The organism is uncultured Ferrovibrio sp., assembly GCF_937960835.1.
GTDB lineage: Bacteria > Pseudomonadota > Alphaproteobacteria > Ferrovibrionales > Ferrovibrionaceae > Ferrovibrio.
On sequence record NZ_CALGPC010000015.1, the window covers coordinates 1 to 114,086 of the forward strand.

Genomic DNA, 114,086 nt, shown 5'->3' on the forward strand with positions numbered 1-114,086 from the left:
CTGCGGCTCGGGCTTGCCGAGCCAGGCCTCGCTTAAGAAACCGCCGGCCAGCGCGCCGTAGCAGAGCAGCCCGATCTTGTGCTCGCGGCAGAGATCGACCATGCCGCGCTCCGGCCGTCCATCGATCAGCGAATATTGCAACTGGATCGCGACCACCGGCACACCGGCGGCGAGGATCTCGCGCATCGTCGTCGTGTTGAAATTGGTCAAGCCGAGATAGCGAATCTTGCCGGCGCGGCGCAGATCGTCCAGCACGCCCATCGTCTCGACATAGCCGGGGATGGTGTAATTCCACCAGTGGAACTGCACGAGGTCGAGGCAATCAACGCGCAGGCGCTTCAGCGAGCGGTCGATGATGCTCTCGACATAAGTGCGGTCACAAGTGGCAAGCCGGTCGTAATCCGGCACGAATTTGGTATGGATCTCGATCTTCTTGCCGAGCTCTGGGTAGGCTGCGCGGAAATCGCCGATCAGTTCTTCCACGCCGGTGTAATGGTCGGCGCAGTCGAAGCTGGTGATGCCGGCCTCGACAAAGGCCGCCATGTCGCGGATCGCCTGGTCGCGGTCCACCTCGCCGTGGCCGCCAGCGAGATGCCAGCCGCCCTTGAGCAGCCGCGACATCGTGTAGCCGGGGGCCAGTTCGTAACGCTCTACCATGCTCTCACTCTGACTTGTCGCTGTCGCCGTTCCTCGTCAGGGGCACGGCAGTGGTTTCGGAATGACGGAATTCGCGCTTCCCCAGACGGCGGATGCGGAATTTCGCGTTGCAGTTCGGATCGGGACAGGCCACCAGCGCGTCGGTAGTCATCCAGTCATTCGGATGCGTCTCGCGCTGCTTGGCCGGCAGCAGCGGCAGCAGGGCTGCCAGGGTATAGATCGACCAGGACTGGCCCGGCGGAAAATGCAGCTGCTCGCCATGCAATTCGAAATGGTCGCCGGGCTTGGCTGCACAGAAGCAGCGGTCGCCCGGCACCCATTCGATGCGAAGGTCGTAAAGGCTGAATCTGTCGTCAGCCATCACGGATTCACGTTCAGCTCTTTGGCGATCGCCGGGATCGCGGCCTTGTATTCGTTCAGCGCCGTGGCGGCCTCCGGCGCCTTCTTGGTCGCCTCGGCCAGCCATTCGTCTGTGACAAATTGCAGCTTGCCGCGCAGCTCATCCAGCAGCTTGCCTTCCACGTTTGTCACCTTCACGCCGGTCTCGGCAAACTTTGCCAGTGCGGCAGCTTCCTTGGCTTCCCAGACGGCAGCGAAGCGCTTGACCATCGCCTCGCCCGACAGCTTGGCGATGGCGTCGCGGTCGCGCGGCTCCAATGCCTTCCACTTGGCCTCGTTCATCACCATGAACTGGCTGGAATGGGCGAAGCCGCCCGGCACGAAGCTGGCAACCGGCATATGCTGGGTCATGTTGAAGGCGATCACCGTTTCCTTCTGCTGGAACATGCCCTGGATCACGCCACGCGAGATCTGCTCATAGGCCTCGGTCAGCGGCGAGGAGATCGGCGTCATGCCCAGCGCCTTGGCGATACGCTCCACCGTCGGACCGGGGATGCGGATCTTGATGCCGTTGACCGCGTCCAGGCTGGTAAAGGCGTTGGCCTTGGTAAACAGCTGATACGGGCCGTTGGTCCACAGACCAAGCAGATGGGCGCCCTCATGCTCGTTGTACTTGGCGAAATGCTTCTGATAGGTGCGCCAGTAGGCTAGCGAGTTCACCACCGCATGATCGGTGGTAAACGGCAGTTCCGACATCTCAGTCAGCTTGAAGCGGTTCGGCGTATAGCCATGTACGCCAAACGCGACATCGGCAACGCCGTTCTTGACCAGATCGAAATGCGCCGGCGGCGCGCCCAGTGCGGGCAGCACCTGCAGCTTCACCCGGCCTTCGGTGGCCTTCTCCACATCCGCGGCCCAGGGCTGCACCATTTCCGTGACGACATGATGCGTCGGCGGCAGCCAGTTGGAAAAGCGCAGCACGGTCTGCGCCTGGGCGGCCGAGGCAACGCTGGCGACGGCCGCGACAGCGGCAAACAGGAAGGAACGGCGTAGGGTCATAACAGGCCTCTTATGGTTCACATCAGCGATGGCAGGAAAGTGGCAATGGCGGGAAAGGTGATCATTAGCGCGATGCGCAGGATGTCGGCCGCCACGAAGGCACCGATACCGCCAAAGATCGTCTTCATCGGAATATGCGGCAGCAATGTGTGCATCATGTATACGTTCATGCCGACCGGCGGTGTGATCAGCGCCACCTCAATCAGGGTGACCAGGATGACGCCGAACCAGATTGGGTCGAATCCGGCGGCCATGACGATCGGAAACACGATCGGCAGGGTGAGCAGGATCATCGACATGCTTTCCAGGAAGCAGCCGAGCACGAGATACATGACGCAGATGATCAGCATCAGGCCGAGCGGACCGATCTGCAGGTCATGAAACCAGCCGGTCAGCGCCTGGGTAAAGCCAGCGATGGTTATGAATTTGGAGAAAATCAGTGCCCCAACCAGCACGAAGAACAGCATCGTGGTGGTGGCCGCAGTATCAATCAGGATGGCGAGCAGCCGCTGCGCCGTGAGCTTGCGCCGGGCAAAGGCAATGAAGAAAGCGCCGACCGCGCCAATGCCGGCAGCCTCGGTCGGCGTGAACACACCGCCATACATCCCGCCTACCACCAGCAGGAAAAGGCCGAGAACGGGAGCAGTGCCGCGCAGCGCATGCAGGCGCTCGGCCCAGGAACTGCGCTCGCCGGCAGGACCATCCTGCGGCCACAGGGTTACGGTCAGCAGCACGGCGCCGACATAGAGCAGCGCACCGAGCAGGCCGGGCAGCACGCCAGCCATGAATAGCTTGCCGATGTCGGTCTGGGTCATGATGCCGTAGACCATTAGGGCGACGCTGGGCGGGATCATGATGCCGAGTGTCCCCGCCGACGCGATGCTGCCAGCCGCCAGGCCATCGGCATAGCCATAGCGCTTCATCGACGGGTAGGCGACCTTCGACATCGCCGCCGAGGTTGCCAAGCTGGAACCGCAGACCGCGGCAAAGGCTGCACAGGCGATTACCGTGGCGATGGCAAGGCCGCCGCGCAGATGCCCGACGAAGCGGTAGGCAGCATCATAAAGCTCGCGCGAGACATCGGCCTCGTTGATCAGATTACCCATCAGGATGAAGAGCGGGATCACCGACAGCGCATAGGAATTTACCGTGCTGAAGGTGGTCTCCGCCACCATGTAGGCGGTGGGCTCCCAGCCCAGCATCCACAGAAAGCCCGCAATGCCGGGCAACGCCATTGCCACCGCGATGGGCACCTCAAACACGATCAGGACAAGCATGACCGCGAGCGCGATAACGGCTGCGGTCATGCGAGTTCTGCTCCGGCGCCGCGCTTGCTGAACAGGGCGCAAACCGCGCTGACCACACCGCCGGCCGCGCCGAACCAAGCGACCCAGGCAAGCGGCAGATCGATGAAGGGCGCCAGATCACCGGCACGCTGGAAGGTCTGCCCCATGCGCCACAACGTGACTGCGAGATACAGGAACAGGATCGCGAGCAGCAGCTGGCGCAGCCAGCGCATCGCAACAGCCAGCCCCGCATGACGCTTGGCCAGCATGCTCAGCATGCCAGCACGGACATGCTCGTCGCGCAGGGTCACGCCCGGCAGCAGGGCGAAAACCGTGAGCGCCACCAGAACGGCGGTCAACTCATAAGCACCGGTAACCGGCCGGTTGACGCTGCGAAAGATGACATCGAAGAAAGAAACCGCAGCCATGATCAGCAACGCCAGCGCGCCAGCGAAGGCAAAGCCGCGCTCGAAGCGGCCGGCGATGGAACGCACGGTCATGGCGGTGGCTGCCCCCTTTTTTGATATGTGATCACAGTAGAGAGGCAGGCGAATTTCTGTCAAGCTGATCGGGATGCCGGGCCGCCGCCGCAGCGCAATTCCCACCCCTGCCGTTGTGTCAAGCCGCGGCGGTACACGCACGGTTGAGCGTGGCCTTTCAGACCGGGGCAATTCTCGCGACAATGCCGTCCGCCGCGCCGTGGCGCCGGTGATCCGCGATACAGTGCAGGATCGGGTCTATGCCGAACTGGGCGACGCCCTGATCTGCGGACGATTGCAGCCTGGCCAGATACTGACCATTCGCGATCTCGCCGAGGCTTTCGACACCAGCGTCATGCCGGTGCGCGAGGCGCTGCGCCGCCTGATTGCGGAAAAGGCGCTGGAAGGCCTGCCGCAGCGCTCGGTGCGGGTGCCGCCGATGACGCCTGAGCGGCTGACCGATCTGCGCCATACCCGGCTGCTGATCGAGGGCCATGCGGCAGAGCTCGCCGCGGCCCATGTCGATGCGCCGCTATTGGCCAGGCTTGCCGCCGCCGAAGCCGACTATACCGCGGCGGCGGCCGCCGGCGATGCCGACCGCGAATTGCTGTGCAATCAGCAATTCCACTTTGCCCTCTACGAAGCCTGCGGTTCGCCCAGCCTCATGGCGATTATCCGTTCTTTGTGGTTGCAATCCGGCCCTTATCTGCGCACTGCCGTGGAGCAGCATTCTAAACGGCACAAGGCCAGCCAGCGCAGCATGCGCGGCAACTTCCACAACCAGATCGTCGCAGCTTTACGCAAACGCGATGTCGCCGCGGTGCGCCGCGCCTTGGAGGCTGATCTAAGCTGGGCCTTCGACCTGCTAGCGCAGCCGTAACGGTCCCTTCTTAAGGCGTGTTTGCCGTTCCTCCGGACAATGGTGACGGCTGAGGCGCTTCTTCAGCCGGCTTGTTTTCGGCAGGTTTTGGCCTGTCTTCCGCCGGCGCCTTTTCCTGTGGCGCCTGGAAAATACGGCGTAGGAAACCAGGAGCCAGCGCCGAAAGCGGGTTGACGGTGAACTGCGGATCGTCGCGCGGACCAGACACTGCGAAATTGACACCAATGATGCCGTCGCCAACGAAAAGATCGCCCAGCACCGGAATCCGGCCGAGGATGGTATTCAGCACGAACGCCGGCACAGCAGTTCCGCTGACGCTGATATGGTCAGTCTTCTGGTTGACTGTGCCCTCAAAGGTCAGGCCGAGCTGCGGTCCCTGAAAGCGGCTCGGTTGCAAGGTCAGCACGCCATCCTTCTGCTCGAAGGGCACCTCGCCGCTTTCGAACAAAATTCCCTCGCCCGACAGCAAGCTGGACAGACCGGTGAATGAGCCGGCACCGAATAAACGCGCCAGGAACGGCGCCTTCACGGCGCGGACATTGCGGACATCCATCTTGCCGGTCAGCGGCTGGGTGCGCTGTGTATCATCGAAGCGGCCCACTATCCGCATGGTGCCGCCCTGCATGTCGGTGATGCCAAAGAAGTGCAGCAAGGCGCCGGCATTATCGGCTTGCAGGTTCAGCGCGCGGCCATCGAGCTGCGGCGCGATAGTGAGGGTCATGCCCCCGGTCGTAGCAAAGCCGCCGGTGATGCTGACATATTCCAGCCGCTCGGGCTTGCGTTCGACATTGACCTGCAGATTGCGCATCTCCAGATCCTTGCCGATCACTGCCTCGTCGAGCCGCAGATCGAGCACCAGACGCGGCTTGGGCTGGCCCGGTTCGCCACCGTCATCGAAAATATCTTCCATGAAGGGCTGCAGGTCATAGCGCTTGCCGCGCAATTCGATCTGCGCATCGCCGGCAGCGGTAAACACGATCCGTCCGCTGGCCGAGTTCGCGCCCCGGCGGAACTGCGAAATCTCAGCCGCCCAGCCGCCCCCCGGCGGCAACACCGCTTTGGCGATCAGAGCCATCTCCGGGCCGTTCAATTCGATCGTGTCGAATTGCACCGGTTGCCCCGTTTTGGTGCGGATCAGCACTCGCCCCTTTAATGCCTCGCCGGTCGGCTTGTTGAGATGCGCTTCCGCCAAATCAATGACGGCATCGGTAAGATCGAATTCGCCGCCGATGACGGTTTCGCCGCCGCGGCGTTCCTCGATTTGGATCGTGGCGTCGGCCGGACCGTCGATATAAGGCGCCAGCGGATAACCAAGCGCCTTGCGTTGCGCCTCGTCGACGCGCCCTTTTAGGCTGTAGCGCGCCGGTATAGCGACGCGCGCGTTGAATTCCTGCCGCCAGCCGATCTGCAGCGGCACGTCATTGATCGCTGCCTTGCCGCCGGCCTCCAGGCCTTTGGTGTCGACCTTCAGCTTAAGATCGCCGTTGGTGAGGTCGTAGCGGTTGAGCAGCTTCGGCATGCTCAGCCCAGCCAGGTCCGCATCCGCATCGACAATGATATCGTCGACCTGGAGGGCATTGACCAGCGGGAAGCGCAAGCGGAACTTCACAGCTGCATTGCCGCCGACGCCGGCCGGCTTGATGCCGAGCTTCGAAGGGAAGCCCAGCGGCTTCTGGTCAATCAGCGCCAGAACGTCGCGGCTGGTGCCCGTGGTCGCGCCAGTAATATCGGCTTGCTGCTCCCCTGCCTGCAGGCCAAGGATGCGCACGCGTCCGGAACCGACCTGCAAGGAGCCCACCTTGCCCGACTCGACGGTAAGATCGAGTTCGTCGGCATTCAGCGTGGCCGAGCCCTTCACTGCCACCAGCTTCTGCATCGGCGGCAGATAATCGAGCTCCAGCCCATCGAAAGCGAAATCCAGCTGGAACGCCTCGCGTGGGATCGGCACCACGCCATCCAGCATTTCATGCACCAGATCGGCGGTGAACCGGCCTGCGGTGACCTTGCCTTCGCGGATGCGGCTGGTCACCCATTCGCGCGCATTCTTGGCCATGGTAGTCGGCCAGTAAAGTTCCAGGCTATTGGTTGGCAGGTCAAAGAACTGGCCTTTCACCGCCAGGCCGTATTCGTTCTGCGGCGAGCGGGTCACCGTGCCGCCAAAGGACAGACGGAAATCGTCGGCGAATTGCAGGCTGGCCTCGGCCAGGTGCAGTTCGCCGGTCGCAGCCTCGATCAGTCCTCTGAAGCGGGCCTCGGTCAGATCAAGGGGCGCGGCCAGCAAGTCCGGCGCATCGATCTTACCGGCGCCGGCTTCCAGGTAGAAGCCGAGATCGAGCTGCTGGCCATCCTCGGTGACGGTGAGTTCGAGGCTGCCGGCCACCGGCGCACGGAGATGGGCAAGCGGCGCCAGTTCGGGGACCACATCGGCGAAATCGGACGGCTCTACCTGGTCGAATTTGAGCACCACACGGGCCGAGCGGCTCTCGGCCGAGTAATCGGCATCGACATTGACCTGCACATGCTTGCCTCGGAAATCCAGCGCACCGGAGGCGCTGGCGAAAGCATGGCCCTCGCCGCGACGCGCCACCATCTGAGCGCCGGGAACCACCCAGCGCTGGTCAAGCTTCCAATCCTCGATGATCAGCCGGTCTGCCAGGATGGAGATCGTTTCGATCTGGCCGAAACTGTCATCGGGATCGGGCGGCCGGGACAGGATGTCGAAGATGCTGGCAAACATCGTCTGGACGACGCGTTCCGGCTGATCCTCCTCCGTCGCGGCGGGCTCCGGCGGTGGGGTATCAGAAGGGGCGTCCCCCGCCTCGTCATCTGCCGGCAGGCCAAAGATGAACCGGCCCTGGCGGTCACGCACCAGACGCGCTTCAATGCCGCTGACATGCAAAAAGCGCGGCGCGACCACGCCACGCAGCAGCGATGGCCCGCTCAGTCCCATATCGATGGTCGGCACGGTGAGCGCTACGCGCTCGTCCTCAACCCGGTAGCGAACGTCGCGCAGCCGCAGGCGCAGAGCCTGTTCGCGTTCCGACCAGGCCAGCAACACATCGGCCATCTCGGCCTTGATGCCCAGCCGGGGGATGGTCAACGCTTCACTGATATAGGGGATCAGAAAATCGATGGAGACCGGGCCCTGGGCAACCCGCCAAGCCAGGAGGCCTGCGAGGAGTGCCAAGGTCACCAGCACAGCCAGTGTCAAGCGCACCAGCAACCGACTCCACCGCAGAACCACGCTACCCCCGTCATCCAATAGCCAGGGCCGCAATTGCTTGACCCTGGCGGAAGTTTAACCGAACTTGGCGACCCGCACGAGGGAAACGCCACATGACTCACAACTCTGCGCCCGGCGAGAAGGCTCCCGCCTGGAGTGATCTTCCCCTCCCCTTCGATGCGCAGGCCACCAAGCTCGGCTTCGAGGCCTGGGCAGAGGCATTGGCGGAATGCCCGGACCGCAGCCTTGCCAAGCGCCTGTCGGTGGCCGCCAGGAAAAAAGGGCCGAAGGCGCTGCTGTCCTGCTGGTTCGGCAACAGCCCCTATCTCACCCATCTGGCGCTCAACGAACTGGAGACGGTTTCCCTACTCCTTGATTATGGCCCGAATACGGCCTTTGAGCATGCGATGGAAGGGCTGCGCGCGGCGGCAAAGAAGGCCAGCGGACCCGATGAGCTGGCCATGCCGCTGCGCCGCGCCAAGCGTCAGGTGGCTTTGGCCATCGCCAGCGCCGACATCGGCGGGCTGTGGCCGCTGGATCAAGTCACGGGAAATTTAAGCGACTTCGCCGCGCTGGCGGTGGACAGCGCGATGGCAGTGCTCCTGCGCGACGCGGCGGCCCGTGGGGAACTGCAACTGCCCTCGAAAAAAGATCCCTGCAAGGGCTCGGGCTTTGTCGCGCTCGGAATGGGCAAGCTGGGCGCACGCGAGCTGAACTATTCCAGCGACATCGACCTGATCATGCTCTATGACCAGGAGGTGGTGCGGTATACTGGCCGCAAGTCGGCGCTGGAATGTTTCATTGAATTGACGCGGCAGATGGTGCGCCTGCTCAGCGACCGCACCGAGGACGGTTATGTCTTCCGCACCGATTTGCGGCTGCGGCCCGATCCGAGCTCGACGCCGGTGGTGCTGTCGATGGCGGCGGCCGAGACCTATTACGAAAGCTTCGGCCAGAACTGGGAGCGCGCTGCGATGATTAAAGCGCGCCCTGTGGGCGGTGATATCGAAGCAGGCCGCGGCTTTCTGCAGCGGCTGACGCCCTATGTGTGGCGCAAGAATCTCGACTTTGCTGCGATTGAGGATATTCATTCGATCAAGCGGCAGATTCATACCCATCGCGGCCATGCCGAGATCGCGGTGGCTGGCCACAATATCAAGGTGGGCCGCGGCGGCATCCGTGAGATCGAATTCTTCGCCCAGACGCAGCAATTGATTTCCGGCGGCCGCGACACGCGACTGCGCGTGGCGCCGACCTGCGCGGCGCTGCAGGCCCTGGTCGACACCGAGCGGCTGAGCCAAACGGTCTGCGATGAACTGAAGGAAGATTACGCCTATCTGCGCAAGGTCGAGCACCGCCTGCAGATGATCGCCGACGAGCAGACGCACACGCTCCCTGCCGACGAGCAGGGTCTGACGCATCTGGCCTGCTTCCTCGGCGAAAAGGATGCTGCAAGCTTCCGCGAACGCCTGCTGGCGGTATTGGCGCGGGTGAAGCGCCATTACGATGATCTGTTCAGCGAGGCGCCTTCGCTTGGTTCCGAGGTCGGCAACCTGGTTTTTACCGGCACCGACGACGATCCAGAAACACTGATCACGCTGAAGGAACTGGGCTTCAGCGATCCGTCTGAAATCGCAGCGATGATCCGCGGCTGGCATTTTGGCCGCTACCGCGCCATGCGCTCGGAGCGTGCGCGTGAAAAGCTGACCGCAATCATGCCTCAACTGCTGGAGGCTTTCTCGCGCACCGGCAGTCCCGACGTGGCGATTCACCGCTTCGATCATTTTCTCGCAAGTCTCCCCGCAGGTGTGCAGCTTTTCTCGCTCTTGCAGGCCAATCCGGAGGTGCTGGATACGTTGGCCGAAGTGCTGGCCGCCGCGCCGCAGCTGGCTGAGGCGCTGGCGCACAACAGCGCACTGTTCGACAGCCTGCTGGAATATGCCTCCCAGGAAGCGGTGTTTGATCGCGCGGCGCTGGCGACCAGTCTCAAGCGCCAGCTTTCGGCGGCGCGCGATTTTCAGGACGTGCTGGATTGGACCCGGCGCTGGACCTCCGAACTGAAGCTGCAGGTCGGCATCGGATTGCTGCGCGGCCGGCTGGATGGCGAAGCTGCCGGTGCCGCGCTCAGCGCCGTGGCCGATGTGGTGCTGGAGGAACTGCTCGGCCATGTTTGCGCGGAATTCGAGGTGCAGCATGGCAAAATCCGCAATTCCAAGATTGCACTGCTGGGCTTCGGACGTCTGGGCAGCCAGGAACTAACCCTGGAATCCGATCTCGATCTGGTGCTGATCTTCCAGTGCCCCGCCAATGCCGGGCAATCGAACGGGCCGCGTCCGCTGACGCCGGGCCTGTATTATGCCCGGCTTTGTCAGCGCTTCATCAATGCCATCACCGCGATGACCGGCGAAGGCCGGCTCTATGAAGTGGACATGCGGCTGCGGCCCAGCGGCAGCGCGGGACCGATCGCGATCAGCCTCGATGCCTTCGCCGAGTACCAGCGCCATGAAGCCTGGACCTGGGAGCATATGGCGCTGACGCGAGCCCGTACGATCTGCGGCACCCCTGCCTTGCTGAAGCAGGTGGAAACGGTGCGGCGCGAGGTGCTGACGCAGAAGCGCGACGATAAAAAGCTGCTGGCCAATGTCGCCAGCATGCGGCAACGCATGGCAGCCCAGCATAAGCGCGACAACATCTGGAACCTGAAGCAGCAGCGCGGCGGTATCGTCGATGTGGAATTCATCGTGCAATACCTGCTGCTGCGCCATGGAGCGGCCAAGTCGGCAATCCTGCACAGCAATCCCATCGCGGCGCTAGGCGCGATGCAGGCGGCCAAGCTGATCGACCAGGACACGGCCTCATTGCTCATTGATGCCACCAAGCTCTACGCCACGCTGCTGGCGGTCAGCCGCCTAGCGGGCAAGGAAGAAGCCGGTGATCCCGAGGCATGGCCGCCGGCGCTGCGCCGTCGCCTGCCCAAGCTGGTCGGCGCTGCCGATTTCAATGCGGTGACTGCGCAGCTCTCGGCCACCCAGCAGGCCGTGCGCGCGCTGTTCGAGAGGCTGGTGGAAAAACCGGCCGCGCCGTATCTATCGTTGGCGGATTCCCTGAACCAATCTTCAGCGACACCGGGACAGAACGATCATGGCGACCAAGACCAAGAAAGCTGAAACCGCTACTCTTCAGATCGGAGATAAGGCCCCAGCCTTCGCCTTGCCGACCGATAACGGCGGCAGGATTTCGCTGAGCGAGCTCAAGGGCAAGATCGTCGTTTTGTATTTCTATCCCAAGGACGACACGAGCGGCTGCACCAAGGAGGCGATCGACTTCTCAGCTGCGAAAGCGAAGTTCGACAAGCTAGGCGCCGTCGTAATCGGCTGCTCGCGCGACAGCGTCGCCGCCCACGACAAGTTCAAGACCAAGCATAAACTCAAGGTGATTCTCGCCTCCGACGAGTCGGGCAAGGTCACCGAGTCGTATGGAGTCTGGGTCGAAAAGAGCCTTTACGGGCGCAAATATATGGGCATCGAACGTGCGACATTTTTGATCGACCGGACGGGAAAACTCGCAGCTATCTGGCGTAAGGTGAAGGTCGCCGGTCACGTCGATGCCGTATTGAAGGCAGCTCAGGCGGTTTAGAATCAAGCGCTTGCCGCCTTTGTCCACATCCTGTGGATAACTGCTGTGACATCCGTTAAGTATGTGTTCTGTCATATTAATTCGGAAAATATGACAGATTCTTCCTTGCATTAACCAAACCAAATAGGCCCTAATCGCTGGGCATTTGTAACGGCGATTCCGAGCATCAACCGGGGGGCTGAGTGACGCGACGCGCGAGACGACAATGGCGGGAGTTGCGCGACCGCCTTTTTCCAGAGCGGCAGATCATTTTCCGCAGTCGCGGCGACGTCCGTTATGTCGCCCTGTCGACCCGCGCCCAGTTGCTGCTGGCGACTGGCGTCGTGATGTTCGCCGGCTGGGTCGGCTATGCGTCGGTCAACGTCTTCTACCGGAATGCCATGCTCGATGCCCGCGACCGGCGGATCGCCGAACTGAGCCTCGCCTACGACCGCCTCGCCCAGGATTTCGAGAAGAGCCAGGAAAATTTCGTCGTCGCCTCGCGCGATCTGGAAGAGCGCTATCGCCGCCTCTACGACATGGCGATGAAGCAGCGCGCGCCTGCCCTGTCCCAGGGCGGCACCGCCGATGCGAGCAAGCCCGCGGCAAAGGCCAAGGAGCAGCCGGCAGCGGCAGCGGCGGCGGCTGAGGCTAAACCCGAGGCAAGAGCTGCAGACGCCGCCACGGCCACGGCCTCGCCCTCCCCTGCTCCCGCTCCCGATACGGCTATAGCCGCAGCGCCCGCCAATACCAGCGACAGCCGCACCGAGCTCGCCGCGATCGAAGATCTCGAAGGCATGCTGCGGGAATCGAAGGCGAAGCCGCCGGTTCCCGCGGTGAAGCCACGCGATATCGAAACCCGCCTGCTGGCGGTGCGTGGCCGCCAGCGCGAACTGCTCGATGAACTCACCCAGCGGACCGAAGCCAGTGTCGCTTCACTGGAAAAGGCGCTGAGCCGTACCGGCCTCGACATCTCCGGCATGTTGGCCCGCGCCGCCGAAGCCCGAGCCGATGTCGGCGTCGGCGGTCCGCTGCGAAGCCTGTCCGATGGGACCGGTGTCGCCGTCGCGTCGGTCAGCAACGATGCGATCGACCATGAGATGACCAACCTGGAAGGTCAGCTGGGACGCTGGGGGGAGTTGCTCGCCTTGGCGCAGCGTCTGCCCTTGGCTCATCCAATGACGAGCGAATACGAGATTTCCAGCAAATTCGGCCGCCGACTTGATCCTTTCACCAAGCAATGGGCCTTTCATGCGGGCATCGACTTCATCGGCCCCTACCGCGCTCCGGTTACGGCGACCGCACCCGGTGTAGTAGTTTTTGCAGGCCGCAAAGGCCCGTATGGTCGCGCTGTCGAGATCGATCATGGCCTTGGCGTAAAAACGCGGTATGCTCATCTGAGCTCGATCAGCGTACAGACCGGCGACACTGTCGCCTTCGGTCGGCAGCTTGGCACCATGGGCTCGACCGGGCGCAGCACCGGTCAGCATCTGCATTATGAAATTCTTCTCGACGACGAGCAGGTCGATCCGGGCAAATTCATCGAGGCTGGCTACCATGTTTTCAAGCAGCAAGAAAACCAATCCAACGCCCGCCGTTAAGCAGGCTCCGCCATCGATCCTCTCCTCCGGTCTGACCGTGAACGGGGATCTCGTCAGCGATGGCGAGGTGCAGATCGATTGTGTGGTCAATGGCGACGTCACCGCCGGCAAGCTGGCCATCGGCGAGAATGCCCGCGTGATCGGCGAGGTGGTGGCCGAGCAGGTACTGATCCGCGGCGAGGTGATCGGCCGCATCCGCGCCAAATCGGTCGAGCTCGACAAGAGCGCCAAAGTGCGCGGCGATATCTGGCATGAACTGCTGTCGATTGCCGCCGGCGCCAAGATCGAAGGCCTGTGCAAGTTCGCCGAAAATCCGCGTGAAACCGTGCCGGGCAAGCTGAGCGTCGTGCCCGCTGAGCCGGTGGATCTGGCTGAGAAAGCCGTCAAGGCGCTAAAAAATGGCAGCGATAATACGCTGCCGCTGACGGCGTCCGTCGCAACCAGCTAATTGCCGAACGCGAACCGTCCCCTTGGAGGAATCTGATCGCCGCCGCGATCGTGCGGGTCGCTGGGCATGAAGGTATGCCCGACATCGAGGATCAAGTATTCTTGGCTTGCGGCAGCAGCGCGCAATCCAGTTCCGCCGTGCCGTCGCGCTCTCCTGCCGCACCGTAGAACCGGTTGATCCAGGCGGCAATGACGCCGATCTCCGCATCGGGACAGCCGATGGAATTCAGCCAGGCCGCATCCCGGGAGAAGTCATTGGCAAGCCTTCCAACCAATCGCGGCGTCAGTGCAGATAGCGCTGTCCAGCCGGCGCGAGACCACCTTTGCGCCGCGGTGTGGCACCTCCAGCAACACGATGCGGCGAAGCGGGAACGGGACTAGCTGACAGAGGCCCGCCCGCAGAATTTGTCCGCCAAGCGAATGGCTGATGAAATGCGTGCCTTGCTCATCGCGAAGGGATTCACATAGCTGGCGAAAGTACCCGGCCAGATCCTCGAAGCCATAACGCCGGCTGGGATAGCCTCACAGTTCACCACATCATGGCCTGCGGCCCACAAAGCCTTCGCCAACCGCGCCATGCTGAGAGTTGCGCGCGACAGCCCATGCAGCAAGACGACGGGTTGGCGGCTATGAGTGGCTCTCCTACGCCGCCTTCTCGCCGCCGCCAACGCGGGCGGCCAGTTGCGCGGCCATGAACTGGTCGAGATCGCCATCCAGCACGCCCTGCGTGTCGCTGGTCTCCAGCTCCGTGCGCAGATCCTTCACCATCTGATACGGATGCAGCACATAGGAGCGGATTTGATGCCCCCAGCCGATATCGCTCTTGGCGTCGAACATCGCCTGCTTTTCGGCTTCGCGCTTCTGCAATTCCTGCTCGTAGAGGCGCGCCTTCAGCATCTTCATTGCCTCGTCGCGGTTGCGATGCTGGCTCTTATTGGTCTGGCAGGCGACCACGATGCCGGTCGGGATATGCGTGATACGGACGGCCGAGTCCGTCTTGTTGACGTGCTGGCCGCCTGCACCCGAAGCACGATAGGTATCGATGCGCAGATCCTTGTCCAGGATTTCGATCTCGATGGTGTCATCCACCACCGGATAGGCGCCGACCGAGGCAAAGCTGGTATGCCGCCGCGCATTGGAATCGAAGGGAGAGATGCGCACCAGGCGATGCACGCCGCTTTCATTCTTCAGCCAGCCATAGGCATTCGGACCGCTGACCTTGATGGTGGCGGATTTGATGCCGGCCTCTTCGCCTTCGCTCTCTTCGATGAACTCGACCTTGTAGCCCTTGCGCTCGGCCCAGCGCACATACATGCGCAGAAGCATTGATGCCCAATCCTGGCTTTCGGTGCCGCCGGCGCCAGCATGCACTTCGAGGAAGCTGTCATTGGCATCGGCTTCGCCCGACAGCAGGCTTTCCAGCCGCGCCTTGGCAACTTCATCCCGCAACTGCTCGATGGCCTGTTCGGCTTCCGCGACGATGCCGCTATCGCCCTCGGCCTCGCCGAGCTCGATCAGCTCGATATTGTCGGCCAGCGCCTGCTCAAGGCGGCGCTGGGTGCTGATCTGCCGGTCCAGCCGGTTGCGTTCGCGCATTACCGCCTGGGCATCGGCCGGATTGTTCCAAAGTGTGCTGTCTTCCGCTTTCGCGTTCAGTTCTTCGAGGCGTTTGACCGAGTTATCCCAGTCAAAGAGACCTCCTCAGCAGTTCAAGCGACTGCTGGATTTCATCGGCCATGGCCTTGATTTCGGCTCGCATAGCAAACCCTTAAACTTCGATGTCGTGTTGCGGCCGGACCATACGGATTCCGGCCTGTTTCGTCAAATAATCCCGTTATCCCCGCGCCTGTCTGACCAGCTGGCGCATCGAATCGAGCGAAATGGCGCCCGGAATCAGCATGTCGCCGATCACAAAGCCTGGCGTTCCCTGCACACCGAGCTTTTGCGCCAGCGCCAAATTGGCCCGTAAAACCTGCTCCACCTTGGGGTTCGCCATGTCGGCCTTCAGCTTCCTGGTATCCAGCCCCGCCGCGCCGGCCATGCGGAAGACCTCGGTCTCGGAAAGCTGGCCGCGAAAGCCCATCATCGCATTGTGGAAGGCGAAATACTTCGCGCCCTTTTCCTGCTCCAGCGCCGCGATGGCCGCGCGCGATGCCACCACGCTGTCCGGCCCCAGCACCGGAAGTTCCTTCAGCACCAGCCGGATCTTGCCGTCTTCCTTCAACAGCGTCTGCAGGGATGGATGCACCTGCTTGCAGTAGCCGCAGCGGTAATCGAAGAACTCGACGATGGTCACGTCGCCTTTCGGATTGCCGGCTACATAGGAATGGCCATCCTCGAAAATCTCTTTCCTGTTCGCGGCGATAGCGGCGCGGGAGGCATTTTCCTGCGCTTCCTGCTGCTTGATCTCCAGGGCATTCATCGCCTCGACGAGAATTTCCGGATTGTTGACGAGAATCTCGCGAACCAGCCCCTGAAGGGCCGCCTTCTGCTCCGGCGTGAAGGGCTGCTGCTGGGCCGCAGCCGGCAGGGCGGCGAGCACTGCAAGCACAGGGAGGAAGGAACGTAAATAACGAAAGAACGACATGGGATATCCTCTATGGAACGGCCGCACTATGCCTGCCCTGCGGCAAATCCGGCAAGCCACGAGAGCGTGAAGAGTATGCAAAGGTTGTCGTGTAACGATCACCGGCGCTGCTGTTGCTGCTTGCGGCGCTCGTCTTTAGCGAAGGTGATGATGTCCTGCGCCCGCAGCCAGCCTGGGCTGCCCTCCTTCATGATATGAGCCGCACGCTCGGCCTGCCCCTGCGCATCGCGCAGGGCGCCGATTACCAGATAGCGCTCGGCGGAAGCCAGCGACGCCATACCGATATCGCCTTTGCGACCATAGGCAGTGGCAAGCTGCTGCCAGGCCGCGCTGTTATCGGGTTCGCGCAAGGTGACGGTCTTGAGAATGTCGATGGCTTCGTCCAAGCGGCTGTCGTCTTCCATGGCCACCAGCCGCTGTCCGACGCCAAAAGCGATCAGCGGCTCGTTTGGGGCCAGGCGATAGGCCTCGTTGATCGGCGGCAGCGATTCCGCCACACGGCCCATATTGAGCAGGATATCTGCCTTCAATTCATGGAAATAAGGATCGTTCGGGTATTGCTGGATCAATCCATCGGTCTCGCGCAATGCGCGGGGGAAATCCAGTGCGCGGTAATAGGCGAAAGCGCGGGCATAGCGGCCATAAAGGCTGGTATCGGTTTCCGGATACTTCCGCAAGGTGGCAGCCAGGCCTTCAAGATAGCCGACCAGCTTGGCCTGCATGCGTTTGAAGCGGTCGATGTTGTCCGGCGTATCCTTGGCGTTGCGCGACAGCGACCGCGAGAGACGCGATTCCAGCGCCGCCACGCGTTCCGGGGTCATCGGGTGGGTGCGGGCGTAAGGGTCCTGACGCGGCGCGGCGAGCAGGTCCTGATTGCCGATGATGCGCAAAAACTCGATCAGGCCGGAGATGGACTGGCCGCTCTGTTCCAGATAGGTCGCGCCGGCCTGGTCTGCAGCCGATTCCTGCGCACGGGTGAAAGCCAGAAAGCTGCGCTCGGCCACCTGCTGGCCGCCCAGTACGGCGGCGGCGGCGGCATCGCCCGACCCGGCAACGGCGGCAGCGGCGCCAAACAGCATCGACAGGATCATGAAAGTGCTGGCGTTATCGATGGCGTCGCCCATCCGGGCCAGATGGCCGCCGGCGATATGGGCGATTTCGTGCGCCAGCACGCCGATCACCTGGGCTGGCCGCTCGGACCGCATCAAAAGGCCGGTATTGACGAAAATCCGCTGCCCGCCCGCCACAAAGGCATTCAGGGTCCGGTCGTTGACCAAATGCACGGAAATGGCGTCATTCGACAGGCCGGCGGCGGCGAAGAGTGGCGCGGCGTAAACGCGAATGGTATTTTCAATTTCGGCGTCGCGCACCAGAGAGGCACCGCGGCGCTGGGCCTCGGCTGCGGTCGGTAGAATCGCGCTGACGGTCGCCATTAGGACGGCACAGCCGATAGCGAGAGACTTGCGGATGACGGACCAGCGTACGGCCATGGTGGAGTTTTGTCCTAACAGACTGGCCCAGTTTGACCAGTCCGTCTTAGGTAAGCTCGCCTCCCGTGCGCGTCAATGTATCCTGCCCGTTCTAATTGCGGCATCGGTCGCGGCCTGCTCGAAAGACGGTGGTTTTCAATCGCCTGCGGGCCCCGGCCAGATCGATTATCTGAAAGGGTTCATCGGCGGCGTCGCTGCGGACGAGCCGCGTGCGGCGCTGGTGGCCCGCGACATTCTGTCCGCCGGCGGCTCGGCGGCTGACGCAGTTGCTGCGGCTGCCCTCACCTATTCGGTGACCTATCCAAATGCCAGCGCCCTGGGCGCAGGCGGCTTCTGCGTGGTCGGCGATGCGCCGCGCAAACGCGCCGAGACGATCGAATTTCCTGCCTTGCCGGCTCAGGCCGGCGGTTCCATCGCCATCCCTGGCATGGTGCGCGGACTGGGCCTGCTGCAAGGCCGCTATGGCCGCGTCCGCTGGGAAGCTGTCGTCGCTCCCGCTGAACAGATCGCCCGCTTCGGCGACGGCGCCAGCCGCGCCTTCCTGCGCGCGGTGCAGGAAGCACAGCCGCCTGTCAGCGCCGATCCGGCTCTTGCCAGCGTCCTTGGCGGCCGCAACGGCATTCCTGCGGAAGGTGAGCGCCGCATGCAGCCGCAACTGGCAACCACGCTCGCGCGTCTGCGCAGTGCCGGCCCGGCCGATTTCTATCAGGGCAGCCTCGCGCAGACTGTGCTGTCGGATATCACGGCTGCAGGCGGCCGTATCACGGCGGACGAACTGCGCAGTTACGCGGCCAGCATCGGCAAGCCCATTGCGGTGCCGTTCGAAAACAGTATCGACATTCACACCTCGTCCAATGCCAGTGGCGGCGCCATTGCCGCCTGGCTGATCGAGCAAACCTATGACGGCGGCACGCTGATCGGTTCGGCGAAGATGCAGCCGGAGAAATTTGTCGCCAATCTCGGTCAGGCCTATCGCGGCGTAAATGGCGCGCCGGCGCAGGGTTATGGCTCTGCCAGCATCGCCGCCATCGACCGATACGGCCTGTCTGTCGCCTGCGCATTCAGCATGGGCAGCTCCTTCGGCGCTCGCCTTGCCGGCCGCGAGTCCGGCATCCTGTTTGCCGCGCCTCCGGGCGGCCCGGGCGACGAGACCCCCTACATGGTGGCCTTGGTCGGCATCAATCCGCGCGTGAACCAGAGCTTCTTCGCAGCCGGTGCCAGCGGCGGCCCGGCCAGCGCCGCGGCCCTTGCTCAAAGCGTGCTGGAAGCTGGCCTCGGCAAAGACCAGGTAGACAGCGCGGCCATTGCCTTGGCGCAGCCACGCTTCTTCCAGGGCGGCCTGCAGGCACCGGTACTGCACGAGCCGGGTGTCAAACAGAGTGTGCTGGCAAACCTGCAAAAGAATGGCGCGACGCTGACGCAAAGCAGCGCAATCGGCCGCGTCAATCTCGCCTATTGCAGCGACGGCCTGCCCCGCTCTCCCGCCACCTGCAGCTTTGCGGCCGACCGGCGCGGCTTCGGCCTTGCCACGGGTCAGCAATTCTAAATCGAAGTTTCAGCTCTTTCGTCGAAGATCAGTTGGATTCAATCATGCAACTCTCTAAGCGCGGCGCCATCGACCCCTTCTATGTGATGGAAGTGATGAAGGCCGCCGCCGAACGCGAAGCCGCAGGCGGCGACGTCATCCACATGGAAGTGGGCCAGCCGTCCACGCCCGCGCCACGCAAGGCGATTGAAGCCGCCGTGGCAGCGGCCCAGCGCGAGCCGCTGGGCTACACGCTGGCGCTCGGCATCCCGGAGTTGCGCGGCGCGATCTCCAGGCATTATCGCGACTATTACGGCCTGAGCGTTCCGGCGGAGCGCATTATCGTCACCACCGGCTCCTCCACCGGCTTTCAGCTTGCATTCCTTGCCGCCTTCGATGCGGGCGACAAAGTCGCGCTCGGCGAACCGGCCTATCCGGCCTATCGCAATATCCTGAAAGCGCTGGATCTCGAACCGGCGATGATCGTCACCGAGCTCGATACCCGTTTCCATCCGACGCCGGAAGCAATCAACGCGCAGGCGCCCGACGCCAGGGGCGTGCTGGTGGCCAGCCCCGCCAACCCGACCGGCACGATGCTGTCGGAAGCGGCGATGAAGGCACTGGTCGACGATTGCGCGGCGAAGAAGCGCTGGCTGATCGTCGACGAAATTTATCACGGCATCACCTATCACGGCCGCGCGCAATCGGTGCTGTCGCATACCGATCAGGCCATTGTGATCAACAGCTTCTCGAAATACTTCTCGATGACCGGCTGGCGGCTTGGCTGGATGGTCGTGCCCGAGATGATGGTCCGCCAGATCGAGCGGCTGACGCAGAATTTCTACATCTCCGCACCCGGCATCAGCCAGGTAGCCGGCGTGGCCGCCTTGTCGGCTTACGACGAGCTGGAGGCCAATGTCGCGCGCTATGCCAAGAACCGTGAGATATTGCTGAACGAGCTGCCGCGCGCTGGCTTCGATCAACTGGCGCCGGCCGATGGCGCCTTCTACATTTATGCCGATATCAGCCGCTTCACCAACGATGCGTCGGATTTCTGCAAGCGCATGCTGCTGGAAACCGGCATCGCGGCGACGCCAGGCTTCGACTTCGACCGCAATCGCGGCCACTATTTCATGCGCTTCTCCTTCGCCGGTGCCACCGACCGCATGGTCGAAGCGGCGAAACGGCTGAAGGACTGGACGAAGTAGTAAGCGGCCTCCGGGCCACTACAGCTAGCCACCTGTCGGCTCATCCCGGTTCAGCAAGGCAACGAATTCGCCTTCGAAATGCCCGGCGACGACATCGTCGCAGGCGATGACGGAGCGCGCCACGATGCGCGCCCGGCCTCTGCGTTGCAGCATCCTGCAGAAGACCGGCCAGCGCGCCTCGTCGGCCAGCGACGCAGTGGCCGTGAATGACGACGTCACCGGCTGGTCATAATCCATGCGGTTCGACTGGATCACCAGTCGCGCGTGAAGACCTTCCGCCTTGAGGCGCAGATCCACCAGTGACCAGGCCGAGAGGATCGCCACCGCTGATAAGCTGCCGCCAAATGCCGTGCTGCGGTGATTGATATTGGGCACCAGCGGGGCGCTGAGCATGACGGCATCCGTCGATGCAGCAACGACCGCCACCTGCATGGCGGCCGACAGCGGAATGTGGGTGTGCAGGTAGGATTCGAGGTCCCGCACGGGAGCCGCAGGGTTACGCCGCAGCGGTGAGCGACTTGGACATATGCACCAGCTCGCGCCCTTCATGCTGCTCGATGCCGATTTCGACATAGCCGAGATATGCATAGAGCTGACGGTTCTCGATGAATAGCGCGTTGGTGTAAAGCCGCATCTCATGCAGGCCGCGCTCTCGCGCCTGCTGCTCGGCGAAGTCTATCAGGCGGCGCCCCAGCCCGATGCCTTGCTGCGTCGGATCGACGGCAACGCTCCAGATCAGCAGATGATCCTCAGCGGCCCGTAGCACCAGCGCACCGGCCAGCACATCCTCGGCACCGTCAACCACCCAGACCTCGTAATTCTGCAACAGGTCCTTGGCCTCTTCGGCCATCGGCTGCGGTTCCGTGCCGATGCGCGGGACGTATTTGACATAGGCCCGCTTCTGCAAGGCGCCGAGTTGAGCCTCGTCCTTGAGGGTGGCCCGGCGGATAGGAGCCTCTCTCACCGGCGCCACCAGCCCTTCTTCGGCGCCGGCGGTTCGGCCGGCTTCTCAGTCTCGCCATCGGGACGGATCACGACAGTCTCGAAAACCGGACCGGTTGTAATCTGCTCAGCCGCTGGCGGCACGGGCGAAGGTGCGGCAGGCGGTACCGGCGTTTCGGCCGGCGCGGTTTCCGGCAGCACGACATCGTCGGTCACCACCGGCGGCGGCGGCTCGACATGCACGCTCACAGCCGCGGCAGCCGGGCTCTCCTGAGGCTTGCTGGCTTGCGGCTCGCTGTCCTGAGAAGCGCTGTCCTGAGAAGTGCTGTCCTGCGGCTTGGTCGCGGGCGCTGCGTCTTCCTCATCGAATTCATAAGCCGGCACGCCGTCCAGCATGGCGCCGATGGCTGCTGGCGTCATCATCCCGCTGCGGTCATCGTCCTGGCGTTCGCTGTCCAGCGGCTCGCTGGCTGCGCGTTCGCCCTCGCCTTCGCCACGGCGGCGGCGGCGGCCGCCACGGCGGCCACGGCGGCGGCGGCGGCCTTCACCCTCGCCTTCGCCCTGTTCACCATTCTGCGCCTCGGCGGCTTCGCCTGCCTCGTCATCGCTGGCTTCGGCATCGGCGCCTGCCTCGTCGGCTTCGCCGGCGCTGTCATCGCCTTCCTCGGCGCTCGCAGCTTCCGTTTCACCGCGGGCGGTATCGTCACGACGGCCGCGGCGGCGGCGACGGCGACGGCGACGGCGACCTTCGCCGGCACCATCCTCTTCGCCCTCAGCGGTGTCTTGCGCCTGAGCCTCGTCGGCCTCGGTCTCGCCGGCATCCTCATCGGTTTCCGCCGCGTAGGCGGTCTCCTGGGTAATCGGCCGCTGCCCGTCATTTTTGGACGCAAGCTCGGGGCGGTTCACTTCACCAGGCTGGCGGGTCTTGCTGCGCTCGATCCGGTAATCCGGCGGCACCAAGCTGGCATCGGCGGCGATGATCACGCGCATCACATAGCGCCGCTCGATATCGCTGATCCGCTCGCGCTTGTGGTTGAGCAGATAGATCGCCACCTCGGCAGAGACGGACACCGTGATCTCGCTGGAGCGGTCGCGAATGCCCTCCTCCTCGATGGCGCGCAGCACCTGCAAGGCAGTGGATTCGATGGAACGGACATAGCCGCGGCCCTGACAATGCGGGCAGGGCATGGTCGAGCTTTCGATCAGGCTCGGCCGCAGTCGCTGGCGCGACATTTCCAGAAGGCCGAACGCGGATATGCGGCCGACTTGGATGCGCGCGCGGTCGTTGCGCAGGCATTCCTTCAGCCGCTGCTCGACCTTGCGGATATTGCGGTTCTCCTCCATGTCGATGAAGTCGATCACCACAAGGCCGGCGAGATCGCGCAGGCGCAGCTGACGGGCGATTTCCTCAGCCGCCTCCAGATTGGTCTTGTAAGCCGTCTCCTCGATATTGTGCTCGCGCGTCGACTTGCCGGAGTTGACGTCGATGGAGACCAGCGCTTCGGTCGGATTGATGACGATGTAGCCGCCCGACTTGAGCTGCACGGTTGGCGAGAACATGCCATCAAGCTGCTGTTCAACTTGATAGCGATGGAACAACGGGATCTTGTCCTGATACAGCTTCACGCGATCGGCGTGAGACGGCATCAGCATCTGCATGAAGTCCTTGGCGAAGCGATAGCCCTGCTCGCCTTCCACCAAGACTTCGTCGATCTGATCGGAATAGAGATCACGGATCGAGCGCTTGATCAGCCCGGCTTCTTCATAAATCAGGCAGGGTGCCTGCGATTCCAGCGTCAGCTCGCGGATATTGTCCCAGGTGCGCAACAGGAATTCGAAATCGCGCTTGATCTCTTGCTTCGAGCGCTCCATCCCGGCGGTGCGCACGATCACGCCCATGCCTTCCGGTATATCCAGCTCGGCCGTGATCGCCTTCAGTCGCTTGCGGTCGGCCTGGGACTGGATTTTGCGTGAAATGCCGCCGCCGCGCGCAGTGTTCGGCATTAGCACGCAATAGCGGCCCGCCAGCGACAGATAGGTCGTCAGCGCAGCGCCTTTGTTGCCGCGTTCTTCCTTCACCACCTGCACCAGCATGATCTGTCGGCGCTTGATCACTTCCTGAATCTTGTAGCGGCGGAACGCATTGGCGCGGCGGCGGCGACGGCCTTCGTCATGGTCGTCACTCTTGCCGTTATCCTCGCCCTTGCCGTCCGCCTCAGCGGCGCCTTCAGCCGAAGCCTCGCCATGCTCATCCGCAGCCCCTTCGGCAGCGGCATCCTCGGCATCGACGTTCGCTTCGCCGTTCTCTTCCGGCTCAACTTCCGCCGCGATCGCGGGCGCAGACGCGGCGCTGGCAGGCACATTCCAGTAAGCAGGAGCAGCTACCGATTCAGACTGTTCAGCCTCCTGCGCGGCATCCTGCGTCTCGGCTGCATCTGCCACGGCAACATCGCCGCGCTCCTGCTCACCGGTACTGTCGGCATCCGTGCTACTATTGTCGCCAGCATCATCAGTGTCGGTCTCGTCGCTGGCATCATCACCGGCGTCATCACTGGCCAAAGCCGGGGCGTCAGGCGTGATTTCCTCGACGGTGTCGTAATCGCTATCGAGTGTCTCGATGCCACCGCTCTCACCGCTGCCCTCTTCCGCGCCATCGGCGTCGACATCACCATCGTCACCCCGCTCGGCCTTCGCCGCACGTGCAGCCTCACGGGCCTCCTGCTCGGCCAGTTCGGCTTCTTCGGCTTCGGCGGCACGCGCCTCTTCCTCAGCCTGCTGCGCCAGCAGAGCTTCACGGTCGGCGATGGGGATCTGGTAGTAGTCGGGATGGATTTCGCTGAAGGCCAGGAAGCCATGGCGGTTGCCGCCGTATTCAACGAAGGCCGCCTGGAGCGACGGCTCCACGCGGGTCACCCGCGCCAGATAAATGTTACCTTTGAGGACTTGTTTGGTAGAGGTCTCGTAATCGAACTCTTCGAGGCGGGTTCCTTTGACGACAACCACCCGAGTTTCCTCAAGGTGGGTTGCGTCGATCAGCATACGCATGCCCATACGGCATATTCCTGCGGCGCGGCGCCGCCCGCGCGAATAACAAACGGCGGCGCGCCTTGGTTTTCGAAGCAGGCGGCGGACAGACCGGCCCGGGGCGGCAAGCCGCAACGGTAGTGGTCCGAAAGGCCGGTCAGGGGCGCTGCCGGCGGGTCTCACCCTGCTCAACAAGCGCGCCGCGCTGGCGGCCAACCGCGCGCCACCATCGTGCCAGGCCAAAAAGCTTAAAGGGCCGGTCGACGGGCGCTTCGGAGGTTCACTCCAAATCCGTGCTGTCTTGAGCGCAGCGACCAAGGCCTACTGCCCAGGCCGCCTCCTTTTCGGGCAAGCATCTGGATTATGCAGGTTGGCTCAAAGCCGATGCGCCGATCCCCCCGACCGTGGAGTTCAAGAGAATAGTGCTCAAGAGACTCGGCTGGACGTCGGGATCTGACTCGGATATTCGCAGCTACATGGTACGCTGTTGCAGGCCTGAGCCACAAGGTCTTTGTTGTCACCTGTCAGGCGATTCGGGGGCCTCCAATTAAATACCTGTTTTTATTGTTATTTTCCCTGCTGATCGGTGCGCCGGCCGTGGCCGCCGAGCCGGTGCGAATCACCGGCCTGCAACTGGGCCTGAACGCCGCCCTCACCCGCCTTGTTGTCGAGGCTTCGGCCCCGCTGGATGCGCTGCTGGAAGCCACGCCGGACGGGCTTGGCCTCACCCTGGTACTGCCACCTGCCTCCTGGACTTCGCCCCCGCCGCAGCCGCGCGCCGCCGGCCTGATTGGCCATATCGGCCAACCGGTTATCGGCACCGACCGTATCGCGCTGACGCTGGACCTGATCGAACCCGCGGTGGTCGAGCGCTCCTTCCGCCTGCCGTCGCAGGGCCAGGATCATACCCGCCATAGGCTGGTCATCGACCTGCGCCCGGCCGATCCGGGGGCATTCCTCTTGGCCTTCGCCGCTCCCGTCCGGCTGCCGCTGACGACGGCGGCCGATATCGTCCCGCCCCCCGCCGCCATCAACGAGCGGCGGCGCCTGATCGTGCTGGATCCGGGCCATGGCGGACAGGACCCTGGCGCCATCAGCGCCTCCGGCCGCTTTGAAAAGGACATTACCTTGGCAGTGGCCAAGGCCGTGGCTGCGCGGCTCAACCGCACCGGCCGCTACCGGGTGCTTCTGACCCGCGAACAGGACCGCTTCGTCCGCCTGCCCCAGCGGGTCAATCTGGCGCGCCAGCATGAGGCCGACCTGTTCATCTCGATCCATGCAGACAGCCTGGGCGGCGACCGCGTCACCCGTGGGGCCAGCGTCTATACCTTGGCGGAGTTCGCCACGGATCATGAGGCGGAAGCCTTGGCACTGCGCGAGAACAAGGCCGACCTGTTGGCTGAAGATGCGACCGCCGGAGCAGTGGACGACGTCATTTCGATTCTGCTCGACCTCGCCTCCCGCGATACCGCACGGCTTTCCAGCCGTTTCGCCGGATTGCTCACCGCCAATCTGCGCGAGCAGATTCCGCTGCGCAGCAATCCGATGCGGGCGGCAAACTTCCGCGTCCTGACCGCCCCCGACGTGCCATCGGTTCTGCTGGAACTGGGTTATCTTTCCAATCCCACGGATGAGGCGCTGTTGTTCTCCGAAGGCGGCCGCGCCCAGTTGGCCGAGGCCGTGGCGCAGGCCATCGACCGCTTTTTCGGTGTCGAAGCCCAGGTCGCGCGTTAGCTCCTCTCGCTCCCGGCCAAAAATCTAATCGGCCTGTCGGTCCGATCCTGCTCCGCACGTCCTGTGGAGGAAAACGGAAATCCGGTCGCCCCGGACTTTCGCCTGGACAAGGGAGCGCATCATGAGGATCACACAGCATCTTTGGTTCGAAAAAGACATGGAAGCAGCGATCCGCTTCTACACGTGTCTGGTTCCGGGCTCCCGGATCGAATGGACCTCGGCTGTCATGGCTGACAATCCCTCGAGTCCGGCCGGCAGCGTGAAGATCGCCGCCTTCACCTTGGGCGGACAGAACTACATGGCGATCGAGGCCGGGCCGCTCGATCCATTCAATCACAGCTTTTCCATCCTGGTGGAATGCGACACGCAGGCGGAGATCGACCGCCTTTGGGATGCGCTGAAGGAAGGCGGCAGCGTGGAGCAATGCGGCTGGCTCAAGGACCGCTGGGGTCTGTCCTGGCAGATCGCTCCGACATGCCTTCAGGAGCTCATGAACGATCCCGATCCGGCGAAGGTGAAACGGGTCACCGAGGCCATGCTAAAAATGGTCAAGCTCGACATCGCGCCGCTGAAGGCTGCAGCAGCGGGTTGATCACACACTGTTTCTCCCCTCTTGAAACCGGAAAACGCCTTCCCAGATCGATCTCGCCGGCCGCCCGTTTGGGGACCGGCGGTCAAGGGGCGTCAGCTCTTTGGCGCCCCTCGTATCCATGTTGCTCATTGGAGGATATGGCTATGAGAAAGATGTATGACTTCTCTCCTCTTTTCCGATCCAGCATCGGTTTCGACCGGATTTTCAACCTGCTCGAATACGCTACCGAAAGCCAGACGATGGAGAGCTGGCCTCCCTATGACATCGTCAAGAGCGGCGATGACAAATACCGGATCACCATGGCAGTGGCGGGCTGTTCGCAGGAAGATCTGAAAGTCACGCATCAGCAGAATCTGCTGACCGTCAGCGGCCGCAGACCGGAAGATAACAGCGGGGAATATCTGTATCGCGGCATCGGATCCGGTGAATTCGAGCGGCGGTTCGAGTTGGCCGACTACGTCAAGGTGACGGGCGCGCGGCTCGATAACGGACTGCTGACCATCGATCTGGTGCGGGAGCTGCCTGAGGAGATGAAGCCGCGGCGGATCGCGATCAACGCGACGCCGACAGCGCCGGCGTTGCGGCAGATCGAAGACCGCAAGCAGGCTGCCTAGCCTACCCCCCAAAAAAACAAAAGACCGTCAATGAACTTGCGGTGCCGCTCCGGCGACACCGCCCTCTCTTTTGCATGTAAACGATTGCGAGGTTCAACACTCAGGGAGATGACATGACTGCCGGAATGCCGCGTCAACGTGAGCTTGCGGAAACTGTTTCGTACTTCGCCGATGATTGGTCGCAGAATGCGCCGCCGGAATTCCAGCGAGTAGTGAATGACAACCTGCCCCATAGGCCTCGGCATCGCGGACCGAAGGTCGATATCTACCAGCCGGCCCCCAATCCTTTGCAGGGCGGCCGCGCCAATGCCAGTCGCTGGATACTCGAATTCATGTCCGAAGATCCGTTGCCCATCGATGTCCTGACGGGATGGACGGGATCGCAGGATCCCCGACGCCAGGTTCAGCTATCTTTTCCGTCCAAAGAGCAGGCGGTCGCATTCGCACGGCGGCAGGGCTGGCGCTTCCGGATTCGCGAACCGCAGCGGCGGCGCGTGCTGCCGAAACGCTATCGCGACAATTTCACCCGGCCCGTGCCGCTGGATGTGATCGATACTTAAGACGACGAACCCGCTGCGATGATATGGGTGCGAGACGTTCCGATGTCTGTAGAGGCTACGACATCTGGCCTTTCTCTTGCGGCGTCCAGACCTGCATCTTGCGAAGGGTTGCGCTCCGTCGCTGAACCTCCATTGGGAAATCCTCCATTTCCTGAACCCGGCGGATTTTGATCACCTCGTTGTCAGCGCGGGACAGCGACGGGCCCATTCGATCGCCTCCTGCCGCGAAGCAACCTGGATCATCCAGTAACCGCCCAAAATTTCCTTCGTCTCAGCAAAGGAGCCGTCCGTCACAATCGGCTTCCCCTCTTTGAACGAGACCCGGACGCCCATCGAGGGCGGATGCAACCCTTCCACAGCCAGCAGGATTCCGGCTTTCTGCATGTCCGCATTGAATTTCATCATTGCCGCCATGCGTCCCATGTCGTCCGGAAGCGTGCCGGGCGGCGCCATCTCGTAACCTTTGGGGATCATCAGCATCATGAAGCGCATATGGATCGTCCTCCCGATTTGACTGCCTGGCGGTCCCGCGGCCAAAGCCGTCCCGCCCCGGAGGACGAATGGCCCGCCTGTCATCCGACACGGGCTGGTTCAATTTTCTGCGAGGGCTCCATGTTGACTATAATCCTACCCAGCGCCATTTGTATGAAGCGTCAGGCAGCTTCCTGGGCCGGTTGAACCGCGGCTACGCGTGCTAAACGGGAGTGAACGGGATTTAACAGGACTCAACAGACTCCACTGGGCGCCAAAGGACTAACTGCTTGAACTGGCCTCAACTTGGAAGCATCTGGCTGCAACTGGCTCGCAATAAGCCCGCCCTGACAGCAATAGCGGCGGTTTTCCGCCCCAGGACCGCCACAATGTTCCTGCAAAAACAGCGCTATACATGAGGCCGGCATCGGCGTACCAGTAGCGCCGCCGCGACCAGATTCTGCCACGTGGGGAAGCCCCTCTCATCATGCGATTGCTGCGTCACCTTTTTTTGCTGCTGTTCCTGATTGTCCTTGCCGGCGTCGGAGCGGCGGGAGCCGTTCTGGCCGGTCTTTGGTATTTCGGCCGTGACCTGCCCGACTATCAGCAGCTGGCCGATTATCAGCCGCCTGTCACGACCCGTATCCATGCCGGCGATGGCCGGCTGATTGCCGAATTCGCCCGTGAGCGCCGCCTGTTCGTGCCGATCGAGGCGATCCCGCCGCTGGTCAAGCAGGCCTTCCTCTCGGCCGAGGACAAGAATTTCTACGAGCATTCCGGCATTGATCCGGTAGGCCTTGCGCGCGCCATCATTCAGAATGCGATGAACCTGGCGCAGAACCGTCGCCCGGTGGGCGCTTCGACCATCACCCAGCAGGTCGCCAAGAACTTCCTGCTCACCAACGAAGTTTCGATCACTCGCAAGGCGAAGGAAGCGATCCTGTCCTTCCGCATCGAAAAAGCCTTCTCCAAGGACAAGATTCTCGAACTGTATCTCAACGAGATTTACCTCGGCGCAGGCGCCTATGGCGTCGCCGCAGCAGCGCTGACCTATTTTGACAAGTCACTCTATGACCTCACCCTGGCCGAAGCGGCCTATCTGGCTGCCCTGCCGAAAGCACCGAGCAATTACCATCCCGTCCGGCATGCCGAACGCGCCAAGGGCCGCCGCGACTGGGTGATCGAGCGCATGCTGGAAGACGGCGCCATCACGCAGCAGCAGGCGCAGGAAGCCATCGCCACGCCGCTCATCGCCACCACGCGGCCTGAATCGGAAGTCGCGCGCGCCGACTGGTTTGCTGAGGAAGTGCGCCGAGAACTGGCCCAGCGCTTCGGCGAAAAAGGATTGTATGAAGGTGGCCTCAGCGTCCGCACCACCATGGACCCGAAGCTGCAAAGCATCGGCGAGCGTGTACTGCGCGAAGGCCTGGAAGCCTATGACCGCCGCGCTGGCGGATGGCGCGGTCCGTTTGCCAATTTCGCTGAGGGCAAAACCCTCGCGCCCGACTGGCGCGAGAAGCTGAAAGCGCTGCCACCCTTCGCGGGCGTGTTGCCGCCCTGGCGCATCGCGGTGGTGCTGGGCCTTACCAATGAAGCAGCCCAGATCGGCTTTGCCGATGGCACGCAGAGTCATATCCCGCACTCCGGCCTGCGCTGGGCACGCAAGAAATTCGGCCCCGATCATTTCGGCCCGGTGCCGCGCGTCCCGGCAGATGTCCTCAATATCGGTGATGTGATTGCCGTCGCGCCGATGGGCGACAAGCCGCAGGACGGCTACGCGCTCCGGCAGATTCCGGAAGTCGGGGGCGGCCTCGTGGCGCTGGACCCCCATACCGGGCGCGTGCTGGCCCTTGTCGGCGGTTTCGATTTCCGGCTATCGCAGTTCAATCGCGCGACGCAAGCCAACCGCCAGCCCGGTTCGGCCTTCAAGCCCTTCGTCTATGCTGCGGCGCTGGATAGCGGCTTCACGCCATCAAGCCTCGTGCTCGACGCGCCCTTCGTCCTGGACCAGGGGCCAGGATTGCCGCTGTGGAAACCCGCCAACTACACCGCTCAGTTCTACGGGCCGTCGACCTTGCGTGTCGGTGTCGAGAAATCCCGCAACCTGATGACCATTCGGCTGGCGCAAGCCATCGGTATGGAGAAGGTCGTCGATTACGCGAAACGCTTCGGCGTCGTCGACAATATGCCGCCGGTGCTCTCCATGTCGCTCGGCGCCGGCGAAACGACGCTGCTGCGCCTTACCACGGCCTATGCGGAATTCGTCAATGGCGGACGCAAGATCATCCCGAGCCTGATCGACCGGGTGCAGGATCGCAAAGGCCATACCATCTTCCGGCACGACAACCGCCCCTGCCCCGGTTGCGTGGCACCCGCCTGGATGGGCCAGCCCGAACCGAGCCTGCCGGACACGCGGCCGGAGATCATCGATCCTGTCACCGCCTATCAGATGGTCTCGATCCTTGAAGGCGTGGTTCAGCGCGGCACCGGCATCCGGATCCGCGAGCTTGGGCGGCCGCTGGCCGGCAAGACCGGCACCACCAACGACAGCATGGACACCTGGTTCATCGGCTTCAGCCCGGACCTCGTGGTTGGCGTCTTCATCGGCTACGACGTGCCAAAAGACATGGGCAAGCGCGAAACCGGCTCCTCGGTCGCCGTGCCAGTTTTCAAGGCTTTCATGGCCGAGGCTCTGAAGGGCAAGCCGGTCATCCAGTTCCGCGTGCCGCCCGGCGTGCGGCTGGTGCGCGTGCAGGCCGAGACGGGTGAACTGGCGCGTCCGGGCGACCGCAACGTCATCCTGGAGGCTTTCCGGCCGGGCACCGAGCCGCAACCTGGAGAACGCAGCAGCGTGCTGGACGGCTCCATGGCCGAACCTGAAATCGACAGCATCAGCGGCGTCGGGGGCAGCGTTGGCTCCACCCCGATTTCCGGAACCGGCGGCCTGTATTAAGTCTTTGGTCGCGGCCGGGTTTCCCGGCCGCTTGACACCCCGCGGCGGCCTCTTTATACGCTGCGGCTCTGTATCGGTTCCGGTGTTCGGACGATCCGATAGGCGGGCGGTTAGCTCAGCGGTAGAGCACACCCTTCACATGGGTGGGGCCACAGGTTCAAATCCTGTACCGCCCACCATTTTCCAGACTGCTGCAATGTAGCTGCCAAGCGCCAAGTCGATCAGACCTTGGCGCGCGGATCGTGCTTGGCCAAACGGGCCAGCAGATAATCAACTTCCTGCCGCGCCTTGGCCGAGAGCGTTGCGCCGGGCTTGCGCTGCGCATCGGACGCGAGGATACCGCGCCGCATCAGAATGTATTTGCGCACCGCCAGGCCGACGCCCTGCTGGTGCTCGTAGCGCAACAGCGGCAGATGGGCATCGAACAGATCATGCGCCTGATCCCGCTGGCCGGTCTTCTGCATCCGCACCAAATCGACCAGCATCTCGGGAAAGGCATAGCCCGTCATCGCGCCATCGGCGCCGCGCTCCATCTCAAAATCGAGGAACAGACCGCCATTGCCGGTCAGGATCGAGATCGGCCGCATCGAGCCCTCCGCCTGATAGCCGCGCAAAGTGGAGATCTTCTCCAAGCCCGGCCAATCCTCATGCTTGAGCATGACGCAGGATGCATTGTCCTGAACGATCTGGCGGATCACCTTCGGTGTGATCTGAACCGTCAGGGCCAAGGGATAATCCTGCAAGACGAACGGAATATCGGGGCCAATTGCCTCCACGGCCTGACGGAAATATCCGATGATCTGCTCATCGGTGCGCAGCGACGGCGCCGGCGCGATCATCACGCCCGCCGCGCCGCGATCCATAACCGAGTGCGCGAGAGAACGCATGGCGGCAAAACCTGGTGCGGAGACGCCGACCACCACCGGCAACCGCCCCATTCCCTTGATGAACTGTGCCGCGACGGCAAGAGATTCGTCGGGCTCCAGCTTCGGCGCCTCGCCCATGATCCCCAAGACCGTAGCACCCGTGGCACCCGCACCCAGATAGGTATCGATCAGCTTGCCTATGGACGCCTCGTCCACCCGCCCATCGGGATGAAACGGCGTTGGCGCAATGGGAAACACTCCGGCGGCAGTTTCATCAAGACGCATGTATTCTTCCCTCCCGTCCAACTGCCGCACGGATATCACTCCGTTACCGGCGCCAGTTTGATTCAGATCAGAATACGCCTTGCAGGTGCGTCAGACGGCAGTCAGACGATCGCGCAAGACCCGTTTCAACAGCTTGCCATTGGCGTTGCGGGGCAATGGCTCGTCCAGAAAGGTGAAAGTTTCCGGAATCTTGTAATCGGCCAAGCGAGACGCGCAGAAAGCTTTCAGCGTCTCCGCGTCCAGCGACGGATCGCGGCGGGCGACGAAAGCATGCACCCGTTCGCCCAGGACGGGACAAGGTTTGCCGATGATGGCGCTTTCCAGTACGCCCTCATGATGGCTTAAGACATTCTCCACCTCGACGGAGAAGACCTTATAGCCGCCACGGTTGATCATATCCTTGACCCGATCGAAGACGCGAACGAAGCCATCCTTGTCGATCGAACCGATATCGCCCGAATGCCAGAATCCGGCGGTGAAGGATTGCGCGGTCGCCTCGGGGTTGTTCCAATATCCACGCACCACCATCGGACCGCGGATCCATAACTCGCCGCTTTCGCCGCGCGGCACCTCCCGCCCTTCCGCATCGACAACGATCACTTCGGCGCAAGGCGCCTCGATGCCAACGCTGTCAGAATGACTGGCGGTGAACTCGGCCGGCATGATGGTCGTCGGAGAAGTTGTTTCGGTCGCGCCATAGGCATTCATCAGCTTCAAGCCCGGCAATACCTCGGCCAGCCGCGCGATGGTTGCTTCCGGCATCGGGGCGCCGCCATATCCGCCCACGCGCCAAGCCGAGAGATCGAATGACGAAAAGTCCGGCTGCAGCAGGCAGAGGTTATACATCGCCGGGACCATGATCGTATGGGTCAGCCGCTCCTGGGCCGCGAGGACGAGAAAATCCCGGACTTTGAACTCCGGCATCATGACGACGCAGCCACCGCCCTGCCAGGCGGCGATAATGATGGCGACCAGACCGGTAACGTGGCTTGCCGGCACCGCTAGCAATGAGCGGTCCTGCGGCCCGAGTGCCATGCAATACTGAAAATGCAGCGCTGAATGCACGATGTTGAGATGCGACAGCATCGCACCCTTCGGGCGCCCCGTGGTCCCCGAGGTATAGAGAATAACCGCCGTTTCCTCCTCATCGGGCAAAGCGACAGGCGGTGGCTCTGCGGTCTGGCGCAGTTCCGCAAAAGGCCTTGAGCCGGGACTATCGCCCCCGACCGAGAAGCGGTAGCGCAACTGGGGCAGATCAGTTTTTTGGGGCAGACGATTGCACAGTTCCGCCTCATGCACCAGTACGGAGGCGCCACAATGATCCAAAATGTAAGCGATCTCGGGCCCCTGAAGACGGGTTCCCATCGGAACGGCTATTGCCCCTAAGCGGAAGATCGCCAGCAACACGGTGATGAACTCGACCCGGTTCCCAAGCAGCATGCCAACCCGCATGCCTGCCTTGACTCCTAGGGCCGCAAGCCCGGCAGCGATCCTTGCCGCCTCCGTGTCGAGATCGGCGTAACGCAGCCGACTGGCTCCTGCGACCAGCGCTTCCCGCTCTGCCGCTGCTTTGAGCGTTCGTGCAAAAATTTCATAGACCGTCCGCGGGCGCTGGGCGAAGCATCGGACAACCCGGTCGCCGAAATGCGCCTCGTGCCGGATTTCGATGCCTGGATCGAGCTGCCACGCCATGATCGGCCATCAGTCTGCGGCGCTCAGTGTCTCAGGGACCTGGGCTTCGGGGAATACCTGGGCGACGAAGCGCGGATAGGTCTCTGCAAGTTCTCTGGCGATTCTCGTGCGCAGAAGCGCCAGCGTGTCGGTATCTGGAGGCAACGTCATCGGCACGGTCTCGGGACAGTCAAAATCGAAGCCGGTATGATCACGCACCTCTTCGACCGTATGGCCGGGATGCACACTTTCCAGCCGGAACCGGAGCCGCGAGCGATCGAACGAGAACCAGCAGAGATTGGTGAGCAGACCGATGGGGCCGCCCGGCCGGTAGGTACCATCATTCCTGGGCCCCGCCGCCGAGATGAAATCGACCTTCGGCACCATTACGCGCCGCGTATGCTCCTCGCGGAACAGAATGACCCGCGGCACCAAATAATAGAGGTAAGCCGATCCGAAAGATCCTGGCCAGCGCACGTCGGTCTGCGGATAGGTTCCGCCAGCGCCGACCAGATTTATGTTTGCCGCGCCATCGATCTGGCCTCCGCCAAGGAAAAATGCGTCCAGGCGACCTTGCGCTGCAAGGTCAAACAATTCCACTCCGCCATCGCAGAGGAAATCATTTCGCACGCTGCCCAGAACATTGACGCGCAATCTGCCGCCCGATTGCGCTCGCGCCAGAAGAGCGCCTGCACCAGGAATGGGAGATGAGGCACCGGTGGCCACAATTCTGCAGCCGGTTAGCAGCCGGGCGATAACAGAGATCAGCAATTCCTGGCGGCTGAACGGTACGCTGTCCTGCATTCCACTACTCCGCAGCCCGCTGTTCATGAACGAATAGATCGAGATACCGGGCGAAACCTTCCTCTGTACGCGCCATGTCGCTGTACTGGCGAATATGGGGTTCGTCATAACCGTAGATATCCCACAGCCGCAGCGGCCAAGCCCCGCGTGGTGCAACCGCGATTCCGCCGATATAGGCGGCCGTCAACGTACCCGCTGCGCTTTCCTCGGAAGCCAGTAGATCTATGTCGCGAATCTCCTCCACCGTAACCAACGACATGGCCGAGGCATGCGCCATCGCCACCAACTCACGGCGCCGCCCGATGAATACATTGCCGTTCCGGTCGGCATAGGGCGAATGGAAGATGGCTATGTCCGGCCGAATGGCGGGCAGGAGCACAATCGGGTCTTTCCCGGCCGAAAAAGGATTATCGATGACCTTCCAATCGGGCCGGTTCTTCAAAAGATCGGCGCCCAGAATCCCGCGCAATGGCATAAAAGGAATGCCTTTCCCACCAGCCTGGATTGCTGCGTGTACCGCTGGACAGGTTGCATCCTTCATCTGGAAGGCACCGCGGCGCAGCCCCGAGACGAAACGATGAGCGGTGCCATATTCCCCAAGGGTGATTGCCGATGTTTCGACCACCGCTACACAACCGGCACCGATCAATAACTCTGCCTGCAGGCCCGAAACCGGCACCCCCACCAGGTGCAGGTTGCGAACGCCACGTCGGATCATCGCCCGCGTCAGCTCCATGGCGACGCCGGAATAATCCGGCGGTACCGCAATCTGGGCACCGTCAGGGATCTGCGCTGCCAATTGATCGACAGACGAAACAAAGTTCGCAGCCTGTCCAAGGCTTGCGGTCATACCGACATCTCCTCCCAAAAAACTTCTGGTGTTTATTGTGGTGCGGAAAAGTCTGGCGGACAACTGGTTTTATAATTGTACTTTTATAATTGCGCCGTTCAGAATTTGACGGCTCAATTCTGCCGGCGACCAACACAAAAACCACCGGTCACATCTCTATCTAAGGGCATAGGACCAGATACGACCGGGAGGCGCTCCAACACGGATTTCGACCTGATGCCGGAGCAGCGCCAATTGCAGGAGCTGGCCAGCAATTTGCACAAAAGGAACTGAGTGCCGTCGCGTACGAGCTGGAGGAAACCAATACCCCGCTCCCCTCGCAAATAGGGTCAAGCGGCCGCGGAAATGGGCTTCCTTGGCATCAATCTCAATCCAGCCCATGGCGGTGCCGGACTGGGGCATCTTGAAGCGGTCCTTGTTCTGGAAGCCGTCGCAAAGGTCTCGTCGGCTGTCGCATTTCCTATTTTTTGAATCCTGCTTTGGCCAGTTCTGGCAATCGAGCATTTTCGCCCAGCGAAAAGCTCAAGCAACGCATTCTTCCCAAGGTATGAATGGCCAGAAGCGATAATGCTCCCATCTTAAGCTCGCCGAGATGGCAATGTGCATCGATGCATCCAGGCTTCTGATCTCGTGCCGTTACCAGAGCTGCTTTGGTCCTTCCTTCGGTGCGCGACGGCTCCATCGCAAAATTCTTTGCCAATGAGAACACGCGCAAAGTTTGCAGCGCTGCGCTCCAATTGCTGGCTGGATACGGCTACAACACGGAAGATCCGATTGAGCAGCGACTTCGCGATGCCGGGATCTGGGGCATTGCCGGAGGCGCTATGGACACCCAGAAGGTCAATATCGCCGCCGCATTGGTGAACCGCCGCTTCTACCAACGCCGCTGAATGTCGTGGTTCAGCTGCCTAAGAAGCGTTCAGAAATCGCCACTTTCATATCCGGCTTTTTTATTCGAGTGCCGTAAAGATGCACGACACTGGATGAGTGGCACTCGCATACACTTTAATCTTCTCTTTCCATCCAAACGGACTAATATGGATATCGAGCCCGCCGACGAATTTCCGGCCGCTCGAAAAAACTAAACAAAAAATCAGTGCACTTTTTCCGCCGCGTACGGCAGCTGCCGGGCATGGCGGGGAGTACTTGCTGTACCCCTTTGGCAAACAGCCGAATTGCGGCTCATCGCGTTCGGATAGCACTGGAGGATACCATGGAATACAGACCGCTGAATGACGTTGAGCAGGTTGCCCAGGTTTTTCGTGCTGGAAGCCGGCTTATGTCCCGGGCTGAACGCCTGGAGCGCTGGGCAACTCTTCTCGAACAAAGTCAGGATCGCCGTCTTCGCCCCCTGATGCGGATCGAGTTTCTCAGCAAAGAGGAGCGCATGCTGGCCCGGGCCGACGATACCCCACTGAGCATCGCGCATGACGATCCGGTTCTGCGGGCGCAAGGACTGAACGGCGACACTGTGGGCGATGCGATCAGTTTCTTCAACCTGTCAGATGAAGAACTCCATCACCTGGTCTGCGACTGCCACTATCATGGCACCATGACCGGGAAAGCCGTTGCCGACCGCGTCCGGTCAGTGGCTAATCGCACCCCGATCAGCAGCCTATGGCATCGCCTCAGCGACAGATGAGACTGCCGGCCAGCCCGATTCCGACCGGACCGTAGAGCGGCTGCAGCGCCCCAAAGCCCACTCCCCCGGGTTGCCCCAGATCCGGGGGAGACCGTTATGGCTGGTATGGGCGGCGTTCCAAAGACATGGCGGGAAGCCACTCCCATAAAAATCCATGACAAAACAATCAGATACTAATGATCCTCCGCAGCAGGGGCGTTGGCTGGATTGTCGTCTTCACCCGTCGTTTACGATCTGCTAACCTAATTAAATGGCTGATGTGACTGCCATAATTCCGAAACTCACGGTTGAGCGGGTGCAGATATCCTACGGTATCGAACCCGTTCCACGGTCGCGCGTGGAGATCATCACCGAAGGCAACCTGCCCGGCGCCGAGACTATGCTGCAGGTGCTACTGGAGATTCGCGGCATGATCGGCGGCCCCGAAAAAGCCAAAGCGGAACGGGAAGCCAAGCTCCGGGAATTCCACAACGCGCCCATCACCTATGATGGGCTGGCCACCGTACGCCGGCCGCCGACGGAATCGGTCTGGCTGGTGATGGAAGCCTGACAGGACCCCGTCAGGGGCCTGCCGCTACTATTCCTCAAGCACTTATGATAGGGGAAAAGCCGTCGCGTACACCTGTGACGTCCTGCGGCGGGTGCGGCCGGCAACGCATTTCCCAGCATCGGCGTAGTGTTTGCTGCTGTGCCTGGAATGAAAACTGATGAACACCGCCCCTGAAGTCTCATTCGTCATTCCGGTTTTCAAGAAGGCCAATGTCCTTCCCGAAGTTTTGCGCGCTCTGCGGGACCAGCAGATATTCGAGCCGGTGGAGTATATCTTCGTCGACGACGCATCACCGGATGATTCCGTCGCGATTCTCAAACGTCTAAGCAATCAGTTCGACAATTTTCAAATCATTGAGAATGAAACCAACGCAGGCCCCAGCGTCCGCCTGAATCAGGGCGTCCGCGCTGCGCGTGGTCGATATTTATGCCTCATCGATGCTGATGAGCTCATCGTGCCGAATGCGGTGGCGACGATGCTTCGGCTCCTGAAGGCAGAAAACGCTCAGATCATCCATGGCAAGGTGGCGCATTCGGATTTGCCGGCGACCGATATTCACCCCGCCCCTATGCCCCAGCAACCAGAATACCTAGTCAGCGATTCACCGCTATCGCTGGTCGCCAATGGACGCGGCTTCGTTCGCATGACCTGGTTGGTGCAAGCCGACATTTTCAGAAAGAGTGGCGGCTGCGACGAAGCAGTCTTCGTTCAGGACGAATCTTTTGCCCTCCGCATCGCCAGTTATGCGAACCGGATGATCGATTTGCGGGCAAAAATGACCTACGCGCCGCGCATAGGGTCGCATATATCCTCGAACCAGGCTCAGCTTCTGCACGACCGCTTTCTCGCGCACTACAACATGCTGCGCGACAATCCCGCCCTGAATGCCGATATTCAAAGGGCGCTTTCCCGTAAATGCATATCGAGCGCCTGGAAGGCCGTGAATCGTGCTGGCCTGCCCTTCAACCGCTGGACGCTGCTGGCACTTTATGGCTGCACGAAATTAGGGCTTCCCCTTAGTACACGGCGCATTCTAGATCGGCTGCATGACGCATTTGGCCAGATGACCAATGTGCGGCGTGTCCCGCAGCCGGTCAACAACAAGGCCTAAGAAATGAGTAAAAGTACAGTTGCGCTCCATCGCCTGAGGACATTTAACCTCTTCCTTTTCGCCCTCATGCCGGCAGCGCTGCTTATCTCGCGAGGCACGGCTGAAGTCTGCATGGCTGTCATCGGCCTGTCTTTCCTGGCCGACACGATCATTCAGAAAGACTGGTACCGTTTTCGCGATCCGCTATTCGCCACACTGCTGATTACATGGTTGATCCTCAACCTGCTGATTTCTCCATTAGCCCTGGATCCGGCGCTGTCCTACGGTCGCAGCCTGCCTTGGTTTAGATTCATTGTGTTCTTTGCCGCCACCACTCTCTGGTTGGTGCAGTCTCGTGCCGATCTCAAGGTCATTGCCGTACTCTGGGGGGCAACGCTGGGCCTGGCTATGATCGACGGCTTCGTCCAACTCGTAAGCGGTATTGGCTTGAGTGGGCGAGCGATCGATGGCGGCGTCCGACTGACAGGTCCACTGGATCGCCCCAACATTGGAATGTTCGCCGCACGGATCGGCTTTCCTCTCGTTACCGCGTGGCTTCTCATTGCAGGAACGTCGCAATCTTGGCTCGGCGACTGGAAACTCAGATTGGCGATCTTCGCATACAGCCTGCTGACGCTGATGTTCATACTGCTGACTGGTGAACGCAGCGCCTCGATTCTGACCGTTCTGGCAGTCCTCACCATTATCGCCTTGGCCATCGTAACGGGTTCGCGATATCGCTGGATTAGCCTCAGCGCTCTCGTAATGGTGAGCATCTGCGTTGCGCTTATATTGGAGATTAGTACGCGCATCCGAGCGCGGGCAGAAAGCACCCTCTCCACCATTTTGGATTTTTGGTCATCTGTTTATGGGGAGCTGATTGCGCTGGGATACCGTATCTGGACGGTATATCCCATCGAAGGCGCAGGCCTGCGAAATTATGTTACCGCCTGCGAACGAATATTCAGCAATGATCTGGTCTATGGATGCCATCCGCATCCCCACAACATTTACGTCGAGTGGCTGTCCGAATCGGGGACCATAGGCTTCCTCTGCTTTCTCGCCTTTGTGTTCCTGATCGTCCGCCAGGTTATGCGCCCGCTATTTCTGTCACCGCACATCAAAATGACAGGATTGGTTCTAGTCGGATGCCTGATCGTCACCCTGTTTCCATTGGCCATAAGCCAAAGTTTCTTCAGCAATTGGCCCGCCATGCTGATGTGGTGCTCGCTGGCGCTCGCCGTCTGTACCGCCAAATGTGCCTGCGCCGTCGAAGGCCAGAAAGCGCAATCGTGAACGAGCGACGCGCATGTCTATCCTGGTGATCAAACATTCTGCGCTGGGGGATATGATCCTTGCCCTGCCGCTATTCAGGGCGATCCGGCGGCATCATCCCGATGAGCATTTGGTGTTGCTGACGACAGCCCCTTATGTCGATTTAATTGCGAAAAGCAGCTATTTCGATGAGATTTGGTGCGACAGTCGGCCTAAATTATGGCAGCTCCGGCACACGCTGAACCTGATCCGCCGCATCCGCGGGGGCCGCTTTTCACGCATTTATGATCTACAGGGTTCACAGCGTACGCGATGGTACTACCGCCTCCTGGGGAGGCCGAGACCGGAATGGGTCGGCAATGCGCCTGGCTGCAGCCATTTCATCCCTGATTCAACTGTACCGATTCATATCAGCGAGTTGCGGCGTCAGCAGTTGGCGCTAGTCGGCATTCCTGATCCCGGATTGCCTGATCTGTCTTTTCTGCAATCGGATATAACCCGCTACGGCTTGCGACAGCCTTTCGCTTTGCTGGTTCCCGGCGGTTCGCCGCACCGGCCGCAAAAGCGGTGGCCCGCAGCCCATTTTGCAGCTCTGGCGAACCATCTTCAGTATCAAGGATTACAGCCCGTTCTGATTGGCCGGCAAGCTGAACGCTTGCAGATCGATGAGATCCTCGCCGCCTGCCCCCAGGCGATCAGCCTTTACGAACAGACATCGATTGCCGACCTCGCGACCCTCGGCCGGCAGGCAGCGGTGGCTGTCGGCAATGATACTGGCCCCATGCATGTCCTCGCCGCTGCTGGTTGCCCCTCGCTTGTGCTCTACTCGGCTGAGTCCGATCCCCGCAAGGTTTCGCCTCGCGGTGACTGGGTCCGGATTCTCCAGCACCCGAATCTGGCGAATCTATCGCTGGAAAAAGTATTGAAGCGATTACCGCCGCAAAGATCTTAAAGCCAGCGAAGTGGCCAAGTTGGTCCGGGGCGCAGACGGCTCCACAGGAAAACGGCCGCCAACAGAATCAGCAAGGCTGGCGCTAGCGGATAGGCGATGAATACCCAATCGCTGTGCAAGTTCAGCACGATAAGGGGGTTCGCCGCCGCCGGCGGATGCATGATGTTGCCAAGCCGCATGGCAACCGCGATCAACGCCACACCGGCTCCCATCGTCCAAATATTGCTGCCAATGAGCTTGAACAGCAGGATGCCGATCGCCGCTCCCAAGAGATGTGACACCAGAACCGCAACCGGCCGGGCGCCTTCATGCGTGGGATAGCAGAAAAGCAGAATCGCCGTGCTGCCCAATGAGGTCAGCGCCAGGCCGTGCTCGGCATCGATGACCCACAGCACCAGCGCCATACTCGGCACGATGCCAAGACCGGACCAAAGCGCTTCTTTTAATGTCGCCAATTTCATCGCGCCCCATCCTGAGCGAATAACGGAAGCGTCTGGCGCTCAGCCCCTGAAGGCAGCTCCGCACGACTGTCCTGGATCCATGCGGCAATATCGCGCCAAACTGTCTCGGCCTGCAGATCGCGAAGCAGCATATGCCAACCGTTTCTGTAGACGACTACGCGCAAATTGATGCCTGACGAGGCCTTTAGCGAAGCAGCGAATGTCTCGACGGGCGCCTTCGGGATGACCTCATCCTTGGCGCCGTAGAGCAATAGGACCGGCAGCCCCGATGGCCTGGTTTCAGCGGCCGTATCCATCAAATTGACCAGGCCATGAATGGCGTCGATCCGCGTCTCCTTGATCACCAGCGGGTCGCGGGAGAGCTGCCGCAGCATTTCGATGTTGTCAGAGGCCTGGATATTCAATCCGCGCCCGGTGACGGTCATCCAGGGGACCGTATAGGATGCGAGCCAAAGGGCGATGCGGTAATGCACGGGCATGCTGCCGCGCCCCCACACCGCCGGTGCGACCAGGATGATGCCATCCGGCTTCGTCTCGCTGCGTTGCAAGGCGGCCAGCACAACGGCTCCCCCCATGCTATCGCCCAGCCAATAGAAAGGGATTTGAGGATTGTGCCGACGCAGCAGCTGGGTCAGTTCTAGGACATCCAAGGCCAGCCGGTTTTCCCCTGGCCAGAGGCCACGGTAAGGCGATGCACCAAATCCTCTTTGATCCGGCGCATAGGTGGCAATCCCGCGTCCCGCCAGCCACTTGCCTGCCGAAGCAAATGAATTGCCATAATCGTTGAAACCATGAAGGCTCAGCAGGATGGCCTTGGCCGGCTCCTTCGGCAGCCAATGCCGCAACGGCAGGACGCGCCCGTCACTTGCCTGCCATTTGCCTGCTGCGACATCCAGAGCGGGCGAAATATCGTCCTGCCCCAATGGTTGCAGTCGAGGGGCACAGGCGCCCATTAGCAATAACAACAAACCGATCTGGAAGAATCGGCGTATTGTCATTGCACCGCGCCAACGGTCACCGCGCGCGCAACCGGGAAGACCAGGGTTGCCGTCGTGCCGAGACTTTTCCGGCTGGAGATATGAATCTGGCCCCCATGAAGCTCGACCAGCCGACGGGTGATAGGCAGCCCCAGGCCACTACCGCCGGTTTCGCGGGCGCGTAGCGAGTCTCCGTGAGAAAACGGCTCGAAAATCCGTCGGAGCTGCGCATCACTCATGCCAATGCCGGTGTCTCGCACGCGAATGGCAACGCCCCCATCGGTCAACGTGGCAGCGGCGACTTCCACATGGCCGCCTTCCGGCGTGAACTTTATCGCATTGCTGAGAAGATTGAGCAGGATTTGCCGGAGCAGGCGTTCGTCCGCACGCAGCTGCGGCAAGCCTGGCGGGACTGAATGCTGAAGCGTCACCCCCTTGCCCTCAGCAGTAACCGCAACAAGAGACAGTGCCTGATCGATAGCAAGGCCAATGTCGAGGTTGGTCTCGCGCAGCTCAATCCGTCCAGCTTCGATGCGGGACATGTCGAGCACGTCATTGATCAAGGACAGCAGATGCTGGCCACTTTTGACGATACCATCAAGGTAATCGAGATAGCGCTGGCTTCCGACTGGCCCGAACAATCCTTGCCGCATGATATCGGCGAAGCCCAGAATTGCATTCAACGGCGTACGCAGTTCATGGCTCATGGTGGCGAGGAAAGTCGATTTCGCCCGGCTGGCCTCTTCTGCCTCACGCCGGGCCTGCTCAAGATCGACCGTCATATTGCGCAAATCGAGGTGAGCCTTCTCGGTCATTTTCAACTGCCGAAGCAGGGCAAAAGCGAAGCCGAATACCAACATGCATATGACCACCACCGCCGCGATCAGCGCCGCGTATAGCCTGGCCATGCGCTCTCGCGCGTCATCGACACGCTTGGCACCGATCAAGTTGATTGCGGCCGTGAAAGCACTCAGCGTGGGATCCATGGCGCGCGCTTCTTCTGCAATCCGCAACCCTGCTTCTCGATCGCCGGCCGCATATGCGGCAACCAGTTTATCCCAGCCCCGAATGACGGTGTTCACATGGAGCAGCAGCTCACGAATCCTGGGATCAGATTGATAGGTCAGGTTCGCATGGCCGGTTTCTAGAAGATCCAGGCGCCCGTAGAGGATATCGTAACGCTGCACGACTTCCTGCATGCTCGCACCAGGCAAGTCCCCCAGTGCCTCGACAAGTGCAGCGCGAAATGCTTGATGCTCGTTACGCAGCTGCACGCCTTCCCAAACAAGATTCTGGAAAGAGAAACGGCTGTATTCCTGCTGCTGAACGTAAAAATAAGCCGCCAGCACAGTCGACAAGCCGAGCACAGTGGCGACAAGCACGATGACAAAGCGGCGGCCGGCACCTGCCAATCCCTCTGGCCGCATCTGGGGAGATGCCAATGCCTGCTGAAGCGGCATCAGCGGACCTCAAGGCTGCGAAGCTGCCATACCGAGCGGTAATACATCACATCGCTTCTCAACGCTTTATCACTACTGAAGGGATAGACAATGAAGAGCGGCCCCTTGTCACGCAGCGTCAGCGTGCGGCCATTCGCCTTCATGGCAAGAATGACGTCGAAACGCCGCGCATCTTCGACGGGAATATCGGCAGCGTAATCGTTATGGGCCACGGCATGCAGGCTGCTCCCCTGGGCGGCAACCTTGTCGAGGAGGTCACGCAGCAATACACCCTCGAACCGCATGACGTCCGGAAACCAGGGCGTCATGGTGACGATCTCAGTCGTCCCTATTGCTTCGAGCATGGCACGATCGAAGCTTGCTTGCGGCCGCCCTGCAGCATCCTTGCCATTGCCCCGGCCGATCAGGCCTGAGACCGTCAGAATGACTTCGCCTTGTGGTGCTGGCAGCGCTTCCGAGGCTTCCGAAACGCCTTTTCCAAAGAACGCTACTACCGCCGCAACAAGCAGTACTGCCCATAGACGGCGGCCCCACCCCTTCATCCCCCAGTTCATGGACACCCTTCCGCACACATAGCTGCTGCCGGAGTGGCATCGCTGAGGGAAAAAATCAACTTTTTCCAAGTCGTAAGGGGCTACAACGTACGGGTAAGCCCCCCGTCCACGTCGAGGATTGCGCCTTGTAAATAGGACGCTCTAGCAGAAGAAAGATAAGCTACAGCTTCTGCAATTTCCGCGGGTTCGCCGAACCGCGCCACCCCCATGGCGCGCGGCATGCGGCGGGCTGCCTCGGCTTCGTCGATCCCCTGCTCCTGAGCGAAGTTGCGGATACGGACCTGCAACCGGTCTGTCGCTATGGTGCCTGGATTGATTGCATTGACCCGGACGCCATCGTTGACGCCGCGATCAGCCAGCACCTTGGTCAGATTGAGCAAGGCGGCATTGACCGAACCGCCGATGCCGAATTCCGCACTGCCGGTGCGGCCGCCGACGCCTACGATATTGACGATGGCCCCCTGACTGGCTTTGAGCAGCGGCCAGGCGGCACGGCATAGCCGCATCGCGCCGAAGAATTTCAAGGCGAAGCCATCGGTCCAATCCTCGTCCGTCAACGTCAGAAAATCACCCCGCTTGGTGGCACCGGCATTGTTGACCAGCAGGTCCAGCTTGCCGAACCGCTTTTCGGCAGCGGTCACCAGCGCCGTCGCGGCGGCGGGTTCGCGCAGGTCGGCGGCATGGACCAGACATTCGGTCTTCAGCCCGGAGGCTATCTGCTCCAGCAGGTCCCGAGAACGTGCAGCCAATACCAGCTTCATACCTTCGCTGGCTAAAGTTTCGGCAATGGCACGGCCTATGCCCTTGCTGGCACCGGTGACGATGGCGACCTTCCCGGCCAATTCCAAATCCATGTTTCCTCCCGTGGTGTAACCCTGCCGCTTCGGGCTAGTCTAACTGGCAAAGCAATGCAAGGGAGGAAGCATGTTCCGCACGGATCTGTTCAAAGGCAAGCGAATCCTGATAACCGGCGGCGGCACCGGCCTGGGGAAGGCGATGGCCCGCCGGTTCATGGAACTAGGCGCCGAACTCCATATCTGCGGCCGGCGCGAAGGTGTGCTGCAGGAGGCAGCCAAGGAACTCGCGGACGCCACCGGCGGCAAGATCTACACCTATCCTTGCGACATTCGTGTCGCCCAGGCGGTGGACGACATGATCGGCACTATATGGCAGCAGCATGGGCCGCTCGATGGCTTGGTGAACAATGCTGCCGGCAATTTCATCTCGCGCACCGAAGATCTAAGTCCGCGCGGCTTTGACGCCATCGCCAATATCGTGCTGCATGGCAGCTTCTATGTGACGCAGGCCGTCGGCAAGCGCTGGATTGCCGAGCAGCGCGGCGGCAGCATCATCTCTATTGTCACCACCTGGGTCTGGACCGGCTCTGCCTTCGTCGTGCCATCCGCCATGTCGAAAGCCGGCATCGCGGCGATGACCCAATCGCTGGCCGTCGAATGGGGGCCAAAGGGTATCCGCGTCAATGCCATCGCCCCTGGCCCCTTCCCGACCGAGGGCATGACCAAACGGCTGGCGCCGACCGAGGCGCTGGAGAAGCGTATGATCTCAGCCATTCCGATGCGCCGCGTGGGCAATATGCCGGAGCTAGCCAATCTGGCTGCCTTTCTGATGAGTGACGAGGTCGGCTACATCACCGGCGAAGTAATCGCCATCGATGGCGGGCAATGGCTGAACGGCGCTGGCGGCTTCGGCGCATTGACCGATCTGTCGGATGCCGAATGGCAGGAGATTCGCGCCGCCATCGCAGCGACCAACGCTAAAGACAAAGCGCAGAGGACGGTCTAGCGACGGGCAGTAGATGCTAGCTGCGCCTTGCGCCGATCAGAGAAAATAATATGCCCCGATCCAATAATTTCATGAGAAAACATTGCAATTTCAATGAAATGCCCCAAGCCTGAGGCTTCGCTTTAACCCGACATGGGGGCAAAATGGTTGTGTCGTTCGACCAGCAACCAGAGCGCAGCAGAGGATAAAATGAGCAGCGATACGACAACCCGCCTGGAGCATGACTCGCTCGGTGAGATGGCGATCCCGGCCAATGCCTATTATGGCATCCAAACCAAGCGGGCCCTCGACAACTTCCATATCTCGGGCGTCGGCATCAATCATTATCCGAATCTGATCCGCGCCTTCGGCATGGTGAAGAAAGCCTGTGCCGCCGCCAACAAGAAACTCGGCTATCTCGAGCCGGAGAAATACAAAGCCATCGCCAAGGCCTGCGACGAATTGATCGACGGCAAGCTGCATGAATGGTTCAGCATCGACGTCTTCCAGGGCGGTGCCGGCACCTCGACCAACATGAATGCCAACGAGGTGATCGCCAATCGCGGCCTGGAGCTGATGGGTTATCACAAGGGCGAATATCAGCACCTGCATCCCAATGACGACGTCAATCTGTCGCAATCGACCAATGACGTCTACCCCACTGCCGTGCGCCTTGCAGTCTTGCTCAGCCATACCGAGCTGATGAGAGCGCTGGACGGGCTGGCTTATGAGTTCCGCCAGCGCGGCGTAGAATTCGCCGATATCATCAAGCTTGGCCGTACCCAGCTGCAAGATGCGGTACCGATGACGCTGGGCCAGGAATTCGAGGCCTTTGCCATCAACATTAAGGAAGATGTCGCGCGCGGCGACGAGATCGTGAAGCTGTTCCGGGAGGTCAATCTGGGTGGCACGGCAGTCGGCACCGGGATCAACACCGAGCCGGAATATTCCAACCTTGCCATCGAGGAACTGACCCGGATCAGCGGAATCGAGATGGTTCGTGCCGCCAACCTGATCGAAGCCAGCTGGGACATGGGCGCCTTCGTGCTCTATTCCGGCATGCTGAAGCGTATCGCCGTGAAGCTGTCGAAGATCGCCAACGACCTGCGGCTGCTCTCGTCCGGACCGCGCGGTGGCCTGGGCGAAATCTCCCTGCCGCCGATGCAACCCGGTTCCTCGATCATGCCGGGTAAGGTCAATCCTGTGATCCCGGAGGTGGTCAATCAGGTCTGCTTCCAGGTGATAGGCAAGGACATGGCCGTAACCATGGCCGCCGAAGCCGGTCAGTTGCAGCTTAACGTGATGGAACCGCTGATCGTCTACAACGTGCTCAGTTCGATGCAGCTCCTCGCACGCGCCTCACGGACCTTGGCCGAGAAATGTGTCAGCGGTATTCAGGCCAATGCCGAGAATGCCAAACGCCATGTGGAAGCGAGTGTCGGCATCGTCACCGCCCTCAATCCGTATATCGGCTACGAGAAATCGGCGGCGGTGGCCAAGGAATCGCTCAAAACCGGCCGCACCGTGCGTGAGCTGGTGGTCGAGAAAGGCTGGCTCACCGAGGAGCAGCTTGACGACATCCTCGATGTCGCCAAGCTGACGGCGCCGCGGCGCCGCGGCCGCAAGATCGTCGCGCCGCAGTAAGGCGTCAAATACCGGTGATGCGGGTGGCGTTGTGATGCCAGCGCGTGGCCAGCCAGAAAGCGCCGAGGCCCATCAGGCTGACCGCCAGCGCCATCCATAGCACTGCGTCGTAGCTGCCGCTCGCCTCCCAAAGCAGGGCGAAAAGCACTGCTGCCGTGGTGCGCGGCAGCGCCACGGCGATCACCAGCGCACCTGAAGCAACGCCATAGCCATAAGCGCTGAGATATTCGATGACGCTGTTGGTGCGCACTAGCGTTAGCAACCCCGTGCCGATGCCGTAAATCATCGCATAGACGAACAACTCAAGCGTACCGAAATAGCTGCTGAGTCCTAGCAGGGCCACGCCTATGGTCATCAGGGTGAAGGCGAAAAGGCCATAACCGGCGTTCGAGACGCGACCGCCGATCATCAAAAGGACGAAACGGGCCGCCACCTGACTGGGGCCATGCATTGCCATGACAGCGACGATAAGGCTCATCGGGTGTCCCCGTTCCAGCAGCAGCGGGATGAAATGGAAGGTAATGCCGTTGCCGATGAAGGTATGAACGCTGAAAGCTGCGGCCAATGCCCAGAAGACCGGATTGCGCAGAGCATGCAACAGTGGCTTTCGCTCGATCATCGGCGTCGCGCCGGCAGCGGCGGCATCCTTCTGTCTCGCGCTGACAATGCCGCGTAGCACATAGGCGCTCACCATTCCCGGGATCAGGAAATGGATCAGCGCCAGCACGACCAGTGCCCATCGCCAGCCGAGCGTTTCGGTACATAGCGTGATAAACGGGATCGCCACCGAAGATGACAGGCCGCTCAGCAGCGTGATCAGGGTAATCGCCCTGCGGTGATCGGCTAGATTGGAAACGACGATATTGTAGGCGCTCTCGTTCAGCGTGCAGGCATGCACCAGGCCGATGCCAACCCAGATGGCATAGAAGACCGGCAGTGAAGAGGTCATCGCCCATGCCAGCAGCAGTAAAGCACCGCTACAGGCGCCGAGCACCATGAACCAGTAGCCGCCATAGCGATCGATCAGCGCGCCGACGGGGATGGCCACGATACTGGCGGAGAGCAGGCCGATGGTCAGTCCAGCATTGAGCTCGACTTTCGACCAGCCGAGCTCCTCCTGCATCGGCCCGATCAGCACTGCCAGCGAATAATAGAGCGTGCCCCAGGAAACGAGCTGCCCAATGGCGATGCCCCAAATCAGGCGATGCGGAACAATCGCGGGATGGTCTCCCGACGGAGCGAAGCGCGGAAACATTGCAAACTGGGGCGAAGCGAGGCGGAGCGAGATGAATCGGTGGCGCGGGACGCCCCAGCTTACCATGACTGCGAAAATTTGCCCGCGCCATTCTCCTACTTCTGCGAGATTCTGGAGCCGACCAGGGTGGCTGCCCTATTCCTCCTCGCCGTCCATGGCGCGCGGATTGATCTCATTCTCGGCCATCTCGGTCATCTCGACATCGGCCTCCTTCTTCTCCTTGAGACTCTTGGCGAGCACCTTGGCCACTTTCTTCTCGCCCACCGCATCGGCATAGGCGGTCGCGGTTCCGTAAGCCGCAATGCCGTAATGGGCGATCCGCTGGATAGAGGCCAGCAAGGCGGCGTCCTTGACCTCGGGAGGCAACTTCTTCTGCGCCACCTCCTGGGCTTCCTCCAACAGGCCGCGCATGCCATGCGAGGTCTTAGCCCGAGCAGAGGTGCCCAGCTCATCAAAGACCGTCTCCAGGCGCTGCAACCGCTCGGCGCTGTAATCCACCCCTTCCTGGCAAAGCCGTTTCAGCGATTTGGAGTTCGCCGCCCGAGCCAGCATTGGAAAAGTGCGTTTGAGCTGCCTGTCGGCAAAATAGAGATATTGCAGGTCGGCCACCAACAAGTCATGCAGACTCGCATTCGCCATGGTTTCCTCCGGAGTAACTTGCGTTCGACAGACAGAAACCGGCGCCTCGGCTATCGGTTCCGCTCCGGATCAGAAACGCAATCCCTATGGTTAATCGCGATTAACAACTCGGTCTTCGTTTTGGTGTAGGATCCGGCATCGCCCAGAACGGACGCCACAGAATTTCCCAGGAGTACCAGAATGGTCGCCTCCCTTTCCGCCGCAGCCGCAGTGTCGTCAATGCTAGCGGCCCCGAAAACGGCTCAGCCTTCGGCCTCCGCCGCTTTCAAGCAGCGCATGGCCGATGAGTCTGAACAGCGGCTGGAGGATATGCGCAAGGCCGTGGAAGCTCTGCGGCAACTCAAGAAAACCCCGCGCCAGCTGGAAGAGGAACGCAAGGCCCGCGCTCAGGAGCGCGTTGCGCAGATCAAGAAGCGCCTGGAGATGCTGAAGCAGATGGCGCGCATGATCGCTTCAAGCGGCAACAAGAAGGCGGCCGCGAACCTCGCCGCCGAGCTCAAGGCGCTCGCAAAGGAATTGTCCGGCCTGAGCGGTCAGCTTGGCACATCATCAGGTGGTCTGGCCGCCGGTAACACCGCCGAAGCAGGAACGGTCGCTGCGGCGGGCAACGTGACAGTGGAAACCCAAGGGCTGGCCGGCGCGAATCCCAGCGTTGATCCGGGAACTGAAGACGGCAGTGGCGAAGGCGGCGTCGCTGAGCCCGAAAGCGCGGCCGATAGCGTCGAGGATCAGATCAAGGCCGATGCGGAGACGAATATGGCCGCCCTCAAACTGGGGAGCGACGTTCAGGACGAAATCCGCAAGCTGAAAGAAAAGATCGAAGCGCTGCTGCAAAAGATGGAGCGGGTCGAGCGCACCCAGAATCCCGAGCGTCAGAAAACCGTCGCCGTTTTTGAGATCGCGCTCGAAGCCACCGGCAGCAGCCTCGATATCGAAGCCTAGGACGCCCCTAGTCGAGCATGATCTCGCCATGACTGACAATCACCGCGCCACCGCCGACGCGGACCGCCGCCAGATGGTTGTCTGCGAGATCAGCCTCGACGGTGATCAGGCTAGGCCGTCCCATCGCCTCTCCCTGCCGTATCCGCCAGCGCCGGCTGCCACCAGCAGGCTGTTGCAGATCAACAAGTAGTCCGGCCAGCGCCGCCGATGCCGCGCCGGTCGCGGGATCCTCCGCGATACCCATGGCGGGGGCGAACATGCGCGCCTGTATCTCCTCTCCCTTCTTCCAGTCCGTCATGGTGAAGGCAAAAACATGCGGCGCCGGGCCGGATGCAAGGCTATCGGTCCAGGCAGCAAGATCGATCCGGATCGCCGACAGAGCCTGCACATCCCGCAGCGGAATGAAGGTGAAGGGCACGCCAGCGCTATAAGTCAACGGCTCGACCTCGGACGCAATCGCATCCACAGGCAGGCTGAGAATCCGTGCCAGATCGGCACGGGCGGGTGGCACGCCCCCCCTTTCGGGCCGGCGCGGCACAGTGAAGACAGCCTGCCGGATGCCATCGCGGCTGGACAACGCCACCGGCACGGGACCGACCTTCTCCTCAATCACCATGCTCTCCGTACCGGCAGGCAAGAGACCGCATTCCGCCAGCACGATCGCAGTTCCCACCGTCGGATGTCCGGCAAAAGGCAATTCCAATCCCGGCGTAAAGATGCGCATGGCGCAAGCGTGCTGCGCACTGGCCGGCGGCAGGACGAAAGTCGTTTCGCTTAGGTTGAACTCCCGGGCAATCCGCTGCATTTCGGCATCGGACAGGCCTTTGGCGTCGAGGATGACGGCCAAGGGATTACCGCCGAAGCGGCGGTTGGTGAACACATCGGCGGTAATGAAGCGGTAAGTTCTGGGCATGACGGGTACCCTCCTGCGCTCCCGTCTTGCCATAACCGGAGCCCCTCGCCCATCGCTACAATTGCAACAATCCAGGCGGCCTCAGCGGAACTGCGCCTCGGCGGTCATGGCCAGCGCGCCCTCCGCATCGGCAATCCACAAGGACAGCGTATCGTCGCTAAGCGGCTTGGCGCGCAGGAGGAAGGGCTGACCGTCCAGCACCGGCCGGCGACCACGGAAGGAGAAATCCAGCAGAGCCTGCCCCGGCCGCAAGCTGGCAGCGAAATCGACCAGCAGTGTAGCCAGCAAGGGCCCATGCACGACCAGGCCCCCATAGCCTTCGGTCCGCATCGCATAATCGCGGTCGTAATGGATGCGGTGCCCATTGAAGGTCAGCGCCGAGTAGCGGAATAGCAGCACCGGATCGGCGATAAAATTGTCTTCCCAGTGGTGATCGGCCGGCGCCGGTTCAGGCGGTGGCAGCGTACCGGCGCCATCGAGCTTCTCCTCGCGATAGACGATATCGTGACGATCAGTGATGGCACGGGCGCCGGTCTCATCAAAAATCTCATGCCGCACGGTGACGAAAACCAGCCGCCCGCTGCGGCCCTTTTTCTCCACCGCGCTCTCGACCGTGGAAATGCGCCGCACCGGCATACCCAGCATCAGCGGCCTATGAAAGCCGATCCGACTCCCGGCCCACATGCGGCGCGTCTGACTGCCCCACAGCTTGCCGACATCGGGCAGGAAGCCGCCCAATGCGGGGTGGCCGTCACGTCCAAGCTGGCGCCGCGGCGCCACGGTCCAGAAATACAGCCAATGCCGCAGTGGCGGCAGCAAGGCGTTGTCACCGGTTACCGCCGGCTGGTCCAAAGCCGCCGCCAGGGCATTGGTTTTCTCGGGAGATAAAATGTCGGCGGCCTCTTCCGAGCCGCCGACCCAATCCTTCAGTTCAGGCTTCGCCATGCCGGATTACTGACGCGATTTGCCGATGGCTTCCCGCAGCAGCAGATAGACCTTGCCGACATCCGCGGTGACGAAGGCAGAGGTGAGCAGTTCCTCATGTTCCACGCCTTTCGCGCCGGCCAGCACTCGCTCGAACTCGGCGATATAGCGGTCGGTGTAATCGCGGAACTCGCCGCTCTCCTGATACTTCTCGCGAATCTTGTCCAAATCCCGCTGGTCGATCAGCTTGCGGGTGAACAGGCCGCGTTCGCCCTTGTAATAGCGGCGCCACAGATCTTCCGACAAATCGCGGTTGAGCAGCCGGGTAATGTCGATGGCCATCGAGTTGAGATGACCGGTGATGAAGGCCGCCGTCTTGAGGAACTGCTCGCCGCGCAGAGCCTGCGTCGCCTTGCGCAGGGCTTCGGCCTCGATGCTGGCGGTGCGGGCTGCTTCGGCCAGAGCCTTGGAATCCGCCTTGAGGCTGGCTTCGGCGCTGGCTGCCTCGCTGGCGGCGCGTGCCGCAGCCGAAGACAACTCCTTCGCCCGCTGTGCCAGGATCTCGGCAGTCTCCGCGGCACGGGCGGTGGCGCGGTCGGTAACAGCGCTGAATTCCGTACCGGTGCGGGCCAGACGTTCGCCGATCTCGGTGACCTTCTCCGACAGACGCGCGGCGCGGGTATCGACCTCGTCGGCCTGGCGGCGGAAGCCGTCGCTCATCCGGTCGGTCTGCTTCATCGCATCCTCGACGATATTCGCCAGTTCGCGCGTGCGGTTGCGCAGCACCTCGCTGGCATCGTCGATGCGGCCCGACGCGTTGCCAACCGCAAGATTGATCTCGCGGGCACGGGCATCGAAGGTTGCCCCCACCTGTTCGATCCGCGCAGCTGCCTCGTCGGAAACGCGCGCGACTTCCTGCGCCTGACGGCGGAAGCTTTCGCCGATATTGGCGGTCTTGATGATCGCAGCCTCCGAGGCCTCGGACAGCTCCTGCACGCGGCCGCGGAAATTCTCGCGGATGTTTTCCGCCTGACGACTGAGTTCGGCGGCCAGAGTGGCGAGTGCATCGGCCTGATCGTGGATGGTGCTGTGCAGTTCGAGCGTGCGGTCGACGACACTTTGCGCTGCCTCCCCCAGCTCGGCCGAACGCGCCCGCGCGGTGTCGCCCGCCGTATTGATACTGGAAGTCGCCTTCTCGGCCGCGGCGTTGAGCGCCGTCGCCTCAATCTGCGCCTTCTCGCTCATGGCAACCAGCGCCGCCGTCTGCGCGGCGGCCTTCTCGGCCAGCTGCGCCATCGCGTCAGCCACACCGAGCGACAGATCCTGCAGATCCTTGGCGCGCGCCTGGGCTGTGCTGCCGGCCAATTGCGACTCCATCGCCGCGCGTTCGGCGGCGGCGCTGAGCGCATGAGCCTGGGTCTGTGCCATCTCGCTGACCTGATGCAGGCGCTGGGTAACGCGCTCGGCCACCGTCTGCAACTGGATGGCATCCTGGCCAGCGCTTTCGCCGGCACCACGCAGGCGCTGCGCAGTGCGGGCAGCGGCCTGATCCAGGCTATCGACCTGATCGCGCATCTGCTCGCCCGCCTCGTCCAGGCGTTTGGCCAGGCCATCGATATTGGAGCGGAATTGCTCGGCATGCTGGCGCAAGCGATCGCCGCTGGCCTCCACCAGCTCGTCCGCATGCTGCGTCGCCTGCGACAGCAACGCATTGGCCTGAGCCATGATTTCCTGCACATGGGCAGCCATCGTCTGCGCCTCGCGACCGGCCTGGGCCAGGCTCTCGACGCGGTTCTTAATACCCTCGTCCGCCTCACCGATCTTGCTGAGCGCACGTCCGGCGGTCTCGTCCAGGCTATTCGCGCGCTGGCGCAGTTCGTCGCCGGCACGCATCGTGCGCTCGGTAATCTGCTGCAGCGTGGTCGTCATATTGGCGCCTTCGCGGCGCAGCGCATCGCCGGCCTGTGCCAGACGCTGATCGGCCAATTCGGCGGCATGGCCAAGCTGGTCTGCCTGATGACGCACCAGATCGCCGGTGAGCTTCAGGCGCTGTTCTGCCTGGGCAGCAGCCTCGGCGAAGTTTTCCGCCTGCTTGACGGCAGCGGCACCGACCTGTTCAAGCGAAACGGTACGGCTGCGCATGTCGTCCGCGGCGGTGCGCAGGCGATCTGCCACGCGGGTACCCTGCTCATCCAAGGCCCCGATTTCGGAACGGATGGTCTCGCCAATATCGCGCACACGGCCAATGGTGGTCGCCGTCGCATGCTCGATCTCGCGTACCCGTTCGCGCAGCACGATGCCGGCGGCTTCGGCATTGTCGACCACTTTCTGGCTGGCCGAACTGAACAACTGAGTCTCGCGGGTGAAGCTTTCGCCCGCCGCCTGGGCCCGGGCGACGGTGACTTCCGCCGCCGTGGTGATGACTTGGGCGGACTCGGCAAAGCTCTGGCCGACGCGATTGGCTTCGCCGCTGGCACGGGTGACGGCCTGTTCGAGCGCGACAATCTTCTGCTCCAATTGCGCTGCGATCTGTTGTGCGACTTCAGCTGCGCGTTCCACCGCCTTGTCCATCAACTCGCCATGGCGGCGCGACAATTCCTCGACGCGCTCGTTCTGAAACTGAATGGCCGAGGTGATGCGGGTGATCTCGTTTGCCTTGGCCTGGAAGATGCCGCGGGCGGTTTCCACTTCGCGAGTGATCACATCGGCCGCCTGCAGCAGCACCTGCGCCTGGGTCGACACCGTCTGGCCCAGGCCGGAAACCTTGGTTTCCACTTCGCTGCCGACCTTGGCGGCAGCTTCGATCAGGGCGGCGCTCTGCTCCTCGAATTTCCCCGCCAAGCCCTTCACCACGGCATCGAGGTCGCGGTTGACCTGCTCGGCCGCGGTCAGCAGCACCTGTGAGGACTGGCTCAAGGTGCCGGCCAGTTGCTTGGTCTGCAAGGCCACCTGCTCACCGGCACCGGAGGCAGCGGCAATCAGCGCCTGCTGCTGGTTCGCCATGGTCTCGCCCAGCGCTCCGATCTTGTCGGTGGCCGATTGCGCAGCCTCCTCCATCTCGCGCGCCTGACGACGCAGAGCACCGGCGAGGTTGGAAATGCGACGTTCGGCTTCCGGCGTCGGATAGGTCAGATCGAGCAGCACCTGATGCAGAGCCGCAGCTTGCTTGCGGATCGCGGTGCCACGCCATACCGTCATCAGCATGAGCCAGAGGAAAGCCAGCGGCGCCGTCATTCCGGCCACGAACAAGCCGATCTCATGCGGCAGTGCCTGCCACAGATTCTGCCAGCCGATGGAATTCTGAACATAGAGCCCGGAGAGGCCGAGCCAGAGGACGCTGACGACCCCGCCAATGCCGATCAACAGCTGGCGTTGCCGCTCCAGGGCAGGCCGGCCGATCAATTCGGCAGCCTGGGCCTCGGCGCGCTCGAGCGCGGCCTCGCTGGCCGGCTTGCTGGCGGCAGCCGCCATATCGGCTCGTGGATGTTTGATCAGCGTCATCGCAACCTCCCCCGCCTGGCGAGATGACATCCGCCGGTCGGAATCGCGTAAGTCCCGCATTGAAACACTAAACCCGGTATCGACAAAGCGCGGCGCAGCAGGCGGGACTCCTGCGCCGTTAGCACAACAGATAGGCTTGTAATGGTTAACAGCGACTTGCGGTTCGGCTCCCGCCGACTTATCCCCGCTATCCACAGGCGCTTGCAATGACACCTGTCGCCGTGCGCGACACGGCATGAAATCATGGGGGTTCACGCTATGCGGAATCCGTCAAGACAATTTTTTGCCCCCCAGAGTCATACATCGTATTGACGCCCCACTATGGGGCAGTACCATATGTTGTGTTCGTTGACCTGTTTCGAGACATAGCTGCGCCGCCTCTGGGCCCGTTTGGGGCCGGTTTTTGGGCTTACAGAGGTGAAAGGGCGGGGTGTGCGGCTGCCGAAACGTTGGAAAACGGCGATTTTGGGATTCATACCGACGGTCGGCCGGGTCTTCGCAGGAAGCGATGCCGGACCGGAGAAAAACAAGGGGAAAGCATCCGTGCTGAACACTCTGCAGACTGAGCGCGGCATCCGCGTCGATATCGACCGCAGCCGCGACCGCCTTCTCACCGACTTCGGCAAGGCTACCCTCGACGACCGTTACCTTATGCCGGGCGAGTCCTACCAGGATCTGTTCGCCCGCGTCGCCAGCTACTATGCGGACGACACCGCCCATGCTCAGCGGATGTACAACTACATTAGCAAGCTGTGGTTCATGCCGGCAACGCCAGTGCTGTCGAATGGCGGCACCAACCGCGGCCTGCCGATCTCCTGCTTCCTCAATGAGGCGAATGACAGCTTGGATGGCATTGTCGGCCTGTGGAATGAGAATGTCTGGCTGGCGGCCCGCGGCGGCGGTATCGGCAGCTACTGGGGCAACCTGCGCTCGATCGGCGAGAAGGTCGGTCAGAACGGCAAGACCTCGGGCATCATCCCCTTCATCCGCGTCATGGACAGCCTGACACTCGCCATCTCGCAGGGCTCGCTGCGTCGCGGCTCAGCCGCTGTCTACCTGCCGATCGACCATCCGGAAGTCGAGGAATTCATCGAGATCCGCCGTCCGACCGGCGGCGATCCGAACCGCAAGGCGCTCAACCTGCATAACGGGCTGCTGATCTCCGACGCCTTCATGCGCGCTGTGGAGAACGATGATCAGTGGGAATTGCGCAGTCCGCATGACGGTACGGTGCAGCGCACCGTTTCGGCCCGTGCGCTGTGGATCCGCATCCTCACCGCCCGCATCGAAACCGGCGAGCCGTACATCGTCTACATCGACCATGTGAACCGCGCCCTGCCGGAGCATCACAAGCTGGCCGGGCTGCGGGTCAAGACCTCGAACCTATGCAGCGAGATCACTCTGCCGACCGGCATTGATCATCATGGCCAGCAGCGCACCGCTGTCTGCTGCTTGTCGTCGCTGAACCTTGAATACTTCCACGAATGGAAGGAGCATCCGCTGTTCATCGAGGATTGCCTGCGCTTCCTCGACAATGTTCTGCAGGACTTCATCGAAAAGGCTCCCGACACGATGTCGAAGGCCCGCTACGCGGCACAGCGCGAGCGTTCGGTTGGCCTGGGCGTGATGGGCTTCCACTCCTTCCTGCAGGCCAATGGCGTGCCGTGGGAAAGCGTGATGGCCAAGGTGTGGAACCGCACCATCTTCAAGCATATCAAGGATGCCGCCGACGCTGCCTCGAAGAAACTGGCGGAAGAGCGCGGCCCCTGCCCCGATGCCGCCGAATACGGCATCATGGAGCGCTTCTCGCACAAGATCGCCATCGCGCCGACGGCTTCGATCTCGATCATTGCCGGCGGCGCCTCGCCCGGCATCGAGCCGAACGTCGCCAATGCCTTCACGCATAAAACGCTGTCGGGCAGCTTCTCGGTGCGCAACCGCTATCTTGAGAAGACTCTGGAGCAGTATGGTAAGAACGACGACGAGACCTGGTCGTCGATTACCACCAATGGCGGCTCGGTGCAGCATCTCGACTTCCTGTCGGATGATGAAAAGGCTGTGTTCAAGACCGCATTCGAGATCGACCAGCGCTGGCTGATCGAACTCGCCGCCGATCGCACGCCGTTCATCTGCCAGGCGCAGAGCCTGAACATCTTCCTGCCGGCCAATGTGCATAAGCGCGACCTGCACCAGATCCATCTGCAGGCCTGGAAGAAGGGGGTGAAGAGCCTTTACTATTGTCGCTCGCTGTCGATCCAGCGCGCCGAGACGGTGTCGACCAAGAATACCGTCGATGCCAACAGCGGCGTTGTTTCCATCCCGCTGGTCGGCAAGATCAACGAGGGCGAACGGCCGCAGCGCCTGCCGCAGGAGGCCGAACTGCCGCTGGCTGCCGCTTCGACCACCGGCGGCCCGCGCGAGGCAGTGGATTACGACGAATGCCTCGCCTGCCAGTGATGGCAGACAGCATAAGCTGAAAAAACATAACGGCCCGGGAGCGATCCCGGGCCGTTTTATTTCGGACGATGAAGATCAGGCGGCGGCTTTGACTGAGGTCGCCGCGGCCAGAGCCTGTTCGAGGTCTGCGATAATATCGTCGATATTCTCAATGCCGACAGACAGCCGGACATAGCCGGGAGAAACACCGCTCTGGAGCTGTTCCTCGGCCCCAAGCTGCGAATGGGTCGTGGACGCCGGATGGATCGCCAGGCTGCGCGTGTCACCGATATTGGCAACATGGTAGAAGAGCTTCAGCGCATCGATGAAGCGCTTCCCAGCCTCGAGGCCATCCTTCAGCTCAAAGCCGACCAATCCGCCAAACCCGCCGGAGAGATACTGCTTGGCGCGCAGGAATGGCTTACCCGTCTGCAAGCCGGGATAGATCACCTTGGAAACAGCCGGATGCTTGTCCAGGTATTCGGCCACAGCGGCTGCATTGCGGCTATGCTCGCGAATACGCAGAGGCAGGGTTTCCAGTCCCTGGATCAGCTGGAAGGCGTTGAAGGGGCTCAATGCAGCGCCGAGATCACGCAGCAAAGTGACGCGCGCCTTGATGATATAGGCAATCGGGCCAAGCGGTTTGACCGCTTCCGTCCACACCGCGCCGTGATAACTCGGGTCGGGCTGGTTCAGCAGCGGCTGCCGTTCAGGATGGGCAGCCCAGTCGAAATTGCCGCCATCGACGATGAGGCCGCCGATCGAGGTGCCGTGCCCGCCGATATACTTAGTGGCGGAGTAAACGACGATGGCCGCGCCATGCTCCAGCGGCTTGGCCAGGACCGGCGCAGCCGTGTTGTCGACGATCAGCGGAATGCCCAGCGGGCGGCCGATCTCGGCCACTTCCGCAATCGGGAAAACCGCCAGCTTCGGATTGGGCAGGGTTTCGGCATAGTAGGCGCGCGTACGCTCGTCGGTCGCACGCCGGAAATTCTCCGGATCGGCTGGATCGACGAAGCGGACCTCGATGCCCTGCTGCCTTAGCGTATTAGCGAACAGATTCCAGGTGCCGCCATAGAGGTCGGTCGAGCTGACCACGTTGTCGCCGGCCTGCGCGATGTTCTGCAACGCGAATGCCGACGCCGCCTGCCCCGAGCTGACCGCCAGAGCCGCGACACCGCCCTCCAACGCGGCAATACGCTTCTCCAGCACATCCACGGTGGGGTTCATGATCCGGGTATAGATATTGCCCAGCTCCTTCAGCGCAAAGAGATTCGCGGCATGCTCGACGTCTTTGAACTGGTAGGACGTGGTCTGATAGATCGGCACGGCGACCGACCCGGTGGCCGGATCGGCGCGATAGCCCGCATGAAGAACAATGGTTTCCGGGTTTTTCGACTCAGTCATTTCACTCTCCCATTCGATGCGCAGAGCATCTCCGACGACGCGTCGTCACACCATTCAATTTTGCATGCGCAAATGAATAGAAAAATTTGTTCGAGCTGTGAAATCCGCCATTACAGCGCCGTTCTGCAAAATCCAGCCATGCGACAAAAAAGTATCACCCTGCTGACAAGCGCGTCTTGAAATCAAATCGTGATACGCGATGGCCCGGCTGATGGCCCATCTCAATAGGCGAGGGTCTGCGCGCAGCACCTACTCAGGCTCGAATTTCAGCGCTGTTCCATTCATGCAGTAGCGTAATCCCGTCGGCTCCGGTCCGTCCTCGAAGACATGACCGAGATGGCCTCCGCAGCGACGGCAATGCACCTCAGTGCGTGTCATGAAGAAGCTGCGATCCGTGCTCGTCTCGATCGCCTCTTCATCCAGCGGCGCGAAAAAGCTCGGCCAGCCACTGCCGCTATCATACTTGGTATCCGAACTGAACAAGGCCTGGCCACAGCCAGCACACAGAAAACGGCCTTTGCGATATTCATTGTTCAAAGGTGAGGAATGCGGCCGCTCGGTGCCGTGCTGACGCAATACCGCATATTGCGAAGGGGTCAGCTGCTCCCGCCACTCGGCCTCGCCATGCTCAATTTCGAAATGTCGGACTTCTCCCGCATCTGTCGGGCGGCCGCAATTGCTTTTCATATTCGCACCCTTCTTGCCTGCCAGTTTTGCTACCTCGTTGGAAAAATTTAGAAGTCTCTACGCTTGTCTGTGCTGCCCCTGCCAGATTCCCAAGACTGCGACGGCAACAATGAGAGCGCCAATCGACAGATGCACGAATTTAATCATGTCATAATGAGAAAATGCCAGGAGCCAGGGCGATAACGCCAGCCAAGCCCCAAGCTGGGCGTTGATATAAGCCTCCCAGCTATCCAGCAGAGTAAGGGCCAAGGCTGACAGCGCAAATACAAGAAAGCCGATGATCACGGCATTCAGCGTCGCGCCTTCGAAGCCGGTGAAGCCGAACAGCCACGGCGAAATCGCCGCCAATATCCCCAAAGCCATATTCGTCCAGTCCTGCCACCGCCGTATTTCATGCGGATGTCGGATATCATGTTGATTATGGGTCACATGGGCCATGACACACCTCTTGGCATCTTCGCCTCCGATGCGTCGACAACGCGTTCCAAGCCTAGGCTCGTCCTCCCCGTGCGATGCAACACACGGTCTGTCGTCAAGAAAGCTAGATCGTCGAAGAAAGCCGGCTAGGGATTTAAACCGTGCTACCTCGCCTGGTGTCGCCGTAGGGCACTCGCTGAAAATTCCAATTGAGACCAATTATTTAACACCACACTCATTCTGGCTGGCACTAACAAAGAAGGCCCGGAAAGCCATCGTGATGACTTTCCGGGCCCTTTCTTATGAATACTGTCACTTAGGCGGTTCTCGGCACCCGATGCTTCGCCCCCACGCCCGTCGCGACTGTCAAGGCCGCCACGGCCAGTACGCCCGCGCTGATGACGAACAATGCCCAGACCCCCAAATGGTCGATCGTCAGCCCCCCCAAGGCCGCGCCGAGGAAAATGGCGAGATTGATGGTCGCAACCAGCAGGCCGCCGACACTTTCAGCCTTGTCGGGAACCGCTCGCGCGATCCAGGCCGACCAGCCCACCGGCACGGTTCCGAAGGCCAAGCCCCAAAGTACGATCAACGGCAAAGCGGCGTGAATGCCGCCGCCGAACTGCGCCAGCAGGAAAGCGGCGCTGCCAATCGCCAGGGGCATGACCGCAAGGGTGAACCGCAGGGACTTCGCTAGAAGCCACCCGCCGAAATAGTTGCCCAGGAAGTTCGCAATGCCAAAGGCCAGCAGGGTGAGCGAGATCCCTGTCACCTCAAGCTGCGTCACCTGCTCAAGGAAGGGCCGGACATAGGTGAAAAGCGACATATGCCCGCTGAACACCAGCAGTGCAGCAAACAGCGCAATCGCGATATGCCGGCGGGAGACAAGCTCAACCAATACCCTGATATTGGCCCTGTCACGCGGCGGCAATGCCGGCAGAGTAGCGAACTGAACGATCAGAACGATGACCGCTAGTCCGGCCGCCCCGATGAAAACCGCGCGCCACCCCAGGAGATCGCCGACGAAACTGCCGACAGGTGCCGCCATGATCGTCGCGGCCGAAACACCGGAAACGACAATCGCCAGGGCTTTGGGAACGCTGTTCTCTGGCACGAGCCTCATCACTGTTGCGGTCGAAAGTGCCCAGAAACCGCCGAGAGCAATGCCAAGAACGAGCCGTCCGATAAGAAGCACGAACAGATTCGGTGCGAAGGCCACTGCCAGATTCGACAGAACAAGAAGGCCCGAAAATGTGAGCAAGACCTTGCGGCGATCTATGGCAGCCGTCACCGCCGCGACAAACAGGCCTGAGAGCAATCCAAAGGCCGCCATGGCGGTCACCGCCTGACCAGCCATACCCTCTGTGACGGCAAGATCCCGCGCCATCGGGGTAAGCAGACTCGCGGGGAGAAACTCCGCCCCTACCAATCCAAAAACGCCGAGCGCTAAAGAGAAGACGGCGGCCCACGCTGGAGCTGGGGAGGTCGCATTATTTTGCATCAGCCAGAATCCCTAAAAATTTGAACCGGCCGCTCAGATGGGTGGAAATTCCGGACGGTCTATACCAATTCATCCGTAATGCTTGTCATGCGGCGACGCGGTACTGATCCCGCGTGCCTGCGACCATAAGATCGTTTCGGATTTGAATGCGCCTGTTTGGGATGTGCGCAGTCTGCCCAGCCAGCCGCTATGCCGGGATGTCTGCGCGGTCGACGCACGCTCGCCGACTGAATGCCGGTCCAAAGACACGCTGATATTCACCGCCTGCATGGAGCTTGAGCTCGACAGCCTGCATCCGCTGATCTCGCTAATGCCGGACATCATGCCGGTTGCCGCGTTGCAGGAGCGTCAACCCGATATCCGGCACCTGCTCCATACGATGGAGCGCGAGATGGCGGCGGCGCGGGCAGGTTCGGCCGGAATCCTCGCCAGACTGTCGGAGGTCGTCGCCGCCAATATCGTGCGTGAGTGGGTCGAAGCCGGCGATGGCGACGCAGGTGGCTGGATCGCCGCATTGCGCGATCCCCGTCTCGGCAAGGTGCTGGTGGCACTTCATTGCGACCCGGGAAAGGACTGGACCGTCGCGGAGATGGCCAAGCTGATGGGCAGTTCGAGGACCGTGTTCGCCGAGCGCTTTACATCCGCCACCGGTGTCCCCCCGCTTCGCTACCTCGCCCGGCTGCGGATGCATCTCGCCAGCCAGTGGATGAGCCGGGACCGCCTTTCGGTCGACCAAGTGGCCCGTCGTCTTAATTACAACTCGCCAGCTGCCTTCAGCCGCGCGTTTAAGCGCTTTACCGGTCGGCCGCCTAGCCAGGTGCGGCGGTCTTCAGACAGAGAAGAAGCCGCGGAGTAATCACCACCGACAGCCCCTCGAGCGGGTGATCTTTGTCACAAAAATTTAACTTGCGAACAATTAAATTGTGCACTATTTAATTGCTCGTCAACGAAACGCATTCTCCACCTAACCAAGGAGCTCATCATGACCCCGCTTTACACCACCACGGCCACGGCCACTGGCGGCCGCGCCGGCAAGGTCACCTCTGCCGACGGCATCATCGACCTCAACCTCGCCATGCCCAAGGAGTTGGGCGGCCCGGGCAATGCCGCCAACCCCGAAACGCTATTCGCCAGCGGCTATTCGGCCTGTTTCCAAGGCGCCCTCGGCCTCGTCGCCCGCACCCAGAAGGTCGCGCTGCCCGCCAACAACACGGTCAGCGTCACCATCGGCATCGGCAAGGACGAGACCTCCTTCGCACTCAACGCGGTGATCAAGGTCAACCTGCCGGGCATGGACAAGGCGCAGGCGGAGCAGCTTGTCGAGGCCGCCCATCAGGTCTGCCCCTATTCCAAGGCGACCCGCGGCAATATCGACGTGAAGCTCGAAACGGTCGTCTGATCCATTGATCTGCGTATTGCGGTGCCGGGAGGCTGCTTCCGGCACCGCCAATTTCTGGCACACTGCGAATCGCAATGACGGCCGATAAAACTCTCAGTCTCGACCACCAGCTCTGCTTTGCACTCTATGCCGCCTCGAATGCCATGACGCGGCTTTATCGTGACAGGCTGGAACCGCTCGGCCTTACCTATCCGCAATATCTGGTCATGCTGATCCTGTGGGAACAAGACGGCTTGGCGATCAAGACACTGGGTGAGCGCCTGCATCTTGATTCCGGCACGCTCACCCCAATGCTGAAGCGCATGGAGCAGGCCGGCCTTGTCGCCCGCAGCCGCGACCCCGCGGACGAACGCCAGGTCACTATCCGCCTCACCCCCCAGGGCCGCGCCCTGGAAGCCCAGGTTGCCGCCATCCAGCGCGATCTGTCTTGCCTGTTGCCGCTGGAGCCGAAGGACATTGCCCGCCTGCGCGCCGAGCTGCGCGGGCTGGCCGCCGGGCTGATCGCCCGCGATTCCGACTAATCCACAGTCAATCCCCAAGATTTAGCCGAAGCCCTCTTGCCTCAACCACTACATGTTGCGATATTCGCAGCTCGCCGTGATTCAGTATTGAGGGGGTCTCCATGTCGCTTCTGGACGCCAAGCCGGTTTACAAGCCCTTCCAGTATCCGTGGGCTTACGAGGCCTGGATGACCCAGCAGCGCCTGCATTGGCTGCCGGAAGAAGTGCCGCTGGCCGATGACGTGAAGGACTGGCAGAAGAAGCTGACCCCCGGCGAGAAGAATCTGCTTACCCAGATCTTCCGCTTCTTCACCCAGGCCGATGTGGAAGTGAACAACTGCTACATGAAGCATTACGCCCGGGTGTTCAAGCCGACAGAAGTGCAGATGATGCTGGCCGCCTTCTCCAACATGGAGACGGTGCATATCGCCGCCTACTCACATCTGCTCGACACGATCGGCATGCCGGAAGAGGAATACTCGGCCTTCCTGCGCTACAAGCAGATGAAGGACAAATACGACTACATGCAGCAGTTCGGCGTCGAGACGAAGGCCGATATCGCCAAGACGCTGGCCGTGTTTGGCGCCTTCACCGAAGGCCTGCAGCTTTTCGCCTCCTTCGCGATCCTGATGAACTTCCCGCGCTGGAACAAGATGAAGGGCATGGGCCAGATCGTGTCGTGGAGCGTGCGCGACGAGACGCTGCACACCAATTCGATCATCCGCCTGTTCCATACCTTCGTTGAGGAAAATCCGGAAATCTGGACCGAGGAATTTCAGCGCGACCTTTATGTCGCCTGCTCCACCATCGTCGAGCATGAAGATGCCTTCATCGACCTCGCCTTCGAGATCGACGGCGTGCAGGGCCTGACGGCGCAAGAGGTGAAAGACTACATCCGCTGGACGGCCGACCGCCGCCTGCTGCAGCTCAAATTGCAGCCGATGTACCGCATCGAGAAGAACCCGCTGCCGTGGCTGGATGCGATTCTGAACGGCGTCGAGCACACCAACTTCTTCGAGAATCGCGCGACCGAATATTCGAAGGCCTCGACGCAGGGCACCTGGGAAGAGGCCTTCGCGTAAATCTCGGCAACCGGCAGCAGATACCGCCGGTACATCGGCCTCCAGGCTGATCAGACGAGAATGTCGATGAAGCTGCGCTGCTGTTTCAGCCCAGCGGCAAGTGCCGCCATTGATGCTGCTGCCTGGGCCTGACCGCTCTGCAGCGCAACTGCGGCCTGGGCCAAGCCATTGGGATCAAGACTGCCGCCCGCCACTTTCTGCATGGCCGCGTTTTGCATCTGCTGCCCTCGCTGTACGCCCTCAAGAGCGAAACTCACGGCAGCGGTAAAACCGGATATGGAAATCATAGCTGCGAGATTAGTTGCAGGGGGCCGGATGCTCAACCATGTCTTCTGAGACAGAAGGCATCGAGTAGAGTTGCACTGCAGCATTGGGGAAAAAATTGCTCCATGGAGGCTTAGCCGCTGGGCTTGGCCACGTGGCTGTGGGTATAACAGGACCTGCGGCCAGTAGGTCAGCCTGTTCGATTTTCGCCAAAGAAACGATTGTCTTCAAAGAAACAATGACAGCTCTTCCCCGCGATCCCCTGCTTCCGATCCCCATCGACCAGTACCGCGAAGGCAATACCGGCATCCCTTACGCGCATCAGTTCGACTCCGGCAAGCCGGGTCCGCATGTGGCGATCACCGCCTTAATTCACGGCAACGAGGTCTGCGGCGCACATGCGCTGGATCTGCTGCTGCGCGAAGGCTTCCGGCCAGTCATAGGCAAGCTGTCTCTGATCTTCTGCAACGTTGCCGCTTACTTGAGTTTCTCTCCCGATGAGCCAACGGCGTCGCGCTTCATCGATGAAGACATGAATCGCGTCTGGGATCCCGCGACGCTGGACAGCAGCCGCCGATCCATCGAACTGGACCGGGCACGCGAGATCGAGCCGCTGATCTCGGAAGTCGATCTTCTGCTGGACCTGCACTCGATGCAGCAGCCCTCGCCGCCGCTGATGCTGTCCGGTCCGCTGGCCAAGGGACGCGAACTAGCAGCCAAAGTCGGTGTGCCCGCCACTGTCGTCGCCGACCAGGGCCACAAAGCCGGCAGACGCATGCGCGACTATGGCGGCTTCGGAGACCCGGCCAGCGACAAGAATGCGCTTCTGGTCGAATGCGGACAGCATTGGGAACAATCGAGCCGTGCGGTCGCTATTGAGACGATGTTCCGCTTTCTGCATGCCGTAGGCCAAGCCGATGCCGGCCTGCTGGCGCGCCATGGCTTCACGCAGGCGCCGCCGTCGCAGGATTTCGTCGAGGTCACCGAAGCGGTAACCATCGAGACAGACTCCTTCCAGTTCACCCAGCCCTTCACCGGGCTTGAGCGCATCGCTGCGAAGGATACGGTGATCGCGCATGACGGCAGCAAGCCGATCAAGACGCCCTACGACAATTGCGTACTGATCATGCCAACCAAAAGGCTGAAACCCGGCCAGACTGCCGTGCGTCTCGGACGCTACATCGCCCGCTGATGCAGAGCGGGATCATACGCGGTCTGATCCAATCGCTTCCCGCGCTGGCCATCGGCGCGGCGGGCGGCGTGCTGTTCCTGCTCATCCGCATGCCGCTGGCCTGGATGCTGGGCAGCATGGTCTTTGTTGCCGCGGCAGCTTTGTTGGGTGCCTCGCGACGGATACCTTTGAAGGTAGAGCCCCGTCTGCGTGCGCTGATGATCACCATATTGGGGGTCATGCTTGGCAGCGCCTTCAAACCCGAGATGATCGACCGCGCGCGGGAATGGATCGGCCTGATCATCCTGATGCTGGTCTACATTCCGGTGGTGACCGGGCTTTGCTACGCGTTGTTCCGTCGCGTTGTCCGCTTCGATCCGGTGACTGCCTATTTCGCGGCAACGCCGGGCGGCCTGCAGGAAATGACCCTGGTGGGTGAGCATTACGGCGGCGATGGGCGCAGCATCATCCTCACCCATGCGATCCGCATCTTTGTCGTGGTGATGACCATCCCTGTCTATTTCCGTTTTGTCGAAGGACTGAACGTGCCCTCGATGACACCAGGCGTTCATCTGGCCGACATGCTGCCGATGGATGCACTGCTGCTGGCAGCCTGCGCCCTGGCTGGCTGGTTTGGCGCGAAGCTGCTGAAGGTGCCAGCGGCGCAGCTTGTCGGGCCGATGGTGGTATCGGGCGTCGTGCATCTGCTCGGCTGGTCGACGGCGCAGCCGCCGCCGGAACTGGTTGCGGCTGCACAGCTGGCGATGGGTACGGCGCTGGGCTGCCGCTTCGTCGGCACGCCAGCGAAAGCCATCGGCCGGATCGCCAAGCATGCCGTTACCGCAGCCTTGATCATGATCGGGGTGGCGGTCGGCCTGACCATCGCCTTCGCCGACAAGGTTGGCGTGCCGCGCGAAGCGCTGATCCTGGTCCTGTCGCCAGGCGGCCTGGCGGAGATGAGCCTTGTAGCCCTGGCGCTGGGCGTCGAGGTTGCCATTGTGTCGTCGATGCATGTCTTCCGCATCGCCGTCGTCGTCATTCTGGCGCCGGTGGCCTTCCGTCTAAGTGGCCTGAAGCGAAAAGCCTAGCCGCAATCATCACTCCGCCGCTTCGCGCAGGGTGCGCCGGAAGGTGCCCGGCCCGACGCCGAACTGCGCCTTGAAGCGGCGGGTGAAAGACGGCAACGAGGCATAGCCGCAACGCTCGGCAATATCCTCGATGCTCAACTGGCTCTCGGAGAGCAGCCCACGCGCTTTGATCAGCCGCCAGCGCGTCAAATATTCGATCGGCGGCACGCCCACGATCTCGGCGAACCGGTCGGCAAACCGCGCCCGGGACATGCCGGCAGCTTCGGCAAGCTCGCCCACCCGCCAGGCCTTCTCGGGCATGCGGTGCAGCATATAGAGCGCTCGTGACAGATGAGGATCGGCCAGCGCTGCGATGAAACCGTATCCCTCCCGTACCAGCGACAGGCGCCGGGTAGCCTGGATCACCACGATTTCAATCAGGCGGCCAAGGATCGCGGTAGTGCCTTGAGCGGCGAGACCGGCTTCCAATGCCAGCAGCTTGAGTGATGCCGTTACCCAAGGTTCCGCGCCCAGTTCGGCAATGCGGAGGTGGATCGCGGGCGGCAGATCGGCCAGTGCCGGATGCTCGATCCCTTCGTCGAACTGGCAGAAGCCGCATAGCAGGACCGCCCGTGCAACGCCGGTTCCGCCTCTTAAGACTCCGTCCCGCAACGCGCCCGCCTTGATGGCCTTCTCCAGAGAAATTGCCGGTGTATCTGGCTCAGCGGAAAGGATCTGACTGGCGCCGTTCGGGATCAAAACGATGTCGCCTTCCGACAACAGGCTGGCGGCCCGCCCTTCCATGCGCAGATAGCATTGCCCCTGAAGCACCAGATGGAAGCGGATGCGTCGCCGCTCCTCAGGCACGCAGATGGCGGCCCCAGCTCGCAGTTCAGCGGAGAAATAGAGTTGGCTTCGAATCCGCAGAGCGGAGAAAACCTCTGAAAGAATATCCAGGTTATCCATAACCCTCTTAAACTGAGACGATCTGATAAAAACTATAGACGGTCTGACAGTGTCTACCAAGAGAAGTTCCGCCACTCTGCTCCGGAAAAACGGAGACAGAAGAGATGAGCGTGGATATGGCCATTGCCTTGGCTGGATTTGCCTTCGTGATGTCGATATCGCCCGGGCCGGGCAACTTCCTGCTCCTGGCATCGGGCGCCAATTTCGGCTTCCTGCGGTCACTGCCTCTCCTGCTGGGCATCAGCGGCGGTTTCCTTGCCATGGTGTTCGCTGTGGGAATTGGCCTCGGCCGGGTATTCGAACAGTTCTCGCAGATCTACGACGTCATGCGCATCATCAGCGCGCTCTATGTCCTATGGATGGCGATCGGCATCGCACGCAGCAAAAGCATCGATTCCAAAGGCCGCGACAAAGTGAACATGCCGATCGGTTTCTTTCAGGCGGCAATGCTGCAACTGGTCAACCCGAAAGCCTGGGCGGTATCGCTGATTGTTACCATCTCCTACACAGTACCGGACCAACTTTTGACCAGCCTGATCCTACTGATCGCCATCTTTGCCGTGGTGAATATTCCCGCCTTGAGCATCTGGGTGCTGTCTGGCGCAGCATTGCGCCAGACGCTGGCTCAAGGCAGGCGCATCGTCGTGTTCAATATCGTGATGGCGATGCTGTTGATCGCCTCGATGGTGCCGGTGCTGCTGCGCTAGTAGGGTTTTCGCGCGAGGATGAACAAACGCCGGAAAGGAAACAGCGTTCGGCCATCAGCCTCCTTCGGATAAGCGGCCGTAACGCGGCGGCGATAATCAGCTTCGAAATCGCCACGTTCAGCCTCGTCCAGCCGATCCAGGAACTGCTTCAGCCAGGTGCCCTTGGTGTATTCCGCCACCGGATTGTCACCTGACAACACCTGCAGATACTCGGTTTCCCATATATCGAGACTGGCAACATGCCCCTGCAGCAAGCGCCAGTAAAATTGCGGCTCATGCACCGGATTGCACCTCAGATGCGGCTCCAGCCGCGCACGCCAAGGCCCCTGTTCGATGGTCTCGACAATGCTGGTATGGGATGGTGCGTTGAAATTGCGCGGCATCTGGACAGCGAGCCAACCTCCCGGCGCGAGCGCATCCAGCAAACCGGGCAGCAACGTGTCATGGCCGTCCAGCCAATGCAGGGCGGCATTGGAATACAGCACGTCGACTGGCTGGTCGGGACGCCAGACGGAAATGTCGGCCTCAATGAATTCCGCCTCGGTGTAATCCTGCCGCGCCTTAGCCAGCATGGCTGCGGAGGAATCGACACCAATGAGTTTGGCGCCCCGCCAGCGCTGTAAAATCAGCGGCGTCAGATTGCCAGCGCCGCATCCCAGATCGACGACCCTTCTCGGTGCCACCACCGGAATCCGGGCCAGCAGATCAACGGCCGGCCGTAGACGCTCGCCGGCAAATTTCAGGTATTGCGTCGGGTCCCAAGTCATGGAGACTAGGCTAACCGAGGAAATGCCAACGACAAGGCCATACTTATGAATTCTTCTCAAGCGATCTCTGCATATGCTCAACCGCTGGAGCTGACCGGCATGCGCGTACTGCCCGAACATATCGATGCCAACGGGCATATGAATGTCGGCTTTTACAACGTCATCTTCGATCAGGCGCTGGACAAATTCTTCGCACCCTTTGATCTCGACTGGTCTTATGTGAAGCGCACAAATCTATCGACCTTCGTGCTGGAAACCCATGTCTGCTATCTGCAGGAAGTCGTGGAAGGCGACGAGCTGCGCTTTACGTTCCAGCTGCTTGGTCATGATGCCAAGCGTATTCACTATTTCATGAACATGTACCACGCCGAAAAGGGCTATCTGGCAGCCACCTCGGAGCAGATCCTGGTGCATGTTGATTTGAATACGCGCAAATCCTGCCCCTTCCTGCCCGAGCATCAGAAGCTGTTCGAAACGATATATGCAGGTCACAGCAAGCTGCCGCGCCCGCCGCAGGCCGGGCGCAGCATCAGCATGGTAAAGAAAAGCTGATTACAGCTTGATCTCGACCTCGACAAAGGCCATCGGCTTGGTGCCGACATTGATGACGTCGTGGGCAACGCCTTTCGGGCGCGAGTAACTGCCGCCCGCCTGCATCTCGACGATGGTTTCTTTGCCGTCCTTGTCGATCAGCTTCATCGTAGCGTCGGTGAGATAGGTCACCGTGTAGGGATATTCGTGGACATGGAACCCGGTCGAGGCGCCGGGCGCAAAATCCCAACGGGTGATGCGCACCCGCTCATCGTCAGCCTGCTGGGTCGGTACTGCCTGGATCGTCATTGCGTTTCGTCTCCGCTTGCCGGCGTTTTGACAATGGTGGCCGCAACGGGCGGCCCTGCGCAATGGATTTCAGCATGCCGCGGAAGGTGCGCACCTCCTGACTGGCGAGCGGCACGCGCTGCAGCACGTTGCGCAGGTTGCGCAAAATCGCAGTGCGCTTGGGCTCGACGTTATGGAAGAAGCCAGACTGGTCCAGCTCATCCCGCAGATGCTCGAAAAGCCCCTGCAACTCCTCCTGTGAGGCAAAGCCTCCGCGCACAGTGTCCATGCGGCTGGGCGGCGTATCGTCGGCCGCCTGGAACCATTCATAGCCGATCAGAAGTACGGCCTGGGCCAGATTGAGCGACGAGAAGCCGGGGTTGAGCGGTACGTTGATCGCCGCATGGGCAAGCGCGACGTCTTCGTTATCAAGGCCTGTGCGTTCACGGCCGAACAGGATTCCGACGCGATAGCCTTCCGCCTCCTCAGCACGGATACGGCGCGCCACCTCGCGCGGCGTGACGACTTCCTTCATCAAGTCGCGATGCCGGGCAGTGGTGGCATAGACGCGATGCAGATCCGCCACGGCCTCTGCCGTGCTGGAGAATACGCTGACGGCATCCAGCACCGGGTCGGCCTTGCTGGCCAGCACATAGGCCGCCGGATTCGGCCAACCATCGCGCGGATTGACCAGGCGCAGTTCGGTGATGCCGCAATTCAGCATGGCGCGCGCGGCGGCACCGATATTCTCACCCAGTTGCGGCTCGACCAGTACGATCACCGGGCCGCGGCGCAGTGGCCCTGGCGGCGCGAGCTTGCCAAGCTTCGGTCGCGGTGTAACGGCCATGCCTAGATCAGCCGCGCGCAGCGGGAGCACCGTCGCGCAGCAGCTTCCACTGGATGGAGTCCATCAGCGCCACGAAGGCAGCATCCACGATATTGGGCGAAACGCCCACCGTGAACCAGCGATTCCCCTGCCCGTCAGCAGATTCGATCATCACGCGAGTAGTCGCCTCGGTGCCGCCATTGAGGATGCGCACCTTGAAGTCAGCTAGACGCAGGTCATCGAGATATTTCTGATAGCGGCCGAGATCCTTACGCAATGCGCGATCCAACGCGTTCACAGGACCGTTGCCTTCAGCGACCGAGAACAACGTATCGCCATCCACTTCCACCTTCACCGTGGCTTCGGATACGGTAACCAGCTGACCGCGGGCGTTGAACCGGCGCTCGACCATCACCCGGAAACTGCGGACTTTGAAATATTCCGGCAACTGCCCCAACGTGCGGCGGGCTAATATCTCGAAGCTTGCCTCGGCGCCATCGTAGGAATAGCCCTCGGCCTCGCGCTGTTTCACATCTTCCAGCAGCAGATTAAGGCGGCTATCATTCGGATCGTATTCGATGCCGGCCTCGTTGAGACGCACCAGAAGATTGGAGCGGCCCGCCTGATCGGAGATCAGAATGCGCCGCTGGTTACCGACCGTCTCAGGCGGGATATGTTCGTAGGTGCGCGGATCCTTCATCACCGCCGAAACATGCAGCCCGCCCTTATGGGCAAAGGCCGAGGCGCCGACATAGGCGGCATGGCGGTTCGGCGCACGGTTGAGCAATTCGTCCAGCACCCGGGATGTCGCCGTCAGATGCGTCAGATCCTGATCGCTAAGACCGATATCGATATTTTCGGCGAACCAGGGCTTGAGCATCAGCGACGGGATCAGCGCGATCAGATTGGCATTGCCGCAGCGCTCGCCCAAGCCGTTCAACGTGCCCTGGACCTGCCGCACACCGGCCTTCACCGCGGCGAGGCTGTTGGCTACCGCATTCTCGGTGTCGTTATGGGTATGGACGCCGAGATAATTACCGCTACCCAGCTTGGAGACCACTTCGCCTACGATGCGTTCGATCTCATGGGGCATGGTGCCGCCATTGGTGTCGCACAGCACGGCCCAGCGCGCGCCCGCATCCAAGGCAGCCTTGATGCATTCAAAGGCATACTGCGGATTGGCCTTGTAGCCATCGAAGAAATGCTCAGCGTCAAACATTGCTTCGCCGAATTTCTCTTTGGCAGCGGCGATGCTGTCGGTAATCAAGTCGATATTCTCGGCCTTGCCGATGCCTAGCGCCACTTCGACCTGGAAATCCCAGCTCTTGCCGACCAGGCAGGCAGCATCGGCCTTGGCATCGAAAATGGCGGCAAGTCCCGGATCGTTCGCCACCGAACGGCCCGGCCGACGCGTCATGCCGAAGGCAACGAACTTGGCGCGCTTCAGCGGCGGCTTGGCAGAGAAAAACTCCGTGTCGGTAGGATTGGCGCCCGGCCAGCCGCCTTCAACATAGGCAACACCGAGCTTGTCCAGCGCCTTGGCAATAATGCGCTTATCCTCGACCGAAAAATCCACGCCTTGCGTCTGCGCACCGTCGCGCAGCGTCGTGTCGAAGAGATAAACGCGATCCTTAGCCATTGCCTTATCCAGTCGTTACTCGCCCCGCAGGCGCACCAAGGCACGCTCTCGCCCGATCAGGGGCAGCAGGGGTGCCATTTCGGGCCCCTTGTCGCGTCCGGTCAAGGCCAAACGCAGCGGATGGAACAGCGCCCTGCCCTTCACGCCGGCCTTGGCCGAAACGGCCTGGGTCCAGCCCTTCCAGGTGCCGGTATCCCAAGGCTCCGGCGGAAGCGTCTCGATGGCGGCCTGCACCACCGCCTGATCCTCGATCGCCGGCGTGATCCGCCCCTGCACGACAGACCACCAATCGGCGGCCTCCGCCAGTTTGGAGATATTGCCACGGATGGCGAGCCAGAAGGCTTCCGTCGCGCCCTCCGGCAGACGGTCGCGGACGGCGGCGAAGTCCGTCATATGCAAAATCTTCGCATTCAGAAGATCGAGTTCATGCGGATCGAGGCGTGCCGGTGCGCGGCTGAATCGCCCCAGATCGAAACCGGTAACCAGATCCTCCGGCCGCAGATGCGGCTCCACCGGATCGGCCGAGCCGAGCCGGGCCAGCAGGCTGTTCAGCGCCATCGGCTCATATCCCTGCTCGCGCAGATCCTTCAGGCTGAGCGAACCAATACGCTTGGAAAGCCCCGCCCCTTCGGCATCCAGTAGCCAGGAGAAATGCCCGAAGACCGGCACGGCATATCCCAGAGCCTGGAAAAGCTGGATCTGCGCGGCTGTATTGGTGACGTGGTCTTCGCCGCGGATGATATGAGTGATGCCGAGATCGCCGTCATCGACGACGGACGACAAGGTATAGAGCGGATAGCCATCGGAACGGATCAGCACCGGATCGCTCAACGACGCCATGTCGATCTCAACCCGGCCATGAATCAGGTCGTCCCACGCAACGACGCCCGGATCCAGCTTGAAGCGCCAATGCGGCTTGCGACCTTCGGCTTCCAGTCTTTTGCGATCCTCATCCGTCAACTTCAGCGCGGCGCGATCATAGACTGGTGGCTTGCGCTGACTGAGCTGCACCTTGCGGCGAAGCTCCAGTTCCTCTGCCGTCTCGTAGCAGGGATAAAGCCGGCCACTGGCCTTCAGCTTCTCGGTCGCGGCTCTGTAAAGAGCGAAGCGGTCAGACTGGCGCGCGAAGCGATCCCAGGTCAACCCAAGCCAGCGCAGATCGGCCTCAATGCCTTCGGCAAATTCCTGCGTCGACCGTTCGGTGTCGGTGTCGTCGAGGCGCAACAGGAAGCTGCCGCCATTCTTGCGGGCGAACAGCCAGTTGAGCAAAGCGGCGCGTGCATTGCCGACATGCAGCCAGCCTGTGGGGCTCGGCGCGAAACGGACGGCTATGGTCATTTCGGTAAATCTCGGAAGGCGTTGGTAATCGGATAGCGCCGGTCGCGGCCGAAACCGCGCGGTGTTATCTTCACGCCGGGCGGCGCCTGGCGGCGCTTATACTCGGCGATGTACAGCAGATGCTGTACGCGACGGACGACATCCTCCGGCTGTCCTGCCGCGACGATCTCGCGCACCGGCATTTCCTTCTCCACCAGCATCTCGAGTATGGCATCGAGCTGCTCGTACGGCGGCAGGCTGTCCTGGTCGGTCTGGTTCTCGCGTAGTTCCGCGCTGGGCGCACGCTCAATGATGCTGGGCGGGATTACGATCCCCGCAGGGCCAAGGCTCTCCAGCGGCCGGTTGACATTGCGCCAATGCGACAATTCATAGACCGTCATTTTGTAGACGTCTTTCAGGACGGAGTAGCCGCCACACATGTCGCCATAAAGCGTGGCGTAGCCGACCGACATCTCGGACTTGTTGCCGGTAGTCAACACCATATGGCCAAACTTGTTGCTGAGCGCCATCAGGATGACACCCCGGATGCGCGACTGCAGATTCTCTTCCGTGATGTCCGGCTTGGTGCCTTTGAAGGCTTCGCTCAGCATGCCATCGAAAGCCTGATAGGCCGGCTCAATCGGGATCGTCTCATATGGAACGCCCAATGCATTCGCGCAGGCGGCGGCATCGTCGAGGCTGCGTTGTGAGGTGTATTTCGACGGCAGCATGACGCAGCGCACCCGCTGCGGCCCCAGAGCATCGACTGCAACAGCAGCGGAAAGCGCAGAGTCGATACCGCCGGACAGTCCCAGCACCACGCCGGGAAACTTATTGCGGTTCACATAATCACGCAGACCAACCACCATGGCCTGATAGATGCTGGCCAAACGATCTAAAGGTTCTGCGATTTTGCCCTTCTCGCAGATCCAGCCATCGTTGCCGCGATACCATTCGGTGAATGCGATATCCTCAATGAAATCGGGCTGCCGCGCTGCCAGACTGTGGTCGGCGTTAATAGCAAAGCCACCGCCGTCGAAAACCAGCTCATCCTGGCCACCGATACGGTTCACATAGAGAAGCGGTAGGCCGGTCTCGACCACGCGCGCCACCCCAAGCGGCAGGCGCTGATCCCACTTGTTGACCTCGAAGGGCGAGCCGTTCGTCACCAGCAGAATCTCGGCGCCGGTTTCGGCCAGACATTCCGCAACATCCGGCTGCCACATATCCTCACAGATCATTACGCCGAGACGCACCCCGCGGAATGGCAGCGGACCGGGCAGCGGGCCCGGCGTGAAGACGCGCTTTTCGTCGAAGACGCCGTAATTCGGCAATTCGTGCTTGTGGCGCACGCCGACGACCTGTCCGCCATCCAGCAGCACGACCGAATTGTAGAGTTTGCCATTCTCCCGCCAGGGCGTACCCACCAGCATGGCGGGGCCGCTATCGGCCGTCTGAGCCGCCAGTTCGCGGATAGCGGCTTCGCAGGCCTCCTGCACTGAGGGCCGCAGCACCAGGTCCTCCGGCGGATAGCCGACGATCGCCAGTTCCGGATAAATCACCAGATCCGCCCGCGCCTCGGCGGCCCGGGCACGCGCCTGTTCGATCAGACGGCGATTGCCAAGGATGTCGCCCATGGCCGCGTTGATCTGGGCCGAGGCTATTCTGAGACGGTCTGGAGCAGCGGACATGGTGCAGCCACGTGGGAGGGTATGACTTAACCTTACGGCAGGCTTATCTCAATAGCCGCCCCAGTTTACAGTCCCCGGCGGCGCGTTAGATAGCCCCGCAGCATAAAAAGGGAGACCTCGATGACCGGGAAAAATACTCAAGTCCTGATGAAACAACACCCCAAGGGTTGGGTTACCGAGCAGGATTTCGAGATCGTCGAGCGGGATATCCCGAAGCCCGGACCGGACCAGGTGCTGGTCCGCAACATCTATCTCTCCCTCGATCCCTATATGCGCGGCCGGATGGACCCGGTGCGCAGCTATGCGGCCCACCTGAACCCCGGCGACCTGATGGGGGGCGGCACGGTTGGCGAGGTGATCGAGAGCCATGTCCCTGGCCTGCCGGTCGGCACCTATGTGAACGGCATGCTGGGCTGGCAGGCCTATGGGGTTGCGACGGCCGACCAGTTGCGCGTGCTAGATCCCAAGGTGGCGCCGATCTCCACCTCGCTGGGGGTGCTGGGAATGCCGGGCTGCACCGCCCATTATGGCCTGCTGGAAATCGGGCAGCCCAAACCGGGCGAAACGGTCGTGGTCTCAGCGGCCTCCGGCGCGGTTGGTTCCGTCGTCGGCCAGATCGCCAAGATCAAGGGATGCCGCGTGGTCGGCATCGCCGGCGGCAAGGCAAAATGCGATTACGTGGTGAATGAGCTCGGCTTCGATGCCTGCATCGACTACAAGGCCGAGGACTTCAAGGAGCGCTTCAAGGAAGCAACGCCCGATCGCGTCGACGTCTATTTCGAGAATGTCGGTGGCGAAGTGATGGAGACGGTGTTCGGACGGCTGAATGCTTTCGCCCGCATCGCCATCTGCGGTCTGATCTCACAATATAACGGTCAGCCCTACCCCTTTACGGGGATGCGCCACGTGCTCGTCAACCGTGCAAAAGTGCAAGGCTTCATCATTTCCGAGCATATGTCCTACTGGCCCGGCGCCATCACGGAGATGGCTGGCTGGATCCGCGAGGGTAAGCTGAAATACCGCGAGGATATTGCCGAAGGGCTGCGCAATGCGCCGAAAGCCTTCATCGGCATGCTAAGCGGCAAGAATTTTGGCAAACAGCTGGTGCGGATCGCGCCAGAGAAGCTTTAGGACAGGCTTCAGCCGACGCCGAACAGGAATAGCAGCGCCAGGCCGGCCACGAAGGCTGCTGCCTGGCGCCACCAGGCACTGATGCTGCTGATCAACGCGTGGGAGATCAGCATCAATGCTGCGCCAATCTTCACGGTCGCGAGGATTGCCAAACCTGGCTCGGTAGCAATCTGCATGAGTGCCGGATTGGCGACGAACCCGAGCGGGATCAGGAACAGGCCCAGGCCGATGCGCATCGCCATTCCTGCCACCGGCAGCCAAGGCGTGCCGGCGATGCTGGCGGCAACGAAGACCGTTCCGCAAACTGGCGGCGTGATCGTGCAAAGCAGCGCATACCAGAAAACGAACATGTGCGTGTGCAGTTCCGGCAGGCCAAGCTTGACCAGCGCCGGTCCGGCCACTGCGACACAGATCAGATACGCGGCCGTCGTCGGCAGCTCCATGCCGAGGATGGTGCAGGCCAGCGCGGTCAGCGCCAGAGCCGCCCAGAGACGCCCCCCCGGAGAGATCGAGGATCAACCCGGTAATTTTCACGCCAAGTCCAGTGGCGTGGAAAACGCCAACGATCAGCCCGGCACAGATGATGATGGCCGCGATAAGCGCGATCTGCCGGGCGGCATCGACGACGGCGATCATCATGCGTTCAATGAATAACGGCAACGAAAAGCGCTTCGCCTGTCCATTCCATATCAGCATCGCCACGGTGACGGCAGTGGCTACCATCGCCGAATAGGCCGGCGAGTAAGCCAGCACCAGCAGCATGGCGATGAGGACGAATAACGGAGTGGCGAAGAATGGTGCCGTCGCCGCAGCAACACGCCAGCCCGGCAATTCTTCTGCCGGCAGCCCCTTGAGGCCGAAGCGCAGCGCGAAGTAATGCACGCCGACCCAGGCCGCGAAAAAGAACAGGATTGCCGGCAGTATAGAGGCAATGGCGATATCGGCATAGGGTGCGCGGATCAGTTCGGCCATCACGAAGGCCGCCGAGCCCATCACCGGAGGCATGATCTGGCCGCCAGTCGAAGCAACTGCCTCCACCGCCGCAGCGAAGGAGCGTGGATAGCCCATGCGGATCATGCCGGGGATGGTGACCGCGCCGACAGAAGCGACATTGGCCGAAGCCGAGCCGGAAATCGTGCCATAGAGTGCGGAGGCAAGGACGGATACCTTGGCCGCGCCGGCGCGATAGCCGCCCGCCAGTTGCGAGGCCATAGCCATGAAGCCGCGCCCCGCCTCGCCCGCTGAGACGACTGCACCGAGGATCATGAAGGGCACGATCAGGTCGATGGAGATGCCAGTCAGCTGGCCCCAGAGGCCGCCCTCGGCCATCACCAGGCTGCCAAGGAAGTAATCGAGCGGCAGGCCCGGATGACCGAGCGTGCCGGGCAGATGCTCGCCGAAAAACCCATACAGCAAGCAGACCAGCGCCACGCCGGGCAGTACCGGCTGTACGGCGCGACGCGCCATTTCCAGCGCGACCGCAATCAGGCCGAAGGCCAAAACAAACTGCCAGAGACTGCCGTCCAGAGCGCCATACTGGTCGAGCACTTCGCGGCGGTTGATCACCAGATAGGCCGCGCCGAAGAGACCGAACGCGGTCGCGGCGAAACCGATCCAGCGCTCGACGCCATTCCGGGCTTGCACGAAGAGAAAGACCCAGGGCAGAGCCGCCGCAAAATGCAGCGGGCGGCTGACCAGGTTGGGAACCAGACTGGTGAAAATCAGCCAGACATGGATGCCGACGGTAATCGCAGCGCAGAGAATAAGAACCCAACCCGGCCGCGCGCCGACATCCTGTGTCTGCATGATCAGTTACTGCTTTCGATTACTGCATGGCATCCGGGATATTCACCCCGGCTTCCTTGTAATATCTCAACGCGCCGGGATGCAGCTTGGTGTTGCCCAGGGCGCCGATCAGATCCGGCGTAACGGCGGCCCACCAGGGATTGGTCTTGGCCATCTCATCCTTCTTCGACCAGAAGGCCTTCACGATGGCATAGGCCGTCGCATCGTCCATCTTGGTCGTGGCATAGGCGCCAACCGGAACACCCACGGTCGGCACGGCCGGCACGCCTTTATAGGTGCCCGCGGCGATGGTGATCGGACTGGAGGACGGATCGTTCTTCACCAGGATATCCGCCTGTTCGGCGCTGATGGGCAGAATGCGGATCGGTGTGGTGGTGGCAAGTTCCTGCAATTGCGGCGTCGGATGCGACGAGCAGGTCGCATAGCCCGCGACCTTGCGATTCTTCAGGGCGTTATCCGCCGAAGCCAGTTCGACATCAACGAAGTTCACTTTCCCCTCAAGGCCAAGCAGACCGAAGATGGTGCGCGTGCGGCCATCGCAGAAGGTGCCGCGGCCGCCAGAGATGAAGTCCTTGCCCGCAAGCTCTTCCAGCTTGGTCACACCGCTGTCTTCGCGCACCACGAAATGCACGGTGACATAGGGCATCACGAACAGCGTGCGGATCGTGTCGTAGCCGGTTTCGCCTTCGAAGGGTTTCTTGCCTTCACGGGCCTGCGTAATCAGGCTGGGCGGCGTGGTGAACACGAAATTGCCCGGGCGCTTGGCCGCTTCCTTGACATTCTGCACCGAACCCTGGCTTTCCTCGACGGTCGCCTGAATCTGGCCCTTGCTTTCGGTGCGCAGGACCTCGCCCAACTGCACCATCATCACGTAATAGGACGACGACGCCGTGGCCGACTTCAAGGTGACACGGCTCTGCGCCTGCGCAGAACCCGCTGCCAAAGCAGCAATAGAAACAGCAAACGCGAAACGCGCGAATATCCGGCGCATGGGCTCCTCCCCAGAGCGATTTGTGAGCGAACAGTCTTGGCTTATGCGCCCGGTTTGCGCAACAGGAATTCGCGCCCGACCTTCACGCTGGGTTGCCCGTCATAAGCGACAATATCGGCCGTGGCGTAAGTCTCTGTCCAGCTATCCGGAAGGTAGGATCCCGTACCGACGATATCGATCGGCGCGGCCACGCTGGCCATCACCTTGCATTTCGCCGCATTGAAGCCGGACGAAGCAACGATTTTTACATTGAAGAAGCCTGCCCGATCCAGAGTGGACCGCATGTGATAGATCGCAGCAGCAGAAACGCCGGTACCGACCAGCCAGCGCAATTCCATCTCGGTGCGATACTGGCGGATGGCATTGGGAACGTGACGTTCCAGCACCGCATAGGATGCCTGCGGATCCAAGCCTTCGATGTAACGTCCGCCATGCGTATCCAGACGCACCGCCAGGCGGCCTTCATTGGCGAGATCGGGGAAGCGGTTGCACACCGCCAGCGCATCGGTGATCTCCTGGCCGTAATAATCGACCAGAACCGTCATCTGCTCGCCGGGGAAAGTCTCGTAATAGAGTTCGGCTGCACGCAGAGTGGATCCTGCGTAGCCGATCAAGGCATGCGGCATGGTGCCGAAGCCCTTGTCGTTGCCGAAGTAATGCGCTGTGGCATCGGTCGCATTGCCGATGAAGCCGGCAGCGCCGACATCACGCCGCGCGGCTCTGCCGCCGACGGAAGCGGCATAGGCCATCATCTCCGCCATCTCAGCGCCCGCGCAATGGCGCGCATCCATCGCCAGGAAGCGTGCATTGGGCAGGTCGCAGCACATCGAATAGGCGTTATAAGCGGCGACGCAAGCGGCGCCGAGCTTCTGGAGATAAATCGTTTCCAGATCGACAAGCTGCGCCATCGATCCGGTGATATACAGCAGCGGCTCGCCGGCGCCGACCCAGGTGCCCTCTTCGTGCAGCAGCTCGATATCGAACTTCACGCCGCGCGCAGCGCTCACCCGATCAAGCCACTCCACCATCAGGCGCGGACAGAAAATCACCGGACGGCGCATGAAAACCGCATAGGTGACCGTCTTGTCGCCGTAGCGCTGTACGATCTCCTTGGTCTTCTTGAAATACGCGTCCGTATTGGCCGCGATCTGACGCTCCAATTCCGCCGCCTGGGCAGGCGGCATCATTGGCCTGATCTCAGGCTTGCGCTGCATGACGCAGACCACCTCGGTTGCTGCGCTCCAGTTTGAGCATCTCAGCGATCAAGAAGGCGAGTTCCAAAGCCTGGGATGCATTCAGCCGCGGATCGCAATGGGTGTGGTAGCGGCTGGATAGATCGTCGTCGCCGATCGCCTGGGCACCGCCCATGCATTCGGTAACGTCCTGGCCGGTCAATTCAAGGTGGATGCCGCTGGCATGAGTGCCCTCGGCCAGATGCACCTCGAAGAACTGCCGCACCTCGGAGAGGATGCGATCGAAGGGCCGCGTCTTGAAGCCGGAGGTCGAGGTGAGCGTGTTGCCATGCATCGGATCGCAGGACCACACGACCTTGCGGCCTTCCTGCGCCACCCTGCGCACCAGCGCCGGCAGATGCTTGTGAACCTTGTCATGCCCCATACGCGCAATCAGCGTCAGCCGGCCTGGCTTGTTCTGCGGGTTGAGGATGTCGATCACGCGGAGCAATTCATCCGGATCGGTGGTGGGGCCGCACTTCACGCCCACCGGATTCAGAACGCCGCGCAGGAACTCGACATGCGCGCCGTCCGGCTGCCGGGTGCGATCGCCAATCCAGAGCATATGCGCCGAAGTATCGACCCATTCGCCGGAGGTGGAATCGATGCGGGTCAGCGCCTGCTCGTAGCCGAGCAGCAGCGCTTCATGGCTGGTGTAGAAATCGACCGTGCGCAGTTCCGGGGTCTGGTCCGGCGTGATGCCGCAGGCCTTCATGAACTCCAGGCACTCGGTAATGCGCGAGGCAACATCCTGCCAGCGCTCAGCCTCCGGGCTCTTGGCAACGAAGCCAAGGTTCCAGCCGTGCACCCGATGCAGGTCGGCATAACCGCCGCTGGCGAAAGCGCGCAGCAGGTTCAGCGTCGCCGCCGCCTGGCTATAGGCCTGCAGCAGACGGCTGGGGTCCGGCTGGCGGCCTTCCGGCGTGAATTCCATGCTGTTGATGATGTCGCCGCGATAGCTCGGCAGTTCGACATCGCCGCGCTTCTCGGTCGGTGCCGACCGCGGCTTGGCGAACTGTCCCGCCAGACGGCCAACCTTCACCACCGGCAACGCCGCGCCGAAGGTCAGCACGACGGCCATCTGAAGCAGCACCCGGAAGGTGTCGCGGATATTGTTGGCGCTGAACTCGGCAAAGCTCTCGGCGCAGTCACCACCCTGCAGCAGGAAAGCACGGCCTTCCGCCACGTTGGCCAGAGCAGCGGTCAGATTGCGGGCTTCGCCGGCAAAAACGAGCGGGGGATACTTGGCGAGCTTTTCCTCAGCGGCAGCCAAGGCGGCCGGGTCCGGATAATCCGGAACCTGCTTGATCGGTTTGCTGCGCCAGCTATCCGGCGACCAGTTACGCGCGCTCATCTTCACTTCCCCACGGACTAACTGCTTCGTAGACCTATGATTTTTCCAGCGTCTATCCAGGATGGTTTCACTAGAAAGGGCTTAGGAGGCGTAGAATAGGACCGGCATCGCCAGTTTTCCAGCGGCGCAGCGGATTGAGAAGGTGTTTTACATCGTCACAGCGCCAAAATGCGGCCGCCGTCACCCCCCTGTCGTCACAAAAGCGTGACCCCACAACCGCTTACGTCAGATACTGAAAATCTTCCCCGGGTTCATCAGGTTGTTCGGATCGAGTGCCTTCTTGATCGCGAGCATGACACTGACCGCCTCGCCATGTTCGGCAACCAGGTACTTCATCTTGCCCCGGCCGATGCCGTGCTCGCCGGTGCAGGTGCCATCCATGCTCAGCGCGCGGTGCACCAGACGCTCACTAAACGCCTCGATGGCTTCGATTTCAGCCGGATTGTTGCGATCAAGTACGATGGCGAGATGGAAGTTTCCATCACCAACATGGCCCACGAGTGGCGCGGTCAGGCCCGTCTCGACCACATCCTTCTTGGTTTCCAGGATGCACTCGGCCAAACGCGAGATCGGCACGCAGACATCAGTGGCCCAGACTTCGCAGCCGGTGCGCAACGCCTTGGCCGCATAGGCTGCATCATGCCGGGCCTGCCACAGTTTGGCGCGTTCCTCGGGCTTCACCGTCCACTGGAAATTGTTGCCGCCCTGATCGGCAGCGATGGCCTGCACCATCTCCGCCTGTTCGGCGACCGCGGCTTCGGTGCCGTGAAACTCCAGCATCAGCAGGTTCTGCACCGGCATATTGGTCTTGGAATATTTGTTGATGGCGTCGACCTGCACGTCATCGAGCAATTCGATGCGCGCCACAGGAATGCCCGACTGGATCGTCTGGATCACGGTGTTCACCGCGCCTTCCAGCGTGGCAAAGGAGCAGATCGCCGAAGACATCGCCTCGGGAATGCCGTAGAGGCGCAAGGTGATCTCGGTGATGACGCCGAGCGTGCCTTCCGAGCCGACAAAAAGGCGGGTCAGGTCGTAGCCTGCCGCCGACTTCTTCGCGCGCTTGGACGTGCGGATGATCCGGCCGTCGGCCAGCACCACGGTCAGCGCCAGCACATTCTCGCGCATTGTGCCATACCGTACGGCGTTGGTACCGCTGGCACGGGTGGAAACCATGCCACCGATCGAGGCATTGGCGCCCGGATCGATCGGGAAGAACAGGCCGGTGTCGCGCAGATACTCGTTCAGCTGCTTGCGGGTCACGCCGGGCTGGCAGACCACATCGAGATCTTCCGCATTCACCTTCAGGATGTTGTTCATCTGCATCATGTCGATGCAGACGCCGCCCTGTAGGGCGCTGACATGACCCTCAAGCGAGGTGCCGGCACCGTAGGGGATGATCGGCAGGCCGTGGCTGGCGCAGATTTTGACGATTTCCGAGACTTCCTCGGTTGAATGCGGGAAAACCACCGCATCGGGCGGAAATGGCGGATTCCAGGACTCGTCGCGGCCATGCTGTTCCCGCACGGCCTGGGCGGTGGTGACGCGATCGCCCAGAATTTGTTTCAGGGCCGCAATGGCGGCTTCAGTGGCGGCGGGCGAAAGACGGGGCTGAGCGACGGTGGCGGCGGCCATGGTAACGATCTCCTTGGAATGCATAACAGGTAAACCTTTGTGGCTTTTGGGGCAATCCGTCGCGGCCAGGCCGGCCCCGGGGTTGGCCTCGCCTGCCCGGTGGGCTATGTAGGCGGCATGTCCGCAGACCCGTTCGATTTGTCCGGATTTGAGCCGGAACCGGCCGATCCGCCGCTGGAGCCGTCCGCCGCAGCCGCCCTGCCCCCGCCCGATTGGATCGGCCGGCTAAATACCGCCCAGAGTGAAGCCGCCAGCCATCTGGAAGGCCCGCTCCTGGTGCTGGCCGGCGCCGGAACCGGCAAGACACGGGTGCTGGTTTCCCGTCTCGCCCATATTCTCTATCGCCGACTGGCTTGGCCGAGCCAGATTCTCGCCGTCACCTTCACCAACAAGGCCGCCCGCGAGATGCGCGAGCGCGTCGAGCAGCTGGTCGGCGCTCAGGTCGAAGGCCTGTGGCTAGGCACCTTCCATGGCATCGCCAACCGCATCCTGCGCCGCCATGCCGAGCTGGTCGGGCTGAAATCCAACTTCACTATCCTGGACGATGAAGATCAGTTGCGGCTGATCAAGCAGATCGTCGAGGCCGAAGGCCTGGACGACAAGCAGATGCCGCCGCGCAATCTGAAGGCCCAGTTCGATCGCTGGAAGGACCGCGGGCTGGGTCCAAACAAGATTCCGGAAAGCGAGAGCGGTTTCGCCGAAGGTCATGGCGCCAAGCTGTACCGGCTTTACTGCGAACGCCTAATCCAGCTCAATGCCTGCGATTTCGGCGACCTGCTGTTGCATAATCTCACCCTCTTCCGCGAACGCGCGGAAGTGCTGCAGAAGTATCAGCATCAGTTCCGCTACATCCTGGTCGACGAGTATCAGGACACCAACGTGGCGCAGTATCTCTGGCTGCGCCTGCTAGCGCAGAAGCACAAAAATATCTGCTGCGTCGGCGACGATGACCAGTCGATCTACGGCTGGCGCGGCGCCGAAGTGGGCAATATCCTGCGCTTCGAAACTGATTTCCCAGGTGCAAAGATCGTGCGGCTGGAGCGCAATTACCGCTCGACACCGCATATTCTCGGCGCGGCCTCCGGCCTGATTGCACATAACGAAAGCCGGCTCGGCAAAACGCTGTGGACCGACCTGAACGAAGGCGACAAGGTGATCGTTCAGGGCGTGTGGGACGGCGACGAGGAAGCTCGTCTGATCGGCGAAGAGATCGAGGCGCTGGAACGCGAGAAGGTATCGCTAAACGAGATTGCGATCCTTGTCCGCGCCGGCCATCAGACCCGCGCCTTTGAAGAGCGCTTCATGACCATCGGTCTGAAATATCGCGTGGTCGGCGGCCTGCGTTTCTATGAGCGGCGTGAAATCCGCGATGCCATCGCCTATTTCCGCGTGCTGATGCAGCCTGACGACGATCTCGCCTTCGAGCGCATCGTCAACGTGCCGAAACGCGGCTTGGGCGACAGCACGATGCAGGTTCTGCACAAAACGGCACGCGCCAGCGGCAAATCCCTCACCGCCGCCTTGCGCGATCTGCTGGAAACCGATGAGCTCAAGCCGAAGCAGCGCAATACGCTGAAGAGGCTGATGGCGGATTTCGACCGCTGGCGCGGCCAGGCCGCCGAACTGCCTCACACGGAAGTGGCGGAGATCATTCTGGAGGAATCCGGCTACATCCAAATGTGGCAGGAGGACAAATCGCCGGAAGCCCCGGGGCGGCTGGAGAACCTGAGGGAATTGATCGGCGCTCTTGGCGAATTCGAGAACTTCGCCGGCTTCCTCGATCATGTCGCCCTGGTGATGGATGCCGAAAACAGCGACAATGACGAGATGGTCAGCCTCATGACCCTGCATTCGGCCAAGGGGCTGGAATTCGATTACGTCTTTCTGCCAGGCTGGGAGGAAGAGCTATTCCCCAGCCGGCGCTCTCTTGAAAACAATGGTGTTGCCGGCCTGGAGGAAGAGCGCCGCCTGGCTTATGTCGGGCTGACGCGGGCGCGCAAGCGGGCGCATATCACCTTTGCCGCCAACCGCCGCATCTATAACCAATGGGCTTCGGCAATACCTTCGCGCTTTATCGATGAGCTGCCGATAGAGCATATCGAGCAGCGCTCGCAGCCGGGCCTGTATCGCGGCAGCCAGAGCCTTGGCTACATCAGCGGCGGCTTCAGCGAGTCCGCCGGCGGCTATCAAGGACATACCTGGAATTTTGCACCGCAATCCCCCCGCCGCTCTGCCGGTCTGATCGAAGGGCGGGCTCGGCGCGTCGATGACGATATCGTTCAGCACGATCCCGACGAAGCAGCCTTCGGCATCGGCGACCGCGTCTTCCACCTGAAATTCGGCTATGGCCGGGTCAAGGCGGTCGAGGGCAACAAGCTGCTGATCGGCTTCGAGAAGGCCGGTGAAAAGCGGGTCATCGCTACCTTCGTTGAGAAAGCCTAATCTCAGCCATGCCTATATCGCCGGAATTCTGGTCGGTCGAACTCGACATCCCTGTCGATCTGGTTGCCGCCACCGAAGAGATGCTGGGCGACGAAGGTGTCGCCGTCACCTCCTATGAGGTGCCGATCCCGGGTCAGGCGATCAGCCCAAAATGGCGCATCCAGGTGCTGTTCGATGCGCCGCCCGATGAGACTGAATGGCGCCACCGGCTGACGGCTATTGCCGAAGGGCTGGGACTGGAATCGCCCGTCATCACCTTCTCCCATGTGCCGGCGAAGGATTGGGTGCGCCATACCAACATCCTCAACGCGCCGATCCATGCCGGACGCTTCTTCCTGCATGGCGCGCATGACGCAGGCAAGGCGCCACCGGGCAGCTTGAGCCTCTTGCTGGATGCCGGATTGGCCTTCGGCACCGGCCGGGCGCCATCGACTTATGGCTGCCTTCTGGCGATCGACCAGATCTGCCGGGTGAAGCCGCCGCGCCGCATGCTGGATATGGGGACAGGGTCGGGCGTACTGGCCATGGCCGCCGCCCGGGCGGGCGTACCACAAGTGCTGGCGGCGGATATCGATCCGGTCGCCGTGGCGGTGACCCGCGATAATGTCCGGCTGAATGGTCTGAGCCAGCGTGTCGCCGCGGTCACGGCCAGCCGCCCGGACGATCCGCGCCTTGCCGTCGCAAGTGGTTATGACCTCGTGGTGGCCAACATCCTGGCAGAACCGCTTTGCCGCATGGCACCTGGATTAAGCCGCCTCGTTGCTGCGAACGGGCATCTGGTCCTCTCCGGCCTGCTGGCGCGGGAGGAACGTCTCGTCGCCGCCCATTACCGGGCGGTCGGCCTCAAACTGAAGCGCCGCATTGCGCGTGAAGGCTGGCACACCCTGGTGCTTTCCCGCCGCCCCTGAAATCCGGCACACAGTCATGTGAATACGCCGGGGGACGGCGGCAGCCTGCCGCGTATAGCGTTTGCCTGTTGCTCAGGCGGCCGCTTCGGCCTTGGCCTTGAGGGTCTGCACCTTGGCTTCGCCGGCATTCTCGTTCGACGGCGCCGCCGGGCGATACATCTCACCCGCAACGGCTGCCGGAATGCTGGAGCGGCTCAGGCCCATGTCGTGCAGGGTACGATCATCCAGCGCCCGCAGCTCGGCCTCCGCCGCAGAGCGCCGCAGGCTGGCCACCAGGCTGCCGACGATCTTGTTCAGAAACGCCGCGATGGCGCGTGAGCGCATACGGCGGGCTTCCAGCTCGAGTTGCACGTAATCGGTCAGGCCGAGATAGTGATAGGGATAGCTGTTGAGGGTAGTGGACTTTTCAAAACGCGGGGTCGTCATGGCCATCTCCATTCGTTTGGATAAGCCGCCCCGGGTGTTCCTCCGTCATGCCTGCTCTTGAAAATATGTCAGCATGACTGACGTATATATTGCATCGCACAAAATGATTCGCAAGCGGAATCTGGAAGAAATTTAAGCAGAATCAAATATGTAGAAAAAATAACCACCCTGCCCAGATTTACGCCCAGGAGAGAGCCGCACCAGTTCTGAGCAAGTTTTGGATTTTGAGGCCTAGCCATGCGCCAAATGAATGGCTCGGCTGCAAAGCAAACAACGCGGCACTAGGCCGCGTTGCAGGAGATCGGACCGGACCTGCCGCCCTCTTCAGGGGGAGGAGGACGCTACAGGCGACAGGCCCGGTGCCGACGGGGAGGAACTGTAATTCCGCTTAGGCCGCTTCGCGCGGTACCAGGCGGGTAATCTTGGCGTCGGCCGTATTCTCGTTGACCGGCTTGACGGCCGGACGCTCGATCAGGCCGGCAGCAGCGGCCGGGATTTGCGAGCGGCTCAGGCCAATATCACGCAGCATCTGGTCATCGAGCGAGTTCAACTCTTCGATGGCCCGACGCTCAGCGAGATGAGCCTTGTAGCGGGCGACGGCGCCCTTGAGGGCGTTCCAGCCAGCCACGATCAGGGAGGCGAGAGCTTCAGCGCGAATACGACGCGCATAGGCCTCGATCTCGGCGGCGCTCAGCGGGGCCAGATTAGCCGGATAGCCAAAAGCGGTCTGGTTGCGCAGGGTGTTCATGGTAGTCTCCGTTCTGTGGTCCGGGCTTCTCTGCATCTCGGCCACGACGGGAATATTGCACTGCACCTATTAAATTTCAATGACTTATCCATGATGGTTTGCTTACGCAGCAATGCAGAAAATGCATAGCTTGTCCTGGACGCCGCCCCCGCTAGCTCGCATATTGTGATGATCCAACAACGGGTTACCCGATGACCTTGCACCAGCCCGACCTCGCCGCCATGCCCCCGCAGCTTGCCGATCATCTGCGCGGAATCGCCGCAGCCCCCCGCATCTTCGGCCGTTTTCCAGGGCTGGAATTAATCGCCGACGATCCAAAGACGCCCCGTGCCATCCTGGAAAAAGCGGTGGCTGATCTGGCAGCGCGTTTCACCGCGACGCTGGAAGATCGCAGCGCTGTCGGAAAGCGACTGGAAGCTCTGCGGGCCGAGTTGGCTCGGCGCGGCGTTGCTGGCGTCATCGTGCCCCTGACTGATGAATATCAAAGCGAATATGTGCCGCTGCGCGCCCAGCGCCTGACCTGGCTGACGGGTTTCACCGGTTCTGCGGGCTTGGCCATCGTTCTGGCCGACAAGGCCGCGATCTGGAGCGATGGCCGATACACGCTGCAATTAGCCCAGCAGGTGGACGGCGAGCTTTTCGAGCGGCTTCATATTACCGATGAGCCGCCGACTGAGTGGCTCAAATCGGCTCTGAAGCTTGGCGATAAGCTTGTCTACGATCCCTGGCTGCATACCGAAGACGGCGTGAAACGCTTCGCCGCGGCCTGCAGCGCCGCTGGCGCCGAACTAGTGCCGGCAGATGACAATCCGATCGATCTCGTCTGGACGGACCAACCGCCGCCACCACTGGGTCCGGTTCGCATCCAGGATACCGCCCTCGCCGGTCGCAGCGCTGCCGAAAAGCGCAAGGAGGTCGCTGCCAGTATCAAGGCACGAGGAGCCGATGCTGCTGTGCTGACCTTGCCGGAATCGATAGCATGGCTACTCAATATCCGCGGCAGCGATGTAGCGCATACGCCGCTGCCTTTGTCCATGGCCGTGGTTGGCGCCGATGGCGGCGTCGATCTCTATATCGACTCCCGCAAGCTGTCGGCGGACGTGCGTGTTCATCTCGCCGACGTCCGGCTGCATGAGCCGTCGGCCTTCCCAACCGCTCTGGATAAGTTGGGCCAGGCAGGCAAGGCCGTGCAGGTCGACCCGGCATGCAGTGGCGTCTATGTCCTGCAGCGGCTGGAAAAGGCTGGGGCCAAACTCATCCGCGCCGAAGATCCGTGCCTGCTGCCCAAGGCTTGCAAGACGCCGGCCGAACTCGACGGCACCCGTGCCGCCCATCACCGTGATGGCGCTGCGGTGACGCGATTCCTTGCCTGGCTTGATCAGGAAGCGCCAAAGGGCGGCGTCGACGAGATCATGGCGGCTGAAAAGCTGCAAAGCTTTCGCCAGTTATCCAATGAGCTGCGCGATCTTTCCTTCTCCACGATCTCGGGCGCGGGCCCGAATGGCGCCATCGTGCATTACCGGGTGACGCCGGAAACCAATCGCCTGCTGGAAAACGGCACGCTTTATCTGGTCGATTCCGGCGGGCAGTATCCCGATGGCACCACCGATATTACGCGCACCGTGGCGATCGGCGAACCGACGGCGGAAATGCGTGAGCATTTCACCCGGGTTCTCAAAGGGCATATCGCCATCGCCACCGCGCGCTTCCCCGAAGGAACTACTGGCCAGCAACTGGATGCGCTGGCGCGCCTGCCGCTTTGGGAGGTTGGCCTGGACTACGACCACGGCACCGGTCATGGCGTCGGCAGCTATCTGTCGGTGCATGAAGGACCGCAGCGTATCTCGAAGGCTGGCAGTCCCGTGCCCTTGAAGCCAGGCATGATCATTTCCAACGAGCCCGGCTATTACAAGACCAATGCCTATGGCATCCGGATCGAGAATCTCGTTGCGGTGCGCGTCGTCACCGAGAAAGCAGAGAACGGCAAACGCTGGCTTGGCTTCGAAACCCTGACCCGCGCCCCCATCGACCGTCGGCTGATCGACCTTTCTTTGCTGACAGCGCAGGAAGTGGCCTGGCTGGACGCTTATCACGCCCTGGTCTGGCAGGAGATCGGTCCGCTAGTGGACGACGCCACGGCAGCCTGGCTCAAACGCGTCACCGCGCCGCTTGGCACATAAGCGGGCGTGCTTGATCCAGCGCAAAACTGGCCGGAATTTCGAACATACCACCTTGTCAGCCAGCGAGACCGGCCTTTAGCCTGATGCCCTTCTGACCCTGTCCTTCTGACGCGGAGTGGATCGATCATGCTCGACCAACGGATCAAGGCGGCGCTGGAACTCGTCTCGACAGCCACGCTCACGACGGTGTTGCTCAAGAAAGGCTTGCGCAAAACCTGGATGAAAGGTCCCAAGCCGCTGGTCCCGCAGGACAAGCGCATCGTCGGTCCCGCCTTTACCCTGCGCTTCGTGCCAGCCCGCGAAGACCTTGCGACGCCGGAGAGCTGGTCCTCGCCCCGTTCGACCCGCGGCGCGATCGAAGACATGCCGGAAGGCTGCATCGCCGTGGTGGATGCAATGGGCATCAAGGATGCCGGCATCTTCGGCGACATTCTTTGCGCCCGCATGAAGAAGCGCGGCGTGGCCGCACTGGTGACTGATGGCGTGGTGCGCGATGGTGCCGGTGTCATCGGCACCGGCCTGCCCGTCTGGTGCGATGGCGTTGCTGCGCCGCCCAGCGTCGCCGGCCTTACCTTCGTCGGCTGGCAGGAGCCGATCGGCTGCGGCGGCGTGGCTGTCTATCCCGATGATGTGATCATATTGGATTCCGACGGCGCCGTTCTGATCCCTCAGGCCATCGTTGCCGAGGTCGCCTCGGCGGCCGTGGAGCAGGAGAAGCTGGAAACCTGGATTATGGGCGAGGTTGAGAAAGGCACGCCCCTGCCCGGCCTCTATCCGCCGAATGCCGAAACCAAGGCGCGCTACGACGCGGAAATGAAGCAGAAGGGCTGAAGCCTTTTCAGGCGCCACGCAGCCATGCGGGCATCCGATTGCGCCGCAGGGCTGCGCGCCGTGCTTCCGGGGTTGAACAGGCCTCGTGATACCCCGGGCCAATGCGACCGGGCATGATGCCGAAGCGTGACTGTATGTCGTTCATGCCCGTCAAACCATGATCCGCGAGAATCCGTAATGTAATGGCGGCGCAAGCCGCAGCATCGCTATCGGCGACATGATGGCGTAAATCGAAGCCGATATGCCGCGCGACCGTCGACAGCTTGTGATCCGGCAGCTCAGGCCAGGCTGCGCGGGCAACTTTCACCGTGCAGAGATAAGACACGCTCGGCCAGGGCAGCCCGTAACGGGTCAAGGCAGCGCACAGCACACCGATGTCGAAGGGCGCGTTATGCGCCAGCAACAGCGGCACGGCTTCCAGATGCGGCAGCAATTCGTCCCAAATGACCGGAAATTCCGGCTCAAACTCCACGTCTCGCGGCTGTATGCCGTGGATCCTGACATGCCACGGATTGAAGCGCATGTCGTGCGGACGGACGAGGCAGTGAGCGGTGCGGCCGACCCGACTATCGACGATCCAGGCCAATCCGATAGAACAGATGCTGCCGGCCGAGGGGCTGGCGGTTTCAAAGTCCAGCGCTATCGCCGTCGCCCCTGCAACCTCGTCCAGTCGGGGAATAGCCTGCTGTATCAGCATGGCGTCAGCCGCCAATCAGCTTGAGCCAGTCATCCTCGCTCAGCACCGTCACGCCCAGCTTCTGCGCCTCGGCAAGCTTCGAACCAGCTCCCGGACCAGCCACCACGTAATCGGTTTTTTTCGATACCGATCCGGCAACCTTCGCGCCCAGCGACAATGCGCGCGCCTTGGCCTCATCACGGGTGAACTTCTCAAGGCTGCCGGTGAACACCACCGTCTTGCCCGTCACGGCGGAATTGGTGACCGGCTTTTCCGGCGGCACCACTTCTTTGAGTTCGGCCAGCAGATGATCGATCACCTTCCGGCTCTGCTCGCGGGTGCAGAAGCCGACGATGGCATCGGCCACCACATCGCCCATCTTGTCGATGCTGTTCAGATCGCCCCAGGCCTCGCCTTCACGCTCCTTGGCTGCATCCATAGCCTCAAGCCAACGCTCCGGGGTTTCATAATGTATCGCCACCAGGCGGGCACGCTCCTGACCGACATGGCGGATGCCAAGCGCATAGATGAAGCGGTCGAAGCCGATGGTGCGGCGCTGCTCAATGGCGCGCAGCAGGTTGTTCACCGAGGTTTCGCCGTAGCCTTCCTTCTTGCGCAGGCTGTCGGCATGCTTCGTCAGCTTGAAGATGTCTGCCGGTTCCCTGATCCAGCCCCATTCGTAGAAGGCTGCGATCTGCTTTTCGCCGATCCCTTCGATGTCGAAGGCATTGCGCGAAACGAAATGACGCAGACCTTCCATTGCCTGAGCGGGGCAACTGACTCCGCCCGTGCAGCGCCGTCGCGCATCTTCACCACCGGCTGCATCGACTTCACGTTCGGCCGGCTGGCCGCAAATCGGGCATTTTGTCGGGAACTGAAATTCCTTCGCTCCCGGCGGACGCTTTTCCAGCACGACCGAGACGACCTGAGGGATCACGTCGCCGGCGCGCTGGATGATCACGGTATCACCGATGCGCACATCCTTGCGCTTGATCTCGTCTTCGTTATGGAGCGTCGCATTCGACACCAGCACGCCACCGACATTGACCGGTTTGAGCTTGGCCACCGGAGTGAGCGTGCCGGTGCGGCCGACCTGGATGTCGATATTCTCCAGCAGCGTTTCCGCCTGCTCGGCCGGAAATTTATGTGCAATCGCCCAACGCGGGCTGCGGCTGATGAAGCCGAGGCGATCCTGCCAATCAAGGCGATCCACCTTGTAGACCACGCCATCGATATCGAAAGGCAGCGACGCCCGAAGCCCGGAAATCTTTCTGTAATAGGCCAGCAGGTCTTCCAGGCTGTGGCAGACCTCGACATGCGGGTTCAGCGTAAAACCCCAGGAGGCCAGTTTCTCGCGCACGGAGCTGAGCGTTCCGGTGAAAGGCTCGGAAACTTCGCCCCAGGAATAGCCGAAGAACCGCAAGGGCCGCTTCGCTGTGACCTCGGGATCGAGCTGACGCAGGCTGCCGGCGGCGGCGTTGCGTGGATTGACCGGGATTCGGATCGATGCTGCCGACAGGCCGCGGGCTTCGCGTTCCTTCGCCAACTCCTCCTGCGCGGCACGGAAGGCGAGGAAATCCTCGCGCGTCATATAAACCTCCCCGCGCACTTCCAGCACATCCGGCCAGCCCTTGCCTTCCAGCCTGTGCGGCACGCCGTATTTCAGCGTCTTGACGTTGGCGGTGACATCCTCGCCTTCCTGGCCGTCGCCGCGGGTAGCTGCGCGCACCAGTTCGCCATGCTCGTAGCGCAGGCTGGCGGAAAGGCCGTCGATCTTCGGCTCGGCGATTATGGTCAGTTCGTCGGTCGTCTTCAGATTGAGGAAACGCCGAATGCGGCCAAGGAAATCGGCGACGTCTTCCTCGGCAAAGGCGTTGTCCAGCGACAGCATCGGCTTGGAATGCCGCACCTTGGCGAAGCCCGGCGCAGGTGCAGCTCCTACGCGGCTGGACACACCCCCTAAGGTCGCAAGTTCAGGAAACCTGGCTTCAATCTCCAGCAGCCGCCGCTTGAGCGCATCGTAGTCAGCATCCGAGATAGTCGGCGCATCCTGCTGGTGATAGCGCTTGTCGTGCTCGGCAATCTCCTGCTCCAGCCGGGCATGCTCCAATTTCGCCTGGCGTGGACCAAGTTCGGCCACCGGCTTTTCACGCTGCCGTGACATGGTCAGGCCTCCTGCCCGGCGAGGAGACTATCGGCTGCGGCGCGCGCCGCGTCGGTAATGGTGGCGCCTGCCAGCATACGGGCGATTTCCTCCCGCCGATCGCCGCTGCTCAAGGGCGCGACTTCGGTCAATGTCGTGCGGTTCTTCGCGGCGCCGGTCTCGCGTTTGGCGATGCGCCAATGCTGGCTGCCCTTGGCGGCAACCTGCGGCGAATGGGTAACCACCAGCACCTGTACGCGCTTTGCCAGCCGCGCAAGCCGCTCGCCCACAGCCGCCGCCGTGGCACCGCCGACACCGCGGTCGACTTCATCGAAGATCAGGGTGCCTGCCGAGCCGCGGCCCGCGAGAACGACGCGCAAGGCCAGCATGAAACGGCTCAACTCGCCGCCAGACGCGATCTTCGCCAGGGAGCCCGGTGCCGTGCCCTGATTGGTGCTGGCCAGGAACTGCACACGGTCGGCACCTTCGGCACTCCATTGCTCAGGCGGCAAAGCCTCGACAGCCGTGGTGAATTTCGCCGCACCCAGCTTCAACGGTGCAAGCTCAGCCGCCACTGCCTTGTCCAGCTTCGCAGCAGCCTTGCGCCGTGCTGCGGAGATAGCTTCCGCCTTGGCCTGATAAGCCGCCTTCGCAGCCGCAGCCGCTTTCTCCAGCTTGCCCAGACTGGCAGTCTGATGGTCGATCAGCGCGAGCTTTTCGGCATATTGCTCGGCCAGCTTGGGCAGATCATCGACGAGCACGTTGTGTTTGCGCGCCGCGGCACGCAGCGCGAACAGGCGCTCTTCTACCCGCTCCAGCCGCTGCGGATCGAGATCAAGATCGCGGGCCGTCCGCTCCAACGCAGCAGCCAATTCGCCAGCCTGCACCAGAAGCTGATCGGCCAAAGCGATCACGGCATCCAGCTTGCCGGCGGCCTTGTCGCTCACGCGCTCCAAGGCACGCAAACAGGCCCGCAGTCGCGCATCGACACCCCCGCCCTGCTCCAGCGCGCTTTGCGCTTCCTGCATCGCCGAGGCCAGCTTCTCGCCGGCCTGAAGCATGCTGCGCTGGCCGGCCAGTTCCTGCTCTTCGCCGGGTTGCGGCTTCAGCTCTTCCAACTCAGCGACCACATGGCGCAGGAAATCCTCTTCGCGCTTGGCCTGCTCCGCTGTCGCGGCCGCTTCCACCAGAGCTTTCTCGGCATCGCGCATTGCCTGATAGGCATCTCGCAAACCGGCAACTTCCTGTTCAAGCCCGGCATATTCATCCAGCAAGGCGCGATGGATGGTCGCGTCAGTCAGCCCCTGCTCGTCATTCTGGCCGTGAATCTCGACCAATGTGTCGCCCACACGCCGCAGCAAGGTGACGCTGACCGGCTGATCGTTAATGAAGGCGCGGCTTTTGCCGTCCTGACCGACCACGCGGCGCAGGACTAAGTCATCGGTCTCCTCAAAACCTTGCTCTGCAAGAATGGCGCGCGCTGGATGCTTCGGCGGAACATCGAAACTCGCGGTCACGATGCCTTGTGCCGCGCCCATGCGCACCAGACCTGCATCGGCGCGACGGCCGAGCGCCAAACCCAAAGCGTCGAGAAGGATGGATTTGCCAGCGCCTGTTTCGCCGGTAAGGACGCCTAGCCCCGCCCCGCATTCGAGGTCGAGCCGCTCGATCAGGACGATATCACGAACGCTCAGGCTGGTCAGCATGACTGGGCCGTTCGCGCCCCTTGGCGCTTAAAAAATGGAGTTCCAGGTCCGACTGAACCAGGATTTGTTCTCCTCGGCCTTGGCCGTCGGCACTTCCTGACCAGTCACCAGCGTATAGGTGTCGACGTACCACTCGCTGCCCGGATAGTTGTAGCCGAGCACGGCAGCGACATTCTGGGCCTCCTCAAGCACGCCAAGCGCCATGTAGGCCTCGGCCAGCCGATGCAAGGCTTCCGGGACATGCGTCGTCGTCTGGTAATTCTCAACCACATTCTTGAAGCGGTTGATGGCAGCGATGTACTGGCCCTGACGCAGGTAATAGCGGCCGATGGTCATTTCCTTGCCGGCAAGATGATCGCGGGTCAGGTCGATCTTCAAGCGGGCATCGCGGGCATATTCGCTGTTGGGATAACGCCGGACCACCTCTTCCAGGGCATTCATCGCCTGCTGCGTGATGCGCTGGTCGCGGCCCACATCGGTGATCTGCTCATAGTAGCAGAGCGCCATGAGATAGTAGGCGTAAGGCGCATCCTTGTTGCCTGGATGGAGCTGGATGAACCGCTCCAGGGCGCCAATGGCTTCAGCGTATTTATTGCGCTGATAGTAGGAGTAAGCGGCCATCAACTGGGCCTTGGTCGCCCATACCGAATAGGGATGCTGGCGCTCCACTTCATCGAAGCCATAGGCAGCCGCCTCCCATTCGCCCGCCGCGACCGCATCCATGGCGGTATTGTAGAGCTCTTCGACCGGACGCTCCACATACGGAGGGTCGTCATTGCTACTGCAGGCAGCAACGGCGACGGCCAGAATCAGGCCCATGGCGGCGCCACGCAGACGCGACAAACCTCGCGACGAATCCGTTCGATGAAGAAATGGCATGGTTGACTTCTGTCGCATGAGGACTGGCCAAAATCAAGCTGGCCGGGGTCCGTCCCGGGACATGACCCCGGGCAAAAAGCGTGTTCTAACAGTGCGATAGGACAATGTCCCATTATATGTTCATTTTACTGGTATTTTTACCTTTCGCTTCAACCTATACTTCTGAACGATTTTCGTCCTGGAGGAATTCGCCTATTAGAGGTACCAGCCTCCCGGGCTGGACGGTCATGGGATTTAGTTAATCCCGCATCACGAGTGGCAGTCGTCTGGCTACGGATCGGCTCGGTCGGAGGCTGAGCCGGTTAGGCGAACCAGATAGTGAGCTTTACCAAGAGGTGCCGCCGATGGGTAAAATCGCAACGCGCGTCGATGAATATGTAGGTGAGCGGATTCGCACCCGCCGCACAGAGCTCGGCCTGACCCAGGAAGAACTCGCCAATTCGCTGAAGATTTCTTATCAGCAAGTGCAAAAGTACGAGACTGGCGCCAATCGCGTCAGCGCCGGCCGACTCTTTGAAATCGCCCAGCGCTTACAAGTCGATATGGCGTTCTTTTTCGAGGGCTTGGAAACCAAGCTGGAAAGCAAGCCGCTCGAGCATGGTGGCAAGAATCGCTCAACCATCGAACTCGTCCGCAATTTCAGTGATATCGAAGATACGACCATCCGCTCCGCGGTGGCCGGCCTGATCAAGAGCATCGCCAGCCGCTACAAGGAAGAGGAAGAAGGCGCCGCCAGCGTGTCTGGCGACTAAGCCCGGAAGCCCAAAGGGCGCCGGCCACGACAGGTGGCTTCGCATTGAAAAAGCCCTGCAAGAATGCGGGGCTTCAATTTTTTCAGCAGTCCTGAACGCGAACTGATGCCGACGCTCGATCAGAGCGAGGCTTCGGCAACGGCGGGATGCAGGCGGGAGCCGACTTCGGCAGCCTGAACCGGACGGCTGGTCTCGCGGACCTTCTTGGCGTAGGTCGTCCAAGTATATGCACTCTGGTCGGCGAACAGCGTCTTGAGCAGCTTGTTGTTCAGCGCGTGGCCAGAACGACGCCCCTCATAGCGGCCGACAATCGGGCCGCCGGCCAGATAGAGATCCCCCAGCGCATCCAAAATCTTGTGACGCACGAATTCATCTTCGTAGCGCAGACCGTCGTCGTTGAGGATGCGGTCGTGGCCCAGCACGACGGCATTCTCCAGCGAACCGCCGCGGGCCAGCCCCATGGCGCGAAGCTGCTCGACTTCCTGCACGAAACCGAAGGTGCGCGCACGCGCGATATCGGCCTTGAAGCGTCCCGGCTCCAGCGAGAAGGCGGCGGCCTGGCGGCCGATGATCTTGTTGGTGAACTCGATCTCGAAATCGATGGTGAAGCCTTCGTCAGGCAGCAACGCCGCGCTGGCGGCGCCGTCACGGACCTCCACCGGCTTCAGCACCTTCAGATAACGGCGCGGCGCGACCTGCTCGATCAGGTCGGCGCATTCGATCAGGAATACGAACGGCGCCGAGGAACCGTCCATTACCGGCACTTCCGGGCCGTCGATATCGATCAGCACATTGTCCACACCCATACCGGCCAAAGCAGCCATCAGATGCTCCACAGTGCCGATGGACACGCCCTCGCCGGCTGCGACTGTCGTGCACATGCGAAGATCGGTTACCTGATCGAAGCGAGCATGAATCAGCGGCTGGCCCGGCAGGTCGACGCGCCGGAACACCACACCGGTATCCGGAGCCGCCGGGTTGAGGACCATATGGACCTTCGCGCCGCTATGCAGGCCGATACCGGAGCACTTGATCCGGTTCTTGAGCGTCTTCTGTGCAATCTTGCCAGCCATAAGCAGCGGAACTCCTGACGAATCGGCGAATCGGAACGGCCCGCCGAAAAGAAAACCGGGGATGGTTGTACCAACCACCCCCGGCAACAACAAATCACTCTATGTTACTAACTGTTACGCGTTTGCATCGCTTTAAGTCATTGCCCAGACAGGAGTTTTCCCCTCAATTGGCCTGCCGGCGAAGGAAGGCTGGAATGTCGAGGAGATCGTCCTGCGTACGGCTCGGCGCGGTGCGCTCGGCGACCGGCGAAAGGCCCAAATCGGCCTGGCGCGGCATCGCCTGAGGCTCGGCGGCAACCGTCGGAGCGGCAGGCGCCTGAGCGGCCGGAACCTGCGGCAGAACCGGGCGCGCGAGCTGGGGCTCGGCCTGACGCAGCGCCGGCTGCGGCTCGGACTCGCTCAGACGGGCACGGGCAACACCGGTAATGCGGTCGAAGAGGCTCACCTTCTTCCGCGGCTCGGCCGGGCGATTGACCATGTCCGCTTCCGCAAACGGATCGGGCTGGCGCAGCGCCTCAGGCGCGGGACGCGCCGGGATCGGCTGGGCCGGCGGCGGTACGAAATGAGCGGCAGTCGCCTGCTCGGCCGCAGCCGGAGCAGCGGCGACGAAGGGCCGGGCCTGGGGCTGCGGTTCGGCCGGCGCAGCAGCCGCGGCGGTCGCAGCCGCCTCAGCCGCCGCCTGGTAAGTCGTTACCGACTCTGGCAATTCGGCAGGAGCCGGCAGCTCAGCCGCTTCAGTCTGTTCCTGCATGGCCAGCGCGGTGGCTCCAGCCGTCATCGGCTGCTGCATCGGCTGGGCCGGCTGCATCGGCGTAGAGGCGGCAGGACGCGCCGCTCCGAAGCTGATCGGCTTCGCCTGCGGCGGCGTCACCAGGCGCAGCGACGGCGAGCTCTGCGGCTTCTGCTCAACCTGGGCAGCCGCATCGATACCGGTAGCCACCACCGACACGCGCATGCGGCCATCCATGTTCGGATCCAGCGTCGACCCGACGATGATGTTGGCGTCGGGGTCGACTTCCTCGCGGATGCGGTTGGCCGCCTCGTCTACCTCGAACAGGGTCAGGTCGGTACCACCGGTGATGTTGATCAGGACGCCGCGGGCGCCCTTCATCGAAATATCGTCCAGCAGCGGATTGGCGATGGCACGCTCGGCGGCCTCGATGGCGCGATGTTCGCCCTCGGCCTCGCCGGTGCCCATCATCGCCTTGCCCATCTCGCTCATCACCGAACGGACGTCGGCGAAGTCGAGGTTGATCAGGCCCGGCATGACCATCAGGTCAGTGATGCCGCGCACGCCCGACTGCAGAACGTTGTCGGCCATCTTGAAGGCGTCCGCGAAGGTCGTCTTCTCATTGGCCACCCGGAACAGATTCTGGTTCGGGATGATGATCAGGGTATCGACATACTGTTGCAGCTCACGGATGCCGGCCTCGGCCAGCTTCATGCGCTGGGTGCCCTCGAAGGAGAAGGGCTTGGTCACCACGCCGACGGTGAGAATGCCCATTTCCTTGGCCGTACGGGCAATCACCGGGGCAGCGCCGGTGCCGGTGCCACCACCCATGCCGGCCGCGACGAAGGCCATATGGCAGCCCTGCAGATGCTCGACGATCTGATCGATCGATTCTTCCGCCGCAGCCCGGCCAACATCCGGCTTGGCGCCGCACCCCAGACCCTGGGTCAGGGAAACGCCAAGCTGAATGCGCCGCTCGGTGAGCGACATGTTGATCGCCTGAGCATCGGTATTGGCCGCGACGAAATCGACGCCACCGAGCTGGGCATTGATCATGTTGTTGACTGCGTTACCGCCGGCGCCGCCGACGCCGAAGACGACGATGCGGGGCTTCAGTTCCCGCGTGGTCGGCATGCTGAGATTGATACCCATGTTCTCCTCCAGGGTTATCCGTTGCAATGACCAAAGTCGCGTCGCGATGCAAGCGACGTTGCAAAAACCGCGTGGATGCTGCGTGTTTTGATCATGGTCTTGGCCACACGGTCAAAAGTTGGTGCGCAACCAGCGCCCGATTCGTGAGAACGCACCACTCGGCGCGGGCTCCGGCTCGGGCAGGCGGATGGTACGTTCCGCTGCCTGCTGCTGCGCATAGCTCAAAAGACCGGCGCAGGCCGAGAAGGCCGGACCGCCGGTCGCCTCGGCCAGACCGCCCACGCGAATGGGACGGCCCAGGCGGACCTGCTTGTCGAGGATGCGGGCGGCGAGTTCGCGCACGCCCTGCAACTGGCTGGCGCCGCCGGTCAGCACGACACGGCGGCCGGCGAGCTTCTCGAAACCGGACTGGGTCAGGCGCTCGCGCACCTGTTCCAGGGTCTCTTCCACCCGCGGCTTGATGATCCCGGTGAGAATCGAGCGGGGCACCTGATGATGCGCATGCTCATCGGTCTCGCCCACCTGGGGTACGTCGATGGTCTCGTTGTCGTCCGACGGGCTCGGCAGCACGGTGCCATAGAGGGTCTTGAGCCGTTCGGCATGGGCCAGCGGCGTCGACAGGCCGCGGGCGATGTCGTTGGTGATATGGCTGCCCCCCAGCGGCACCATATCCACATGAACCAGCTGGCCGTCATAGAAGACCGCCAGGCTCGTGGTGCCGCCGCCCATGTCGATCAGGGTGACGCCGAGGTCCATCTCGTCTTCGACCAGGCAGGCGAGGCCGGACGCGAACGGTGCGACGACTCGGCCGGCGATTCGCAGATGCCCGCGGGCAACGCAGGTGGCTAGGTTGCGCAATGGGCCGGAGCTGGCGGTGATCACATGCATGTTCACGCCCAGCCGCTCGCAAGCCATGCCGCGCGGATCCTTGATGCCGCGGGAGCCGTCAATGGTATAGCCCACCGGGATCGAATGAATGATCTCGCGGTCGCTGGGATGCTCGTGACGACGCCCATGATCGAGCACCAGGGCCACATCATGGTCGGTTACTTCATGGCCGTCGATGGCGACTTCGACGCCCACCGTGTGCGACTGCGGGGCACCGGTATTGACGCTGATGAAGACGTCTCGAATCGTCTCGCCGCACATCCGTTCGGCGGTTTCGACGGCGGCGCGGATCGACTGCTCGGCGGCATCCATGTCGATGACGTTGCCGTTGCGCAACCCGCGCGACAATTGATGGCCAATTCCGATCACCCGCAGTGTTCCGCCATCGGCGCGCGCGATGAAGCAGCACACCTTGGACGAACCCACATCCAGCGTGGCGATCAATCCGTTGCGCGAAACCACCATTGCCTACTTCCCCTCGCCTTGACCGATGCTGGTCATGTTCTCTTTCCTGCAGTCTTTTTCGCCGGCGATGTCACCGGAACCGGATGTTCGGCTTCCGGGTTGAGCCGCACGATCAGACGGTCGTCCAATCGCAAATCCACAATCTCGATATCGCGCCGCAGCAGGCCATGGCTGCGCTCCAGGGCGATCAGCCGGGCCCAGGCCTGCTCGGGGTTCTCTTCCGGCAAGCGTGCGATGACGCCATTGTCGAATTCAATGTCCCAGCGCCGGTTGCGCACACGGATGGCGTTGACGACGCGGCGCGCCAGCATCGGATCAGTCTGCAGCATCTTGAGCAGATCATGCGCCTTGTCAGATGCACCGGCCCCGACCAGCAGCAGCAGATGCGCGAATTCCAGCCGATTACCCTCTTCCAGGACCTTGCCGTCCTGATCGATCAGATAATGACGGCCATCGATCTGCCAGCGCGCGAAGGGTTCGCGCTCAACGATCTCGATATGCAGCGTATCGGGCAACTGGCGCCAGACTGTCGCCTGCTTTACCCAGCCGATCGCCTCAACCTTGCGACGCAGAGCATCCAGATCGAGTGCCAGGATGGGATCGCCACGCTCGACATCCACCGCAGCGGTCAGAGCCTCCAGCGGGGTATTCACCCGGCCACGTAGATTGACTTCACCCACCCGCAGATCGGCCGTCGCCCCTGCCTCGCCCAGCAGATCTTGCGCCGCGATGCGGATTTCGGCCGGCAGATCGGTGCGGAACCAGACGTAGGCGCCGCTGCCCGCGATGCCAGCGAGCAACACCGCAACGGCTGCCCATTTTGCCCGCTTCCAGAACACCGAGCGCGGCTTACGGCGCGCCGGCGGCAGCGGACGGCAATAGCCCTTCGGCCGCTGCGGCGGCAGGCTTGGCGCGCAAGGCGCGCAGGGACGATCGTCAGGCAGCACGACTAGCGAGCGCATGAGGCATCCTCCACCATCCACCGCACCAGTTCACCGAAGCTAATGCCGCAATGGGCAGCGATCTCGGGCACCAGCGACAGCGGCGTCATGCCGGGCTGGGTATTGATTTCCAGCAGATAGAAGCGGCCCGGTTCGCCCGCCGTGTCGTCGTAGCGCCAGTCGGAACGCGTCACGCCGCGGCAGCCCAGCGCCTGGTGCGCCTTGAGTGCCTGCGCGCAGATCTCCTCGTAGACGTTCTTGTCGACCGGCGCTGGCATGAGATGAGTTGCCTTGCCGTCGGTGTATTTGGCTTCGTAATCGTAGAAGCGGCCGTGGGCACGAATCTCGATGGCACCCAGCACGCGGTCGCCCATCACCGCGACCTGGATTTCGCGACCAGGAATGTAGCGCTCGACTAGCACGTAGTCGCCGAACCGCCACGAGGCGTCGTCCTGCGGCTGATAATTGTCGCCCTCGAAGACAATATGGACACCAACCGAAGAGCCTTCGTTGAGCGGCTTGATCACATAGGGATGCGGCAGGACGGGACTTTTGCCGAAAGCGCTGCGATGGACAACCTTGCCTTCCGCCATCGGCAGGCCATGGGCACGCCAGATGTCCTTGGCCATAGGCTTGTTCATCGCCAGCGCCGAAGCCAGCACGCCGGAATGCGTATAGGGAATGCCGAGGATTTCCAGCAGGCCCTGCACAGTGCCGTCCTCACCATAAGGCCCATGCAGCGCGTTGAAGGCGACGTCGGGCTTGATTTTCGCCAGCTGCTCGGCCAGGTCCCGGCCGACATCAATCTCCGTGACCGAGAAACCTTCCTCCCGCAGCGCCTTGGCGCAGGCGCGGCCGGAGGTGAGCGAAACCTCGCGTTCCGACGACCAGCCGCCCATCAGGACTGCAACATGCTGCTTAGCCATGTGCAGTCTCCTTCGTCAGACCGATGCGCTTGATCTCCCAGCGCAACTCGATTCCGCTTTGCGCCTTCACGCGTTCACGCACCGTCTCGCCCAGCCGCTCAAGGTCTTCGGCGGTGGCGTTGCCGCGATTGATCAGGAAATTGCAGTGCTGCTCGGAAACCTGTGCATCGCCGACGACCAGACCACGGCAACCAGCGGCGTCGATCAACTGCCAGGCCTTGAGGCCTTCCGGATTGGCGAAGGTGGAACCGCCGGTACGGCTGCGGATAGGCTGCGAACCTTCACGCGCGGCCTGGATTTCGTCCATGCGCGCCTTGATCGCGGCCGGATCGCCCAGCACGCCCTTCAGCCGCGCGCCGATGAAGATCCAGTTTTCCGGCACGCCGCAATGGCGATAGCCGAATTTCATCTCATCCGGCGTCAGCCGGTGCAGATTGCCCTGCGGGTCGACGGCTTCGGCCCAAACCAGGACATCCTTGAACTCAGTACCATAGGCACCCGCATTCATGCGCAGCCCCCCGCCGATGGTGCCGGGGATACCACGCAGGAATTCCAGGCCCGCGATACCCGCCTGCAGTGCCACGGTGGCCACATTGACATCCAGCGCGCCGGCGCCGGCTTCAACCTCCGTGCCATCGGCAGAGATTGCCGCAAATTCACGGCCCAGGCGCAGCACCACGCCCGGCACGCCGCCATCGCGCACCAAGGTATTCGAGCCCACACCAAGCGGCGTGACAGCAACATCGGCGGGCTTCGCCTTCAGGAAAGCGATCAGATCATCGCGGTCGGCAGGACGGAACATCACCTCGGCCGGACCGCCAACGCGGAACCAGGTGATATCGGCCAGCGGCGCCGCAGCCGTCAGCCGCCCGCGTACCTGCGGCAGGCGGGCGATCAGATCGTTTTGGCGAAGCTGGACGGCCGCCATCATGCCGCCCCCTTGCCGAGCAAGCCTTGCAACTCGCCAGGCAGCGCATTCGCCCAGGTGGTAATGCTGCCGGCGCCGAGGCAAACGACGAGATCGCCAGGCGCTGCTTCCGCCTTGATCATGCCCGCCAACTGCTCCGGCGCCGGCAAAGCCAGTACATGGCGGTGGCCGCGGGTCCGCAAGCCTTCCACCAGAGCATCGCGATTAACGCCCTCGATCGGCGTTTCGCCGGCCGCGTAGACATCGGCGACGATCACCGTATCGGCGTCATTGAAGCAGGAGCAGAAATCCTCGAAGAGGTCGCGCAGGCGGGTGTAGCGATGCGGCTGGACGACCGCGATCACCTTCGCGTCCGGTTTGCTGCCAATCGCCAGCCGCGCGGCAGCCAGCACGGCGGAAATCTCCACCGGGTGATGGCCGTAATCATCAACAACCGTGATGCCATTGGCTTCGCCGGTGATGGTGAAACGGCGCTTCACGCCTTTGAAGCCTCCCAGGGCCCGGCGGACCACATCGGCATCAAAGCCCATCTCGCGGGCAATCGCCGCGACCACCAGAGAATTCTGCACATTGTGGCGGCCGAACATCGGCAGATGCACACCGGTGATCGTGTCGCTTTCGCCGCGCACGCGATCCGTGATCTGGATATCGTAATGAGCGCCGCGATTGTCGAATTCGACGTTGACGGCACGAACGTCGGCCTGCGGCGAGAAACCATAGGTGATGATGCGGCGGTCCGTGATCCGGCCGATCATCGCCTGTACTTCCGGGTGATCGATGCAGAGTGTGGCAAAGCCGTAGAACGGAATATTCTCGACGAACTGTTTGAAACCTTCGCGCACACGGTCGAAGCTGCCGTAATGGTCCAAGTGTTCCGGATCGATATTCGTCACCACGGCAATGGTGGCCGGCAGTTTCAGGAAAGTGCCGTCGCTTTCATCTGCCTCGACCACCATCCATTCGCCGGCGCCCAGTCGCGCATTGGTGCCATAGGCATTGATGATGCCGCCATTGATCACGGTCGGATCGACGCCGGCTGCTTCCAGCAAAGCGGCAACCAGCGAGGTCGTCGTCGTCTTGCCATGGGTGCCGGCGATGGCAATGGCCCATTTTAGGCGCATCAACTCACCCAGCATTTCGGCACGCCGCACCACCGGGATCAACCGCGCGCGGGCCGCCTTCACTTCCGGATTGTCGGCCTTCACTGCCGAGGAAATCACCAGCACTTCGGCGTCGGCGACATTCTCTTCGCGATGGCCTTCGAACACCTTGATGCCGAGATCGCGCAGGCGCTTGACATTGTAGTTGGCCGAGAGATCAGAGCCCTGCACCTGATAGCCGAGGTTGTGCATGACCTCGGCGATGCCCGACATGCCGATGCCGCCGATGCCGACGAAATGAATGATCCCGATATCGAGCGGCAAAGCTCTCATGCCGCAGTCCTTTTCATACTGTTATTCTGAGATGCCGATTGCACGGCGGTTTTTTCGCCTGTCCGATGCTCGGCGACGAGTTTTTCTACCAAGTCAGCGAGCGCCTGTGCGGCCAGGGGGCGTCCTACGCTGCGCGCCGCCGACGCCATGGCAGCCAGCTGCTCGGGGTCACTCAGCAGATCCTCGAAGGCCTGCGCCGCACGCTCGGCCGTGAACTTGTCCTGCGCGATCACCTCCGCGGCGCCGGCTTGCGCCAGGGCCTGGGCATTGAAGGTCTGATGATCGTCGGTGGCATAGGCATAAGGCACCAGCAGCGATGGCCGGCCGATCACCGCGATTTCCGCCGTGCTGGAGGCTCCAGAGCGACTGACGATCAGATGCGCCGCAGCCATGCGTTCCGCGACATCGCTAAAGAAGCCGGCCGTATCCGCCGCGATACCAGCCTGGGCATAGGCGTTGCGCACGCGGTCGAGATCTTCCGGGCGGCATTGCTGCTGCACGCGGATGCGGCGCTTCAGCTCCGCCGGCAACCGCGCCAGTGCCGCAGGAACGACATCCGACAGTACGCGAGCCCCCTGGCTACCGCCAATTACCAGAATGCGGAGGTTGGTCTGCGGCATGGCGTAAGGCACATCTGCCGCGGCCAGAATGGCCGGACGCACCGGATTGCCGGTGACAGTGGCCGCAACAGCGGCAGGCAGGAAGCGCGTCGCCGGGAAAGAGGTTGCGATGCGGCTGGCGCCTTTGGCGACCAGACGGTTGACGCGACCGAGCACCGCATTCTGCTCATGAATCAGGATCGGTACGCGTTTGATCCGCGCTGCCAGCAGCAACGGCAGCGCCGGATAGCCGCCGAAGCCGACCACCACAGCGGGCTTGGTCAGGCCCAGCAAAGCCAGCGCAGCGACCATGCCGCGGCCGATCTCGAAAGCGGCGAGCAACTTGCCGCCGAGCGATTTGCCGCTCGGCGTGCCAGACGGAATACGATAGAGCGGCAGTTCCGGCAGGTTTTGTCCGAAGCCCTTGCCGCGCGTATCGGTCACCAGACCGACACGATAGCCGCGGCGCAGCAATTCGGCCGCCAATGCTTCCGCCGGGAAGACATGTCCGCCGGTACCACCGGCTGCGAGAAGGATCGGATTTTCCGCCGCCCCGCTCATCGCACCACTCCGTTTTCAGGACGCCAGCGGGTCAGCGCCAGCAGCATGCCCATCGCGAAAGCCAGGGCCAGCAAGGACGAACCGCCATAAGAAATGAACGGCAAGGTCATGCCTTTTGTGGGCAGCAGATGCAGGTTCACGCCGATATTCACCACCGCCTGCAGACCAAACTGCGTGGTCAAACCGGCCGCAGCGAGCAGGACGAAGAGGTTGTTCTCCGTCATCAGGCGTGAGAAGCAGCGCAGCACGATGAAGGCGAAGACACCGACGATGAACAGGCAGGCCAGCAGGCCGAATTCCTCGCCCGCGACCGCGAAGATGAAGTCGGTGTGCGCATCGGGCAGTACGTTCTTTACGGCGCCATCGCCGGGCCCGCGTCCCCAGATGCCGCCCGAGGCGAAAGCCTCCATGGCGCGCTCGATCTGGTAATTCTCCTTGTTCGCCGGATCGAGGAACTTGTCGATGCGGCTGGCCACATGCGGGAAGATCAGATAGGCACCGAAAATGCCAGCCAGGCCCAGCGCGCCCAAGGCCAGCACGAGCACGATGGGCAGACCGGCGATGAAGAACTGTGCCAGCCACACCACCGATACGACGGCCGCCATGCCGACATCGGGTTGCAGCAGCAGCAGTCCGACCACCATCGCGCAGAGGCCTGTCGAAATAGCCCAACCCGGGAAGCCCGTGCCTTTGCGCCATTCGGCAAACAGCCAGGCCGACACCACCGCAAATGCTGGCTTGACGAATTCGGACGGCTGAACTGACAGGCCACCGAAGGAAATCCAGCGATGCGCGCCTTTCACTTCCATGCCGACGAAGAAAGTCAGGCAGACGCCGGCCATCGCGCCGAGGAAAGTGATGGCAGCAACGCGGCGGATGCCGACCGGATCGAGCAGCGAGGTGCCGATCATGATCAGCAAGGCCGGCACGAGGAAAACAATCTGGCGCTGCACGAAATGGAAGCTGGCCAGACCGATGCGATTGGCGACTGCTGGCGACGCGGCCAGCGTCAGCACGGTGCCGATGGCGATCAGCACGGCGATGGCAACCAGCAGCCAGCGGTCGACAGTCCACCACCAGCGGCCTAGAACGGAATTATCGGTGCGCGAAAACGTGATCATGCCGCAACCTCCGCCTGCCCACGCTCGGCCACCAGACGGATGAATTCATCGCCGCGATGCTCGAAGCTCTTGAACTGATCGAAAGACGCGCAAGCGGGCGACAGCAGAATGACGCCATCCTGTCCTCCATCCCGCTTCGCCGCCGCGACGGCGTCATCCAAGGCCTTGTCGAGGGTGCCGCAAATCGCGTGCGGCACGCTTGCGCCCAGAGTGTTGGCAAACGCATTCGCCGCCTCGCCGATCAGGCTGGCATGGCGGATGCGCGAGAAGAAGGGGCGCAGGCTTTCGATACCGTCGCTCTTCGGCTTGCCGCCAGCGATCCAGTAGATCGTCTCGAAAGACGCCAGGGCCTTCGCAGTCGAATCCGCGTTGGTAGCCTTCGAGTCATTGATGCAGGGAATGCCGTCGATGACGCCCACCCGCTGCAGGCGATGCTTCAGGCCGGGGAAGCTGGCTATGCCGGTGCGGATGACATCGGCATCCAGGCCGGCCGCGCGGGCCGCGGCATAGGCGGCAGCGACATTCTGGCCGTTATGGGCGCCCGGCAATGCGGGGAAATCAAGCGCGAAGACGAGCTTGCCATTCTCATAAAGCTGGCCGCCGACCGCGCTGACGCCATCCTCCAGGATCGTCTCGATCGAGATCGGCACGATGCGGCGGCCGCTCGCCTCAACAACCAGCTGCGCATGGATGGCACGGCAATACTCATCGTCGATACCAATGATGGCGGTATCTCCCGCACCCTGCCCGGCGAAAATCCGTGCCTTAATGGCTGCGTAATTTTCCAGGCTGCCGTGCCGGTCGAGATGATCCGGCGTGATGTTCAGCAATACGGCGATACGCGCATGCCAGCCCGGCGTCAGGTCGATCTGATACGACGACATCTCCAGCACATATACGCCGCCATCATTTTCGAAGCGCGGCAGATCCAGCACCGGCGTGCCGATATTGCCGCCAAGCGCGACAGTGCGCCTGGCTTGCGTTAAAACATGCGCCAGCAGAGCGGTGGTAGTGGATTTGCCATTGGTGCCGGTCACGCCATAGACAACGGGACGGAGCTCGCGCAGCAGCAATTCGATATCGCCGACCACCGGAACGCTGACGCGGGCAGCAGCAGCCACCACGTCATGCGGCACCGGATGGGTGAGCGGCACGCCCGGCGCCAGGGACAGCCCGGCGCAGCCGCTCAAGGACGCATCGTATAGCGGCATCGTGGTCAGACCAGCCGCTTCAGCCGCCATGCGTGCGGCTTCATTGTCATCCCATAGACGTACCTGCGCGCCGCCGGCGACAAGCGCCCGCGCCGTGGCCAGCCCGCTGCGCGCGAGGCCGAACACTGCCCAGGTCTGTCCGCCGGTATGGGTAAGAGCGATCATTCCGGTCTCACCGCAGCTTCAAAGTTGAGAGGCCGGCCAAGGCCAGAATCACCGCCACGATCCAGAAGCGGATCACGATGGTGGGCTCCTTCCAGCCCTTCTTCTCGTAATGGTGATGCAGCGGCGCCATGCGGAAGACCCGTTTGCCGGTCAGCTTGAACGACGCCACCTGGACCATCACCGAAACAGTCTCCAGCACGAACAGGCCGCCGATGATCGCCAGCACCAGTTCGTGCTTCACGATCACGCTGATCGTGCCGAGCGCGCCACCCAGGCTGAGCGAGCCGGTATCGCCCATGAACACCATCGCCGGCGGCGCGTTGAACCACAGAAAGCCGATGCCCGCGCCGAGCAGCGCGCCGCAGAAAACCACCAGTTCGCCCGAACCCGCGACGTAATGAATCTGCAGGTAATTGGCGAAGACTGTATTGCCGACCAGATAGGTGATCAGACCAAAGCTGGCGCCGGCAATCATCACCGGGACAATGGCCAGACCATCCAGACCATCGGTCAGATTCACCGCATTCGATGCGCCGATCATCACGAAAACGGCGAAGGGCAGCATGAACCAGCCGAGATCGAACAGCACGTCCTTGAAGAAGGGAACCGCAAGGCTTGTGTTCAGCGGCGGCGCTGCAATCGAATTGATCCACACCGCAGCGATGCCGGCGATCACGATCTGCAGCGCCAGCTTCAGCTTGCCCGGCACCCCCTTTGGATTCTGCTTCGTGACCTTGAGATAATCGTCATAAAAGCCGATTAGGCCGAAGCCGAAGGTCACCAGCAGCACGGTCCAGACATAACGGTTGGTCAGATCGGCCCAAAGCAGCGTGCCGACGCCGATGCCGATGAGGATCAGGAAGCCGCCCATCGTCGGCGTGCCGCGCTTGGTCAGCAGATGGCTTTCGGGGCCATCATCGCGGATCGGCTGCCCCTTGCCCTGCTTGGCGCGCAGCCAGTTGATCAGCGGCTCGCCGATCCAGAATGCCAGCACCATCGCCGTCAGGATGGCGCCGCCAGTCCGGAACGTCAGATACCGGAACAGATTGAAGGCCTGAAATTCGTCGGCCAGCGGATAGAGCAGGTGATACAGCATCGTCTTCGGTCTTTTCCTTGATCACCATCCGTTGGCGGCGCGCGGCTGCGGCGGCGCAGTCAGCAGATCTTCGACAATCTTTCCCATCCGGCTGCCAAGCGAACCCTTCACCAGCAGCACGTCACCGCTGCGAATCGCGCGGCGCAGCGGCTGAATCAGTTCAATGGAGTTCGGCGCGTGATGGCCGCGCTTTTGCGCCGGCAGCGCCTCGTAGAGGCCGCGCATCAGCGGGCCGCATGCGAAAACCAGATCGATGCCTTCGCGCACCAGATCTTCGGCCAGGCCGTTATGAGCCGCCTGCTCATCGGGGCCGAGTTCCAGCATGTCGCCAAGCACCGCGATCCGGCGCCCGCGCGGGGTCGAGGGCTTGGCCATCGCCAGCACGGAGAAGGCCGCGCGCATGCTGGGCGGGCTGGCATTGTAGCTGTCGTCGATCACATCGATGCTGCCGCCATCACGCCATTCAACAGTATGCCGCTCGCCACGGCCCTTCGGCGCGGTGATGCGGGCCAGAGCAAGACCCGCTTCGGCCAAATCGCCGCCGGCGCGCTGCACCGCCGCGAGAACGGCCAGCGCGTTCAGCACCCAATGCCGACCCGGCGCGCCAATCTTGAAGGTCAGAGGATGACCGAGGATTTCTGCCGCAACGCAGGAGCAGGCGCTGTGCGGCGCGTATTTCACCAGCCGCGCCTGTGCCTCGGGATGCTCGCCAAAGCCGATTATTTCGGCAGCGCCGGCCGCGCGCGCTGCTGCCGCCACCCGCTCGAAATGTGGATTGTCGCGATTGAGAATGGCAGTGCCGCCCGGCTCGAAACCGGCGAAGATCTCCGCCTTGGCATCGGCGATCCCGTCGATGCTTTTGAAATTCTCCAAATGCACCGCTTCGATTGCGGTGATGACGCCGATATGCGGCCGTGCCAGTTTGGACAGCGGCTCGATCTCGCCCGGATGATTCATCCCCATCTCGATCACGGCGAAACGGCTGTCCACCGGCATGCGGGCCAAGGTCAACGGCACGCCCCAGTGATTGTTGAGATTGCCGGTCGTGGCATGCGTCGCGCCCTGCTCGGACAGCACATGACGCAGCATTTCCTTGGTCGAAGTCTTGCCGACGCTGCCGGTCACGGCGATCACCTTCGCGCCGCAACGCTGCCGCGCCGCCGCCGCCAGATCATAAAGCGCCTGAAACGTGTCTTTGACGATCAGAAGATTGGCGCCCGGAGGCAGGGTTTCCGGCACGCGATCGACCATCGCCGCCGCTGCACCCTTGGCCAGCGCGTCGGCCACGAAGACATGGCCGTCGAAATTCGGGCCCCGCAGAGCAACAAAGAGATCGCCAAAGGCGACGCTGCGACTATCGATGGAAACGCCCGAGGCGGTCCAGAAACCATCGCTCGTGCCCTGCGTGGCATGAGCGGCTTCGGCGGAGGTCCAGAGAGCGAAAGCTTCCATTAATATTTACCTCCGTATGGTGCAATGCCCGAACCAGAACCCGCGTCCACCGCGGACACAGCTTCGCGCGCAACCAACACATCGTCGAAGGGGCGTACTTCCTTGCCCACGATCTGGCCCTGCTCATGGCCCTTGCCGGCGATCAGCAGCAGATCGCCCGGTTGCAGCGCCGCTACGGCGGCGAAAATCGCAGCACGGCGATCGCCGATCTCGATGCCATCCGGGCAGGCAGCCTTGATCGCGGCGCGGATCGATGCCGCATTTTCGCTGCGCGGATTGTCGTCGGTGATATAGACGCCATCGGCAAGCTTCGCGGCAATGGCGCCCATCAGCGGGCGCTTGCCGCGATCGCGGTCGCCGCCGCAGCCGAAGACCACCAGCAGGCGCTGCGTGGTATGCGGACGCGCCGCCTTCAACACTGTTTCCAGCGCATCTGGCGTATGAGCGTAATCGACGAAGACCGAAGCGCCGTTGCGGAACTGCGCCGCCTTCTGCATGCGGCCGGGCACACCTTCCAAC

Annotated in this window: 100 protein-coding genes, 1 tRNA gene and 2 pseudogenes (1 of these 103 running past the window's edge); 38 read left to right on the top strand and 65 right to left on the bottom strand. The window is 61.9% G+C overall.

Annotated elements, in window-relative coordinates; all coding sequences use genetic code 11:
• The 5 genes from Q0603_RS14100 to Q0603_RS14120 form a co-directional block, all read right to left on the bottom strand.
• Positions 1-657 (bottom strand): aldo/keto reductase (locus Q0603_RS14100; protein WP_298726745.1); only part of this gene is annotated, 657 nt, incomplete at its 3' end.
• A gap of 4 nt (positions 658-661) precedes the next feature.
• The gene (locus tag Q0603_RS14105) at positions 662-1,018 is read right to left on the bottom strand and encodes a TIGR04076 family protein (RefSeq protein ID WP_298726747.1); all 357 of its coding nucleotides are present in this window, start codon (positions 1,016-1,018) and stop codon (positions 662-664) included.
• Positions 1,018-2,055 (bottom strand): TRAP transporter substrate-binding protein, encoded by a 1,038-nt coding sequence (locus Q0603_RS14110; RefSeq protein ID WP_298726749.1) that lies wholly within the window; start codon positions 2,053-2,055, stop codon positions 1,018-1,020. Before Q0603_RS14110 ends, Q0603_RS14105 begins: the two co-directional genes overlap by 1 nt.
• Before the next feature lie 17 nt (positions 2,056-2,072).
• Complete coding sequence (locus Q0603_RS14115) at positions 2,073-3,362, bottom strand: TRAP transporter large permease (protein WP_298726751.1); 1,290 nt, start codon at positions 3,360-3,362, stop codon at positions 2,073-2,075.
• A complete protein-coding gene (locus tag Q0603_RS14120) occupies positions 3,359-3,841 on the bottom strand; it encodes a TRAP transporter small permease subunit (RefSeq protein WP_298726753.1) in 483 nt (160 codons plus the stop codon). The genes Q0603_RS14115 and Q0603_RS14120 overlap by 4 nt, the downstream gene beginning before the upstream one ends.
• Positions 3,842-4,049: 208 nt before the next feature.
• Here Q0603_RS14120 and Q0603_RS14125 point away from each other — a divergent pair, with 208 nt between their 5' ends.
• Positions 4,050-4,700 (top strand): GntR family transcriptional regulator, encoded by a 651-nt coding sequence (locus Q0603_RS14125; protein WP_298726755.1) that lies wholly within the window; start codon positions 4,050-4,052, stop codon positions 4,698-4,700.
• Between the two features lie 10 nt (positions 4,701-4,710).
• On the opposite strand, the gene Q0603_RS14130 is transcribed toward Q0603_RS14125, so the two are convergent.
• A complete protein-coding gene (locus Q0603_RS14130; RefSeq protein ID WP_298726757.1) occupies positions 4,711-7,917 on the bottom strand; it encodes an AsmA-like C-terminal domain-containing protein in 3,207 nt (1,068 codons plus the stop codon).
• A gap of 119 nt (positions 7,918-8,036) precedes the next feature.
• Between Q0603_RS14130 and Q0603_RS14135 the strand changes: the two genes are divergently transcribed.
• The 4 genes from Q0603_RS14135 to Q0603_RS14150 all read left to right on the top strand — a co-directional run bounded on the left by Q0603_RS14135 (position 8,037) and on the right by Q0603_RS14150 (position 13,587).
• The gene (locus tag Q0603_RS14135) at positions 8,037-11,090 is read left to right on the top strand and encodes a bifunctional [glutamine synthetase] adenylyltransferase/[glutamine synthetase]-adenylyl-L-tyrosine phosphorylase (RefSeq protein WP_298726759.1); all 3,054 of its coding nucleotides are present in this window, start codon (positions 8,037-8,039) and stop codon (positions 11,088-11,090) included.
• Positions 11,065-11,559: a peroxiredoxin gene (locus Q0603_RS14140; protein ID WP_298726761.1), complete on the top strand. Its 495-nt coding sequence runs from the start codon at positions 11,065-11,067 to the stop codon at positions 11,557-11,559. The genes Q0603_RS14135 and Q0603_RS14140 overlap by 26 nt, the downstream gene beginning before the upstream one ends.
• A gap of 182 nt (positions 11,560-11,741) precedes the next feature.
• On the top strand, positions 11,742-13,139 hold the full coding sequence (locus Q0603_RS14145; protein WP_298726763.1) for a M23 family metallopeptidase: 1,398 nt from the start codon (positions 11,742-11,744) through the stop codon (positions 13,137-13,139).
• Positions 13,096-13,587 carry a polymer-forming cytoskeletal protein gene (locus Q0603_RS14150; protein ID WP_298726765.1) on the top strand — a complete coding sequence of 164 codons (492 nt, stop codon included), beginning with the start codon at positions 13,096-13,098 and terminating at the stop codon, positions 13,585-13,587. Before Q0603_RS14145 ends, Q0603_RS14150 begins: the two co-directional genes overlap by 44 nt.
• Positions 13,588-13,678: 91 nt before the next feature.
• On the opposite strand, the gene Q0603_RS14155 is transcribed toward Q0603_RS14150, so the two are convergent.
• The 4 genes from Q0603_RS14155 to Q0603_RS14170 form a co-directional block, all read right to left on the bottom strand.
• Positions 13,679-13,861, bottom strand: a complete 183-nt coding sequence (locus tag Q0603_RS14155; protein WP_298726767.1) for a hypothetical protein — start codon at positions 13,859-13,861, stop codon at positions 13,679-13,681.
• Positions 13,862-14,228: 367 nt separating this feature from the next.
• Positions 14,229-15,345 (bottom strand): peptide chain release factor 2 gene (gene prfB / locus Q0603_RS14160; protein ID WP_298726769.1). Its coding sequence is split into 2 segments (ribosomal slippage): positions 14,229-15,275 and positions 15,277-15,345, totalling 1,116 coding nucleotides; the frame shifts between segments, so codons are not numbered across the junction.
• A gap of 75 nt (positions 15,346-15,420) precedes the next feature.
• Positions 15,421-16,173, bottom strand: coding sequence for a DsbA family protein (locus Q0603_RS14165; protein WP_298726771.1), 753 nt, complete (start codon positions 16,171-16,173; stop codon positions 15,421-15,423).
• A gap of 98 nt (positions 16,174-16,271) precedes the next feature.
• Positions 16,272-17,663, bottom strand: a complete 1,392-nt coding sequence (locus Q0603_RS14170; protein ID WP_298726773.1) for a M48 family metalloprotease — start codon at positions 17,661-17,663, stop codon at positions 16,272-16,274.
• Here Q0603_RS14170 and Q0603_RS14175 point away from each other — a divergent pair.
• A complete protein-coding gene (locus Q0603_RS14175; protein ID WP_298726775.1) occupies positions 17,641-19,209 on the top strand; it encodes a gamma-glutamyltransferase in 1,569 nt (522 codons plus the stop codon). The genes Q0603_RS14170 and Q0603_RS14175 overlap by 23 nt on opposite strands.
• Positions 19,210-19,253: 44 nt before the next feature.
• The gene (locus Q0603_RS14180; RefSeq protein WP_298726777.1) at positions 19,254-20,396 is read left to right on the top strand and encodes an aminotransferase class I/II-fold pyridoxal phosphate-dependent enzyme; all 1,143 of its coding nucleotides are present in this window, start codon (positions 19,254-19,256) and stop codon (positions 20,394-20,396) included.
• Between the two features lie 24 nt (positions 20,397-20,420).
• On the opposite strand, the gene Q0603_RS14185 is transcribed toward Q0603_RS14180, so the two are convergent.
• From Q0603_RS14185 to Q0603_RS14195, 3 genes are read right to left on the bottom strand one after another with little or no spacing between them, the layout of a single operon-like run.
• On the bottom strand, positions 20,421-20,879 hold the full coding sequence (locus Q0603_RS14185) for a YiiD C-terminal domain-containing protein (protein ID WP_298726779.1): 459 nt from the start codon (positions 20,877-20,879) through the stop codon (positions 20,421-20,423).
• A 13-nt stretch (positions 20,880-20,892) separates the two neighbouring features.
• Positions 20,893-21,360: a GNAT family N-acetyltransferase gene (locus tag Q0603_RS14190; protein ID WP_298726781.1), complete on the bottom strand. Its 468-nt coding sequence runs from the start codon at positions 21,358-21,360 to the stop codon at positions 20,893-20,895.
• The gene (locus Q0603_RS14195; RefSeq protein ID WP_298726784.1) at positions 21,357-24,389 is read right to left on the bottom strand and encodes a ribonuclease E/G; all 3,033 of its coding nucleotides are present in this window, start codon (positions 24,387-24,389) and stop codon (positions 21,357-21,359) included. The genes Q0603_RS14190 and Q0603_RS14195 overlap by 4 nt, the downstream gene beginning before the upstream one ends.
• Positions 24,390-24,959: 570 nt before the next feature.
• On the opposite strand from Q0603_RS14195, the gene Q0603_RS14200 reads away from it, so the two are divergent.
• The 4 genes from Q0603_RS14200 to Q0603_RS14215 all read left to right on the top strand — a co-directional run bounded on the left by Q0603_RS14200 (position 24,960) and on the right by Q0603_RS14215 (position 27,862).
• Positions 24,960-26,096, top strand: coding sequence for an N-acetylmuramoyl-L-alanine amidase (locus Q0603_RS14200; protein WP_298726787.1), 1,137 nt, complete (start codon positions 24,960-24,962; stop codon positions 26,094-26,096).
• Positions 26,097-26,217: 121 nt separating this feature from the next.
• Positions 26,218-26,688 (top strand): VOC family protein, encoded by a 471-nt coding sequence (locus tag Q0603_RS14205; RefSeq protein WP_298726789.1) that lies wholly within the window; start codon positions 26,218-26,220, stop codon positions 26,686-26,688.
• 143 nt (positions 26,689-26,831) lie between these two features.
• A complete protein-coding gene (locus tag Q0603_RS14210; protein ID WP_298726791.1) occupies positions 26,832-27,302 on the top strand; it encodes an Hsp20 family protein in 471 nt (156 codons plus the stop codon).
• Positions 27,303-27,415: 113 nt separating this feature from the next.
• A complete protein-coding gene (locus tag Q0603_RS14215; RefSeq protein WP_298726793.1) occupies positions 27,416-27,862 on the top strand; it encodes an NADH dehydrogenase ubiquinone Fe-S protein 4 in 447 nt (148 codons plus the stop codon).
• Positions 27,863-28,033: 171 nt separating this feature from the next.
• Here the strand turns inward: Q0603_RS14215 and Q0603_RS14220 are convergent, their stop codons facing one another.
• On the bottom strand, positions 28,034-28,354 hold the full coding sequence (locus Q0603_RS14220) for a YciI family protein (protein ID WP_298726795.1): 321 nt from the start codon (positions 28,352-28,354) through the stop codon (positions 28,034-28,036).
• A gap of 466 nt (positions 28,355-28,820) precedes the next feature.
• Here Q0603_RS14220 and Q0603_RS14225 point away from each other — a divergent pair, with 466 nt between their 5' ends.
• Positions 28,821-31,286: a penicillin-binding protein 1A gene (locus Q0603_RS14225; protein ID WP_298726797.1), complete on the top strand. Its 2,466-nt coding sequence runs from the start codon at positions 28,821-28,823 to the stop codon at positions 31,284-31,286.
• A 104-nt stretch (positions 31,287-31,390) separates the two neighbouring features.
• Positions 31,391-31,465, top strand: a tRNA-Val gene (locus Q0603_RS14230).
• A 42-nt stretch (positions 31,466-31,507) separates the two neighbouring features.
• Here the strand turns inward: Q0603_RS14230 and Q0603_RS14235 are convergent.
• The 4 genes from Q0603_RS14235 to Q0603_RS14250 all read right to left on the bottom strand — a co-directional run bounded on the left by Q0603_RS14235 (position 31,508) and on the right by Q0603_RS14250 (position 35,762).
• Positions 31,508-32,437 carry a dihydrodipicolinate synthase family protein gene (locus tag Q0603_RS14235; RefSeq protein ID WP_298726799.1) on the bottom strand — a complete coding sequence of 310 codons (930 nt, stop codon included), beginning with the start codon at positions 32,435-32,437 and terminating at the stop codon, positions 31,508-31,510.
• 90 nt (positions 32,438-32,527) lie between these two features.
• Positions 32,528-34,129, bottom strand: a complete 1,602-nt coding sequence (locus Q0603_RS14240) for a class I adenylate-forming enzyme family protein (protein WP_298726801.1) — start codon at positions 34,127-34,129, stop codon at positions 32,528-32,530.
• A 9-nt stretch (positions 34,130-34,138) separates the two neighbouring features.
• On the bottom strand, positions 34,139-34,912 hold the full coding sequence (locus tag Q0603_RS14245; protein WP_298726803.1) for a CoA-transferase: 774 nt from the start codon (positions 34,910-34,912) through the stop codon (positions 34,139-34,141).
• 4 nt (positions 34,913-34,916) lie between these two features.
• Entirely contained in the window at positions 34,917-35,762 is an 846-nt protein-coding gene (locus Q0603_RS14250; protein WP_298726805.1) for a CoA transferase, read from the bottom strand.
• A gap of 342 nt (positions 35,763-36,104) precedes the next feature.
• On the opposite strand from Q0603_RS14250, the pseudogene Q0603_RS19380 reads away from it, so the two are divergent.
• From Q0603_RS19380 to Q0603_RS14280, 7 genes and pseudogenes are all read left to right on the top strand, one after another.
• A pseudogene (locus Q0603_RS19380) lies at positions 36,105-36,233 on the top strand (acyl-CoA dehydrogenase family protein); the annotation flags it as partial.
• Positions 36,234-36,427: 194 nt separating this feature from the next.
• Positions 36,428-36,652, top strand: coding sequence for an acyl-CoA dehydrogenase family protein (locus Q0603_RS14255; RefSeq protein WP_298726807.1), 225 nt, complete (start codon positions 36,428-36,430; stop codon positions 36,650-36,652).
• Positions 36,653-36,975: 323 nt separating this feature from the next.
• Positions 36,976-37,404 carry a hypothetical protein gene (locus Q0603_RS14260; RefSeq protein ID WP_298726808.1) on the top strand — a complete coding sequence of 143 codons (429 nt, stop codon included), beginning with the start codon at positions 36,976-36,978 and terminating at the stop codon, positions 37,402-37,404.
• Positions 37,405-37,654: 250 nt separating this feature from the next.
• On the top strand, positions 37,655-37,954 hold the full coding sequence (locus tag Q0603_RS14265) for a hypothetical protein (RefSeq protein ID WP_298726810.1): 300 nt from the start codon (positions 37,655-37,657) through the stop codon (positions 37,952-37,954).
• A 157-nt stretch (positions 37,955-38,111) separates the two neighbouring features.
• On the top strand, positions 38,112-39,065 hold the full coding sequence (locus tag Q0603_RS14270; protein ID WP_298726812.1) for a glycosyltransferase family 2 protein: 954 nt from the start codon (positions 38,112-38,114) through the stop codon (positions 39,063-39,065).
• A 111-nt stretch (positions 39,066-39,176) separates the two neighbouring features.
• Positions 39,177-40,340, top strand: a complete 1,164-nt coding sequence (locus Q0603_RS14275) for an O-antigen ligase family protein (protein WP_298726816.1) — start codon at positions 39,177-39,179, stop codon at positions 40,338-40,340.
• Positions 40,341-40,353: 13 nt separating this feature from the next.
• A complete protein-coding gene (locus Q0603_RS14280) occupies positions 40,354-41,271 on the top strand; it encodes a glycosyltransferase family 9 protein (protein ID WP_298726817.1) in 918 nt (305 codons plus the stop codon).
• Here the strand turns inward: Q0603_RS14280 and Q0603_RS14285 are convergent.
• The 5 genes from Q0603_RS14285 to Q0603_RS14305 all read right to left on the bottom strand — a co-directional run bounded on the left by Q0603_RS14285 (position 41,268) and on the right by Q0603_RS14305 (position 45,577).
• The gene (locus tag Q0603_RS14285; protein WP_298726819.1) at positions 41,268-41,675 is read right to left on the bottom strand and encodes an HPP family protein; all 408 of its coding nucleotides are present in this window, start codon (positions 41,673-41,675) and stop codon (positions 41,268-41,270) included. The genes Q0603_RS14280 and Q0603_RS14285 overlap by 4 nt on opposite strands.
• A gap of 53 nt (positions 41,676-41,728) precedes the next feature.
• Positions 41,729-42,730: an alpha/beta hydrolase gene (locus Q0603_RS14290; protein ID WP_298726821.1), complete on the bottom strand. Its 1,002-nt coding sequence runs from the start codon at positions 42,728-42,730 to the stop codon at positions 41,729-41,731.
• A complete protein-coding gene (locus Q0603_RS14295) occupies positions 42,727-44,169 on the bottom strand; it encodes an ATP-binding protein (protein ID WP_298726823.1) in 1,443 nt (480 codons plus the stop codon). The genes Q0603_RS14290 and Q0603_RS14295 overlap by 4 nt, the downstream gene beginning before the upstream one ends.
• The gene (locus Q0603_RS14300) at positions 44,169-44,723 is read right to left on the bottom strand and encodes a molybdopterin-dependent oxidoreductase (RefSeq protein WP_298726825.1); all 555 of its coding nucleotides are present in this window, start codon (positions 44,721-44,723) and stop codon (positions 44,169-44,171) included. Before Q0603_RS14300 ends, Q0603_RS14295 begins: the two co-directional genes overlap by 1 nt.
• Positions 44,724-44,803: 80 nt before the next feature.
• Positions 44,804-45,577 carry an SDR family oxidoreductase gene (locus tag Q0603_RS14305; protein WP_298726827.1) on the bottom strand — a complete coding sequence of 258 codons (774 nt, stop codon included), beginning with the start codon at positions 45,575-45,577 and terminating at the stop codon, positions 44,804-44,806.
• A 70-nt stretch (positions 45,578-45,647) separates the two neighbouring features.
• On the opposite strand from Q0603_RS14305, the gene Q0603_RS14310 reads away from it, so the two are divergent.
• Positions 45,648-46,526 carry an SDR family oxidoreductase gene (locus Q0603_RS14310; protein ID WP_298726829.1) on the top strand — a complete coding sequence of 293 codons (879 nt, stop codon included), beginning with the start codon at positions 45,648-45,650 and terminating at the stop codon, positions 46,524-46,526.
• Positions 46,527-46,715: 189 nt separating this feature from the next.
• Positions 46,716-48,149, top strand: a complete 1,434-nt coding sequence (gene aspA / locus Q0603_RS14315) for an aspartate ammonia-lyase (RefSeq protein ID WP_298726831.1) — start codon at positions 46,716-46,718, stop codon at positions 48,147-48,149.
• 4 nt (positions 48,150-48,153) lie between these two features.
• Here the strand turns inward: aspA and Q0603_RS14320 are convergent, their stop codons facing one another.
• Both Q0603_RS14320 and Q0603_RS14325 read right to left on the bottom strand, forming a co-directional pair.
• Positions 48,154-49,404: an MFS transporter gene (locus Q0603_RS14320; protein ID WP_298726833.1), complete on the bottom strand. Its 1,251-nt coding sequence runs from the start codon at positions 49,402-49,404 to the stop codon at positions 48,154-48,156.
• A gap of 135 nt (positions 49,405-49,539) precedes the next feature.
• A complete protein-coding gene (locus Q0603_RS14325; RefSeq protein ID WP_298726836.1) occupies positions 49,540-50,043 on the bottom strand; it encodes a DUF892 family protein in 504 nt (167 codons plus the stop codon).
• A 180-nt stretch (positions 50,044-50,223) separates the two neighbouring features.
• Here Q0603_RS14325 and Q0603_RS14330 point away from each other — a divergent pair, with 180 nt between their 5' ends.
• Entirely contained in the window at positions 50,224-50,985 is a 762-nt protein-coding gene (locus Q0603_RS14330) for a hypothetical protein (RefSeq protein WP_298726838.1), read from the top strand.
• Positions 50,986-50,992: 7 nt separating this feature from the next.
• Here the strand turns inward: Q0603_RS14330 and Q0603_RS14335 are convergent, their stop codons facing one another.
• From Q0603_RS14335 to Q0603_RS14345, 3 genes are all read right to left on the bottom strand, one after another.
• The gene (locus Q0603_RS14335; protein ID WP_298726840.1) at positions 50,993-51,898 is read right to left on the bottom strand and encodes a PhzF family phenazine biosynthesis protein; all 906 of its coding nucleotides are present in this window, start codon (positions 51,896-51,898) and stop codon (positions 50,993-50,995) included.
• Positions 51,899-51,979: 81 nt separating this feature from the next.
• Positions 51,980-52,843: a MaoC family dehydratase N-terminal domain-containing protein gene (locus Q0603_RS14340; protein ID WP_298726842.1), complete on the bottom strand. Its 864-nt coding sequence runs from the start codon at positions 52,841-52,843 to the stop codon at positions 51,980-51,982.
• Positions 52,844-52,849: 6 nt separating this feature from the next.
• Complete coding sequence (locus Q0603_RS14345; RefSeq protein WP_298726845.1) at positions 52,850-56,323, bottom strand: hypothetical protein; 3,474 nt, start codon at positions 56,321-56,323, stop codon at positions 52,850-52,852.
• Between the two features lie 543 nt (positions 56,324-56,866).
• Here Q0603_RS14345 and Q0603_RS14350 point away from each other — a divergent pair.
• On the top strand, positions 56,867-58,780 hold the full coding sequence (locus tag Q0603_RS14350) for a ribonucleoside-diphosphate reductase subunit alpha (protein WP_298726847.1): 1,914 nt from the start codon (positions 56,867-56,869) through the stop codon (positions 58,778-58,780).
• A gap of 75 nt (positions 58,781-58,855) precedes the next feature.
• Here the strand turns inward: Q0603_RS14350 and Q0603_RS14355 are convergent, their stop codons facing one another.
• The 4 genes from Q0603_RS14355 to Q0603_RS14370 form a co-directional block, all read right to left on the bottom strand.
• Entirely contained in the window at positions 58,856-60,166 is a 1,311-nt protein-coding gene (locus Q0603_RS14355; RefSeq protein ID WP_298726849.1) for a PLP-dependent transferase, read from the bottom strand.
• Positions 60,167-60,415: 249 nt separating this feature from the next.
• Positions 60,416-60,853 carry a peptide-methionine (R)-S-oxide reductase MsrB gene (gene msrB / locus Q0603_RS14360; protein WP_298726851.1) on the bottom strand — a complete coding sequence of 146 codons (438 nt, stop codon included), beginning with the start codon at positions 60,851-60,853 and terminating at the stop codon, positions 60,416-60,418.
• A 57-nt stretch (positions 60,854-60,910) separates the two neighbouring features.
• Positions 60,911-61,291 carry an SPW repeat protein gene (locus Q0603_RS14365; RefSeq protein ID WP_298726853.1) on the bottom strand — a complete coding sequence of 127 codons (381 nt, stop codon included), beginning with the start codon at positions 61,289-61,291 and terminating at the stop codon, positions 60,911-60,913.
• Between the two features lie 295 nt (positions 61,292-61,586).
• A complete protein-coding gene (locus Q0603_RS14370) occupies positions 61,587-62,771 on the bottom strand; it encodes an MFS transporter (protein WP_298726855.1) in 1,185 nt (394 codons plus the stop codon).
• An 82-nt stretch (positions 62,772-62,853) separates the two neighbouring features.
• On the opposite strand from Q0603_RS14370, the gene Q0603_RS14375 reads away from it, so the two are divergent.
• From Q0603_RS14375 to Q0603_RS14390, 4 genes are all read left to right on the top strand, one after another.
• A complete protein-coding gene (locus Q0603_RS14375) occupies positions 62,854-63,627 on the top strand; it encodes an AraC family transcriptional regulator (protein ID WP_298726857.1) in 774 nt (257 codons plus the stop codon).
• Positions 63,628-63,753: 126 nt separating this feature from the next.
• Positions 63,754-64,170: an organic hydroperoxide resistance protein gene (locus Q0603_RS14380; protein WP_298726859.1), complete on the top strand. Its 417-nt coding sequence runs from the start codon at positions 63,754-63,756 to the stop codon at positions 64,168-64,170.
• Between the two features lie 74 nt (positions 64,171-64,244).
• Complete coding sequence (locus Q0603_RS14385) at positions 64,245-64,691, top strand: MarR family transcriptional regulator (RefSeq protein ID WP_298726861.1); 447 nt, start codon at positions 64,245-64,247, stop codon at positions 64,689-64,691.
• A 101-nt stretch (positions 64,692-64,792) separates the two neighbouring features.
• Positions 64,793-65,752, top strand: coding sequence for a ribonucleotide-diphosphate reductase subunit beta (locus Q0603_RS14390; protein WP_298726863.1), 960 nt, complete (start codon positions 64,793-64,795; stop codon positions 65,750-65,752).
• A 50-nt stretch (positions 65,753-65,802) separates the two neighbouring features.
• Here the strand turns inward: Q0603_RS14390 and Q0603_RS14395 are convergent, their stop codons facing one another.
• Complete coding sequence (locus Q0603_RS14395; RefSeq protein ID WP_298726865.1) at positions 65,803-66,075, bottom strand: hypothetical protein; 273 nt, start codon at positions 66,073-66,075, stop codon at positions 65,803-65,805.
• A 179-nt stretch (positions 66,076-66,254) separates the two neighbouring features.
• Between Q0603_RS14395 and Q0603_RS14400 the strand changes: the two genes are divergently transcribed.
• On the top strand, positions 66,255-67,208 hold the full coding sequence (locus Q0603_RS14400) for a M14 family metallopeptidase (RefSeq protein WP_298726867.1): 954 nt from the start codon (positions 66,255-66,257) through the stop codon (positions 67,206-67,208).
• A complete protein-coding gene (locus Q0603_RS14405) occupies positions 67,208-68,275 on the top strand; it encodes an AbrB family transcriptional regulator (protein ID WP_298726869.1) in 1,068 nt (355 codons plus the stop codon). The genes Q0603_RS14400 and Q0603_RS14405 overlap by 1 nt, the downstream gene beginning before the upstream one ends.
• 9 nt (positions 68,276-68,284) lie before the next feature.
• Here Q0603_RS14405 and Q0603_RS14410 read toward each other — a convergent pair whose 3' ends face one another.
• Positions 68,285-69,295 carry an AraC family transcriptional regulator gene (locus tag Q0603_RS14410; RefSeq protein WP_298726870.1) on the bottom strand — a complete coding sequence of 337 codons (1,011 nt, stop codon included), beginning with the start codon at positions 69,293-69,295 and terminating at the stop codon, positions 68,285-68,287.
• A gap of 29 nt (positions 69,296-69,324) precedes the next feature.
• Between Q0603_RS14410 and Q0603_RS14415 the strand changes: the two genes are divergently transcribed.
• Positions 69,325-69,927 (top strand): LysE family translocator, encoded by a 603-nt coding sequence (locus Q0603_RS14415; RefSeq protein ID WP_298726872.1) that lies wholly within the window; start codon positions 69,325-69,327, stop codon positions 69,925-69,927.
• On the opposite strand, the gene Q0603_RS14420 is transcribed toward Q0603_RS14415, so the two are convergent.
• Positions 69,924-70,694, bottom strand: coding sequence for a methyltransferase domain-containing protein (locus tag Q0603_RS14420; protein ID WP_298726874.1), 771 nt, complete (start codon positions 70,692-70,694; stop codon positions 69,924-69,926). The two genes, Q0603_RS14415 and Q0603_RS14420, sit on opposite strands and share 4 nt — an antisense overlap.
• A 45-nt stretch (positions 70,695-70,739) precedes the next feature.
• On the opposite strand from Q0603_RS14420, the gene Q0603_RS14425 reads away from it, so the two are divergent.
• Positions 70,740-71,246 carry a thioesterase family protein gene (locus Q0603_RS14425; RefSeq protein ID WP_298726876.1) on the top strand — a complete coding sequence of 169 codons (507 nt, stop codon included), beginning with the start codon at positions 70,740-70,742 and terminating at the stop codon, positions 71,244-71,246.
• Here the strand turns inward: Q0603_RS14425 and Q0603_RS14430 are convergent, their stop codons facing one another.
• The 5 genes from Q0603_RS14430 to Q0603_RS14450 are packed head-to-tail and all read right to left on the bottom strand — an operon-like array spanning position 71,247 to position 76,986.
• Positions 71,247-71,534 (bottom strand): cupin domain-containing protein, encoded by a 288-nt coding sequence (locus tag Q0603_RS14430; protein ID WP_298726877.1) that lies wholly within the window; start codon positions 71,532-71,534, stop codon positions 71,247-71,249.
• Positions 71,500-72,360: an RNA methyltransferase gene (locus Q0603_RS14435; RefSeq protein ID WP_298726879.1), complete on the bottom strand. Its 861-nt coding sequence runs from the start codon at positions 72,358-72,360 to the stop codon at positions 71,500-71,502. The genes Q0603_RS14430 and Q0603_RS14435 overlap by 35 nt, the downstream gene beginning before the upstream one ends.
• A 7-nt stretch (positions 72,361-72,367) precedes the next feature.
• Positions 72,368-73,978 (bottom strand): citramalate synthase, encoded by a 1,611-nt coding sequence (cimA, locus tag Q0603_RS14440; RefSeq protein WP_298726881.1) that lies wholly within the window; start codon positions 73,976-73,978, stop codon positions 72,368-72,370.
• A 15-nt stretch (positions 73,979-73,993) separates the two neighbouring features.
• Positions 73,994-75,316 carry a glutamate--tRNA ligase gene (gene gltX / locus Q0603_RS14445; RefSeq protein ID WP_298726882.1) on the bottom strand — a complete coding sequence of 441 codons (1,323 nt, stop codon included), beginning with the start codon at positions 75,314-75,316 and terminating at the stop codon, positions 73,994-73,996.
• The gene (locus tag Q0603_RS14450) at positions 75,313-76,986 is read right to left on the bottom strand and encodes an NAD+ synthase (RefSeq protein WP_298726883.1); all 1,674 of its coding nucleotides are present in this window, start codon (positions 76,984-76,986) and stop codon (positions 75,313-75,315) included. The genes gltX and Q0603_RS14450 overlap by 4 nt, the downstream gene beginning before the upstream one ends.
• 120 nt (positions 76,987-77,106) lie before the next feature.
• On the opposite strand from Q0603_RS14450, the gene Q0603_RS14455 reads away from it, so the two are divergent.
• Positions 77,107-78,117: an NADP-dependent oxidoreductase gene (locus Q0603_RS14455; protein WP_298726885.1), complete on the top strand. Its 1,011-nt coding sequence runs from the start codon at positions 77,107-77,109 to the stop codon at positions 78,115-78,117.
• A gap of 8 nt (positions 78,118-78,125) precedes the next feature.
• Here the strand turns inward: Q0603_RS14455 and Q0603_RS14460 are convergent, their stop codons facing one another.
• From Q0603_RS14460 to Q0603_RS14485, 6 genes and pseudogenes are all read right to left on the bottom strand, one after another.
• Positions 78,126-78,560, bottom strand: coding sequence for a TRAP transporter large permease subunit (locus Q0603_RS14460; protein WP_298727447.1), 435 nt, complete (start codon positions 78,558-78,560; stop codon positions 78,126-78,128).
• Positions 78,561-78,669: 109 nt separating this feature from the next.
• Positions 78,670-79,923 (bottom strand): annotated as a pseudogene (locus Q0603_RS14465) (TRAP transporter large permease subunit); the annotation flags it as partial.
• Between the two features lie 19 nt (positions 79,924-79,942).
• Entirely contained in the window at positions 79,943-80,914 is a 972-nt protein-coding gene (locus Q0603_RS14470) for a TAXI family TRAP transporter solute-binding subunit (protein WP_298726887.1), read from the bottom strand.
• Positions 80,915-80,955: 41 nt separating this feature from the next.
• Complete coding sequence (locus Q0603_RS14475) at positions 80,956-82,101, bottom strand: nicotinate phosphoribosyltransferase (protein ID WP_298727450.1); 1,146 nt, start codon at positions 82,099-82,101, stop codon at positions 80,956-80,958.
• 10 nt (positions 82,102-82,111) lie between these two features.
• Positions 82,112-83,500, bottom strand: coding sequence for a class II 3-deoxy-7-phosphoheptulonate synthase (locus Q0603_RS14480; RefSeq protein ID WP_298726888.1), 1,389 nt, complete (start codon positions 83,498-83,500; stop codon positions 82,112-82,114).
• Positions 83,501-83,725: 225 nt separating this feature from the next.
• Positions 83,726-85,135 carry an FAD-linked oxidase C-terminal domain-containing protein gene (locus tag Q0603_RS14485; protein ID WP_298726890.1) on the bottom strand — a complete coding sequence of 470 codons (1,410 nt, stop codon included), beginning with the start codon at positions 85,133-85,135 and terminating at the stop codon, positions 83,726-83,728.
• Positions 85,136-85,252: 117 nt separating this feature from the next.
• On the opposite strand from Q0603_RS14485, the gene Q0603_RS14490 reads away from it, so the two are divergent.
• Both Q0603_RS14490 and Q0603_RS14495 read left to right on the top strand, forming a co-directional pair.
• Positions 85,253-87,577 carry a UvrD-helicase domain-containing protein gene (locus tag Q0603_RS14490; protein ID WP_298726892.1) on the top strand — a complete coding sequence of 775 codons (2,325 nt, stop codon included), beginning with the start codon at positions 85,253-85,255 and terminating at the stop codon, positions 87,575-87,577.
• Positions 87,578-87,585: 8 nt separating this feature from the next.
• Positions 87,586-88,485: a 50S ribosomal protein L11 methyltransferase gene (locus Q0603_RS14495; protein ID WP_298726894.1), complete on the top strand. Its 900-nt coding sequence runs from the start codon at positions 87,586-87,588 to the stop codon at positions 88,483-88,485.
• A 72-nt stretch (positions 88,486-88,557) separates the two neighbouring features.
• On the opposite strand, the gene Q0603_RS14500 is transcribed toward Q0603_RS14495, so the two are convergent.
• Complete coding sequence (locus tag Q0603_RS14500) at positions 88,558-88,911, bottom strand: DUF1127 domain-containing protein (protein WP_298726895.1); 354 nt, start codon at positions 88,909-88,911, stop codon at positions 88,558-88,560.
• A gap of 388 nt (positions 88,912-89,299) precedes the next feature.
• Positions 89,300-89,659 carry a DUF1127 domain-containing protein gene (locus Q0603_RS14505; protein ID WP_298726896.1) on the bottom strand — a complete coding sequence of 120 codons (360 nt, stop codon included), beginning with the start codon at positions 89,657-89,659 and terminating at the stop codon, positions 89,300-89,302.
• A gap of 191 nt (positions 89,660-89,850) precedes the next feature.
• On the opposite strand from Q0603_RS14505, the gene Q0603_RS14510 reads away from it, so the two are divergent.
• Complete coding sequence (locus Q0603_RS14510) at positions 89,851-91,839, top strand: aminopeptidase P family protein (RefSeq protein ID WP_298726897.1); 1,989 nt, start codon at positions 89,851-89,853, stop codon at positions 91,837-91,839.
• A gap of 126 nt (positions 91,840-91,965) precedes the next feature.
• A complete protein-coding gene (locus tag Q0603_RS14515) occupies positions 91,966-92,670 on the top strand; it encodes a ribonuclease activity regulator RraA (RefSeq protein WP_298726899.1) in 705 nt (234 codons plus the stop codon).
• A 7-nt stretch (positions 92,671-92,677) separates the two neighbouring features.
• Here Q0603_RS14515 and Q0603_RS14520 read toward each other — a convergent pair whose 3' ends face one another.
• From Q0603_RS14520 to Q0603_RS14535, 4 genes are read right to left on the bottom strand one after another with little or no spacing between them, the layout of a single operon-like run.
• Positions 92,678-93,367: a 3'-5' exonuclease gene (locus tag Q0603_RS14520; protein ID WP_298726901.1), complete on the bottom strand. Its 690-nt coding sequence runs from the start codon at positions 93,365-93,367 to the stop codon at positions 92,678-92,680.
• 4 nt (positions 93,368-93,371) lie between these two features.
• Positions 93,372-95,510 carry an NAD-dependent DNA ligase LigA gene (ligA, locus tag Q0603_RS14525; protein ID WP_298726903.1) on the bottom strand — a complete coding sequence of 713 codons (2,139 nt, stop codon included), beginning with the start codon at positions 95,508-95,510 and terminating at the stop codon, positions 93,372-93,374.
• 2 nt (positions 95,511-95,512) lie between these two features.
• Positions 95,513-97,195 carry a DNA repair protein RecN gene (gene recN, locus Q0603_RS14530; protein ID WP_298726905.1) on the bottom strand — a complete coding sequence of 561 codons (1,683 nt, stop codon included), beginning with the start codon at positions 97,193-97,195 and terminating at the stop codon, positions 95,513-95,515.
• 27 nt (positions 97,196-97,222) lie between these two features.
• Positions 97,223-98,014 (bottom strand): outer membrane protein assembly factor BamD, encoded by a 792-nt coding sequence (locus Q0603_RS14535; RefSeq protein WP_298727453.1) that lies wholly within the window; start codon positions 98,012-98,014, stop codon positions 97,223-97,225.
• A 404-nt stretch (positions 98,015-98,418) separates the two neighbouring features.
• Here Q0603_RS14535 and Q0603_RS14540 point away from each other — a divergent pair, with 404 nt between their 5' ends.
• A complete protein-coding gene (locus Q0603_RS14540; RefSeq protein WP_298726907.1) occupies positions 98,419-98,826 on the top strand; it encodes a helix-turn-helix transcriptional regulator in 408 nt (135 codons plus the stop codon).
• A 119-nt stretch (positions 98,827-98,945) separates the two neighbouring features.
• Here the strand turns inward: Q0603_RS14540 and lpxC are convergent, their stop codons facing one another.
• From lpxC to Q0603_RS14605, 13 genes are all read right to left on the bottom strand, one after another.
• Positions 98,946-99,899: a UDP-3-O-acyl-N-acetylglucosamine deacetylase gene (gene lpxC / locus Q0603_RS14545; protein WP_298726909.1), complete on the bottom strand. Its 954-nt coding sequence runs from the start codon at positions 99,897-99,899 to the stop codon at positions 98,946-98,948.
• Between the two features lie 163 nt (positions 99,900-100,062).
• Positions 100,063-101,781, bottom strand: coding sequence for a cell division protein FtsZ (gene ftsZ, locus Q0603_RS14550; RefSeq protein ID WP_298726911.1), 1,719 nt, complete (start codon positions 101,779-101,781; stop codon positions 100,063-100,065).
• A gap of 111 nt (positions 101,782-101,892) precedes the next feature.
• Positions 101,893-103,134, bottom strand: a complete 1,242-nt coding sequence (gene ftsA, locus Q0603_RS14555; RefSeq protein ID WP_298726913.1) for a cell division protein FtsA — start codon at positions 103,132-103,134, stop codon at positions 101,893-101,895.
• Between the two features lie 32 nt (positions 103,135-103,166).
• Positions 103,167-104,096: a cell division protein FtsQ/DivIB gene (locus tag Q0603_RS14560; RefSeq protein WP_298726916.1), complete on the bottom strand. Its 930-nt coding sequence runs from the start codon at positions 104,094-104,096 to the stop codon at positions 103,167-103,169.
• Positions 104,084-105,001 carry a D-alanine--D-alanine ligase gene (locus Q0603_RS14565; protein WP_298726918.1) on the bottom strand — a complete coding sequence of 306 codons (918 nt, stop codon included), beginning with the start codon at positions 104,999-105,001 and terminating at the stop codon, positions 104,084-104,086. Before Q0603_RS14565 ends, Q0603_RS14560 begins: the two co-directional genes overlap by 13 nt.
• Entirely contained in the window at positions 104,994-105,932 is a 939-nt protein-coding gene (gene murB, locus Q0603_RS14570; protein ID WP_298726920.1) for a UDP-N-acetylmuramate dehydrogenase, read from the bottom strand. The genes Q0603_RS14565 and murB overlap by 8 nt, the downstream gene beginning before the upstream one ends.
• Positions 105,929-107,362 carry a UDP-N-acetylmuramate--L-alanine ligase gene (gene murC, locus Q0603_RS14575; RefSeq protein WP_298726922.1) on the bottom strand — a complete coding sequence of 478 codons (1,434 nt, stop codon included), beginning with the start codon at positions 107,360-107,362 and terminating at the stop codon, positions 105,929-105,931. The genes murB and murC overlap by 4 nt, the downstream gene beginning before the upstream one ends.
• On the bottom strand, positions 107,359-108,522 hold the full coding sequence (gene murG / locus Q0603_RS14580; RefSeq protein ID WP_298726924.1) for an undecaprenyldiphospho-muramoylpentapeptide beta-N-acetylglucosaminyltransferase: 1,164 nt from the start codon (positions 108,520-108,522) through the stop codon (positions 107,359-107,361). The genes murC and murG overlap by 4 nt, the downstream gene beginning before the upstream one ends.
• A complete protein-coding gene (gene ftsW / locus Q0603_RS14585; protein ID WP_298726925.1) occupies positions 108,519-109,643 on the bottom strand; it encodes a putative lipid II flippase FtsW in 1,125 nt (374 codons plus the stop codon). The genes murG and ftsW overlap by 4 nt, the downstream gene beginning before the upstream one ends.
• On the bottom strand, positions 109,640-111,019 hold the full coding sequence (murD, locus tag Q0603_RS14590) for a UDP-N-acetylmuramoyl-L-alanine--D-glutamate ligase (RefSeq protein ID WP_298726927.1): 1,380 nt from the start codon (positions 111,017-111,019) through the stop codon (positions 109,640-109,642). Before murD ends, ftsW begins: the two co-directional genes overlap by 4 nt.
• A 7-nt stretch (positions 111,020-111,026) precedes the next feature.
• On the bottom strand, positions 111,027-112,115 hold the full coding sequence (gene mraY / locus Q0603_RS14595) for a phospho-N-acetylmuramoyl-pentapeptide-transferase (protein WP_298726929.1): 1,089 nt from the start codon (positions 112,113-112,115) through the stop codon (positions 111,027-111,029).
• A 21-nt stretch (positions 112,116-112,136) separates the two neighbouring features.
• Positions 112,137-113,567 (bottom strand): UDP-N-acetylmuramoylalanyl-D-glutamyl-2,6-diaminopimelate--D-alanyl-D-alanine ligase, encoded by a 1,431-nt coding sequence (locus Q0603_RS14600; protein WP_298726931.1) that lies wholly within the window; start codon positions 113,565-113,567, stop codon positions 112,137-112,139.
• A protein-coding gene (locus Q0603_RS14605) for a UDP-N-acetylmuramoyl-L-alanyl-D-glutamate--2,6-diaminopimelate ligase (protein WP_298726934.1) crosses the window boundary here: on the bottom strand, positions 113,567-114,086 show its 3' end. It continues 944 nt past the right edge of the window; the window shows 520 of its 1,464 coding nt (coding positions 945-1,464); its start codon lies off the right edge, out of view; it ends in the stop codon at positions 113,567-113,569. Before Q0603_RS14605 ends, Q0603_RS14600 begins: the two co-directional genes overlap by 1 nt.

Excerpts from the sequence above, each read along its gene's own strand:
- Q0603_RS14175 (WP_298726775.1), top strand. The coding sequence starts at position 17,641 with ATGACGGACCAGCGTACGGCCATGGTGGAGTTTTGTCCTAACAGACTG.
- Q0603_RS14495 (WP_298726894.1), top strand. The coding sequence starts at position 87,586 with ATGCCTATATCGCCGGAATTCTGGTCGGTCGAACTCGACATCCCTGTC.
- Q0603_RS14400 (WP_298726867.1), top strand. The coding sequence starts at position 66,255 with ATGACAGCTCTTCCCCGCGATCCCCTGCTTCCGATCCCCATCGACCAG.
- Q0603_RS14110 (WP_298726749.1), bottom strand. The coding sequence starts at position 2,055 with ATGACCCTACGCCGTTCCTTCCTGTTTGCCGCTGTCGCGGCCGTCGCC.
- Q0603_RS14565 (WP_298726918.1), bottom strand. The coding sequence starts at position 105,001 with ATGGCTAAGCAGCATGTTGCAGTCCTGATGGGCGGCTGGTCGTCGGAA.
- mraY (WP_298726929.1), bottom strand. The coding sequence starts at position 112,115 with ATGCTGTATCACCTGCTCTATCCGCTGGCCGACGAATTTCAGGCCTTC.
- Q0603_RS14415 (WP_298726872.1), top strand. The coding sequence starts at position 69,325 with ATGAGCGTGGATATGGCCATTGCCTTGGCTGGATTTGCCTTCGTGATG.
- Q0603_RS14250 (WP_298726805.1), bottom strand. The coding sequence starts at position 35,762 with ATGACCGCAAGCCTTGGACAGGCTGCGAACTTTGTTTCGTCTGTCGAT.
- murC (WP_298726922.1), bottom strand. The coding sequence starts at position 107,362 with ATGAGAGCTTTGCCGCTCGATATCGGGATCATTCATTTCGTCGGCATC.
- Q0603_RS14180 (WP_298726777.1), top strand. The coding sequence starts at position 19,254 with ATGCAACTCTCTAAGCGCGGCGCCATCGACCCCTTCTATGTGATGGAA.
- Q0603_RS14270 (WP_298726812.1), top strand. The coding sequence starts at position 38,112 with ATGAACACCGCCCCTGAAGTCTCATTCGTCATTCCGGTTTTCAAGAAG.
- Q0603_RS14120 (WP_298726753.1), bottom strand. The coding sequence starts at position 3,841 with ATGACCGTGCGTTCCATCGCCGGCCGCTTCGAGCGCGGCTTTGCCTTC.
- Q0603_RS14485 (WP_298726890.1), bottom strand. The coding sequence starts at position 85,135 with ATGGCCGCCGCCACCGTCGCTCAGCCCCGTCTTTCGCCCGCCGCCACT.
- Q0603_RS14115 (WP_298726751.1), bottom strand. The coding sequence starts at position 3,362 with ATGACCGCAGCCGTTATCGCGCTCGCGGTCATGCTTGTCCTGATCGTG.
- Q0603_RS14290 (WP_298726821.1), bottom strand. The coding sequence starts at position 42,730 with ATGACAATACGCCGATTCTTCCAGATCGGTTTGTTGTTATTGCTAATG.
- Q0603_RS14330 (WP_298726838.1), top strand. The coding sequence starts at position 50,224 with ATGGTCGCCTCCCTTTCCGCCGCAGCCGCAGTGTCGTCAATGCTAGCG.
- Q0603_RS14195 (WP_298726784.1), bottom strand. The coding sequence starts at position 24,389 with ATGGGCATGCGTATGCTGATCGACGCAACCCACCTTGAGGAAACTCGG.
- ftsW (WP_298726925.1), bottom strand. The coding sequence starts at position 109,643 with ATGATCACGTTTTCGCGCACCGATAATTCCGTTCTAGGCCGCTGGTGG.
- Q0603_RS14475 (WP_298727450.1), bottom strand. The coding sequence starts at position 82,101 with ATGATGCCGCCTGCCCAGGCGGCGGAATTGGAGCGTCAGATCGCGGCC.
- ftsA (WP_298726913.1), bottom strand. The coding sequence starts at position 103,134 with ATGGTGGTTTCGCGCAACGGATTGATCGCCACGCTGGATGTGGGTTCG.
- Q0603_RS14450 (WP_298726883.1), bottom strand. The coding sequence starts at position 76,986 with ATGTCCGCTGCTCCAGACCGTCTCAGAATAGCCTCGGCCCAGATCAAC.
- Q0603_RS14535 (WP_298727453.1), bottom strand. The coding sequence starts at position 98,014 with ATGGGCCTGATTCTGGCCGTCGCCGTTGCTGCCTGCAGTAGCAATGAC.
- Q0603_RS14510 (WP_298726897.1), top strand. The coding sequence starts at position 89,851 with ATGACCTTGCACCAGCCCGACCTCGCCGCCATGCCCCCGCAGCTTGCC.
- Q0603_RS14245 (WP_298726803.1), bottom strand. The coding sequence starts at position 34,912 with ATGCAGGACAGCGTACCGTTCAGCCGCCAGGAATTGCTGATCTCTGTT.
- Q0603_RS14225 (WP_298726797.1), top strand. The coding sequence starts at position 28,821 with ATGCGATTGCTGCGTCACCTTTTTTTGCTGCTGTTCCTGATTGTCCTT.
- Q0603_RS14480 (WP_298726888.1), bottom strand. The coding sequence starts at position 83,500 with ATGAGCGCGCGTAACTGGTCGCCGGATAGCTGGCGCAGCAAACCGATC.
- recN (WP_298726905.1), bottom strand. The coding sequence starts at position 97,195 with ATGCTGACCAGCCTGAGCGTTCGTGATATCGTCCTGATCGAGCGGCTC.
- Q0603_RS14320 (WP_298726833.1), bottom strand. The coding sequence starts at position 49,404 with ATGTTTCCGCGCTTCGCTCCGTCGGGAGACCATCCCGCGATTGTTCCG.
- Q0603_RS14460 (WP_298727447.1), bottom strand. The coding sequence starts at position 78,560 with ATGGAGCTGCCGACGACGGCCGCGTATCTGATCTGTGTCGCAGTGGCC.
- Q0603_RS14295 (WP_298726823.1), bottom strand. The coding sequence starts at position 44,169 with ATGCCGCTTCAGCAGGCATTGGCATCTCCCCAGATGCGGCCAGAGGGA.
- Q0603_RS14340 (WP_298726842.1), bottom strand. The coding sequence starts at position 52,843 with ATGGCGAAGCCTGAACTGAAGGATTGGGTCGGCGGCTCGGAAGAGGCC.
- Q0603_RS14285 (WP_298726819.1), bottom strand. The coding sequence starts at position 41,675 with ATGGCGCTGGTGCTGTGGGTCATCGATGCCGAGCACGGCCTGGCGCTG.
- Q0603_RS14300 (WP_298726825.1), bottom strand. The coding sequence starts at position 44,723 with ATGAACTGGGGGATGAAGGGGTGGGGCCGCCGTCTATGGGCAGTACTG.
- Q0603_RS14500 (WP_298726895.1), bottom strand. The coding sequence starts at position 88,911 with ATGACGACCCCGCGTTTTGAAAAGTCCACTACCCTCAACAGCTATCCC.
- Q0603_RS14430 (WP_298726877.1), bottom strand. The coding sequence starts at position 71,534 with ATGACGATCCAGGCAGTACCGACCCAGCAGGCTGACGATGAGCGGGTG.
- Q0603_RS14335 (WP_298726840.1), bottom strand. The coding sequence starts at position 51,898 with ATGCCCAGAACTTACCGCTTCATTACCGCCGATGTGTTCACCAACCGC.
- Q0603_RS14600 (WP_298726931.1), bottom strand. The coding sequence starts at position 113,567 with ATGGAAGCTTTCGCTCTCTGGACCTCCGCCGAAGCCGCTCATGCCACG.
- Q0603_RS14275 (WP_298726816.1), top strand. The coding sequence starts at position 39,177 with ATGGCTGTCATCGGCCTGTCTTTCCTGGCCGACACGATCATTCAGAAA.
- lpxC (WP_298726909.1), bottom strand. The coding sequence starts at position 99,899 with ATGGCTGGCAAGATTGCACAGAAGACGCTCAAGAACCGGATCAAGTGC.
- Q0603_RS14515 (WP_298726899.1), top strand. The coding sequence starts at position 91,966 with ATGCTCGACCAACGGATCAAGGCGGCGCTGGAACTCGTCTCGACAGCC.
- Q0603_RS14235 (WP_298726799.1), bottom strand. The coding sequence starts at position 32,437 with ATGCGTCTTGATGAAACTGCCGCCGGAGTGTTTCCCATTGCGCCAACG.
- Q0603_RS14210 (WP_298726791.1), top strand. The coding sequence starts at position 26,832 with ATGAGAAAGATGTATGACTTCTCTCCTCTTTTCCGATCCAGCATCGGT.
- cimA (WP_298726881.1), bottom strand. The coding sequence starts at position 73,978 with ATGGCTAAGGATCGCGTTTATCTCTTCGACACGACGCTGCGCGACGGT.
- Q0603_RS14380 (WP_298726859.1), top strand. The coding sequence starts at position 63,754 with ATGACCCCGCTTTACACCACCACGGCCACGGCCACTGGCGGCCGCGCC.
- Q0603_RS14215 (WP_298726793.1), top strand. The coding sequence starts at position 27,416 with ATGACTGCCGGAATGCCGCGTCAACGTGAGCTTGCGGAAACTGTTTCG.
- Q0603_RS14135 (WP_298726759.1), top strand. The coding sequence starts at position 8,037 with ATGACTCACAACTCTGCGCCCGGCGAGAAGGCTCCCGCCTGGAGTGAT.
- Q0603_RS14385 (WP_298726861.1), top strand. The coding sequence starts at position 64,245 with ATGACGGCCGATAAAACTCTCAGTCTCGACCACCAGCTCTGCTTTGCA.
- murD (WP_298726927.1), bottom strand. The coding sequence starts at position 111,019 with ATGATCGCTCTTACCCATACCGGCGGACAGACCTGGGCAGTGTTCGGC.
- Q0603_RS14140 (WP_298726761.1), top strand. The coding sequence starts at position 11,065 with ATGGCGACCAAGACCAAGAAAGCTGAAACCGCTACTCTTCAGATCGGA.
- Q0603_RS14540 (WP_298726907.1), top strand. The coding sequence starts at position 98,419 with ATGGGTAAAATCGCAACGCGCGTCGATGAATATGTAGGTGAGCGGATT.
- Q0603_RS14455 (WP_298726885.1), top strand. The coding sequence starts at position 77,107 with ATGACCGGGAAAAATACTCAAGTCCTGATGAAACAACACCCCAAGGGT.
- Q0603_RS14390 (WP_298726863.1), top strand. The coding sequence starts at position 64,793 with ATGTCGCTTCTGGACGCCAAGCCGGTTTACAAGCCCTTCCAGTATCCG.
- Q0603_RS14505 (WP_298726896.1), bottom strand. The coding sequence starts at position 89,659 with ATGAACACCCTGCGCAACCAGACCGCTTTTGGCTATCCGGCTAATCTG.
- ligA (WP_298726903.1), bottom strand. The coding sequence starts at position 95,510 with ATGTCACGGCAGCGTGAAAAGCCGGTGGCCGAACTTGGTCCACGCCAG.
- ftsZ (WP_298726911.1), bottom strand. The coding sequence starts at position 101,781 with ATGGGTATCAATCTCAGCATGCCGACCACGCGGGAACTGAAGCCCCGC.
- Q0603_RS14260 (WP_298726808.1), top strand. The coding sequence starts at position 36,976 with ATGGAATACAGACCGCTGAATGACGTTGAGCAGGTTGCCCAGGTTTTT.
- murB (WP_298726920.1), bottom strand. The coding sequence starts at position 105,932 with ATGATGGCGGCCGTCCAGCTTCGCCAAAACGATCTGATCGCCCGCCTG.
- Q0603_RS14370 (WP_298726855.1), bottom strand. The coding sequence starts at position 62,771 with ATGCAAAATAATGCGACCTCCCCAGCTCCAGCGTGGGCCGCCGTCTTC.
- aspA (WP_298726831.1), top strand. The coding sequence starts at position 46,716 with ATGAGCAGCGATACGACAACCCGCCTGGAGCATGACTCGCTCGGTGAG.
- Q0603_RS14355 (WP_298726849.1), bottom strand. The coding sequence starts at position 60,166 with ATGACTGAGTCGAAAAACCCGGAAACCATTGTTCTTCATGCGGGCTAT.
- Q0603_RS14170 (WP_298726773.1), bottom strand. The coding sequence starts at position 17,663 with ATGGCCGTACGCTGGTCCGTCATCCGCAAGTCTCTCGCTATCGGCTGT.
- Q0603_RS14240 (WP_298726801.1), bottom strand. The coding sequence starts at position 34,129 with ATGGCGTGGCAGCTCGATCCAGGCATCGAAATCCGGCACGAGGCGCAT.
- Q0603_RS14150 (WP_298726765.1), top strand. The coding sequence starts at position 13,096 with ATGTTTTCAAGCAGCAAGAAAACCAATCCAACGCCCGCCGTTAAGCAG.
- Q0603_RS14420 (WP_298726874.1), bottom strand. The coding sequence starts at position 70,694 with ATGACTTGGGACCCGACGCAATACCTGAAATTTGCCGGCGAGCGTCTA.
- Q0603_RS14265 (WP_298726810.1), top strand. The coding sequence starts at position 37,655 with ATGGCTGATGTGACTGCCATAATTCCGAAACTCACGGTTGAGCGGGTG.
- Q0603_RS14220 (WP_298726795.1), bottom strand. The coding sequence starts at position 28,354 with ATGCGCTTCATGATGCTGATGATCCCCAAAGGTTACGAGATGGCGCCG.
- Q0603_RS14165 (WP_298726771.1), bottom strand. The coding sequence starts at position 16,173 with ATGTCGTTCTTTCGTTATTTACGTTCCTTCCTCCCTGTGCTTGCAGTG.
- gltX (WP_298726882.1), bottom strand. The coding sequence starts at position 75,316 with ATGACCATAGCCGTCCGTTTCGCGCCGAGCCCCACAGGCTGGCTGCAT.
- Q0603_RS14345 (WP_298726845.1), bottom strand. The coding sequence starts at position 56,323 with ATGACGCTGATCAAACATCCACGAGCCGATATGGCGGCTGCCGCCAGC.
- Q0603_RS14305 (WP_298726827.1), bottom strand. The coding sequence starts at position 45,577 with ATGGATTTGGAATTGGCCGGGAAGGTCGCCATCGTCACCGGTGCCAGC.
- Q0603_RS14405 (WP_298726869.1), top strand. The coding sequence starts at position 67,208 with ATGCAGAGCGGGATCATACGCGGTCTGATCCAATCGCTTCCCGCGCTG.
- msrB (WP_298726851.1), bottom strand. The coding sequence starts at position 60,853 with ATGAAAAGCAATTGCGGCCGCCCGACAGATGCGGGAGAAGTCCGACAT.
- Q0603_RS14105 (WP_298726747.1), bottom strand. The coding sequence starts at position 1,018 with ATGGCTGACGACAGATTCAGCCTTTACGACCTTCGCATCGAATGGGTG.
- Q0603_RS14310 (WP_298726829.1), top strand. The coding sequence starts at position 45,648 with ATGTTCCGCACGGATCTGTTCAAAGGCAAGCGAATCCTGATAACCGGC.
- Q0603_RS14520 (WP_298726901.1), bottom strand. The coding sequence starts at position 93,367 with ATGCTGATACAGCAGGCTATTCCCCGACTGGACGAGGTTGCAGGGGCG.
- Q0603_RS14205 (WP_298726789.1), top strand. The coding sequence starts at position 26,218 with ATGAGGATCACACAGCATCTTTGGTTCGAAAAAGACATGGAAGCAGCG.
- Q0603_RS14325 (WP_298726836.1), bottom strand. The coding sequence starts at position 50,043 with ATGGCGAATGCGAGTCTGCATGACTTGTTGGTGGCCGACCTGCAATAT.
- Q0603_RS14425 (WP_298726876.1), top strand. The coding sequence starts at position 70,740 with ATGAATTCTTCTCAAGCGATCTCTGCATATGCTCAACCGCTGGAGCTG.
- Q0603_RS14470 (WP_298726887.1), bottom strand. The coding sequence starts at position 80,914 with ATGCGCCGGATATTCGCGCGTTTCGCGTTTGCTGTTTCTATTGCTGCT.
- Q0603_RS14490 (WP_298726892.1), top strand. The coding sequence starts at position 85,253 with ATGTCCGCAGACCCGTTCGATTTGTCCGGATTTGAGCCGGAACCGGCC.
- Q0603_RS14365 (WP_298726853.1), bottom strand. The coding sequence starts at position 61,291 with ATGGCCCATGTGACCCATAATCAACATGATATCCGACATCCGCATGAA.
- Q0603_RS14560 (WP_298726916.1), bottom strand. The coding sequence starts at position 104,096 with ATGCGCTCGCTAGTCGTGCTGCCTGACGATCGTCCCTGCGCGCCTTGC.
- Q0603_RS14435 (WP_298726879.1), bottom strand. The coding sequence starts at position 72,360 with ATGGCCGTTACACCGCGACCGAAGCTTGGCAAGCTCGCGCCGCCAGGG.
- Q0603_RS14280 (WP_298726817.1), top strand. The coding sequence starts at position 40,354 with ATGTCTATCCTGGTGATCAAACATTCTGCGCTGGGGGATATGATCCTT.
- murG (WP_298726924.1), bottom strand. The coding sequence starts at position 108,522 with ATGAGCGGGGCGGCGGAAAATCCGATCCTTCTCGCAGCCGGTGGTACC.